The organism is Variovorax sp. Soil_C_17 (assembly GCF_057657265.1).
Genome location: NZ_JBDGIT010000004.1, coordinates 108,208 through 219,749, shown reverse-complemented (window position 1 = coordinate 219,749; position 111,542 = coordinate 108,208). Strand labels below are relative to the sequence as shown.

General features: G+C 67.3%; 106 protein-coding genes and 3 pseudogenes (2 of these 109 only partly in view). 69 read left to right on the top strand and 40 right to left on the bottom strand.

The window, feature by feature from the left end:
* The 3 genes in view from AC3A6Y_RS21100 to AC3A6Y_RS21090 are tightly spaced (at most 16 nt apart) and all read left to right on the top strand, a layout consistent with a single transcriptional unit that may run on beyond the window.
* On the top strand, positions 1 to 457 hold the 3' portion of the coding sequence (locus tag AC3A6Y_RS21100; RefSeq protein ID WP_487870179.1) for an SDR family NAD(P)-dependent oxidoreductase. The gene continues 308 nt to the left of window position 1, outside the view; 457 of the gene's 765 nt are visible here — the last part of the coding sequence; the start codon falls outside the window, past its left edge; it ends in the stop codon at positions 455 to 457.
* A gap of 16 nt (positions 458 to 473) precedes the next feature.
* Positions 474 to 1,715 (top strand): cytochrome P450, encoded by a 1,242-nt coding sequence (locus AC3A6Y_RS21095; protein ID WP_487870178.1) that lies wholly within the window; start codon positions 474 to 476, stop codon positions 1,713 to 1,715.
* Positions 1,712 to 2,497, top strand: coding sequence for an SDR family NAD(P)-dependent oxidoreductase (locus tag AC3A6Y_RS21090; protein WP_487870177.1), 786 nt, complete (start codon positions 1,712 to 1,714; stop codon positions 2,495 to 2,497). Before AC3A6Y_RS21095 ends, AC3A6Y_RS21090 begins: the two co-directional genes overlap by 4 nt.
* Before the next feature lie 12 nt (positions 2,498 to 2,509).
* On the opposite strand, the gene AC3A6Y_RS21085 is transcribed toward AC3A6Y_RS21090, so the two are convergent.
* From AC3A6Y_RS21085 to AC3A6Y_RS21075, 3 genes are all read right to left on the bottom strand, one after another.
* Positions 2,510 to 3,634, bottom strand: coding sequence for an ABC transporter substrate-binding protein (locus AC3A6Y_RS21085; RefSeq protein WP_487870176.1), 1,125 nt, complete (start codon positions 3,632 to 3,634; stop codon positions 2,510 to 2,512).
* Positions 3,635 to 3,711: 77 nt separating this feature from the next.
* Positions 3,712 to 4,932: a cytochrome P450 gene (locus AC3A6Y_RS21080; RefSeq protein ID WP_487870175.1), complete on the bottom strand. Its 1,221-nt coding sequence runs from the start codon at positions 4,930 to 4,932 to the stop codon at positions 3,712 to 3,714.
* A gap of 4 nt (positions 4,933 to 4,936) precedes the next feature.
* Complete coding sequence (locus AC3A6Y_RS21075) at positions 4,937 to 5,392, bottom strand: nuclear transport factor 2 family protein (protein WP_487870174.1); 456 nt, start codon at positions 5,390 to 5,392, stop codon at positions 4,937 to 4,939.
* Positions 5,393 to 5,581: 189 nt separating this feature from the next.
* Here AC3A6Y_RS21075 and AC3A6Y_RS21070 point away from each other — a divergent pair, with 189 nt between their 5' ends.
* The 4 genes from AC3A6Y_RS21070 to AC3A6Y_RS21055 are packed head-to-tail and all read left to right on the top strand — an operon-like array spanning position 5,582 to position 8,884.
* Positions 5,582 to 6,469, top strand: a complete 888-nt coding sequence (locus AC3A6Y_RS21070; protein WP_487870173.1) for a branched-chain amino acid ABC transporter permease — start codon at positions 5,582 to 5,584, stop codon at positions 6,467 to 6,469.
* Entirely contained in the window at positions 6,469 to 7,410 is a 942-nt protein-coding gene (locus tag AC3A6Y_RS21065) for a branched-chain amino acid ABC transporter permease (protein WP_487870172.1), read from the top strand. Before AC3A6Y_RS21070 ends, AC3A6Y_RS21065 begins: the two co-directional genes overlap by 1 nt.
* On the top strand, positions 7,407 to 8,165 hold the full coding sequence (locus tag AC3A6Y_RS21060; protein ID WP_487870171.1) for an ABC transporter ATP-binding protein: 759 nt from the start codon (positions 7,407 to 7,409) through the stop codon (positions 8,163 to 8,165). Before AC3A6Y_RS21065 ends, AC3A6Y_RS21060 begins: the two co-directional genes overlap by 4 nt.
* Positions 8,162 to 8,884, top strand: a complete 723-nt coding sequence (locus AC3A6Y_RS21055; RefSeq protein WP_487870507.1) for an ABC transporter ATP-binding protein — start codon at positions 8,162 to 8,164, stop codon at positions 8,882 to 8,884. The genes AC3A6Y_RS21060 and AC3A6Y_RS21055 overlap by 4 nt, the downstream gene beginning before the upstream one ends.
* 165 nt (positions 8,885 to 9,049) lie before the next feature.
* Here the strand turns inward: AC3A6Y_RS21055 and AC3A6Y_RS21050 are convergent, their stop codons facing one another.
* From AC3A6Y_RS21050 to AC3A6Y_RS21020, 7 genes are all read right to left on the bottom strand, one after another.
* Positions 9,050 to 10,024: a Bug family tripartite tricarboxylate transporter substrate binding protein gene (locus AC3A6Y_RS21050; RefSeq protein WP_487870170.1), complete on the bottom strand. Its 975-nt coding sequence runs from the start codon at positions 10,022 to 10,024 to the stop codon at positions 9,050 to 9,052.
* Between the two features lie 51 nt (positions 10,025 to 10,075).
* Positions 10,076 to 11,851, bottom strand: a complete 1,776-nt coding sequence (locus tag AC3A6Y_RS21045; protein ID WP_487870169.1) for an FAD-dependent monooxygenase — start codon at positions 11,849 to 11,851, stop codon at positions 10,076 to 10,078.
* Positions 11,824 to 12,429, bottom strand: a complete 606-nt coding sequence (locus tag AC3A6Y_RS21040; protein WP_487870168.1) for a hemerythrin domain-containing protein — start codon at positions 12,427 to 12,429, stop codon at positions 11,824 to 11,826. Before AC3A6Y_RS21040 ends, AC3A6Y_RS21045 begins: the two co-directional genes overlap by 28 nt.
* Positions 12,430 to 12,510: 81 nt before the next feature.
* A complete protein-coding gene (locus tag AC3A6Y_RS21035; protein ID WP_487870167.1) occupies positions 12,511 to 13,359 on the bottom strand; it encodes a response regulator transcription factor in 849 nt (282 codons plus the stop codon).
* A gap of 134 nt (positions 13,360 to 13,493) precedes the next feature.
* Positions 13,494 to 14,339 carry an IclR family transcriptional regulator gene (locus tag AC3A6Y_RS21030; RefSeq protein WP_487870166.1) on the bottom strand — a complete coding sequence of 282 codons (846 nt, stop codon included), beginning with the start codon at positions 14,337 to 14,339 and terminating at the stop codon, positions 13,494 to 13,496.
* Between the two features lie 38 nt (positions 14,340 to 14,377).
* Positions 14,378 to 14,983 (bottom strand): NAD(P)H:quinone oxidoreductase, encoded by a 606-nt coding sequence (gene wrbA / locus AC3A6Y_RS21025; protein WP_487870165.1) that lies wholly within the window; start codon positions 14,981 to 14,983, stop codon positions 14,378 to 14,380.
* A gap of 14 nt (positions 14,984 to 14,997) precedes the next feature.
* Positions 14,998 to 15,948: a quinone oxidoreductase family protein gene (locus tag AC3A6Y_RS21020; RefSeq protein WP_487870164.1), complete on the bottom strand. Its 951-nt coding sequence runs from the start codon at positions 15,946 to 15,948 to the stop codon at positions 14,998 to 15,000.
* A gap of 86 nt (positions 15,949 to 16,034) precedes the next feature.
* On the opposite strand from AC3A6Y_RS21020, the gene AC3A6Y_RS21015 reads away from it, so the two are divergent.
* Positions 16,035 to 16,739, top strand: coding sequence for an NIPSNAP family protein (locus AC3A6Y_RS21015; RefSeq protein WP_487870163.1), 705 nt, complete (start codon positions 16,035 to 16,037; stop codon positions 16,737 to 16,739).
* Between the two features lie 9 nt (positions 16,740 to 16,748).
* Here AC3A6Y_RS21015 and AC3A6Y_RS21010 read toward each other — a convergent pair whose 3' ends face one another.
* Genes AC3A6Y_RS21010 through AC3A6Y_RS21000 form a run of 3 tightly spaced genes read right to left on the bottom strand, consistent with a single transcriptional unit; the run spans position 16,749 to position 19,079 of the window.
* Positions 16,749 to 17,936 (bottom strand): MFS transporter, encoded by a 1,188-nt coding sequence (locus AC3A6Y_RS21010; RefSeq protein WP_487870162.1) that lies wholly within the window; start codon positions 17,934 to 17,936, stop codon positions 16,749 to 16,751.
* On the bottom strand, positions 17,933 to 18,751 hold the full coding sequence (locus AC3A6Y_RS21005) for an SDR family NAD(P)-dependent oxidoreductase (RefSeq protein ID WP_487870161.1): 819 nt from the start codon (positions 18,749 to 18,751) through the stop codon (positions 17,933 to 17,935). Before AC3A6Y_RS21005 ends, AC3A6Y_RS21010 begins: the two co-directional genes overlap by 4 nt.
* A 4-nt stretch (positions 18,752 to 18,755) precedes the next feature.
* Positions 18,756 to 19,079, bottom strand: a complete 324-nt coding sequence (locus AC3A6Y_RS21000) for a 2Fe-2S iron-sulfur cluster-binding protein (protein ID WP_487870160.1) — start codon at positions 19,077 to 19,079, stop codon at positions 18,756 to 18,758.
* A gap of 144 nt (positions 19,080 to 19,223) precedes the next feature.
* Between AC3A6Y_RS21000 and AC3A6Y_RS20995 the strand changes: the two genes are divergently transcribed.
* The 4 genes from AC3A6Y_RS20995 to AC3A6Y_RS20980 are packed head-to-tail and all read left to right on the top strand — an operon-like array spanning position 19,224 to position 24,415.
* A complete protein-coding gene (locus AC3A6Y_RS20995) occupies positions 19,224 to 20,402 on the top strand; it encodes an alpha/beta fold hydrolase (RefSeq protein WP_487870159.1) in 1,179 nt (392 codons plus the stop codon).
* Between the two features lie 4 nt (positions 20,403 to 20,406).
* Complete coding sequence (locus AC3A6Y_RS20990; protein ID WP_487870158.1) at positions 20,407 to 21,633, top strand: MFS transporter; 1,227 nt, start codon at positions 20,407 to 20,409, stop codon at positions 21,631 to 21,633.
* Positions 21,634 to 21,665: 32 nt separating this feature from the next.
* Positions 21,666 to 22,832 (top strand): acetyl-CoA acetyltransferase, encoded by a 1,167-nt coding sequence (locus tag AC3A6Y_RS20985; RefSeq protein ID WP_487870157.1) that lies wholly within the window; start codon positions 21,666 to 21,668, stop codon positions 22,830 to 22,832.
* Positions 22,832 to 24,415, top strand: a complete 1,584-nt coding sequence (locus tag AC3A6Y_RS20980) for an acyl-CoA synthetase (protein ID WP_487870156.1) — start codon at positions 22,832 to 22,834, stop codon at positions 24,413 to 24,415. Before AC3A6Y_RS20985 ends, AC3A6Y_RS20980 begins: the two co-directional genes overlap by 1 nt.
* Positions 24,416 to 24,514: 99 nt before the next feature.
* Here AC3A6Y_RS20980 and AC3A6Y_RS20975 read toward each other — a convergent pair whose 3' ends face one another.
* Positions 24,515 to 25,723, bottom strand: a complete 1,209-nt coding sequence (locus tag AC3A6Y_RS20975) for an NAD(P)/FAD-dependent oxidoreductase (RefSeq protein WP_487870155.1) — start codon at positions 25,721 to 25,723, stop codon at positions 24,515 to 24,517.
* A gap of 609 nt (positions 25,724 to 26,332) precedes the next feature.
* Here AC3A6Y_RS20975 and AC3A6Y_RS20970 point away from each other — a divergent pair.
* Positions 26,333 to 29,578, top strand: coding sequence for an autotransporter outer membrane beta-barrel domain-containing protein (locus AC3A6Y_RS20970; protein ID WP_487870154.1), 3,246 nt, complete (start codon positions 26,333 to 26,335; stop codon positions 29,576 to 29,578).
* A 108-nt stretch (positions 29,579 to 29,686) separates the two neighbouring features.
* On the opposite strand, the gene AC3A6Y_RS20965 is transcribed toward AC3A6Y_RS20970, so the two are convergent.
* Genes AC3A6Y_RS20965 through AC3A6Y_RS20950 form a run of 4 tightly spaced genes read right to left on the bottom strand, consistent with a single transcriptional unit; the run spans position 29,687 to position 32,967 of the window.
* The gene (locus tag AC3A6Y_RS20965; RefSeq protein WP_487870153.1) at positions 29,687 to 30,988 is read right to left on the bottom strand and encodes a TRAP transporter large permease; all 1,302 of its coding nucleotides are present in this window, start codon (positions 30,986 to 30,988) and stop codon (positions 29,687 to 29,689) included.
* Positions 30,985 to 31,494 carry a TRAP transporter small permease gene (locus AC3A6Y_RS20960; RefSeq protein WP_487870152.1) on the bottom strand — a complete coding sequence of 170 codons (510 nt, stop codon included), beginning with the start codon at positions 31,492 to 31,494 and terminating at the stop codon, positions 30,985 to 30,987. The genes AC3A6Y_RS20965 and AC3A6Y_RS20960 overlap by 4 nt, the downstream gene beginning before the upstream one ends.
* A 10-nt stretch (positions 31,495 to 31,504) precedes the next feature.
* Positions 31,505 to 32,488, bottom strand: coding sequence for a TRAP transporter substrate-binding protein DctP (gene dctP, locus AC3A6Y_RS20955; protein WP_487870151.1), 984 nt, complete (start codon positions 32,486 to 32,488; stop codon positions 31,505 to 31,507).
* Between the two features lie 29 nt (positions 32,489 to 32,517).
* On the bottom strand, positions 32,518 to 32,967 hold the full coding sequence (locus AC3A6Y_RS20950; RefSeq protein WP_487870150.1) for a type II 3-dehydroquinate dehydratase: 450 nt from the start codon (positions 32,965 to 32,967) through the stop codon (positions 32,518 to 32,520).
* A 65-nt stretch (positions 32,968 to 33,032) separates the two neighbouring features.
* On the opposite strand from AC3A6Y_RS20950, the gene AC3A6Y_RS20945 reads away from it, so the two are divergent.
* On the top strand, positions 33,033 to 33,827 hold the full coding sequence (locus AC3A6Y_RS20945) for an IclR family transcriptional regulator (RefSeq protein ID WP_487870149.1): 795 nt from the start codon (positions 33,033 to 33,035) through the stop codon (positions 33,825 to 33,827).
* 165 nt (positions 33,828 to 33,992) lie between these two features.
* Here AC3A6Y_RS20945 and AC3A6Y_RS20940 read toward each other — a convergent pair whose 3' ends face one another.
* A complete protein-coding gene (locus tag AC3A6Y_RS20940) occupies positions 33,993 to 34,814 on the bottom strand; it encodes an IclR family transcriptional regulator (RefSeq protein ID WP_487870148.1) in 822 nt (273 codons plus the stop codon).
* A 136-nt stretch (positions 34,815 to 34,950) separates the two neighbouring features.
* Between AC3A6Y_RS20940 and AC3A6Y_RS20935 the strand changes: the two genes are divergently transcribed.
* The 16 genes from AC3A6Y_RS20935 to AC3A6Y_RS20860 all read left to right on the top strand — a co-directional run bounded on the left by AC3A6Y_RS20935 (position 34,951) and on the right by AC3A6Y_RS20860 (position 51,284).
* A complete protein-coding gene (locus AC3A6Y_RS20935) occupies positions 34,951 to 36,708 on the top strand; it encodes an FAD-dependent oxidoreductase (RefSeq protein ID WP_487870147.1) in 1,758 nt (585 codons plus the stop codon).
* 29 nt (positions 36,709 to 36,737) lie between these two features.
* Positions 36,738 to 37,514 carry an SDR family NAD(P)-dependent oxidoreductase gene (locus tag AC3A6Y_RS20930; protein WP_487870146.1) on the top strand — a complete coding sequence of 259 codons (777 nt, stop codon included), beginning with the start codon at positions 36,738 to 36,740 and terminating at the stop codon, positions 37,512 to 37,514.
* A 75-nt stretch (positions 37,515 to 37,589) separates the two neighbouring features.
* Positions 37,590 to 38,786 carry an ABC transporter substrate-binding protein gene (locus AC3A6Y_RS20925; RefSeq protein ID WP_487870145.1) on the top strand — a complete coding sequence of 399 codons (1,197 nt, stop codon included), beginning with the start codon at positions 37,590 to 37,592 and terminating at the stop codon, positions 38,784 to 38,786.
* Between the two features lie 58 nt (positions 38,787 to 38,844).
* Complete coding sequence (locus tag AC3A6Y_RS20920; RefSeq protein ID WP_487870144.1) at positions 38,845 to 39,768, top strand: branched-chain amino acid ABC transporter permease; 924 nt, start codon at positions 38,845 to 38,847, stop codon at positions 39,766 to 39,768.
* Entirely contained in the window at positions 39,765 to 41,561 is a 1,797-nt protein-coding gene (locus tag AC3A6Y_RS20915) for a branched-chain amino acid ABC transporter ATP-binding protein/permease (protein ID WP_487870143.1), read from the top strand. The genes AC3A6Y_RS20920 and AC3A6Y_RS20915 overlap by 4 nt, the downstream gene beginning before the upstream one ends.
* On the top strand, positions 41,555 to 42,265 hold the full coding sequence (locus tag AC3A6Y_RS20910) for an ABC transporter ATP-binding protein (protein WP_487870142.1): 711 nt from the start codon (positions 41,555 to 41,557) through the stop codon (positions 42,263 to 42,265). Before AC3A6Y_RS20915 ends, AC3A6Y_RS20910 begins: the two co-directional genes overlap by 7 nt.
* 32 nt (positions 42,266 to 42,297) lie before the next feature.
* The gene (locus AC3A6Y_RS20905; protein ID WP_487870141.1) at positions 42,298 to 43,257 is read left to right on the top strand and encodes an MBL fold metallo-hydrolase; all 960 of its coding nucleotides are present in this window, start codon (positions 42,298 to 42,300) and stop codon (positions 43,255 to 43,257) included.
* Positions 43,258 to 43,428: 171 nt separating this feature from the next.
* Positions 43,429 to 43,974 (top strand): VOC family protein, encoded by a 546-nt coding sequence (locus tag AC3A6Y_RS20900; RefSeq protein ID WP_487870140.1) that lies wholly within the window; start codon positions 43,429 to 43,431, stop codon positions 43,972 to 43,974.
* A gap of 27 nt (positions 43,975 to 44,001) precedes the next feature.
* Positions 44,002 to 45,273 carry a fumarylacetoacetase gene (fahA, locus tag AC3A6Y_RS20895; protein WP_487870139.1) on the top strand — a complete coding sequence of 424 codons (1,272 nt, stop codon included), beginning with the start codon at positions 44,002 to 44,004 and terminating at the stop codon, positions 45,271 to 45,273.
* Positions 45,270 to 45,929, top strand: a complete 660-nt coding sequence (locus tag AC3A6Y_RS20890; RefSeq protein WP_487870138.1) for a CoA transferase subunit A — start codon at positions 45,270 to 45,272, stop codon at positions 45,927 to 45,929. The genes fahA and AC3A6Y_RS20890 overlap by 4 nt, the downstream gene beginning before the upstream one ends.
* Positions 45,926 to 46,570, top strand: coding sequence for a 3-oxoacid CoA-transferase subunit B (locus tag AC3A6Y_RS20885; RefSeq protein WP_487870137.1), 645 nt, complete (start codon positions 45,926 to 45,928; stop codon positions 46,568 to 46,570). Before AC3A6Y_RS20890 ends, AC3A6Y_RS20885 begins: the two co-directional genes overlap by 4 nt.
* Before the next feature lie 40 nt (positions 46,571 to 46,610).
* Entirely contained in the window at positions 46,611 to 47,783 is a 1,173-nt protein-coding gene (locus tag AC3A6Y_RS20880; RefSeq protein ID WP_487870136.1) for an MFS transporter, read from the top strand.
* Positions 47,780 to 48,721 carry a DMT family transporter gene (locus AC3A6Y_RS20875; RefSeq protein WP_487870135.1) on the top strand — a complete coding sequence of 314 codons (942 nt, stop codon included), beginning with the start codon at positions 47,780 to 47,782 and terminating at the stop codon, positions 48,719 to 48,721. The genes AC3A6Y_RS20880 and AC3A6Y_RS20875 overlap by 4 nt, the downstream gene beginning before the upstream one ends.
* Positions 48,722 to 48,737: 16 nt before the next feature.
* Positions 48,738 to 49,913, top strand: coding sequence for an NADH:flavin oxidoreductase/NADH oxidase (locus tag AC3A6Y_RS20870; protein WP_487870134.1), 1,176 nt, complete (start codon positions 48,738 to 48,740; stop codon positions 49,911 to 49,913).
* Positions 49,914 to 49,932: 19 nt separating this feature from the next.
* On the top strand, positions 49,933 to 50,628 hold the full coding sequence (locus AC3A6Y_RS20865; RefSeq protein ID WP_487870133.1) for an EthD domain-containing protein: 696 nt from the start codon (positions 49,933 to 49,935) through the stop codon (positions 50,626 to 50,628).
* A 14-nt stretch (positions 50,629 to 50,642) separates the two neighbouring features.
* On the top strand, positions 50,643 to 51,284 hold the full coding sequence (locus AC3A6Y_RS20860; protein ID WP_487870132.1) for an EthD domain-containing protein: 642 nt from the start codon (positions 50,643 to 50,645) through the stop codon (positions 51,282 to 51,284).
* 110 nt (positions 51,285 to 51,394) lie between these two features.
* On the opposite strand, the gene AC3A6Y_RS20855 is transcribed toward AC3A6Y_RS20860, so the two are convergent.
* From AC3A6Y_RS20855 to AC3A6Y_RS20810, 10 genes are all read right to left on the bottom strand, one after another.
* Positions 51,395 to 52,771 (bottom strand): FAD-binding oxidoreductase, encoded by a 1,377-nt coding sequence (locus AC3A6Y_RS20855; protein WP_487870131.1) that lies wholly within the window; start codon positions 52,769 to 52,771, stop codon positions 51,395 to 51,397.
* A gap of 90 nt (positions 52,772 to 52,861) precedes the next feature.
* Positions 52,862 to 53,758 carry an ABC transporter permease gene (locus tag AC3A6Y_RS20850; RefSeq protein ID WP_487870130.1) on the bottom strand — a complete coding sequence of 299 codons (897 nt, stop codon included), beginning with the start codon at positions 53,756 to 53,758 and terminating at the stop codon, positions 52,862 to 52,864.
* Positions 53,755 to 54,591 (bottom strand): ABC transporter ATP-binding protein, encoded by an 837-nt coding sequence (locus AC3A6Y_RS20845; protein ID WP_487870129.1) that lies wholly within the window; start codon positions 54,589 to 54,591, stop codon positions 53,755 to 53,757. The genes AC3A6Y_RS20850 and AC3A6Y_RS20845 overlap by 4 nt, the downstream gene beginning before the upstream one ends.
* A gap of 2 nt (positions 54,592 to 54,593) precedes the next feature.
* Positions 54,594 to 55,586 (bottom strand): ABC transporter substrate-binding protein, encoded by a 993-nt coding sequence (locus AC3A6Y_RS20840; RefSeq protein WP_487870128.1) that lies wholly within the window; start codon positions 55,584 to 55,586, stop codon positions 54,594 to 54,596.
* 61 nt (positions 55,587 to 55,647) lie between these two features.
* The gene (locus AC3A6Y_RS20835; RefSeq protein ID WP_487870127.1) at positions 55,648 to 56,511 is read right to left on the bottom strand and encodes a creatininase family protein; all 864 of its coding nucleotides are present in this window, start codon (positions 56,509 to 56,511) and stop codon (positions 55,648 to 55,650) included.
* A 69-nt stretch (positions 56,512 to 56,580) separates the two neighbouring features.
* Positions 56,581 to 57,051: a RidA family protein gene (locus AC3A6Y_RS20830; RefSeq protein ID WP_487870126.1), complete on the bottom strand. Its 471-nt coding sequence runs from the start codon at positions 57,049 to 57,051 to the stop codon at positions 56,581 to 56,583.
* Positions 57,048 to 58,382: an amidohydrolase family protein gene (locus AC3A6Y_RS20825; protein ID WP_487870125.1), complete on the bottom strand. Its 1,335-nt coding sequence runs from the start codon at positions 58,380 to 58,382 to the stop codon at positions 57,048 to 57,050. Before AC3A6Y_RS20825 ends, AC3A6Y_RS20830 begins: the two co-directional genes overlap by 4 nt.
* A 9-nt stretch (positions 58,383 to 58,391) precedes the next feature.
* Positions 58,392 to 58,514, bottom strand: a complete 123-nt coding sequence (locus AC3A6Y_RS20820; protein WP_487870124.1) for a hypothetical protein — start codon at positions 58,512 to 58,514, stop codon at positions 58,392 to 58,394.
* Between the two features lie 269 nt (positions 58,515 to 58,783).
* Positions 58,784 to 59,452, bottom strand: coding sequence for a TetR family transcriptional regulator C-terminal domain-containing protein (locus tag AC3A6Y_RS20815; RefSeq protein WP_487870123.1), 669 nt, complete (start codon positions 59,450 to 59,452; stop codon positions 58,784 to 58,786).
* A gap of 62 nt (positions 59,453 to 59,514) precedes the next feature.
* Complete coding sequence (locus AC3A6Y_RS20810; RefSeq protein WP_487870122.1) at positions 59,515 to 60,042, bottom strand: nucleoside deaminase; 528 nt, start codon at positions 60,040 to 60,042, stop codon at positions 59,515 to 59,517.
* A gap of 256 nt (positions 60,043 to 60,298) precedes the next feature.
* On the opposite strand from AC3A6Y_RS20810, the gene AC3A6Y_RS20805 reads away from it, so the two are divergent.
* A complete protein-coding gene (locus tag AC3A6Y_RS20805; RefSeq protein ID WP_487870121.1) occupies positions 60,299 to 61,291 on the top strand; it encodes an isopenicillin N synthase family dioxygenase in 993 nt (330 codons plus the stop codon).
* 167 nt (positions 61,292 to 61,458) lie between these two features.
* Here AC3A6Y_RS20805 and AC3A6Y_RS20800 read toward each other — a convergent pair whose 3' ends face one another.
* Entirely contained in the window at positions 61,459 to 62,193 is a 735-nt protein-coding gene (locus AC3A6Y_RS20800; protein WP_487870506.1) for a helix-turn-helix domain-containing protein, read from the bottom strand.
* A gap of 377 nt (positions 62,194 to 62,570) precedes the next feature.
* Between AC3A6Y_RS20800 and AC3A6Y_RS20795 the strand changes: the two genes are divergently transcribed.
* Positions 62,571 to 64,304, top strand: coding sequence for a tannase/feruloyl esterase family alpha/beta hydrolase (locus AC3A6Y_RS20795; RefSeq protein WP_487870120.1), 1,734 nt, complete (start codon positions 62,571 to 62,573; stop codon positions 64,302 to 64,304).
* Positions 64,305 to 64,401: 97 nt separating this feature from the next.
* Positions 64,402 to 64,710 (top strand): annotated as a pseudogene (locus AC3A6Y_RS20790) (ABC transporter substrate-binding protein); the annotation flags it as partial.
* A 490-nt stretch (positions 64,711 to 65,200) separates the two neighbouring features.
* On the opposite strand, the gene AC3A6Y_RS20785 reads toward AC3A6Y_RS20790, so the two are convergent.
* On the bottom strand, positions 65,201 to 65,512 hold the full coding sequence (locus AC3A6Y_RS20785) for a type II toxin-antitoxin system RelE/ParE family toxin (RefSeq protein ID WP_487870119.1): 312 nt from the start codon (positions 65,510 to 65,512) through the stop codon (positions 65,201 to 65,203).
* Positions 65,509 to 65,808: a YlcI/YnfO family protein gene (locus tag AC3A6Y_RS20780; protein ID WP_487870118.1), complete on the bottom strand. Its 300-nt coding sequence runs from the start codon at positions 65,806 to 65,808 to the stop codon at positions 65,509 to 65,511. Before AC3A6Y_RS20780 ends, AC3A6Y_RS20785 begins: the two co-directional genes overlap by 4 nt.
* Positions 65,809 to 65,971: 163 nt before the next feature.
* Here AC3A6Y_RS20780 and AC3A6Y_RS20775 point away from each other — a divergent pair, with 163 nt between their 5' ends.
* A complete protein-coding gene (locus AC3A6Y_RS20775) occupies positions 65,972 to 66,106 on the top strand; it encodes a hypothetical protein (RefSeq protein WP_487870117.1) in 135 nt (44 codons plus the stop codon).
* A gap of 67 nt (positions 66,107 to 66,173) precedes the next feature.
* On the opposite strand, the gene AC3A6Y_RS20770 is transcribed toward AC3A6Y_RS20775, so the two are convergent.
* The gene (locus AC3A6Y_RS20770; protein WP_487870116.1) at positions 66,174 to 67,907 is read right to left on the bottom strand and encodes a tannase/feruloyl esterase family alpha/beta hydrolase; all 1,734 of its coding nucleotides are present in this window, start codon (positions 67,905 to 67,907) and stop codon (positions 66,174 to 66,176) included.
* A 169-nt stretch (positions 67,908 to 68,076) separates the two neighbouring features.
* Between AC3A6Y_RS20770 and AC3A6Y_RS20765 the strand changes: the two genes are divergently transcribed.
* Both AC3A6Y_RS20765 and AC3A6Y_RS20760 read left to right on the top strand, forming a co-directional pair.
* Entirely contained in the window at positions 68,077 to 68,568 is a 492-nt protein-coding gene (locus AC3A6Y_RS20765) for a MarR family winged helix-turn-helix transcriptional regulator (RefSeq protein WP_487870115.1), read from the top strand.
* Between the two features lie 113 nt (positions 68,569 to 68,681).
* Positions 68,682 to 68,993, top strand: a complete 312-nt coding sequence (locus AC3A6Y_RS20760; protein ID WP_487870114.1) for a HigA family addiction module antitoxin — start codon at positions 68,682 to 68,684, stop codon at positions 68,991 to 68,993.
* 142 nt (positions 68,994 to 69,135) lie between these two features.
* Here the strand turns inward: AC3A6Y_RS20760 and AC3A6Y_RS20755 are convergent.
* Positions 69,136 to 69,786 (bottom strand): annotated as a pseudogene (locus tag AC3A6Y_RS20755) (site-specific integrase); the annotation flags it as partial.
* An 868-nt stretch (positions 69,787 to 70,654) separates the two neighbouring features.
* Between AC3A6Y_RS20755 and AC3A6Y_RS20750 the strand changes: the two are divergent.
* A complete protein-coding gene (locus AC3A6Y_RS20750) occupies positions 70,655 to 72,253 on the top strand; it encodes a phospholipase D family protein (RefSeq protein WP_487870113.1) in 1,599 nt (532 codons plus the stop codon).
* 62 nt (positions 72,254 to 72,315) lie between these two features.
* Here AC3A6Y_RS20750 and AC3A6Y_RS20745 read toward each other — a convergent pair.
* Positions 72,316 to 72,678: pseudogene (locus AC3A6Y_RS20745) on the bottom strand (tyrosine-type recombinase/integrase); the annotation flags it as partial.
* 92 nt (positions 72,679 to 72,770) lie between these two features.
* Positions 72,771 to 74,078, bottom strand: coding sequence for a serine hydrolase domain-containing protein (locus AC3A6Y_RS20740; protein WP_487870112.1), 1,308 nt, complete (start codon positions 74,076 to 74,078; stop codon positions 72,771 to 72,773).
* Here AC3A6Y_RS20740 and AC3A6Y_RS20735 point away from each other — a divergent pair.
* The 32 genes from AC3A6Y_RS20735 to AC3A6Y_RS20580 all read left to right on the top strand — a co-directional run bounded on the left by AC3A6Y_RS20735 (position 74,070) and on the right by AC3A6Y_RS20580 (position 108,918).
* Positions 74,070 to 74,792, top strand: a complete 723-nt coding sequence (locus AC3A6Y_RS20735; RefSeq protein WP_487870111.1) for an SDR family oxidoreductase — start codon at positions 74,070 to 74,072, stop codon at positions 74,790 to 74,792. The two genes, AC3A6Y_RS20740 and AC3A6Y_RS20735, sit on opposite strands and share 9 nt — an antisense overlap.
* Positions 74,789 to 75,601, top strand: coding sequence for an SDR family NAD(P)-dependent oxidoreductase (locus AC3A6Y_RS20730; RefSeq protein WP_487870110.1), 813 nt, complete (start codon positions 74,789 to 74,791; stop codon positions 75,599 to 75,601). The genes AC3A6Y_RS20735 and AC3A6Y_RS20730 overlap by 4 nt, the downstream gene beginning before the upstream one ends.
* Positions 75,602 to 75,609: 8 nt before the next feature.
* On the top strand, positions 75,610 to 76,422 hold the full coding sequence (locus AC3A6Y_RS20725; protein ID WP_487870109.1) for an SDR family NAD(P)-dependent oxidoreductase: 813 nt from the start codon (positions 75,610 to 75,612) through the stop codon (positions 76,420 to 76,422).
* Positions 76,419 to 77,042 carry a nuclear transport factor 2 family protein gene (locus tag AC3A6Y_RS20720; protein ID WP_487870108.1) on the top strand — a complete coding sequence of 208 codons (624 nt, stop codon included), beginning with the start codon at positions 76,419 to 76,421 and terminating at the stop codon, positions 77,040 to 77,042. Before AC3A6Y_RS20725 ends, AC3A6Y_RS20720 begins: the two co-directional genes overlap by 4 nt.
* Before the next feature lie 25 nt (positions 77,043 to 77,067).
* The gene (locus AC3A6Y_RS20715) at positions 77,068 to 78,270 is read left to right on the top strand and encodes an acetyl-CoA C-acetyltransferase (RefSeq protein WP_487870107.1); all 1,203 of its coding nucleotides are present in this window, start codon (positions 77,068 to 77,070) and stop codon (positions 78,268 to 78,270) included.
* A 167-nt stretch (positions 78,271 to 78,437) separates the two neighbouring features.
* Complete coding sequence (locus AC3A6Y_RS20710; RefSeq protein ID WP_487870106.1) at positions 78,438 to 79,781, top strand: aromatic ring-hydroxylating oxygenase subunit alpha; 1,344 nt, start codon at positions 78,438 to 78,440, stop codon at positions 79,779 to 79,781.
* Between the two features lie 5 nt (positions 79,782 to 79,786).
* Positions 79,787 to 81,502, top strand: coding sequence for an FAD-binding protein (locus AC3A6Y_RS20705; protein WP_487870105.1), 1,716 nt, complete (start codon positions 79,787 to 79,789; stop codon positions 81,500 to 81,502).
* Positions 81,503 to 81,521: 19 nt separating this feature from the next.
* The gene (locus tag AC3A6Y_RS20700; RefSeq protein ID WP_487870104.1) at positions 81,522 to 82,505 is read left to right on the top strand and encodes a thiamine pyrophosphate-dependent dehydrogenase E1 component subunit alpha; all 984 of its coding nucleotides are present in this window, start codon (positions 81,522 to 81,524) and stop codon (positions 82,503 to 82,505) included.
* The gene (locus AC3A6Y_RS20695; RefSeq protein ID WP_487870103.1) at positions 82,502 to 83,512 is read left to right on the top strand and encodes an alpha-ketoacid dehydrogenase subunit beta; all 1,011 of its coding nucleotides are present in this window, start codon (positions 82,502 to 82,504) and stop codon (positions 83,510 to 83,512) included. The genes AC3A6Y_RS20700 and AC3A6Y_RS20695 overlap by 4 nt, the downstream gene beginning before the upstream one ends.
* 30 nt (positions 83,513 to 83,542) lie before the next feature.
* Complete coding sequence (locus AC3A6Y_RS20690; RefSeq protein ID WP_106556881.1) at positions 83,543 to 83,773, top strand: biotin/lipoyl-containing protein; 231 nt, start codon at positions 83,543 to 83,545, stop codon at positions 83,771 to 83,773.
* On the top strand, positions 83,770 to 84,498 hold the full coding sequence (locus tag AC3A6Y_RS20685) for a 2-oxo acid dehydrogenase subunit E2 (RefSeq protein ID WP_487870102.1): 729 nt from the start codon (positions 83,770 to 83,772) through the stop codon (positions 84,496 to 84,498). Before AC3A6Y_RS20690 ends, AC3A6Y_RS20685 begins: the two co-directional genes overlap by 4 nt.
* A gap of 303 nt (positions 84,499 to 84,801) precedes the next feature.
* Positions 84,802 to 85,047 carry a hypothetical protein gene (locus tag AC3A6Y_RS20680; RefSeq protein WP_487870101.1) on the top strand — a complete coding sequence of 82 codons (246 nt, stop codon included), beginning with the start codon at positions 84,802 to 84,804 and terminating at the stop codon, positions 85,045 to 85,047.
* 398 nt (positions 85,048 to 85,445) lie between these two features.
* On the top strand, positions 85,446 to 85,640 hold the full coding sequence (locus tag AC3A6Y_RS20675; RefSeq protein WP_487870100.1) for a hypothetical protein: 195 nt from the start codon (positions 85,446 to 85,448) through the stop codon (positions 85,638 to 85,640).
* A 16-nt stretch (positions 85,641 to 85,656) separates the two neighbouring features.
* Positions 85,657 to 86,895 carry a CaiB/BaiF CoA transferase family protein gene (locus AC3A6Y_RS20670; RefSeq protein WP_487870099.1) on the top strand — a complete coding sequence of 413 codons (1,239 nt, stop codon included), beginning with the start codon at positions 85,657 to 85,659 and terminating at the stop codon, positions 86,893 to 86,895.
* The gene (locus AC3A6Y_RS20665) at positions 86,892 to 88,154 is read left to right on the top strand and encodes an NAD(P)/FAD-dependent oxidoreductase (protein WP_487870098.1); all 1,263 of its coding nucleotides are present in this window, start codon (positions 86,892 to 86,894) and stop codon (positions 88,152 to 88,154) included. Before AC3A6Y_RS20670 ends, AC3A6Y_RS20665 begins: the two co-directional genes overlap by 4 nt.
* A gap of 14 nt (positions 88,155 to 88,168) precedes the next feature.
* Positions 88,169 to 88,489: a 2Fe-2S iron-sulfur cluster-binding protein gene (locus AC3A6Y_RS20660; RefSeq protein ID WP_487870097.1), complete on the top strand. Its 321-nt coding sequence runs from the start codon at positions 88,169 to 88,171 to the stop codon at positions 88,487 to 88,489.
* Between the two features lie 62 nt (positions 88,490 to 88,551).
* The gene (locus tag AC3A6Y_RS20655) at positions 88,552 to 89,772 is read left to right on the top strand and encodes an amidohydrolase family protein (protein WP_487870096.1); all 1,221 of its coding nucleotides are present in this window, start codon (positions 88,552 to 88,554) and stop codon (positions 89,770 to 89,772) included.
* Positions 89,769 to 90,746: an NAD(P)H-dependent flavin oxidoreductase gene (locus tag AC3A6Y_RS20650; RefSeq protein WP_487870095.1), complete on the top strand. Its 978-nt coding sequence runs from the start codon at positions 89,769 to 89,771 to the stop codon at positions 90,744 to 90,746. Before AC3A6Y_RS20655 ends, AC3A6Y_RS20650 begins: the two co-directional genes overlap by 4 nt.
* A gap of 9 nt (positions 90,747 to 90,755) precedes the next feature.
* Positions 90,756 to 91,928, top strand: a complete 1,173-nt coding sequence (locus AC3A6Y_RS20645) for an NADH:flavin oxidoreductase (protein ID WP_487870094.1) — start codon at positions 90,756 to 90,758, stop codon at positions 91,926 to 91,928.
* Complete coding sequence (locus tag AC3A6Y_RS20640; protein WP_487870093.1) at positions 91,928 to 92,758, top strand: enoyl-CoA hydratase-related protein; 831 nt, start codon at positions 91,928 to 91,930, stop codon at positions 92,756 to 92,758. Before AC3A6Y_RS20645 ends, AC3A6Y_RS20640 begins: the two co-directional genes overlap by 1 nt.
* A 21-nt stretch (positions 92,759 to 92,779) precedes the next feature.
* On the top strand, positions 92,780 to 93,574 hold the full coding sequence (locus AC3A6Y_RS20635; protein ID WP_487870092.1) for an enoyl-CoA hydratase/isomerase family protein: 795 nt from the start codon (positions 92,780 to 92,782) through the stop codon (positions 93,572 to 93,574).
* 29 nt (positions 93,575 to 93,603) lie between these two features.
* Positions 93,604 to 94,422: an enoyl-CoA hydratase/isomerase family protein gene (locus tag AC3A6Y_RS20630; RefSeq protein WP_487870091.1), complete on the top strand. Its 819-nt coding sequence runs from the start codon at positions 93,604 to 93,606 to the stop codon at positions 94,420 to 94,422.
* A 216-nt stretch (positions 94,423 to 94,638) separates the two neighbouring features.
* Positions 94,639 to 95,478 carry an oxidoreductase gene (locus tag AC3A6Y_RS20625; protein ID WP_487870090.1) on the top strand — a complete coding sequence of 280 codons (840 nt, stop codon included), beginning with the start codon at positions 94,639 to 94,641 and terminating at the stop codon, positions 95,476 to 95,478.
* A gap of 10 nt (positions 95,479 to 95,488) precedes the next feature.
* Positions 95,489 to 96,844, top strand: a complete 1,356-nt coding sequence (locus AC3A6Y_RS20620) for a hypothetical protein (RefSeq protein ID WP_487870089.1) — start codon at positions 95,489 to 95,491, stop codon at positions 96,842 to 96,844.
* Positions 96,841 to 98,229, top strand: a complete 1,389-nt coding sequence (locus AC3A6Y_RS20615; protein WP_487870088.1) for an acyl-CoA reductase — start codon at positions 96,841 to 96,843, stop codon at positions 98,227 to 98,229. The genes AC3A6Y_RS20620 and AC3A6Y_RS20615 overlap by 4 nt, the downstream gene beginning before the upstream one ends.
* 60 nt (positions 98,230 to 98,289) lie before the next feature.
* Complete coding sequence (locus AC3A6Y_RS20610) at positions 98,290 to 99,030, top strand: MarR family transcriptional regulator (protein WP_487870087.1); 741 nt, start codon at positions 98,290 to 98,292, stop codon at positions 99,028 to 99,030.
* 81 nt (positions 99,031 to 99,111) lie between these two features.
* Positions 99,112 to 100,584: an MFS transporter gene (locus AC3A6Y_RS20605; protein WP_487870086.1), complete on the top strand. Its 1,473-nt coding sequence runs from the start codon at positions 99,112 to 99,114 to the stop codon at positions 100,582 to 100,584.
* Between the two features lie 138 nt (positions 100,585 to 100,722).
* On the top strand, positions 100,723 to 102,429 hold the full coding sequence (locus tag AC3A6Y_RS20600; protein WP_487870085.1) for a DUF1302 domain-containing protein: 1,707 nt from the start codon (positions 100,723 to 100,725) through the stop codon (positions 102,427 to 102,429).
* A gap of 22 nt (positions 102,430 to 102,451) precedes the next feature.
* The gene (locus AC3A6Y_RS20595) at positions 102,452 to 103,813 is read left to right on the top strand and encodes a DUF1329 domain-containing protein (RefSeq protein WP_487870084.1); all 1,362 of its coding nucleotides are present in this window, start codon (positions 102,452 to 102,454) and stop codon (positions 103,811 to 103,813) included.
* A 63-nt stretch (positions 103,814 to 103,876) separates the two neighbouring features.
* Positions 103,877 to 104,959, top strand: a complete 1,083-nt coding sequence (locus AC3A6Y_RS20590) for a YCF48-related protein (protein ID WP_487870083.1) — start codon at positions 103,877 to 103,879, stop codon at positions 104,957 to 104,959.
* Between the two features lie 7 nt (positions 104,960 to 104,966).
* Positions 104,967 to 107,405 carry an efflux RND transporter permease subunit gene (locus AC3A6Y_RS20585; protein WP_487870082.1) on the top strand — a complete coding sequence of 813 codons (2,439 nt, stop codon included), beginning with the start codon at positions 104,967 to 104,969 and terminating at the stop codon, positions 107,403 to 107,405.
* Positions 107,406 to 107,466: 61 nt separating this feature from the next.
* Complete coding sequence (locus AC3A6Y_RS20580) at positions 107,467 to 108,918, top strand: MFS transporter (RefSeq protein WP_487870081.1); 1,452 nt, start codon at positions 107,467 to 107,469, stop codon at positions 108,916 to 108,918.
* An 89-nt stretch (positions 108,919 to 109,007) separates the two neighbouring features.
* Here AC3A6Y_RS20580 and AC3A6Y_RS20575 read toward each other — a convergent pair whose 3' ends face one another.
* The 4 genes from AC3A6Y_RS20575 to AC3A6Y_RS20560 form a co-directional block, all read right to left on the bottom strand.
* Positions 109,008 to 109,802 (bottom strand): SDR family NAD(P)-dependent oxidoreductase, encoded by a 795-nt coding sequence (locus AC3A6Y_RS20575; protein WP_487870080.1) that lies wholly within the window; start codon positions 109,800 to 109,802, stop codon positions 109,008 to 109,010.
* Between the two features lie 65 nt (positions 109,803 to 109,867).
* Entirely contained in the window at positions 109,868 to 110,710 is an 843-nt protein-coding gene (locus tag AC3A6Y_RS20570) for an SDR family oxidoreductase (protein WP_487870079.1), read from the bottom strand.
* A gap of 5 nt (positions 110,711 to 110,715) precedes the next feature.
* Positions 110,716 to 111,522, bottom strand: coding sequence for a crotonase/enoyl-CoA hydratase family protein (locus AC3A6Y_RS20565; RefSeq protein WP_487870078.1), 807 nt, complete (start codon positions 111,520 to 111,522; stop codon positions 110,716 to 110,718).
* Positions 111,519 to 111,542, bottom strand: the 3' portion of a protein-coding gene (locus AC3A6Y_RS20560; RefSeq protein WP_487870077.1) for an acyl-CoA dehydrogenase family protein. Its footprint extends 1,086 nt past the window's final position; the window shows 24 of its 1,110 coding nt (coding positions 1,087-1,110); its start codon lies off the right edge, out of view — the gene reads right to left on this strand; its stop codon occupies positions 111,519 to 111,521. The genes AC3A6Y_RS20565 and AC3A6Y_RS20560 overlap by 4 nt, the downstream gene beginning before the upstream one ends.

The window sequence follows — 111,542 nt, the reverse complement described above, 5'->3', positions numbered from 1 at the left end:
TGAGGAGTGGGAACGGGTGATGCGCATCAACGCCGGCGGCACCTTTCTGTGCGTGCGGGAGATGCTGCGGCGCTGTGCCGGGCGCACCATCGAGCATGGCCGCATCGTCACCGTCGCCTCGCTCGCCGGACAGATGGGCGGCATGCAGAGCGGCTCGGCCTACAGCGCATCCAAGGGCGCGGTACTCGCCTTGTCGAAGGTCGCGGCGCGCGAGGCGGCTCCGATGGGCATCACCGTCAACACGGTCGCGCCCGGCCCGATCGACACGCCGATGCTGCACCAGACGGTGCCCGCCGGCAGCGGCGACCGGAAGTACCTGGGCACGGCGGCCGTACCGCTCGGGCGCATCGGGCTGCCGGAGGAGATCGCTGCTGCCGTGTCTTACCTGGTGTCGCCCGGCGCCGGCTTCGTGACCGGCGCCACCCTCGACGTCAACGGCGGCATGCTGATGCGCTGAACCGGAGAACCGACAAATGAACACGACCGCAGTCTGCCCCTTCCAGTCCGCTGCCAAGGATTTCAGGCCGTACTACAGCCCGGAGCTGCACGCGGCCTTCGAAGTGCAGCGGCGCACGGAGCCGGTGTTCTGGTGCGAGGAGATCGGCTACTGGGTGCTGACCAAGCACAGCGACGTCTACGCGGTGCTGCACGACGGCGTGCGCTTCTCGTCGGAGAACACCACGCGGCCGGTCACGCCCATGTGCCCCGAGGCGATGGCGATCCTCAAGGAAGAGGGCTATGCCTCGACCGCCAGCCACTCGACCCTGTACGGCGAGGTCCACAAGCGCACCCGCGCCGTCACCAGCCAGAAGCTCAACCTGCGCGAATTCGTCAAGCTGGAGTCGCACATTCGCCGCCTGGTGGCCGAAGCAATCGAGCGCATCGAAGGCAAGGACGAGGTCGACCTCCTGGCCGAGGTCAACTACGAGCTGCCGGCCCATGTGGTGTTCAAGCTGATGGGCATTCCCGATGCCGACGTCCCGAGCGTCAAGAAATGGGCGGCCGCGCGCAGCGTGATCGACTTCAGCCCGGCGACTCACGAGCAGCAGTTGGAGGGCGCGCGCAACATGGCGGCGTTCTGGCAGTACTGCGCGGCGCTGGTGGCGGACCGGCAGAAGAACCCGGGTGACGACTTCACCAGCCAGATGCTGGCCATCCGCAACGGCGACGACAGCGTCATCAGCATCCCCGAGATCATCACCCACACCTTTGGCGTTGCCTTCGCGGGACACGAGACCACGACCAACCAGCTGACCAACACCTTCCGCTCGCTGCTGGAGAGCCGCAGCCAGTGGGAGGCGCTGTGCGCCGACCCGACACTGGCCGCCAATACGGTGGAGGAGGGTATGCGCTATGCCGGGGCGGTCATCGGCTGGCGTCGCATTGCGCTGGAAGACGTGGAGTTCCGCGGCGTCAAGATTCCGAAGGGCGCGCCGATCATGCTGTCCTTCGCTTCGGCCAATCGCGACGAGGAAGTGTTCCCGGAACCGCACAGGTTCGACATCCGGCGTGCCAATGCCCGCAAGCAGCTGACCTTCGGCAACGGCGTGCACTTCTGCCTGGGCGCACCGCTGGCTCGGCTGGAGATGAAGATCGTGTTCGAGGCGTTCGCCAGGCGCTTCCCGAAGATGCGGCTGGTGCAGCCCGACACCGCGCAGCACCTGCACACCTTCGTGTTCCGTGCCCCGGATGCGCTGCGGGTGACGCTGCAATGAGCGCGGGCGCGTTCGACAACCAGGTGGCCGTGGTGACCGGAGGCGCCAGCGGCGTCGGCCTGGCCTTGGCGCGACAGCTGCTGGATGCGGGTGCCAAGGTGGCGGTCGTGGACCGCGATGCCTTGTCGCTGGACCGGGCGCTGCAGGGGCTGGACAGCAGCCGCGTACTGGCCCTGCAGGCCGACGTGGCGGTGGAAGCCGACGTGCAGCGCTATGCCGATGCCACGGCAGCGCAATGGGGCCGCATCGACCTGTTCCACAACAACGCCGCCATCGTCGGTCCGCAGGCCTCGCTGCTGGACTTCCGCATGGCCGACTTCGACCGGATCTTCGCGGTCAACGTGCGCGGTGTGTTGCTGGGGATGCAAGCGGTCGGCAAGGTGATGCGGGCGCAAGGCGGCGGCACGATCGTCAACACCGCGTCGGTGTCGGGCCAGCGCAGCAGCCGGGCCGAAGCCGGGCTGGGCGTCTACGGCGCGTCGAAGGCGGCAGTGATTCGCATGACGCAGCAGGCTGCACTTGAATTCGCGCCGCACGGCATCCGCATCAACGCGATCTGCCCGGGGCCGATCGACACGCCTCTGCTGCGCAGCACCTTCCAGGTGGATGGACGAACCGAAGAGCAGGCGGAAGCGGCGCTGAAACAGCACTTCCTGAACCAGCCCCTGCGGCGGGCCGCAACCGCGCAGGAGGTCGCGAACCTCGTGTTCTGGCTGCTGGGGCCGCAGGCGAGTTTCATCACGGGCGGGGTCTACAACGTCGATGGCGGCATGACCGCCTGACGCCCGAGAACCTCATTGGACGGCGATGAAATTGCCGTCCTTCACCTGCAGCAGGACACCGCCGTAGCTCGGGTTGCGCCCGGCATCCACGCTCCACATGCCATTGCCCAGCACCATCGGCACCTTGTTCAGCTTTGCCAGCTCGTCACGGATCTTCGTCCTGTCCGGCTCGGGGCCGGCGTTCTTCACCGCCTGCACCGCCACCTGGCCGAGTGCGTACCCCATGCCTGCCCAGTTGTCGGGCACGGCCTTGTACTTGGCCTGGTAAGCCTTGACGAAAGCCTGGTTCATCGGCGCCGGATTGTTGGGCGAGTAGTCGGAGACGACGTAGGTTCCTTCCACTGCCTTGCCGCCGGCCTTGATGAAGCCGAGGGAGCCCAGCGTGGAGGGGCCGATGAACTTGACCTTGCCGTCCAGACCGGCCTGGCGGATCTGCAGGATCAGGTTGGCCGTCACTTCGGCCGGTGCGGCGATGAAGATGGCATCGGTCGGCGTGGCGGCGATCTTGGTGGCCAGTGCCAGGAAGTTGGATTCGGAGGAAACGAACTTCTCGTCGGCAACGATCTTCGCACCCGCCTTGGTCAGGTAGTCGGCCAGGGCGGTCTTCTGACCGACGTAGCCATCGTTGCTCTGATCGTGCAGCAGGATGATGCGACTGACACCCAGCTTCTCCACCGCCAGCTTGCCCAGGAAACCCATGATGTCCACCGGCGTGGCCTGGATCTTGAAGGCCCACGGCCCGGTGGCGAGGATTCCGGGCGAACTGCCGATGGCCAGGATCGGAACCTTCAGGTCGTTGGCGACGGGCGCGCCGGCCAGCGCTTCGCCGCTGATGGTGGGGCCCAGGATCAACATCACGTTGTCGCGCTTGACGAACTGGTTGACCAGGTTGATGGTCTGGCCCTTGTCGCCGGCCGTATCGCCTTCGAATATCTTGAACTTGTTGCCGCCGGGCAAGCCTTGCGCATTGGCTTCCTCCAGCGCCTGCTTCATTCCGTTCTGGATCGGCACGCCGCCGAAGGCGTAGGTGCCGGTCTGGGCGTTGAACACGCCGACGGGGATGTCCTTGCCCTGTCCGAAGGCCAGGCCGCCGGTGGCGAGAAGAAGCGCGCCGGCCACGGCGGCTCTGCGTTGCATGTGCATGGTTGTCTCCATTTGTGCTCGGGAAGTCTTCGGCAGTGTGGATGCGGGCGTCGCGCGCGTCTGTCCCCGTGTCAGGGGACGGATCGACCCTGCGCACCGACCAGCATCAGGGGAAGCACGTCCAGCGTGCGCAGCGTATTCACAGGCCGCCATTGCGCCGGGCCTGCGGGCTCGATGCGCTGGATGCGACGCAGCACCGCGCCGAGGATGCATTCGGCCTCGAGCCGGGCGATCATCTGCCCGATGCAGACGTGCGCGCCCACGCCGAAGGCGCGGTGCACGCCGGTGGTCTGGCGCGTCACGTCGAAGCGGTCTGGGTCTTTCCATTGGCGCGGATCCCGATTGGCGGCACCCATGTGGTAGCCGACCTTGGTATCGGCGCGCAGCCGTACCCCGCCCAGCTCCACCTCGCCGGTGGTGGTGCGGAACATCACCTGCGCCGGCGATTCCATCCGCAGCGCCTCTTCGAACGCGCCTTTGATCAGCGCCGGGTTCGCCTGCACCTTGGCCAGCTGGTCCGGGTGCTCCGACAGCAGCTTCAGCGTCGAGCCGATGCCGGCAATGGTCGTGTCCACGCCGGCACGGAAGAAGGTGCGGACATGGAAGGGCGCGGTGCCCTTGTCGAAGTCGCCGGCGTCTTCGGCCAGGTAGATCTTCTCGCCGAAGCCACCCGGCAGCATGTGCTCGCGCTGCAGCACCTGCTGGTACCAGTCCATGATCGGACCGGCGCGTTCCAGCGTGCGGGCCACGCGCTCGTTGTTCGGCCCGATCTGGTTGAAGTTGAGCTCTCCCGTCAGCTTGATGCGTTCGGGCGGCACGTTCACGCCCAGCACCGAGGGGAAGACGTCGAGCACGAAGGCTTCGGCGATGTCGGCCACCCCGTCGATGTGGCCCTTGGCCAGCACTTGGTCGGCCACTTCCTCGGCACGATGGGCGAACTTCTCCTTCCAGGTCTTGATGACCAGCGGAGACAGGATCTTCTGCAGCGCGGCTCGCACCCGCGTGTGCTCCGGGGGATCGAGCTCGGCGATCGGGCTGCGCGTGCGCCAGGCGCCCGGCTTGCGGATGTCGCTCATGCCCACGCCCCCCTCGGTGGTGAAGCGGGCATAGTCGCTGGCGACGATCCCGGCCTCCTGGTGCCGGCCCACGGCGTAGTAGCCATGCGGCGCGATGAAGACCGCGGGCGCGAGCTCGCGCATGCGCTCGAAGAAGGGGTAGGGGTTCGCGATGTTTTCATCGGAGAACGGATCCTCGTCGAGGACCGGCGCGTCGGGTGCAAGGATGGCGCTCATGGCTTCAATCCCCGCTCGGCAGCACGCGAACCGTCATGTCGCTGATGCGCCAGCCCACATCGGTGCGGCGGAAGCGCACGTCGTACTTGCCGAACATGGCGATCTTGCCGGGGCCCTCGCGCCAGTCGGTGATCAGCGCGCGGGCATGGCCCATGGCGTCGTCGGCGTTGGCGCCCGGCACCACGTAGAAGTCGGTCATCTGGTGGTGCATGCGCTGCTTGAACTTCTTCTTCATCACTTCTTCCATCAGCGCCAGCAGCTTGCCGCGGCCACGGATGGTTTCAGGCGGCAGTCCGCTGCCGCCCTGTGCGGCCGGCGGCGAATTGGCGCGCGTCCAGCTCGCGTCCTCGGTGAACAGCTGGACGAAGTTGGGGTCGCCGGCGTCGGCCAGGTGACCGTAGCGGGCGAAGACCGAACGGATCTCGAGCTCGTCTTCGACGGGCAGGTGGGGGAAGCGCATCTTGGGTTCTCCAGGGAGTGGCGGGTTGGCACTCCCGCCATGCCCGCCAGTGTCACGACGGGCCGTGGGGTCGTCTGTCCCCGTGGCAGGGGACCGCGCATCTCGGCGCGCGCAGCACCTCATGCAAGTCCGTACCACCGCAAGGGGACATACATCCAGCACCTGCATTCCTATTCTTCCGGCATGCTGATGCAACAACTTCTCAACGGCGTGGTCGTCGGCAGTGTCTACGCCCTGTTCGCCCTCGGGTTCACGCTGCTCTTCGGGGTGAACCACATCATGAACATGGCCCATGGCTCGGTGTTCATGTGGGGCGCCTTCGCAGGGTTGTACGCCGTCACGATGCTGGACGCGCCGATCTACGTGGCACTGCTGATTGCCATGCTGGCGGGCGGGCTGGTGTCGGTGGCACTGGACGTGTTCGCCTTCCGGCCACTGCGCCGCCGCAACGCGCCGGAGTTCTCCGCCATCGTCGCCTCGATAGGGGCCGACCTGGTGCTGCTGGCCATCGCGCAGAAGGTGTCCAACACCGCGGTCATGCGCTTCCCCTTCGATGCCTTCCCGGTGGTGGTCTACACCGTGTTCGGGTTGCGCATTCAGCTGCTGCAGCTGGTGATCATCGGCCTGGTGGTGGCCATGGTGTTCGGCCTGGTCTGGTACCTGTACCGCACCACCTTCGGCCAGCGCATCCGATCTGTCGCGTACTCGGAGCAGACCTCGCGCCTGCTGGGCATCAATCCGGGGCCGGTCAACATGCAGGTGTTCCTGATCTCGGGCGCGCTGGCGGGAATGGCGGGCGTGCTGATCGGCCTGGTCTTCAACTCGGTGCACTTCGCGATGGGCGAGCCGCTGCTGCTGCGCGCCTTCGTGATCATCATCCTGGGCGGACTCGGCAGCATCCCGGGCGCGCTGATCGCGGGCCTCGCCATCGGCATCGTGCAGACGCTCGCGGTGGCCTACGTCTCCTCCGGCGTCGCCGAGGCCGTCGTCTTCGTCGCCCTGTTCATTGTCATCCTGGTCAAGCCCACCGGCCTGTTCGGACAGTCGACCGCCGCGATGCGGATCCAACGCGCATGATGAATTTCTTCTACACCTACCAGTCACTGTTCGACCACATCCTGGTCTACGCCCTGTTGGCGCTGAGCCAGTATGTGGTGCTGCGTGCCGGCGTGTTCTCGCTGGGCACCGCGGGCTTCGCCGCGCTCGGTGCCTACGGCTGCGCGCTGCTGATCACCAAGGCCGGCTGGCCGCCCTTCGCGGCCATCGTTGCCGGCACCATGCTGGGAACCCTGGCCAGCGCCTTGCTGGCGTTCCCGCTGTCGCGGCTTCGCGGCGTGTTCCAGGCAGTCGCTACGTTGGCGCTGGTGCAGATCGTGCTATCGGCCACGCAGAACTGGGTCAGCGTCACCAATGGTGCATTGGGCGTCAACGGCATCCCCAAGGTGGCAGGCACCGGCGTGTTGCTGTCGGTGGTCGTGGTCGTGGTGCTGCTGCTGGTCGCCATGGGCCGCTACAGCGTGGGACGTGCCATGGACGTGATCCGCGAGGACGAGACCGTGGCGGTCTCGCTGGGCATCTCGGTGCCTTATTACCACCGCATCGCGTTCATCTTGTCGGGGCTGCTGGCGGGCCTGGGCGGCGCGCTGCAGGCCACCAGCAGCTACGCCATCACGCCCGGCGAGTTCGGCTTCGGCATGCTCGTGGCGACGCTGGCGATGGTCGTGCTCGGTGGCCGCACCTCGGTGTGGGGCGCGCTGGTCGGCGCTGCCATCCTGACCACGCTGCCCGAACTGTTCCGCGTGTTCGCCGACTATCGCAACGTGGTGCAGGGCATCCTGCTGCTGCTGGTCATCGTGTACCTGCCGCGCGGCGTGGCCGACACCGTGATCGCGATGCTGCGCGACCGCCGGCTGCGACGCAGGGCCACTCCCTTGCCGGCCGATCCCGCGGTCGGCGGCCCCGCCGGCACGGGCGCGCCGCCCGTCAACCCGTCGATCGACACAGGAGTGCACGCATGACCGCTACGCTGGTCCTCCAGGATGTGGCCCGTCATTTCGGCGGCGTGCCGGCCGTCGACAAGGTGAGCCTGCAGGTGCCCGCCGGACAGATCACCGGCCTGATCGGCCCCAATGGCGCCGGCAAGACCACGGTGGTCAACCTCATCACCGGCCTGCTGCACCTCAGCTCGGGCAAGGTGCTGCTGGACGGCAGGGACGTCTCGCGCGAAGAAGCACCCGACCTGGCGCGCGCCGGCGTGGCCCGCACCTTCCAGAACATCCGCCTGGTGCCCGACGCCAGCGTGCTCGAGAACGTGGTGGCCGGCTTCCACCGGCACGAGAAGGCCGGACTCTGGGCCAACCTGCTGGGCCTGCCTTCCGCACGCGCCGAGGCGAAGCGGATGAACGAACGGGCGATGGCGCTGCTGGAGCGCTTCGGCATGACGGCGCTGGCCGAGCACCGCGCTGGCGGCCTGTCCTACGGCCATCAGCGCCGCATCGAAATGATGCGGGCGCTGGCGACCGAACCGAGATTGCTGCTGCTCGACGAGCCGGTGGCCGGCATGAACGACGCCGAGGCCGAAAGCCTGGCCGGCATCTTCCGCAGCGTGGCCGCGAGCGGCGTCGCCGTGCTGCTGATCGAGCACAACATGCGCTTCGTCATGTCCTTGTGCTCGCACCTCTACGTGCTGGCCTCGGGCCGGCTCATCGCCGAGGGCCAGCCGGACGCGGTAGGGCGTGACCCGATGGTCGTCGAAGCCTACCTGGGAGCCTGATCGTGCTGGACATCCGCAATCTCGACGTGCACTACCGTGGTATCCAGGCCCTGCGCGGCGTGGACCTGACGGTGAAGAAGGGCGAGATCTTCGCCCTCATCGGTCCCAATGGCGCCGGCAAGTCGAGCCTGGTCAACGCGCTGTCGGGCATCGTGCCCTCCAGCGGCGAGATCCTGTTCGAGGGCGAGCCGCTTGGGCGCCGCGCTGCCCATCTGCGCTCACGCGCCGGGATCATCCAGGTACCCGAGGGCCGGCGCGTGATTGCGCCGCTTTCGGTGGCCGAGAACCTCGAGCTGGGCCGCCAGGCGGCAGGCGTGCGCGGCAGTGACGCGGGCGACCTCGATCGCGTGCACGCGCTGTTCCCGGTGCTGAAGGACCGGCGCGAACAGTTGTCGGGGTCGCTGTCCGGTGGCCAGCAGCAGATGCTGGCGATCGGCCGCGCGCTGATGGGTCGTCCCAAGGTGCTGATGCTGGACGAGCCCAGCCTCGGTCTCGCGCCCGTGATCATCAAGGACGTGTTCCGCGCACTGGTGCAACTCAATCGCGAGGGCATGACCATCCTGCTGGTGGAGCAGAACGCTCGCCTCGCGCTGCAGACGGCCCATCGCGCCGCGGTGCTGGAGCAGGGCCGCATCGTGCACCAGGGGTTGGCCTCGGACCTGGCGAACGACCCGGTGATCGCCGATCACTATTTCGGCCGTGCGGGCATGGTTGCGTGAAAGGCCTGCCCGGCGGCGCCAGGATCGAGATCGTCGAGGGTCGACACCGCCGGCGGCAAGGCGCAAACGATCAACCTGATCAACCAGTTCGCGCGCCGTGACAGCGCGATCCTGCTGCTAGGGCCGACCACGAGCGTCGAGGCCGGCGTCCAGACCCGACGGCGCTTATTCGGGCTTGATGTTTCGCTCTCGCACCACGCTGCGCCACTTCACCGTCTCGGCCTGGATGTATCCGGTGAACTGCTCGGGTGTTCCGCCGACCGGATCGATTCCGGCTTCGTTGAGCTTGCGCTTCACGTCGGCCGGTGCGATCGCCTTCAGGTAGGCCGCGTTCAGCGCGCGGATCGCCGCCTCGGGGGTGCCTGCGCGCACGCTGAAGCCCTGCCAGCCTTCCACCTCGAAACCCTTGACGCCCTGCTCGGCCAGCGTCGGCACGTCGGGGTAGGCCGCAATGCGCTTCGAACCTGCGGCGGCGATCGGGCGCAGCTTGCCGGACTCGATGTGCGGCCGCGCCGAGGCGCGGTCCAGGAACATCATGCCCACCTGGCCGCCCAGCAGGTCCTGCACGGCCGGTCCGCCGCCCTTGTACGTGATGGCCACCAGCTTCATGCCGGTCTCGCGGGCGAGCAACTCGGTCGCGAGGTGATGGGTGGTGCCCACGCTGGGCGAGGCATAGCTCAGCCCCGCCGGCGTGCGCGCCGCCAGCGCTATCAGCTCCTGCACGTTGCCGACCGGCAGCACGGTGGGGTTGACCACCAGCACGAAGTCGAACTTGGCGGTCATGGTCACCGGCACCAGGTCCTTCAGCGGGTCGTAGGAGAGCTTCTCGAACATGCTGGGGTTGACGGCGTAGGTCGTCATGTCGCCCAGCAGGAAGGTGTGGCCGTCGGCCGGCAGCTGCTTGGCCACCGCGGTGGCGCCGATGATGCCGGAGGCGCCGGGACGGTTCTCGACGATGACCGGCTGTCCCAGCGCCTCACCCATGCCGGGCGCGACCAGGCGCGCGAAGAAGTCGGTGCCGCCGCCGGCCGGGTAGGGCACGATCAGCCGGATCGGCTGGCTGGGCCAGGTCGACTGGGCGAAGGCCGCGGGCGCCAGGGCGCCAGCGGCGACCAGGGAGAGGAGGGTGCGTCGATGCATGGTGAATGTCTCCTTGTTTTCTGCCGGCCCGCTTCGCCGCGGGCGTGCAGGTCAGGCCTTGATGTCGCGTTGAAGAATTCGCGCCAGCGCTGCCGCCAGCGTCGCCTGCGCCTCCTTGCTGCGCCCGATCGAGCGCCAGCCCACGTGCTGGTCGGGCCGCACCAGGACCGCGCCATCGGCGGATACGCCGCGCAGGTGGCGCCAGCGGCGGTCTGCATCGCGCACCGCGGACACGTCCGAGATCTCGACCACCTCGATCGGGACGCCGCTGATGCGCGCCACGGCCGCCGCGGCCTCGGCCCAGCCTGAATCCTCGCGTCCGGTGAGCAGCACGAAGCGGCCCGGCTGGACCAGGTCGAGCGTGGAAAGCTTCTGGCCATCGCGCTCGAGCCATGCATGCGGCAGGCGATGCCCCGGCCGCGTGGTCGGCACATAGACTTGTCCCAGCGGGTCGCGCTCCGGAGTCGGCGTGCCATCCGGCATCACCGCGCCGATGTCGTAGTGGTAGCCGAGCTCGATGTCGTGCGCCTGCCATTCCATGCGTTGCACATCCATGATTTGCGCCAGACGCGCGCGCCGCGTCCGTCCTTCCTGGTCGTCGGCGAAGTAGCGGCGGAAATTGGCCTGGCTCAACTCGGCGTTTCCGCGCACCAGCCCGATGCCGGCATCGGTCAGCTGGTGGTTCTGGAACGTCATCAGCGCCCACTGGATGTTGGCCGCCGCCACCGGTCGGCGTTCGGCCTCGTAGCTGTCGAGCAGGCTGTCATGTGCCTGGCCCTTCAGTACCGCGGCGATCTTCCACGCCAGGTTGTGCGCGTCCTGGATCGCGGAGTTCAGGCCCAGGCCGGTGGTGGGCGGATGGCGGTGTGCGGCATCACCGGCGAGCAGCACGCGGCCCCAGCGGTAACGATCGATCAGCACGCCTTCGACCGTCCAGTGGCCGATCCCGATGATGTCCGGGTTCAGGTCCGGGATCTTCAGCAGCTCGCGCATCCGCGGCAGGAGCGACGCCTCTTCGAAGCGTGATGGATCGTCGGGGCGGAAGCTGAAATGGAACATCCACTCCTCGGAGTGCCGGCCGAACCTGGTCGGGCCCAATTGCCCCAGCACGCCGCTGGCCCACGACCCGCCCTCGGGGTTCACGAACCAGGTCGTCATCGAGTAGTCGTCGTCCCAGTACTGCGACAGGTCGGCGCGGAAGTACACCGTGACCATGTGCGCCAGGTCGGTGGCGCCGGTCATGACGGCACCCACCGCCGGCCCGACCGTCTTGCCGCCGTCGGCGCCGACCAGGTACTTGGCGCGCACGCGGATGTCCTTCCCGCCGGCGCGATCACGCACGATCGCGGTCACGCCGCCTTCATCCTGCTCGAAGGACTGCAGCTGGTGGTTGTAGAACACCTGCGCCTTGTCTTCCGCCGAGGCGATCTCGCGCAGCAGCGGCTCCATGCGCACCTGCGGGAACAACGTCGACTCGCAGGGGCTGTCCTTGGCGTAGTGCTGCGCCAGCGAACCACCGCCGAAGGATTCGATGCGGTAGAAGGTGCGCCGGTCGAGCTCGCCGTCGCCCGCGAGCGTGGTGCACCAGCGGATGTGCGAGATGTGCTTGAGCGGCATCGAGCGCTCGTAGACGCGATCGGCCACGTCGAACTGGCGCAGCAGCTCCATCGTGCGCTGGCTGACGTAGCGCGCCTTGGGCAAGCGCCCGGGTGCGGGATGGCGCTCGATCAGCAGGCTGCGGACGCCCTGGCGCGACAGGAACAGCGAGGAGGCGAGGCCGCAGCCGCCGCCGCCGACGATCAGGACGGGAACTTCGATGTCTTGCATGGGCATTTCTGAATGGAATGGGTGAGCGTGATGCGCGCGAACAGTGCGCGGTGGCTTTGCGCCATCGATGCGCCGAGCTCGCTGCGCTGACGGGTGAGTGCCTCGGCGAGTTCGCGCCAGTCGGCCGGCGACAGGAAGTCCAACGCCACCGGCAGCACGTAGCTCTCTTCCACCTCCATGTGGCCGAGGTAGCCGTTGACGTGCGTTCGCACCAGCAGCTCGAACGACTCCTGGTGGACCTCGCCCATCACCTGCCAGGCGGTCAGGGCATGCTCCAGCTCGCGCACGGCGGATTCACCGCGCTCGTGTTCGGCCTCCAGCCGGTCCAGCACCGGACGCAGCGCCGGGCAGCGCTCGCGGATGCGCGGGAACAGCAGTTCGCTCTCGCTGGCGTGGTGCACGCGCGCGGGCATCTCGTCCAGGTAGAACAGCATGGCGCGGATCGCGTCGAAGTCCGGCGCGCTGCCGGGCTGCCTGCCGGCGCGCTCGACCGCGTCGCGCAGCGCCCGCAGCACCGCTGCGAGGGCCTGGTGGTCCTCGACGATCAACTGGATGGCAGGCGGCTGCATGAGGGTCATCTGCGGTGCGTTGGCATGCTCGCATTGACGCACGGCCGCGCGTCGGGGTCAGTCCCCGCGACGGGGGACGCCGAGACGCGCTCAGTGCAGCGCGGTGGCGGCCGCGGCCTCGAAGCGCTCGGCGCTCCAGCTGCTCCAACGGGCCAGGTACCACGTCAACAGCTCGCGCTCGCTGCCGATGGCCAGGCGCTGGTAGGCACGCTTGCGGTAGGTCTTGACGGTTTCCTCGCTCACGGTCAGGTCGAGCGCGATGCCGACCGAGGACAGGCCGTAAAGGATACGGGCGCACACCTCGGCCTCGCGCCGCGGCAGGGCGCTGGTCGCGACGATGCAGTTCTCGATCTCGGGCAGCGAGGTCAGGGCCTGTGCGACGTTCGGACGGCTCCGGCAGACGTCGGCGTGCTTGGCCAGCATGGCCACCAGCAACTCGGCCGCCTGGCCCAGCTTTTCGATGGCCTCGTGTGCAAAGGGCGCATGCGAATCGGCGCGCAGCACGCTCAGGCCGAAGGCGCCGTTGGCGGTGCGGCCGCACAGCAGGATGCGGTCGCGCACGTGCGGGTACACGCGTGGGCGCAGGTCGTCGTAGCCGTGATCGCTGAAGTCGACGTGAATGACCGTGGCCGCGGCGCCCTCGACGCAGCGCTGTGCCTCGGTCATTGCCGGGTCGTGCTTCCACAGTCCCTGCTTGACGTAGCTCTCGACGCGGTCGCGGGCGGTGCGCTCCGGTTGCACGCAGCAGGCGGCCACTTCGCGCAGCTCGTCCCGCCCGAGGCGGAAGGCCGCGAAATGGTCGGCGCCGCACAGCGAATGCAGGTAGCTCGCCAGCGCCGGGCCGAAGCGTTCGTTGCCCATGCCCTCGACCAGGTGGGCGAGGGAAGTTTCCGGACTGCGGCCGCCCTCGGGTCGGTCCTGAACCATCAACGTCATCATGGGGTGTCTCCTGGCGGCTGCGCTGCTGCGCTGGGTGCCCGGACTTCTGCGTTCCATGGCAATTTCAAAATACGTAATCAGATTACGCCCATCGAAATTTTATGGTTTTAGTGGAAACCCTCGGCCGACGCCCTTCAGGCCCAGCCCATTCGGCGTGAAACCTCCTCGGCGCGGGCGGTCAGGGTCGTCGCCACGCGACCGTCCAGACGGGTGTCGATGAGCCCCGCCGAGCCCATCACGGTGATGACGCCGGCGATCGCGCCCGCGTGGTCGAAGATGGGTGCCGAGACGCCGTGCAGGCCGGGATTGAGGTCGCCCTCGACGCGCGCGAGCCTGTGGCTGCGCACGCCTTCGAACAGCGCCTCCACGTCCGCCTTGGTCATCTTGCGGGCGGTCTGGCTGGGGGTGGCGCCGGGGTGTTGGGAACCGGCCATTTCGCGCTGGATGAGGGGGGCGGTCAGCGACGCGGGCAGATAGGCGCCGAACACCCGTCCGGTGGATGAGGTGAGGACCGGCATGACCGAGCCGGGCCGGCCGCTGATGATCAGCGCGTCGTTCGTTTCCTCGAAGCGCACGAAGGTCGGGCCGGCTGCGCCCCAGACCGCCAGGCCGACGGTGAAGCCGAGTTCGTCACGCAGTTCGCCCAGCGTGGGCGATGCCACCTGCACGACATTCAGCCGCCGCAGTGCCGCAAGCCCGATGCGCACAGCCAGCGGACCCAGCCGGTAGCCGCCGCTCGCGGCGTCGCGCTCGGCCAGGCCGCTGCGGCAGAAGCTCACGAGGTAGCGGTGGGCCTTCGGCGGCTGCATCTCGGCGCGCTCCGCCACGGTCTTCAGCATCAGAGGCGCCCCGGTGTCGATCAGCGCCGACAGCACGCGCACCGCGGTGTCGACGGCCTGCACGCCGCCGGCATCCTCGTCGCTCCCGGCGCCGCCGTTGCCGGGCAGGTCTTCTTCGGTCGTGGGCGTGGACGGGTTCATCCGCATCAGCCTAGCATGGGCCTCCATGCGGCCACGACTCAGCTGCGGGCCGCGGCCAGGAGGGAGGCAAAACGTGAAACGCGCTGGCCTTGGAACCGCGCGGCAGCCAACTTCTCCTCCGGCAACCCCTTGCCGCGGCCGTCGGTGAAGCTCACGCCGTAGGGGTTGCCGCCCGCCGCGTACAGCAGCTTGTCGGTGTAGCCCACCGGCACGATGATCGAACCCCAGTGGTAGAAGACGTTGTGCAAGGCCAGCAGCGTGGCCTCCTGGCCCCCATGCACGTTGCCGGCGCCTGTGAAGGCGGCGGCGGCCTTGTCCTGCAACTTGCCCTGCGCCCACAGCGGCCCCAGCGTGTCGATGAACTGCTTCAGCTGCGCCGTCGGCAGGCCGAAGCGCGTGGGCGTTCCGAAGACGAAGCCGTCGGCCCACTCCAGATCGTCCAACGTCGCTTCAGGCACATCGCGCGTGGCCTCCAAATGTTCCTTCCAGGCCGGCTTGGCGGCGATGGCCTCGACGCCGGCCAGCTCGCGCACCTTGCGCAGGCGCGTCTCGGCACCCGCGGCGCGCGCCCCTTGCTCGACGGCGCGGGCGATCTGCCAGGTATGGCCGGTGCTGCTGTAGTAGACGATGGTGACATTGGCCATGGCTTCTTCTTTGTCTAGACGGAGAGAACGATTTTTCCGAAGTGCCGGTTGGCGCTCATGCGTTCCAAAGCGGCGCCGGCCTCGGCCAACGGGAAGCGGCTGTCGATCGGCAGCGCGAGCCGGCGTTCGCCAATGGCGCTGCCGAGGTCGGCCAGCATCTTTGCGTTGAGCGCGCGAACCTCCTCGATCGAGCGTGTGCGAAAGGTGACGCCGATGTAGCTGATGCGGCGCAGTGCATGGAGTTGGAAGTCGAACTCGCCGCCGGCGCCGCCGAGGCGCCCGAGGTTGACGATGCGCCCGCCGATCGCGGCCGTCTGCATGGTCTGCGCGAACTGCTTGCCGGTGACCTGGTCGACGACGACTTCCACGCCCTTGCCACCGGTGGCCTCCAGGACGCGCTGGTGCCAGTCGGGCTGGCCGGGGTCGAGCACCAGGTCGGCGCCGAACTCGGCCAGCCGGGCGCGGCGCGCAGCGTTGGTGGAGGTGCCGATCACCTTGCCGGCGCCCAACAGCCGTGCGATCTGCAGCCCCATCAGGCCGACGCCGGAGGCGGCGCCGTGAATCACGACGTCCTGGCCGCGTTTCAGTTCCCCGTGGGTGACGATGGCATCGTGCATGGCCTGCAACGCCAGAATGAGGATGCTGGCTTCCTCGTAAGGCAGGGTGCTGTCCGGGATCCTGCAGGCGCGGCCGCCGTCGGTGACCGCGTATTCGGCGTAGGCGCCGGCGCCGGTGCACATCACGCGATCGCCCGGCTTCCAGTCGCCGGACTGCGGGCCCGCCTCCACCACCTCGCCCGCCCACTCCATGCCGATCACCTTGCCGTCCCTGGCTGCGAGTCCGGCGAGGTCGGCGCGGTTCAGGCTGGCCGCTTTGACGCGCACGAGGATTTCGTTGGGCTGGGGCTGCGGTACCGGCACGTCGGCCAGCCGCGCGCCTTGCACCGTGGAGACAATGGCTTTCATCCAGCCAGCATAGGCAGCGCCCGCGGTGCGGTCTGCCCCCCTTGGACGGGACAGACAGCGCTCGCCGCGCAGCTAAGCTGAACTTCATGATCTACGAGCTGCGCCTCTATTCCGTCGCCCCGGGCCGCATGGCGGACGTGCACACCCGCTTCAACGAGCACTTCCCGGCGCTGTTTGCCAGGCATGGCGTCGATTGCGTCGCGCGCTGGAATGCGGTGGCCGGCCCGGACGCGCCGCGCTTCGTGTACCTGATGGCGTACCGCGACTATGCGCACCGGGAGGCGGTGTGGGCCAGCTTCTACGCGGACGCCGAGTGGTGGCGCATCCGCGCCGAGACCAATGCCGGGCACGAGATGGTGGAGCGGCACGACCTGTTCTTCATGAAGCCCAACGTGGCGTGGAGCATCGAAGACGATCGGGCGACGGCGGTGGGCGGCCTGCACGAGCTGGTGCAGCAGCAGATCGCGCCCGGGCAGAACGCCAATGCCAACGTGTTCCTGCAGCAAATGTGGCTGCCGCTGGTGCGCGAGGCGGGCGCTCGCGTGCTGGCCGTGTGGGACATGGCCTCCGGCGCCGGCATGCAGAAGATCGTGCTGCTGTATGCCTGGCCGGATGCTGCGACGTGGCACGCGGGGCGCCAGACGCTGGACCGCAACGAGACGCTGCGCGCGGCCTTCGCCGAGCAGCGCAAGAAGCACGGAATGACGTTGTTCCAGCGCGCCGAAGTGAACCTGCTCGACCCGGCGCCGGGCATGACGATCCGCGCCGGGCTGGGGCGCAGATCTGCATGACCCTCGAGGTCACGCTGGAGGCGTGGCTGCCGCATGCAGCCGTTCCCGCAGACTGAGCGCGAACACCGCGCCCAGCATGGCCAGCGCGAGCGCGCAGGCCGTGAACACGGGGCGCGTGCCGACGCGGTCCACCACCGCCGAGGCCGCGGCCACGCCGGCAGCGATGCCGAGGAACATGGTGGAGGCGAACAGGCTGACGGCGGTGCCGCGCAGCGCGGGCACCATCTGGGTGGCATGTGTTTGCAGCGTGCCGTGCAGCATGTAGAAGCCGACGCCGGCCAGGAGGCAGGCCGGCAGCGACAGCGCCCAGTGATGGCCGACGGCCAGTGCAAGCCAGCCGATGCCCAGCGCGAGCCCACCGACGAGCACCATGCCGCTTTCGCCCAACACCGCCAGCAGTCGCCGGGCCGTGAAGGCGTAGAAGAAGCCGCCCACGCCGTACAGCGCCACCACGGCCGCCGCCGCCGACAGGCCGAGCCCGAACTCGCGCACCAGGAAGGCCGGCAGGAACGCCAGGCCACCGAAAGCGAAGGCGCCTTCGACCATCACGATCAGCAACATCCAGCGCGCCCACGGGACCGAAAGCACGTTGCGGATGTCGCACAGGTGGCCGTTGGGGGAGGGCGGTCGCACGGGTTCCGCACGGACGTCGCGATTCAAGCGGATCGCCAGCCCGCCTGCGCAGAGCACCACGGCCAGCACCGCGAACACTGCGCGCCAGCCCAGCCATTCGGTGAGCACGCCCGACACCCACTGGCCGGCGATCATCCCGCCCAGTGACAGCATGAGGAAGCGTGCAAGCACCGGCTGCCGGTCGGCATACGGCACGGTGTCGCCGACCCAGGCCAGGACCAGCGCGATGATGCCGGCGGCGGTGGCGCCGGCAAGGAAGCGCGCCACCACCAGCATTTCCAGGCTCATCGCAAACAGAGCCAGCACGTTGCCCACCACGCAGCCCAACGCGGCGCAGCCGATCACGCGCCGCTTGCCGTAGCGGTCGCCGAGCGGGCCGAACAGCAGTTGCAGCAGGCCGTAGGCCACCGCATAGACCGACACGGTCAGCGCGGCGCGGCCGGTGGTGACGCCGAAGGCCTGCGCCAGTGCGGGCAACATCGGATCGCAGACGCGCATCATCGCGCTGCTGCAGAAGTGCACCGTGGCGAGCGCAGCCAGGCCGCTTCGCCGCAGGCCGGTCATGCCTTTCCCGCGTCCTGCTTCTCGAAGCCGGGGCGCGGAATCAGCGACAGCCAGGTGCTGCTGAGGCCGCCATCGACCAGCACGTCCTGGCCGTTCACATAGCCGGACCGCGGGCTCGCGAGGAAGGCCACCACTTCGGCGATGTCCTTCGGGCCGCTGATGCGACCCGCCGGCACGATGGACTCGCGCTTCTTCAGCACGGATGGGTCCTGGTAGATGCCTTCGGTCAGCGGCGTGCGCACCATCGCCGGGCTCACCACGTTGCTGCGGATCCGGTGTTCGCCCAGTTCCACGGCCAGCAGCTGCGACAGCATCCTCACGCCCGCCTTGCTGATGCTGTAAGGGCCGCTGTACGGCTGCGGCACGCGGCCCGAGATCGAGGCGACATGGACCATGCTGCCGCCGCCCGCGGCGATCATCTGGCGGCCGAAGGCCTGCGCGCAGAGCAGGAAGCCGTTGAGGTTGACGGCCATCAGCCGGTTCCAGCGCTCCAGCTCGATGTCCATCAGCGCCGCCGCGTAAATAGTGGCGGCGTTGTTCACCAGCACGTCGCAGCGGCCCAGCTCGCGTTCCACGGTCGCGGCGGCGCGTTCCACGTCGGCCTTGTCGGTGATGTCGCAGGCGACCGCGATGGCGCGGGCTCCCGTGCTGGCGATGTCAGCCGCGGCCTTCGCCGCGCCTGGTTCGTCGCGATCCAGCAGAGCCACCCTGGCGCCGACCTGCGCGAGTTCACGCGCGATCCCGATGCCGATGCCACCGGCCGCGCCCGTGACGACGCAAACCTTGCCTTCGAGCTGAAGCCAGGATTCAGCCATGCCGTCAGACCTGCGGATTGGCGATGCGCACCACGATGCCTTCGGTGGCGGCGCTCATGACGATCTGGCACGCCAGGCGGCTGTTGGCCTGGCGAGCTGCGGCGGTGTAGTCCAGCATCTGGTCCTCGCCGGGCGCCATGGAGGACAGGTGATCGGCATAGCCGTCCTCGACGAACACGTGACAGGTGGCGCAGCTGAGCGCGCCGCCGCAGTCTCCGATGATTTCGTCGATGCCGCGGTCGCAAGCAGCGCGCATGAGGTTGGTGCCGATGGCGACGTCGACGTCGCGGCGTGCGCCGTCGGCGCAGATGAAGGTGGCCTTGGTCATGGCGCCACTGTCGGCCGCCTGGGCCTGGATGTCAGTCCCCTCGGAGGGGACGGTCGCGCACGGTGGGCTCGGTCCTCCCGATCCCGCAGGCTGTACCGCCGCCGGGGGACTGTGGTGGCGGCGACGCCCACCTACAGTCGTGCCATGACCCAAGCCCTCGCCGTCCTGACCGAATGGGTGCACCTCCAGTACGAGGAGCGCGCCGCCTTTACCGAAACCTACGGCTTCGCCGGCAATCAGGGCGCGGTGAACCTCGAAGGCATCCGATTCCGGCCCGCCGACAAGGCGTCGGACACGCTGATGGTCTTCATGCACCCGGCCTCCACCCTGCAGCTGTTGCCGGTCCCGCGCGCGATGGCCGAGACCGGCGCGCACGTGCTCTGCGCGGGCAGCCGCTACCAGCGCAACGACACCGCACTGATCATGGAGAAGGTGTTTCTCGACCTGGGCGCGTACATCCGCCACGCCAAGGAGGTCTGGGGCTACAAGCAGGTGGTGCTGGTCGGCTGGTCCGGCGGCGGCGCACTGGCGGTGAGCTACCAGGCCGAGGCCGAGAACCCCAGCATCACGCACACGCCGGCCGGCGACCCGGTGAACGTCAAGGGCGCAGGGCTGATTCCGGCCGATGCCGTGGTTTACCAGGCGGCGCACCTTTCGCGTGCCCACTTGCTGGCCGAAGCCATCGACCCGTCGGTGAAGGACGAACTGGACCCGGATGAACGCGAGGTCGAACTCGACATCTACGATCCGCGCAACCCCAACCAGCCGCCGTACTCGCCCGAGTACATCCAGCGCTACCGCGCCGCTCAGCTGGCCCGCATGCGGCGCATCACGGAATGGGTGAAGCAGACGCTGAGCGAGCTGAAGAGGCGCGACACCGGCGAGATGGAACGCCCCTTCATCGTTCACCGCACACTGGCCGATCCGCGCTTCCTGGATCCGACGCTGGACCCGAACGACCGCAAGCCGCGCTGGTGCTACATGGGCAACCCGGAGGCGGTGAACACCGGCCCGGTGGGGCTGGCCCGCTTCACCACGCTGCGCTCCTGGCTGTCGCAGTGGTCGCTGGACGACTCCTGCGGCAACGGCCTGGAGGGCGCCAAGCGGATCAAGGCCCCGCTGCTGGTGATCGAGAACAGCGCAGACGACGCTGCGCCGCAGACGCACCCCAAGATGCTGTACGAGGCGGCCGCGTCGCCCGACAAGACTTTCCGCATCATCAAGGGCGCCACCCACTACTACGCGGGCCAGCCCGAACTGCTGAAGGAAGCCACGGCGCTGATCCGCGGCTGGCTGCAGCAGCGCGGCCTGCTGGAGTCCTGACCCCTTGAATGCCAAGGCGGCCATGGGGCCGGCGCTGGTCGTCCTCGTCGTGACCCTGGCCACGGGGGTGCAGCCGCTCGGCACCGATCTCTACCTCGCGGCGTTGCCCGCGATCCGAAACGAGTACGCCGCGCCGGTGGGCGTGGTGCAGCTGACGCTGGCCGTGCTGGTGTTCAGCTTCGGTCTCAGCCAGCTGGTGTGGGGGCCCGCCGCGGACCGCTTCGGCCGCAGGCCGGTGCTGGCGGCCGGCTTCCTGCTGTACGCCGCCGGCGCGGGCCTGGGCGCCCTCGCGCCGAGCATCGAGGTGCTCATCGCCGCCCGCGCCATGCAGGGCCTGGGCATCGCCGCAACCATGGTCTGCGGCCGCGCCATGGTGCGCGACCTGTTCGAGCAGCAGCACGGCACCCATGTCATGGCCGTCGCGATGTCCGCGCTGGCCTGCATGACCATGCTGATCCCGGTGACGGGTGCGCTGCTGACGCAGGCGCTGGGTTGGCGCTCCACGTTGTGGTCCATGGCCTTGTGCGGATTGGCCGGCGTCGCGCTGGTGCTGCTGCGGGTGCCGGAGACGGCGCGTGCGCTCAATCCTGGCGCCTTGCAGTTGGGGCCGCTGTTCGCCGGCTATGCACGCATCGCCCGCAACCCGGCCTTCCGGTCCTGGACCCTCCTCAACTCGTGCGGTTTCGCGGCCAACTTCGGCTTCTTCTCCAGTTCCGCCTACCTCTTCATCGAGACCTTCGGCGTGTCGCGCGTGGCCTTCGGGCTGGTGATAGGCGGGGCGTCCGTCACTTACCTGATGGGCACCTTCCTTTGCCGGCGCTGGATCGCGGCGCATGGCATCGTGGTCTCCGTGCGCCGCGCCGGCTTCTTGTCGCTGGCCGCCGCCGTCCTCCTGATCGCGCCGCAGCTCGCGAATGCGCACACACCCGTCACGCTGGCCGCCGGCTTGTGGCTGATGCTGCTCGCCTACGGCATCCATCAACCCTGCGGCCATGTCGGCATGGCCACCCCCTTCCCGTTGCAAGCCGGCGCGGCCTCGGCGCTTGGCGGCTTCATCTTCGCCGCCGCCGCCTTTCTGTGCGGCACCTGGATGGGGGTGATGTACCGCAGCGGCAGTGCTGCCGTGCTGTCGCTCACCACCGGCGTGCTGGTCGCATCCACCGGCCTGATCGCCCTGACGCTGGTGCAGCGCCATGGCCGCCCCGAGATCGCTCGACCCGTCTCACCCTGAATCGTTCCAACCTTCATCCCACGAGGACCATCATGACCCACGCATACATCGCCGGCTGGGGCCACACGCCTTTCGGCAAGCTGGACAACGTCGAACTGGAGCAACTCATCCGCGACGCCGTGCAACCGGCATTGGACGGTGCAGGCCTTGCGCCCGAGGACATCGACGGCATCTTCGTCGGCCACTTCAACGCCGGATTCGTCGGCCAGGACTTCACCGCCTCGCTGCCGGCGGTGGCGATGCCCGAGTTCCGCCACACGCCGGCGGTGCGCACCGAGAACGCCTGCGCCACCGGCTCGGCGGCGATCTGGGCCGCGCTGGATGCGATGGCGGCCGGGCGCATGAAGCGCACGCTGGTGATCGGCATGGAGCGCATGAACGGCTTGCGCACGCCGGAGGTAGCGGCCACGCTGATCAAGTGCTCCTACGTCAAGGAAGAAGGCAGCGACCCGGCCGGCTTCGCCGGCATCTTCGGCGGCATCGCGACGAGGTATTTCGAGCGCTTCGGCGACCAGTCCGATGCGCTTGCGGCGATCGCGGCCAAGAACCACGCCAATGGCATGCACAACCCCTACGCGCACATGCGGCGTGACTTCGGCTTCGACTTCTGCCGTACGCCGTCGGACAAGAACCCCTTTGTTTCAGGGCCGCTCAAGCGCTCCGACTGTTCGCTGGTGTCCGACGGCGCCGCCGCGCTGGTGCTGTCGACCGAGCCGCTGGCCGGTGCGAAGGTGTCGCCGGTGCGCTGGCGCTCCCGCACGCACGTCAACGACTTCCTGCCGATGTCCCGCCGAGATCCGACGCAGTTCCTGGGTGCGGCGATGGCCTGGCAGAAGGGGTTGGAGGCGGCCGGAGCGAAGCTGGGCGACCTGTCGTTCGTCGAGACCCACGACTGTTTCACCATCGCCGAGCTGCTGGAGTACGAAGCCATGGGACTGGCGCCGCACGGACAGGGCGCGCGCGTGATCCTCGACGGGGTCACCCGCAAGGACGGCAAGTTGCCCGTCAATCCGTCCGGCGGATTGAAGTCCAAGGGGCATCCCATCGGCGCCACCGGCGTGTCGCAGCACGTGATGGCGGCGATGCAGCTGTCGGGGACGGCCGGCGGCATGCAGGTGGGCGACGCCCGCGTCGGCGCCGTGTTCAACATGGGCGGCTCCGCGGTCGCCAGCTACCTGAGCATCCTGGAGAGCGCGTGATGAACGCAGCGCAGGTGATGAATCTCGGGCGGCTGCTGACGCACACGGCACGCCTCTTTCCGGACCGGCCGGCGCTGATCCAGGACGGCGGTCGGACCTGGACCTGGCACGAGATGGAACGGCGCGTCGCGGCGATGACCGCGGCGCTGCGCAAGCTGGGCCTGCGCAAGGGCGAGCGCATCCTCGTGCAGTCGCGCAACAACGTGCAGATGTTCGAAAGCTGCTGGATCGCGTTTCGACTGGGCTGCGTCTGGGTGCCGACCAACTTCCGGTTGACGCCATCGGAGGTGGCGTACCTGGGCGCCTCCAGCGGCGCCAGCACCATGATCGTGGAGGACGTCTTCGCGGGCCACGCCGACGCGGTTCGCGAAGCTTCGGCGGCATTGACGCACGTGATCGCCATTGGCACGCCACGCGCCGGCGAGCATTCCTATGAAGACCTGGTGCGTGATCACCTCGACCTGCCCGGGGAGCACGAGACGGTGGGGTGCGACGACCCGCTCTGGTTCTTCTACACCTCCGGCACCACGGGGCGCCCGAAGGCCGGCGTGCTGACGCACGGGCAGATGTCCTTTGTGGTCACCAACCACCTGGCCGACCTGATCCCCGGCACGACCGAGCGCGACTGCTCGATCGCGGTCGCGCCGCTGTCGCATGGCGCCGGCATCCATGCGCTGCTGAACGTCGCGCGCGGAGCGCCCACGGTGTTGCTGGCCGGCGAGAAGCTGGAGGGCGAAGCTTTCTGGCGTGCGGTGGAAAAGCACCGCGTCACCAATCTTTTTACCGTGCCGACCATCGTCAAGATCCTGGTGGAGCACCCGGCGGTCGACCGCTACGACCACAGCTCGCTGCGCTACGTGATCTACGCCGGCGCGCCCATGTACCGCGCTGACCAGAAGCTGGCGCTGCAGAAGCTGGGCAAGGTGCTGGTGCAGTACTTCGGCCTGGGCGAGGTGACCGGCAACATCACCGTGCTGCCGCCGGATATGCACTCGGCCGACGATGCGGACCCGAACGCCCATATCGGCTGCTGCGGCCGCCCGCGCACCGGCATGGAGGTGGCAATCCTCGACGCCCAACTGAGGCCGCTGCCCGCGGGCGAGGTCGGTGAGATCTGCTGCCGCGGCCCGGCGGTCTTCGCCGGGTATCACGGCGATCCGGAAGCGACCGAGAAGGCGTTGCGCGGCGGCTGGTTCCACACGGGCGACCTCGGCAGGATGGACGAGCGCGGCCTGCTCTTCATCACGGGCCGCGAATCGGACATGTACATCTCGGGCGGCTCCAACGTCTACCCGCGCGAAGTGGAGGAGGTGCTGCTGACGCATCCCGCTGTCGCCGAGGTGGCGGTGCTGGGAGTGCCGGACCGCAAGTGGGGCGAGGTCGGCGTGGCCGTGGTGGTCAAGCGCGAAGGTGCGCAGGTGGATCGCGACGCGTTGATGGCGCACCTGGAGGGCCGCTGCGCGCGCTACCGCTGGCCGCATCACTTGTTCTTCTGGGACATGCTGCCGAAGTCCGGCTACGGGAAGATCGCGAAGAAGGACATCCGGCAGCAGCTGTTCGAGCGCGGCGAGATAGAGGCGTGACGCAAGCGCGCCGCATCGGGCTGATCGGCCCGGGTGCCATGGGCCAGGGGGGTGGCGCACCCTGGGGCTGGTGCTCGAGGCAGCGAGTCTTTCCGGGGATCAATTGAGATCCTTGAGTTGGAAACCGGGCGTTCGCGCCTGCGCGCCGGTCACGTGCACCCCCTTGGCCAGAAGCCGCCGCGCCAGCATGTGGTCGCCGGCGCGGTTGATGGTCTCTACCGCGGCCAGTCGCCCGTTGCGGATGCAGAGCACCGTGCATGCGCGGGATTGCGGCTCCGCCAAGACCACATGTTCATCGTCCGCGGCGCGCAGTCCCGCGATCTGCAGTTTCAGGTCGCCCTGGTCGCTCCAGAACCAGGGGACCGGGTTGTGCGACACCGCCTTGCCCGTCAGCCGCGTGGCCACGCTGCGCGCCTGGTCGGACGCGTTCTGCACCGACTCGAGTCGGATCCGCCGGCCCGACACCTGATCGGGGAAGCCGGCCACGTCGCCAATGGCTGAGATCGCCGGATCGGAGGTGACCAACTGCTCGTCAACGCTGATGCCGTTCTCGACGGCCAGCCCGGCTCGCACCGCGAGCTGCGTCCGCGGCTCCGCGCCGATGCCGACCACCACGATGTCGGCACGCAGTTCCTGGCCGTCCACGGTGCGCACAGCGGCGATCTTCCCGTTCCCTTCGAGCGCCGAGATGCCACATCGAAACAGCAGGCGGGTTCCGCTCTGCACATGCGATTCAACAACGATCCGGGCGGACTCGGCTGACGCTGCGCGAGCCAGTGCCCGGTTGGCGACATCAACCACCGTGACGTCCAGTCCGAGCGTGCGTGCCACGGCAGCGAACTCGAGCCCGATGAAGCCCGCACCCACCACCACCGCACGACGGCTGGCCAGCAGGCGATCCCGCAGTCCGTTCGCATCGCTCAAGGTCTGCAGGCTCAGCACTCCGTCCAGGGCCGCGCCTTCGAGCGCGATCTTGCGCGGGCTGGAGCCGGTGGCGATCACCAGGTGGTCGTAGGAGATGCTCTCGCCGGATTGCAGCGCGACGCGCTGCGCCTGGCGGTCGATGTACTCCGCCCGCCCCTGCACCAGCTGAACCCGATGCTCGTCGAAGAAGCGCTCAGGACGAAAAAGCAAGTCCGAGGCCTTCGCCTTCGCAAGCAGGTAGGCCTTGGAGAGCGGAGGGCGCTGGTAGGGCAAGCAATCCTCGTCGCCGAGCAGCACGATGTTGCCGCCAAAGCCTTCCTGCCGCAGGGACGCGGCGCATTGGAAGCCAGCGTGACCGGCGCCGATGATCACGACCTGCTGCATTGCGAGCTCCTCCAGAAGGGGACCATTGCCGCGTCAACGCGCGCCCATGGGCCGGCGCCTTGTTCTGTCGAATGCGGCACATGTCTTTCGGGGTCAGACTCACCGGTCTGGGGACACGCCTTCCGATGTCCACCGAACCGGGCTTCGTCGGTTTCCAGCTTGTACGGGAGCAGCCATTCCATCAACGTACCTCCTAGCCAGGAATGGTCACTTCAAAGACGCAGGCTGTCTGTCCCTGCAAAGGGGACATCCGCACTGGCGGAAACGCAACTGCCTCTTTGCGTGGCAGTCAATGTGAGGTTCATTTCCGAAGCGACGATGCGTCGATCCTGTTGCCGCCTGGTGCGTCGGCAGTGGCGGGCATGCGGCGAGTTCGTCCTCTCACGAAACGATTGCATCGAGAAATGAGCGGCTGCATTCCCTCTGCACTCCAGCAAAACTCAACAATTGTCAAAGATCCCGCCTTCATCGGAGAAAGGCGAAATCTGCCTGGATATCTGCATTAGAGTCCGCGCCTTGCCAGGGAGGAACAGAGCACCGGCCACACGAGTGCCGCGCACGCACTTCCTTTCGAGTGCACTTCAATTCGCAGTAAACAGGACTCAGGTCATGAACAGGATTTTCCGTGTCGTCTGGAATGACGCGCTCGCCCTTTGGGCCGTTGCATCCGAACTCGGACGCGGCCACGCGAGATCAACCGCCACCACGCAGGGCGTGGCCCTGCTTGCCGCCACGTTGCTGGTGGCGGGCGCTTCCTTGCCGGCTTCGGCCGCATGCACGACCGACACGAACACCCATGCGATCACCTGCACGGGAGAGGACCAGTCCACCACCGTGGGCACCGGACCGACGACCCCGGCAGGCACTGCGGTCGTGGTCACTTCGGGCTCGATCGTCAGCACAGGCAACAGCTCCGGTATGAGCGTCAACGACGCAGCCAGTGTCGTCGTCCAAAGCGGGGCCACAGTGCAGAACCACTCCATCGGCGCCCAGTCGCCCTTCGGGGCCATCGGCGCGAACACGATCGAGGTCAACAACAACAGCACGATCACCGTCGAGGCGGGCGCGACCGTCGCCGCCACCGGCACGGCGACCAATTCCGAAGCCATGAATCCCATGGGCACGGGCAACACCATCATCAACAACGGAACCGTCCGGTCCGCACACGCGTCAATCTGGTTCCAGGCCAACAGCGGCGCCAACACCGTCGTGAACAACGGCACGATCATCGCGGGCGACGGTACCAACTCGACCGTCGAGACCGTCATCGGCGCCAGCGGAACGATGGCCATCGACTTCACCAACCGCGGCAGTCTCACCGGCTCGCTCGCCTTTGCGGCGGGCAGCGATGCGTTGCGCTGGTACACGGGCGCCTCGATCACCGGCAACGTCAACGGCGGTGCGAGCACCGACCTGCTCACGCTCAACAGCGACAGCAACGCGGCCGGTACCTTCGCGCCGCTGTCGCTCACCGGTTTCGAAACGCTGGTCAACAACAGCGGCACCTGGACCTTCAATCCGGCGCTGGCGCCAGCGGGCATCACCAGCGCGACGGTTCTTGGCGGAACGCTGATCCTGGGGGCCGACAACAGCGCCTACACGGGCAGCATGAGCGTAGGTTCGAACGGCGTGTTGCAGAGCAGCGCGCAGTTTGCGCCGGCGGCGATCACCAACGACGGTCTCGTGCGCTTCGCCCAGCCCGACGACGCAAGCTACGCCGGCCTGGTGAGCGGCGCGGGCGGCCTCGAAAAGACCGGCGCCGGCGTGCTCACGCTGACCAGCGACCAGGCATTCACCGGCCTCACCACCATTACCGCGGGAACGCTGCAGCTTGGCAACGGCGGCACCACCGGTTCGGTGCAAGGCGACATCGTCGACAACGCGACGCTGGTCGTCAACCGTTCGGATGCGCTGACGCTGTCGGGCACCATCAGCGGTACCGGCTCGCTCGTGAAGGAAGGCGCCGGCACCACGACGCTGACGGCGGCCAACAGCTACAGCGGCGGCACCGCGCTCAAGCAGGGCCGATTGAACGTCGGCAACAGCCTGGCGCTGGGCACCGGCGCGCTGGCGATGGACGACGGCACCACGCTCGGCTTCGTTGCCGACGGCCTGAACCTCGCCAACGCCGTCGTGCTGACCGGCAACAACGACCCGGTGATCGACTCCGGGAGCTTCAGCGCGACGCTCAGCGGCAACATCAGCGGCGGCGGCTTCCTCACCAAGCTGGGCAGCGGCACCCTCACGCTCTCGGGCAGCAACAGCTACACCGGCGCGACGGATGTGGCCGAAGGCACCCTCAGGGCCGGCGCCATCGGCACCTTCAGCGCAGCTTCGGCGCACACCGTGCAAAGCGGCGCCATGCTCGATCTTGCAGGCTTCAGCCAGACGGTCGCTTCGCTCGCCAACAGCGGCACCGTTTCGCTCGTGGGCACCGTTCCGGGAACCACCCTCACCGTCAACGGAGCCTATGTCGGCAACAACGGCGTGCTGCGGCTCGGCACCTTCCTGGGCGACAGCACCAGCGTCAGCGATCGGCTGGTGCTCGATGGCGCCAGCGCCTCGGCCAGCGGCAGGACCAGCGTGCAGATCGCCCAGCTTGGCGGCCTCGGCGCACTGACGACGGGCAACGGCATCGAAGTGATCTCGGCACTCAATGGCGCCACCACCACCGCGCAGACCACCAGGGATGCGTTCACGCTGGCGGGCGGACATGTCGACGCGGGCGCCTACGAGTACCGCCTGCATGCCGCCGACGCGAACGGGGCCGGCGAGAACTGGTACCTGCGCTCGACCACCAACGCGCCGGAGACGCCGGTGGCAGGCACGGGCGGATCGACGGGCACGAGCGGATCGACAGGCAGCCCGACCCCCGTGCAGGTGCCCGCCTACCGCGTTGAAGTCCCGTTGCTCTCCGCGCTGCCCAGCCAGGTACGCCAGATGGACCTCGCCATGATCGGCAACCTGCACCAGCGCGTGGGCGATGACGACGTCAAGGCCGGCGGCGCCGCATCGACCGGCGTCGGGCGCCGTGCCTGGGGCCGCGTGATCTCCACCGACATCGACATCCGCCAGCAAGGCACCGTCAGCCCTTACAGCGAGGGCAGCGTCAAGGGCTTCCAGGCGGGCACCGATCTGCTCGCCGCCTCGAACTGGCGTGCCGGCGTGTACGCCGGCCAGCTCGACGCCGACGTCAAGGTCAATGGTTTCGCGAGCGGCATCGCCAACCTGGCCGTCGGCGCCAACGACCTGCGCAGCCAGTACCTGGGCGCGTACGGCACCTGGACCGCCGATTCGGGCTTCTATGCCGATGCCGTGCTGCAGGCCGGGCGGCACCGCTACACCGTCGAGCCGATGTCGGCCGCGCGCAGCGTGGGCAAGGGCGACAGCCTGATGGCATCCATCGAAGTGGGCCAGGCCTTCGCGCTCGGCGCGAGCGGCTGGAAGATCGAGCCGCAGTTGCAGCTGATTCACCAGCACATTGGCTTGAACGATCTCGTGATCTCCGGCGCGCGCGTGCGGCAGGACAGCGACGACGGCTGGATCGCGCGCGCCGGCGTGCGCCTGAAGGGCGAGTTCGCCACGGGCCTCGGCACGCTGCAACCTTATGGCCGCTTCAACCTCTACAAAGCGAGCGCCGGTGCCGACGTGGCCCGCTTCATCGGACCCGCCGCCGCGACCGACATCACAAGCCGCACCGGTTCCACCGTCAGCGAACTCGCCGGCGGGCTTACCCTGGCGCTGAATCCGACGACCAGCATCTACGGCGAGATCGGCAAGCTGTGGGCTTCGGGCGGCGCGACGGATGTGAAGACTTCCGTGCAGGGCTCGCTTGGGTTGCGCATGAAGTGGTGATGCGGACAGGTATGGTGCAAGCAGTGCAGCGATGCGCGCTTTTGACAACGATCGCCACCCGCACAACCCGCGCGAAGTTCACGCTGTCCTGGAGGATCGCTTCCGGCTTCAGCCTGTGTAGCCTGCCAGTCGCGGCAGCATCAGTACGAAGCCCGGCCATACCGTCACCAGCATCAGCGCGCCGATCATCACCAGAAGAAATGGCCAGGTTTCGCGCAGCAGCGCGCCGAAAGGAACGTCGGCAATCCTGACCATCATGAAGAGCAGCAGCCCATAGGGCGGCGTCACCAGCCCGATCATGATGTTCAGCACCGCCATCACGCCGAAGTGGACAGGATCGATTCCGAGCGCAACGGCGGTGGGCAGCAGCACCGGCAGCATGACCAGAATGATGGTGGAGCCTTCCAGGAAGGCGCCGAGCAGCAGCAGGGTTGCGTTCACCAGCAGCAGAAAGCCCAGCGGAGACAGGTCAAGACCTTTCATCGCAGCGCTCATGGCCGCGGGGATGTTCTCCGACGTGATGACGAAGTTGAACACCATGGCGCCGGCGATCAGCATGCCGATGGAAATACTCATCCGGGCGCTGGAGAGCAGTGAATCGTAGATGTCTCCCCAGCGCACGCTGCGGTAGAGCCCCGCGGCGATCAGCAGGGCGTAGGCTGCCGCCACGCCTGCTGCCTCGGTCGGCGTGGTCACGCCGCTGTAGAGGCAACCCAGCAGGATCACCGGCAGCATGAGCGCAGGAAAAGCCTGCGCGGTGATGCGCGGCATCTCCCGCAGGGGCACCGCCGCCTCGAGCGGGAAGCCGCGGCGCTTCGCCAGGACGTAGATCAGCACCATCTGGACCGCACCGAGCAGCAGCCCCGGCAGGATGCCGGCGATGAACAGGTAGCCGATGGAGGTGCCCGAAACCAGTGCGTAGAGAACCAGCGGGATGGACGGTGGAAGGATGGGCCCGATCACCGACGAGACGGCACTGAGCGCCGCCGCGAAGGCCGGCGTGTAGCGGCCGTCACGCGTCATCATGCTCTGCATCAGCTTTCCCGAGCCGGCGGCGTCCGCCAGCGCGCTGCCGCTCATGCTGGCGAACACAACGCTCTGCAGCACGTTCACCTGGGCGAGTCCGCCGGGGAATCGCCCGACGATCGCATTGCAGAAGCGCAGGAGCCGATCCAGGATGCTGCCAGAACTCATGATGGTCGCGGCCAGGATGAACAGCGGAATGGCCAGCAGCAGGAAGCTGGAATAGGTGCCGTTGAGGAGCTGCTCGGCCACCGCCCCCATGTCCATGCCCTTGAGGTAAAGGTAGAGGACCGATCCGCCGATCATGGCGTGGCCGATAGGCACGCCGAGCAGGCTGAGGCCGACGATGGCGACGAGCGCGAGCGAGAAAGGACTGGTGAGGTTCACAGGGCGGAGCGAGTGGCGGCCGGATCGTCAGGGGCGGGGGCGTGGCCGCGGATTGCGCGTGCCAGCAGGCGCAGGCTGCGGGCGATGACGGCCACCGCGAAGATCAGGTAGACGGAATAGGTGAAGTCCATCCGGATGCCGAGGTAGGAGCTCTTCTCCACCTTCATGAAGCTCACGTAGTCGTAGGCCGCCGGCAGCGACATCCCGAACAGCACGACGACGCTCACGGCCGCCAGGCCGGCGATCACGCGGCGCCCGCGCGGACCGGCGCGCTGGGTGAGGAGGTCCAGGCGGATCTCTTCCTCGTCCTTCAGCACGAAGGCGGCGCCCCACAGCACCAGCCAGAGCCAGGCGGCCAGAGACAGCTCAGTGGTCCAGCCCACCGGCCAGTTGAAGAGGTAGCGCAGCAGGATCTGCAGGATGAAGGCGATGAAGATCATCGCCAGCAGCAAGGCCGCGACCGCTTCGGCGAAGCGGTGCAATCCCGTGAGCACGCGGCCCGTCATGCGCGGACCCTCATGTCATCGCGTTGATCTTGGCCAGCATGCCCTGAGGCCAGTGCCTGGCTTCCTCCGAGGCGAGGTACACCTTCTGCGCATGCTCGCGGAATGCGTTGATGTTCGGCACGTACACCTCCAGTCCTTGCTTGCGGAATGCCTCTGCGAGTTCCGCCTCGCGCTTCTGGTGCTCGGCGGTGCTCCATGCGATCGCCTTGTCGGCGGCGGCCTGGAACGCACGCTGCTGGGCTGGTGTCATGGCCATCCAGGTCTTCATGTTGAGCGTCAGGAGGTCGAAGCCCACGAGGTGCGAAGTGAGCACGATCTGGCCGAGGACCTCGTGGAACTTCATGTTCTGCACGTTGGGAAGCGGATTGTCCTGTCCGTCGATGGCGCCGGTCTGCAAGCCGGTGTAGGTCTCCGCATAGGCCATGGGCGTCGGGTTGGCCCCGAGCGAGCGGCCCAGGAGCTGCCAGGCATCGCCGGGGGGCATCCTCAGCTTCACGCCGGCCAGGTCGGCGGGCACGTTGATCTTCTTCTTGCCCTTGAGCCCGAGGTGGCGCGTGCCGAAGAAGGTCGGACCCAGGATTTTCACCTTCACCTGGTCTTCCACCATCTTCTTCATCTGCGCGCCGAGGTCGCTGGCGAAGAAGGCGTTGAGATGGTTGGCGTCGCGAAACAGGTACGCCGCCGTCAGCAGCGACCACGCGGGGACCTGCTTGGCGATGTCTTGCGGCGCGATGTTGCCCATCTCGAGGTTGTCGCGCTGCAGGGCGACCAGCTCCGTTCCCTGGCGAAAGAGCGTGGAGTTCAGGTGCGATTCCACCTTGAAATCCGGCTCCACGTCCTTGGCGAACATGCGGATCATGTCGGCACGGATGTCCTTGTCCGAGAAGACCGCGGCAAAGCGCAGCGTCCGCGGCGCCTGCGCCCAGGCGGACGAAGCGGCGCCCAGCATGGCCGAGGCGGCGAGCAGTGTGCGACGAGTGATGGAATGGCTCATGAGGGTCTCCTTTGTAGTCTGCATGATGCTCAGCCCGGCGCGGCCGCCAGGCGCTGCGCCACGGCGCGTATCGCCATTTCGTAGCCGAAGGCCCCGAAGCCGCAGATGACCCCGGTGGCAGCGAGCGACACCAGGGATGTTCGATAGAGCTCGTCACGCCGGTGGATGTTGGTCACGTGGACCTCCGCGATGGGCTGATCCAGCGTCTTCAGCGCATCCAACAGCGGGATGGAGCGGAACGAGAGGCCGGCCGGGTTGATGACCACGGCAGCGGCGCTCTCGCGGGCCTCCTGGACCCAATCGACCAGCACACCTTCGTGATTGGTCTGACGGAATTCGCAAGACAGTCTCAGCTCATCCGTGACCCGCCGGCACAGCTGCTCCACCTGTTGGAGCGTGGTACTGCCGTACAGGTGAGGTTCACGCACGCCCAGCAGGTTGAGATTGGGTCCGTTGAGGATGTGGATGGTGCGGCTCATGGGTGGATTTTTCGAGGGAGCCGGCAAGCTCTTTCCAATTTGGAAAGTTGTTTCACAATACAGGAATGAGCATCGCTCTCGACCGTGGCCTGTCCGTCCTCGAACACCTCGCCCGGCATCCTCAGGGGTTGCCGCTGTCGATGATCGCTTCCGAACTGGACATCCCCCTTGGCGCCTGCCATCGGCTGTTGAGCGAGTTGCACCGCCGCGACTACGTGCGCCAGGCGCGCAAGCAGGGCGATTACATGCTCACGACCAAGGTCGTGTCGCTTGGCCTCGGCTTCCTGAGCAGCGGGGGCATCGTCGAAGTCGCCGCCCCCCTGCTGGAACGCCTTGCTCAGGTCTCGGGCGAGCTCGTGCGCCTTTCCGTCGTCGACGACGACCGCCTCACGTGGGTCGCCCGAGCGCAAGGTGCTCGCCAAGCCGGCCTGCGCTACGACCCGGACATGGGCATGGATGCGCGCCTTTCGTGTACTGCCTCGGGCCATGCGTGGCTCATGACGCTGAGCGACGAGCGTGCGCTGGAGCTCGTCTCGCGCCAGGGCTTCGGTCAGCCGAGCGACTACGGACCGAAGGCACCGACGACAGTGAAGGCGCTGCTCGGCGTCCTCCATGCCGCACGGGTCAGGGGATACGCGATGATCGATGAAGTCTTTGCGCCGGGCATGTCGGCAATGGCAGCGCCGGTGCTGTCCCGCCACAGGGCCGTCGGCGTGATCAGCATTGCCGGTCCGCGTACCCGTCTGACGGCGCAACGCATACACCAGCTCGCGTCCGCACTGCTGGCGGCTGCGGCGGAACTCGGCCCGATCAGCAATGCGTCCGCTTTGTTCGGCCGACCTCCGCTCGGCAAAGGCTGATGGCCGTCTCCGGACTGGATGGCCATGGCCCATCGCTCAAACTCACCGTACTCGATGTCGGGCGGTTCCAACGTCTACCGGCGCGAAGTGGAGGAGGTGCTGTTGACGCATCCCAGCGTCGCCGGGGTGGCGGTGCTTTCCGGGAGTTTGGGTGTAGCTCGGGATTCAGCCGACGCGCAGTGTTAGCTGACCAAGGCGCCTGGATACCTCGACGCCGCATGCTTTCACGGCCTTCGCCTGCGTCCCATTCCAGTCCGTATCGAACGAACGTGAGCGGCCCATGAGCGTGATTCCAAGCACGATGTTTCCTGAATAGTCAAAGACGGGTGCTGCAAACGAGCAGACGCCGGGTGTGGGGTTGTTCACCGAGCGAGACACCCCGTGTTTGCGGACCTCGGTCAACATGCCTTGCAGCTCTCCCGCATCGATGGGCGCGGCGATATCCGGTCCCAGCCGCCGCTCATCCTCGAGCAGCGATTCCTCGATCAGCTTGGCAGGCAGGTAGGCAGCGAACAGACGGCCCGTCGCAGTGCCCGCCAGCGACATCACAGTCCCCGTTCGGATGTTGGTGTGAAGCGGATAGATCGCATCGAAGAGGAAAACGATCGTCGGCCCTTGATTGCCCCAAACCGACAGCGCGACGCTGTGCCCGGTCTCCCTTGCCAGGTCCTCCGCAAAGGGTGTGGCCTCGCGAACCGGATTGAGCATCCTGAGAGTCACCAGGCCCAGTTGCATGGCCGTCGGACCGAGCCAGTAGAAGCCCGTCGAAGCCTCCTGGGTCACCAACCCGAGCTTGGCGAAGCTCACCAAGTACGGGTGGGCCTTTCCAGGCGCCATATCAGCGGCCTTGGCGAGCTCCCTCAAGGGCATGGGGCGCCCTTGAGCGCCCAGCGCGAGCAGCAACTGGCCGCCCGCTTCGATGGACTGAATGCCCCTGCGTTCCTTTTCGGAGCTCGATTCGCTGCTGTCGCTTTCCAGTGCGCCCATGGTTGCCTCCTAACCGTTTGATTCTAACAGTTTCGTTAGCCTAGGGTAAACCATTAACTATACTCAGATGCGTTAGCACGATACTAACGCCATCGGGTCGACGTTGCGCGGCCCTTACCTCAAGGAGTGATGGTCAATGGGTACGCAGGAAACGGAGTACGACGTTCTGGTGGTGGGTACGGGCGCGTCAGGCATGTCGACAGCAGTCACCGCCGCCTATCAGGGTCTCAAGGTGCTGGTCGTCGACAAGGCGCCGGTCTACGGCGGCACCACCGCGCGCTCGGGCGGGTGGCTTTGGATTCCAGGCACCAAGCTCGCAAGAGAGCAGGGCATCGACGAGCCGCCAGGCGCCGCACGCGCGTATCTCCAGCACGAGGCCACCACCCATTTCGACGCCGCGCGTGTCGAGGCCTTCATCGAGAACGGGCCGAAGGCCATCGACTTCTTTACGGAGAAGACCTGCGTGCAGTTCGACATGCCGCCGGTGTTTCCCGACTACCACGCCGAAGCGCCTGGCGGCCAACCCGGCGGCCGGTCCATGGTGACCCGTCCGTTCGACGGACGAGAACTGGGCAGCCGCATCGACAAGCTGGCGCCGCCCGTGCCCGAGCTGACCGTGTTCGGCATGATGCTCGGATCCGGCAAGGAGCTGTGGCACTTCCTGCGTGCCTTCAAGTCGCTCGAGTCCTTCTGGTATGTCGCCAAGCGCTTCGGCGGACATCTGCTGGATGTCGTGCGGTACGGCCGCGGGATGACGCTGACCAACGGCAATGCCTTGGCTGGCCGACTAGCCAAGGCGGCAATGGACCTCAACGTCCCCGTGTGGCTGAACTCACCGGTGAAGAAGCTGGTTGTCGAGGGCGATGCCGTCGTCGGAGCCACGGTCGTGCGCGACGGAAAGTCAGTCGAGATTCGCGCGCGCCGTGGCGTGGTCCTGGCCTGCGGCGGCTTCCCTTACGACGTGGAGCGTCGTAAGGCCTTGTTCCCTCACGCACCGACCGGCCGCGAGCACTTCACGCCTTCGCCGGCGCTGAACACCGGAGATGGTCTGCGTCTCGGTGAATCGGTCGGTGGTTGGGTCGATCCCACGATTCCGAACGCCGCCGCCTGGTGTCCGACCTCCGTGACGAAGCGCAAGGATGGCTCCGAAGGCGTCATGCCGCACTTCATCGACCGGGCGAAGCCGGGCGTGATCGCCGTCACCCAGCGCGGTCGACGCTTCACCAACGAAGCTCTTTCTTATCACGACTTCATTCAGGACCTGGTGAAGGCATGCAAGGGCACTCCCGAAGTGACGTGCTGGCTGATCTGCGACCACAAGCACCTTCGTGAATACGGCCTGGGATGTGTCGCACCTTTCCCGCTGCCCATCGGCAGGCATCTGCGGACCGGCTATCTCAAGCGCGGCAACAGCCTGCAAGAGCTGGCCAAAGCGATCGGCGTGCCCCATCCTGCGCTGCAGGAAGAGGTGGAATCCTTCAATCGCGACGCTGCCAAGGGCACGGACACCAGGTTCGGCAAAGGCAGCACCGCTTACAACCGCTTCCAGGGCGACTCGATGGTGACGCCGAATCCGTGCATGGCCCCCATCCGCCAGGGTCCGTACTACGCCATCAAGATCGTCGTCGGTGAGATCGGCACATTTGCCGGCCTGCTGACGAACGAATCCTGCCAGGTGCTCACGAAGGACCGGGAGCCGGTCAAGGGTCTGTACGCCGTCGGCAACGACGCGGCCAGCATCATGGGTGGCAACTACCCCGGAGCGGGCATCACGCTCGGCCCGGCGCTGACCTTTGGCTACGTCGTGGGTCAAGCACTCGCGAAGCAGACGGATCGACCCGCGGCTGATGTTGTCCAGCTGGCCACTCCGCGCCCGCGTGCACATGCGGCCTGATCTCCAGGCAAACAAGGCAGGACAGACCAATGGAAATCTCTGAACTGATGGCGCCTCGCGTCCTCGGCGGGCGCATCGCGCTGGTGACCGGAGCGGGGCAGGGCAATGGCAAAGCCATCGCCAAGGGCCTTGCGAAAGCGGGCGCCCAGGTCGTCGTGACTGACCTGAACCATGAAAACGCCAAGGCAGTTGCTGCCGAAATCAATGCTGCGGGTGGGAAGGCAGTTGCATACGAGCTGGACGTGACTTCGCAAGATGCTTGCGAGGCACTGGCGCTCACGGTGGCAAGCGAAGTCGGAAACATCGATATCCTGGTGAACAACGCCGGCATCATCATTCGCGAGGGTTTGGACAGCCCCAAGGTCGCTTCGAACCTCGAGCGCACGTTGACCGTGAACGTGATGGGTACCTTCCTTCCAACGCATGCGTGGTTGGATGCGCTGAAGGAAACCAAGGGCGTGATCATCAACGTTGGGTCCATCGCCTCGAGCACCGGAATTCCCAATGTGGTGGGCTACTCCCCATCCAAGGGCGCGGTCAAGCTCATGACGCAAGCGCTTGCCGTCGAGTTGGCGAAGGACGGCGTCCGTGTCAACGCGATCGCGCCGGGCGTCATCGAGACGCCGATGACCTCGTACACGCGGGAAGCGCCGGAGCGCCTCGACAAGTTCATGTTGCGCACGCCGATGGCGCGCGTCGGGCAGCCCGAGGAACTGGTCGGCCCCGTCGTATTCCTCGCATCCAGCATGGCCACCTATGTCACGGGCGTCACCCTTCCCGTGGACGGCGGCTTCCTCGCTTCCTGATCCTCGGGATCATCTTCTTTCCAAGTTCGCAAACCCTGGGCTCGAAGAGCTCAAAATTCCTCACCGGAGACAGCTATGAGCATTCCTAAGTTCTTGAAGCGAGCAGTCCTTGCCGCCAGTCTTGTTGCCGCAACTGCAGCAAGTGCGCAAGACATCAAGTTGGGCTACAACGGCGATCTGTCTGCCTCTCCCTCTGCACAAAGCGGCCAGGCGGCGGTGCTCGGCATGGAGGCCGCGATCGCCGACATCAATGCGGCAGGTGGCGTCCTCGGCAAGAAGCTGGCGCTCGTCACACGCGATGACACCTCGGCGCCTCCCAAGTCGATCCAGAACATGAGCGAGCTGATCGACAACGAGAAGGTCTCCGCCGTGTTCGGTCCGACCAATTCCGGCAATGCGATGGCCTGGAAGCACATTGCCAACCAGAAGAAGATTCCGGTGATCGGCAACGTGGGTTCAGGCACGGACATCACCAAGCCCATGAGCCCGGGTGCTGACAACTACATGTTCCGCGTCTCGATGGTCGACCGCGAGCAGGTGGCGGCCCTGATGGCGTACGTCAAGAAGAACGGTGACAAGTCGAAGGTCGTCGGCCTGATGGCCGAGACCACGGGCTATGGCCAGGGCGGGTTGAAGGACATGGAGGAGATCGCCAAGCTCCAGAACATCAAGATCGCTGCGACCGAGCGATTCGGTGTCGGCGATACGGACATGACCTCGCAACTGAGCAAGATGAAGTCTGCCGGCGTCGACACCGTGGTGGTGTGGGCACAGGGGACCCCCATCGCCCAGCTGGTTCGCAGCATGGAGAAGATCAACTACTTCCCATTGGTACTGAGCTCGTGGGCGGCGGACAACATAACGTTCTACGATGCAGCAGGCAAGACCCTGGCGGAAAAGCCGATCTTCATGCGCACGGTCAGCGAGACGCGCACGCCTGCACAGCAGAAACTGTTCGACCGCATCGGCGCGAAACTGAAGGCGCCGGGATCCTTCTCCTTCGCACTGCACGGCTATGACTCGGTGCTGCTCTACGCCGCCGCAGCCAAACAGGCCAACAGCTTCGATGGAGCGGCGGTTCGTCTCGCGCTGGAAGACTTGAAGACCCCTGTGCGGGGCGTTCTGAAGATCTACGACAAGCCCTTCAGCAAGACCAATCACGAAGCCCTGACGGCGAAGGACCTGGTGTGGATCCGCTGGAAGGACGGCAAGCTGCTGCCCTACTCGGACCCGATCGTCGCCTCGCTGGCAGGCGCCGACTTCAAGCAGTAAAGCTCTGCACCTATCGGGGCTGCATCCCGCGGCCCTGGCAATCATCTCGGAGGCAACTATGGCAGAGGCGCTCTTACAGGCGATTCTCAGTGGCTTGGCCGTGGGCGGCGCCTACGCGCTGGTCGCGCTGGGTTTCAGCATCACGTTCACGACGACCAAAACGCTGAACTTTTCGCACGGGGAATTCGTGTCGGCGGGCGCATTCATCGGCATGAGCGCGCTCTTCCTGGTCCTGGGCCTGCCAGTGACCTCGACCACTTTCGGCCAGGCACTGCCCGGCGCCGGCGCTCAACTGCTGGCCCTCGCAGCGGCGCTCGGTGTCATGGGGCTTCTCGGATGGCTCCTCTACGTGATCGGTGTCCGACCCTTTGCCGGACGACCCGGCATGGCCTGGGTCATGAGCACCCTGGGCTTCGGCGTCATCCTGCAGAGCATCGGCCTGGCCATCTGGGGACCCAAGCCCGTGGTGGTGCCGGGACCGGTGGGCGATACGGTGATCCGAGTGCTCGGTGTCGGTGTTCGCCCTCAAGAGCTTCTGACGCTGGGCGTCGCCGTGGTCATCATGATCGGCTTCGATATCGTCATGAACCGAACCATGGTGGGCAAGGCCATGCGCGCCGTGGCCGCGAATGGCAACGTTGCCAGCCTGATGGGCATCAACACCAATGCCGTGATGATCGGCGCCTTCGTGATCAGTTCAGCGCTCGCGGGCCTGTCGGGCTTCCTGCTCGCACCGATCGCCCAAGCGTCGCTCTTCATGGGCCTGACGGTGGGGCTGAAGGGTTTCTCCGGCGCCATGATCGGGGGCCTGAGCAATCCGCGCGGCTGCGTGATCGGCGGTTTCGTGCTGGGCGTTCTCGAGTCGCTGGTCAACCTGTGGCAGGCGCAGTGGCGGGAAGTTGCCGTCTTCGCTCTGGTGATTCTGGTCCTCGCGTTTCGTCCGACCGGTCTGTTCGGCAAGAAGCTGGTGGAGAAGGTATGAAGCGCAGCCACCATCTCATGGGCGTGGTGCTCGTCGCCGCGGCGCTCGTCGCCATCACGTCCCTCTTCGGGAACGACTACTACCTGCGCATCGTCTTCATGATGTGCGTCTACTACCTCTGCGCTGCCGGCATGAACGTGCTGGTGGGCTACGCGGGGCAGAAGTCGCTCGGCCAGGCCGGTCTCTTCGCTGCAGGGGCCTATGCGGTTGCGCTGCTGACGACGCGTACCGAGATGAACCCATGGCTCGCGCTCGTGATTGCCGCGGGAATCTCCGCGGCCTGCGGCGTGCTGATCGCCTTGCCGTCACTGCGTGTCAAAGGACCCTACCTTGCCATGGTGACGCTGGCCTTCGGCATCGTCGTGGAAAAGCTCGTCGGCGAGTGGACCGACGTTTTTGGCGGCGCGCAAGGCATCTATGGCATCAAGGCCTTGACCTGGAATGGGCAGCCCCTGACGTCCCAGCAATGGGTCTGGCTGGGGATAGGCCTGTGCGCCTTGACGCATCTCCTGCTGCGAAATCTGATTCGAGGTCGCTTCGGTCGGGCGCTGCTCTCGCTGCAAGCCGACGAGATCGCCTCCTCGTCGGTAGGTGTTCGCGTCTACCGTGCCAAGGTCATCGCTTTCGTCGTGGCGGCTGTCACCTGCGGCATCGCCGGGGCCTTGGTCGCTCAGCAGAACCAGTACATCAACTCCGACTTCATCACCTTCCACCTGTCGATCTTCATCCTGTTACTGGTACTGTTCGGCGGAGCCGGATCCCAATACGGGCCGCTGGTCGGGACGGTGATCCTCACGGCGGTCGACGCAGCCTTGGCGCGCTGGCCTTCGGCGCAGCATTTCCTGTACGGCTTCCTCCTGTTGTTTGCCCTCTATGTCATGCCAGGCGGCGTAACCGGGCTGTTCTCGAAGTGGTTTCGGCGCTCGACCGATACGCCCGAAGCATCGAACGCCGCCGCCGCACCCACGCGCATCGGACCGGAGGGCAAGGGCGAGCTGCTGGTGGTTCAGGGAGTCACCAAGAACTTCGGCGGCGTGAAGCCAGCCCAGAACGTCTCGTTCCGTTTGCAGCGCGGACACATCCACGCCCTGATCGGGCCGAACGGCGCCGGCAAGAGCACGATGATCAACATGCTGACCGGCCTCATCGACCCGACCGAGGGCTCGATCAAGTTTCTGGGTCAGGAAGTCTCCGGCCAACCCGTGCACTCGATCTGCTGCATGGGCATGGGTCGCACCTTCCAGAACCTGCGACTGTTTGCCGATCTCTCGGTGCTGGACAACGTCATGCTGGGCCGTCACAGCCGCATGACGAACGGCTTCTTCGCGTCGCTGTTCGCTTTGCCCGGCGCGAAGAAGCAGGAGGCCGCAACGCGCGAGCGCGCCCTGCAGCTGCTGGATCTGGTGGGCCTGCTGCACCTGGCACACCACCCGGCAGGCAGCCTGCCCTACGGCCTGCAGCGGCGCGTCGAACTCGCACGGGCCCTGGCGACCGAGCCGCAACTGCTTTTGCTCGACGAACCTGCAGCCGGTCTCAATCCGCAGGAAACGGCCGAGCTGGGTCAGCTGTTGCTCCGGATCGGCAAATACGGTGTGACCATCCTGATGGTGGAACACCACATGGATCTGGTGATGTCGATCTCGGACCACGTCATCGTCCTGGACTACGGCATCAAGATCGCCGAAGGCAAGCCCGCCGAGGTGCAGGCCAACCCCCGTGTCGTCGAGGCGTACCTCGGTGTCGACGAGGAGGAAGCGCATGTCAAGCCTGAACTGGAAAGCCAACCATGCTGAAACTCGAATCAGTCAAAGTCGCCTACGGAGCGATCCAGGCGGTCAAGGGAGTGAGCCTCGAAGTCAGGCAGGGCGAAGTGGTCACGATCATCGGCGCCAACGGGGCGGGCAAGAGCACCCTGCTCAAGAGCATTTGCGGCCTGGAGCCGGTTGCCGAAGGCAGCATCCAACTCGACGGCAAGGATGTCACGAAGGTCAAGGCCCATGAGCGCGTCGGGCTCGGCGTCGCCATGTCGCCCGAAGGGCGGGGCGTCTTCGCCGACCAGACCGTCCGGGAAAACCTGATGCTGGGCGCGTATTCGCGCAAGAAGGATGCCGCCGCAACGGAGGCGGCCATCGAACGTGAGTTCAAGCGGTTCCCGAGGCTGCGCGAGCGCCAGGACCAGCTGTCCGGCACCTTGTCCGGTGGCGAGCAACAGATGCTGGCGATCGCTCGCGCACTGATGAGCGAGCCGCGCTTGCTGCTGCTGGACGAGCCTTCGCTCGGCCTGGCGCCGTTGATCATCAAAGACATCTTCAACGCCATTCGCCAGCTGCGCGAATCAGGACTGACCATCCTGCTCGTGGAGCAAATGGCCAAGCAGGCGCTGGGCGTGGCCGACCGGGCGTATGTGCTCGAGACAGGACACATCACCTTGGAGGGCACGGGTCGTGCGCTCCTCAACGATCCCAAGGTCAAGGCGGCCTATCTCGGCACCCATTGACCATCTCAACCGTCCAAGAAAAGGAGTACCCCATGACCCAAACCAAGAAGTTCGCGAGCCAGGCCGACCTGGAAAAAAAGAAAGTCACCTTCGGCCAGATCTCCGAGCACGCCTGGGCGTACACCGCCGAGGGCGACCCGAACACCGGCATCATCATCGGCGACGACGCCGTGCTGGTGGCCGACACCCAGGCCACGCCGGCCATGGCTGCCGATGTGATCCGGCGCATTCGCGAAGTGACCGACAAGCCGATCAAGTACGTGGTGCTGACGCACTACCACGCAGTGCGCGTCCTCGGGGCCAGCGCCTACGAGCCCCAGCAGATCATTGCGAGCCAGGAGACGTACGACCTCATCGTCGAGCGCGGCGAGCAGGACAAGGCGAGCGAGATCGGACGCTTTCCGCGTCTCTTCAGCAACGTCGAGACCCTGCCGCCCGGCATGACGTGGCCGACCATGACCTTTACCGGAAAGATGACCCTCTGGCTGGGCAAGGTGGAGGTGCAGCTGCTGCAGCTCGGCCGCGGTCATACGAAGGGCGACACGGTGGTCTGGCTGCCGGGTGAAGGTGCGTTGCTGTCGGGTGACCTGGTCGAGTTCGGCGCCACGCCGTATGCAGGAGATGCCTACTTCAAGGACTGGCCGCAAACGCTGAACAACGTGGCGGCACTCAAGCCAAAGGTGCTGGTGCCGGGTCGTGGCGCGGCGCTGACCACGCCCGACGAAGTGGCCAAGGGCCTGAGCGAGACGCGCGACTTCATCGCGGACGTCTACGCCAACGTGCAGCGGGGCGTCGCCGCCGGCAAGGACCTGAATGCAGTCTACAAGGACACCTTCGCCGCACTCAAGCCCAAGTATGGCCACTGGGTCATCTTCGACCACTGCATGCCCTTCGACGTCACGCGCTGCTACGACGAAGCGACACAGTACGCCGATCCGCGCATCTGGACCGCGGAGCGCGACGTCGAGATGTGGAAGACACTCGAAGGCTGATTGGAGCTCACGGTACGAGTGACAGTCTGCCTGCGCGGCGACGACTCCAAGGTTGGCCCGGTCCATGTCGCGCCGCTCAACGCTCCAGGCGCCGGCCAATGCCGAGCGCTCTCGAAAGCACCTGCAAAGCCTTGCAGGACTGCCGACCCCTCTGACGCCCAAGGAAACCCCATGCTCATCAAGAAGGTTCATCACGTCGCCTACCGCTGCATCGACGCCGAGCAGACGGTCGAGTGGTATCAGAAGCACCTCGACATGAAGTTCGTGCTGGCCATCGCCGAGGACGAAGTGCCTTCGACCAAGGCGCCCGACCCCTACATGCACATCTTCCTCGACGCCGGCCAGGGCAACGTGCTGGCTTTCTTCGAGCTGCCCAGTCAGCCGCCCATGGACCGCGACCGCAACACCCCGGCCTGGGTGCAGCACTTGGCGCTGGAGTGCGACTCGGTGGTGACTTTGCTGGCTACCAAGCAACGCTTGGAGGCCGCCGGCATCGAAGTGCTTGGCCCGACGGACCACACCATCTTCAAATCGATCTACTTCTTCGACCCGAATGGTCACCGCCTCGAACTGGCCGCCAACACCGGCACGCCGGAGATGATGCGCAAGCTCGACGAGGTGAAATGGGAGATGCTCGAAGAGTGGTCCAGGACGAAGCGTGCGCCGAAGCACGCGGCCTGGATGCACGACGGCAGTTTGGCCACGCCGATCCGGTGATGCCTGCACGGAACGCGCGAGGCTCTCATGAGCGCATTGAACGAAACCCACGACCCCGCCCTTCAGAGCTGGGTTCCGTCAGCTCGCAACGCCAGGGCTGACTTCCCGATCCAGAACCTGCCCTTCGGCCGCTTCCGGCCGGCGGGCAGCGCCGAGGTCTTCCGCATCGGCGTCGCGATCGGCGACCAGGTGCTGGACCTGAAGGCCACGGGCCTCATCCACACGGACGACATGAACGTCTTGATGGCCAAGGCACCGGCGGAGCGCCAGGCCTTGCGTGCCGCCATTTCTGCCGGCCTCGCCGAAGGCAGTGCAGAGGCGGGCGAGTGGGCGAAACTGCTGCTGGCCCAGTCGGCCGTCGAGATGACGGTGCCCTGCCGCATCGGCGACTACACCGATTTCTACACGAGCGTCCATCACGCCACCACGATCGGCAAGCAGTTCCGCCCCGACAACCCGCTGCTGCCCAACTACAAATGGGTGCCGATCGGCTATCACGGCCGCTCCTCCTCGATCGGCGTCAGCGGCAGCAGCTTCAAGCGGCCGCTCGGCCAGACCAAGGCGCCCGACGCCGAGGTCCCGAGCCTCGGGCCGTCCAGGCGGCTCGACTACGAACTGGAACTCGGATGGTTCATCGGCCAGGGCAACGCGCAAGGCGAACCGATCGACATGGACCGGGCCGAGTCGCACCTGTTCGGGGTGGCGCTCTTCAACGACTGGTCCGCACGCGACATCCAGGGCTGGGAATACCAGCCGCTCGGCCCGTTCCTGTCGAAGAATTTCGCCAGCACCCTGTCGCCGTGGATGGTGACGATGGAGGCGCTGGCGCCCTTTCGTGCCCCCTTCGAGCGGGCGGCCGGCGACCCGCAGCCGCTGCCCTACCTCGACTCGTCCGCCAACCGCGCCCAGGGCGCCGTGTCGATCACGCTCGAAGTGCTGTTGCAGACCGCGAAGATGCGAGAGGCCGGCGAGGCGCCTGTGCGCCTGTCGCGCACCAACACCACGCGCGCGGCCTATTGGACGCCCGCGCAGCTGGTGGCGCACCACACCGTCAATGGCTGCAACCTGCAGCCCGGCGACCTGCTGGGGTCGGGCACGCTGTCCGGTCCCGACGCTGACGAGGCGGGCTCGCTGATGGAGCTGACGGGCAGCGGCAAGCAGCCGGTCGCGCTGCCCAACGGCGAGCGCCGCAGTTTCCTGGAGGACGGCGACACGCTGATCCTGCGCGGCTGGTGCGAGCGCGAAGGCGCGGTGCGCATCGGATTGGGCGAGTGTTCCGGGACCGTGGTGGCATCATGAAAAAGCCCGTCCCACTCGATCAGGCCGTTGCCATGATTCCGCAGGGAGCCGTGGTGATGATCGGTGGGTTCATGGGAGTCGGCAGCCCGCTGCGCCTCATCGACGAGTTGGTGCGCCAGCGCCGAGGCGAGCTGACGCTGATCAGCAATGATTCGGCCAGGCCCGGCGTGGGCGTCGGGCGCCTCATCGATGCGGGGCTCGTGAAAAGGCTCATCGCGAGTCACATCGGGACCAATGCGACGACACAGCAGCTCATGCTGGAAGGCCGCCTTGAGGTGGAGCTGGTGCCTCAAGGCACGCTGGCGGAGCGCATACGCGCCGGTGGCTTCGGGCTCGGCGGCATCCTGACGCCTACGGGTGTCGGCACCCTTGTTGCACAAGGCAAGCGCGTCCTGGAAGTCGACGGCTCCAAGTACCTCTTGGAAACTGCATTGAAGGCGGACTTTTCCTGCATCAATGCAAGGAAGGCCGACTACTACGGCAATCTGGCGTACTCGCTCACCGCCAGGAACTTCAACCCGCTGATGGCGATGGCGGCCACGACGACCATTGCTGAAGCGGAAAGCATCGTGCCGGTCGGAATGATCAGTCCCGACTCTGTGATCACGCCGGGCGTCCTGGTTCATGTGCTCGTGGGAAAGGAGCGTGTCGCATGAACGAAAAGGAAGTCATCGCCCGCCGCGTGGCCAAGGAGCTCAAGGACGGCGACCGTGTGAACCTCGGCATCGGCCTGCCCACGTTGGTCGCGCAGTACCTTCCGTCCACGCTTCACGTCTACTTCCATTCCGAGAACGGCATCATCGGCATGAGCCCGCTGCCGGGCGAGGGCTTTGAAGACGTCAACCTGACCGATGCTGGCGGACGGCCGGTCGGGGCTCTACCTGGCGCCTGTGCGTTCGATTCTGCGTTCTCGTTCGGATTGATCCGTGGGGGCCATCTGGACGTGACGGTGCTCGGCGGCCTCGAGGTCGACCAAGAGGGAAGGCTGGCGAACTGGATGGTTCCCGGAGAGAAGGTGCCCGGCATGGGAGGGGCGATGGACCTGGTAACGGGCGCCCGTCGGGTCATCGTCGCCATGGCACACCGGTCGCGCTCTGGCTCAAAGATCGTGCCTCGCTGCAGCTTGCCCGTGACCTCCATTCGGCGGGTCGACTTGATCGTCACTGAACTGGCCGTGATCCGGCCCATCGAGCAAGGCCTGTTGCTTGAGGAAACCGCACCGGGTGTGACGATCCAGCAGGTTCTGGACGCCACGGATGCGACTCTGATCATTGGGCCGAGGGTGACCTCATGGTGATGCCGAGATCCATGAAGGGTATGCGGTGCTGAGGTCCGTATTGACGGCTCCCCGTAAATGGTCGGACAAACTCTGGCTGGTGGGCTGCTGTGCCTTCACCAGCATGGCTTCGATGCGCATCTGCGATGCGATGCTGCCTGCCCTGGCAACGCACTTCGGAACCACGCCGGGTCAGTCGGCGCAAGCCATTTCCGCGTTCGCACTCGCATACGGCATCCTTCAGCTGTTCTACGGCCCATTGGGTGACCGGTACGGCAAGGTCAAGGTGATCGGATGCGCCACCTTGGCCTGCACTGTCGGCAGTGGCCTCGCCGCCGCATCACCCAGCCTCGACTGGCTGGTTGCGAGCCGCCTGCTGTCCGGAGCCGCGGCGGCAGGAATCATTCCGCTGACGATGGCATGGATCGGAGACAGCGTCTCCTACGAAGACCGGCAGGCGGTGCTCGCTCAGCTCCTGGGCGTGACGGTCTTCGGAATGATCAGTGGGCAATGGTTCGGTGGATTGCTTGCCGAAACCTTGGGATGGCGATCGGCATTCGTCGGGTTGGCTTCGATCTTCGCTGTGAGCGGTGGGCTGTTGCTGAGCCGCCGTGGCAATGAAGGCGGCCAGGATCGGCAAATCGTCCCAGGACTCGTAAGCGGCCTTCGCTGCGTTGCGAGCTCGGGATGGGCAAGGACCGTGCTGATCGTCACCGCGGTCGAAGGGGCGCTCGCATTCAGCGCACTGGCGTTCATCCCTGGCGATCTGAATTTGCGGTTCGGTCTGTCGATGCCGATGGCCGGTGCATTGGTTGCCCTCTACGGCGTGGGCGGCCTGATGTACAGCCGCAGCGCGCGGCAGATGTTGCGCCGCTGGGGGGAGCCAGGTCTTGCGAGGCTCGGGGGTCTTGGCACGGCACTGGCATTCTTCGCCATGGCGTACGCCCCATCGTGGCACTGGGTGCCGCTGGCCTGTCTGCTGGCGGGCTTCGGGTTCTACTGCCTCCACAACACGCTGCAGACCCACGCCACACAGATGGCGCCGGGCGCCCGCGGGACGGCGGTGTCCTTGTTCGCTTGTTGTCTCTTTCTGGGTCAATCGATCGGTGTATCGGTCGCCGCATGGCTGGTCGACCGCTTCTCCGCGCCGGTCTTGTTCGCTGTGTCGGGCCTTGGCCTCCTGGTGCTGGGCTTCGCTTTTTCCGCCCTGATACAGAAACGAGGACATCCATGAGCGCGGTCAAGGCCACAGACAGCGCAGGGCGGCAGACGCTCGCCGTGCAGGCCACGCTCATTGCCGCCATGGCGATATGGGGCCTGAATGTGGCGGTCGTCAAGCAGCTGACCGAAAGCTTCGATTCAGCCCTGCTCGCGGCCCTTCGGATGGTGGTTGCGCTCGCCGCATTGACAGGGATCTTGCTATGGAAGCGGTGCGCCTTGACGCTCGTGACCAAGGCGCAATTTTGCTACTTGCTCCTGTGCGGCGTCCTGATGGTCTACCTGAACCAGCTCCTGTTCGCCGAGGGCCTGCAGAGATCGACAGCGACCAACGGCGCCCTGATCATGGCCTTGAGCCCCCTGGTTTCCGCGTTGCTCGCGGCATGTCTGTTCCGGGAACGACTGTCGTTGGCCCGCGTGTTCGGTGTGGTGCTCGGGTTCGGTGGTGTTGCAGCTGTCGTGCTGAGTCACCCTGGCGCTGGACTTTCTCGTGCGGGGACCGGGGACCTGATGCTGATCGCCGGCGTTATCAGCTTCGCGTCCGGTGGCGCGCTTGTCCAGCGGCTCGCAAGATGCCTTCACCCACTGGTGATCAGCTGGATCATCTACCTGATCGGCACGTCGCTGTTGTTGGCGCAGGCGGCTTTCGGGGCCGGCGCCGCCGTGGGCCTTGCGGCGCTGTTCCCCGGCTGGTGGGAATGGACGTTGATCCTGTTCTCTGGCGTGATGGCCACCGCGCTGAGCAATCTGCTTTGGAACCGGGCCATCGCGACCATCGGGGTGGCGCGGACCGCGGTCTTCCTCTACTGGGTGCCCGTCTTCGGCGTCCTGTTTGCCGCACTGTTGCTCGACGAGCGACTGACCGGGTGGCATCTCGTTGGATTCATCGCGGTGATGGCAGGCACCTATATGGGCACACGCCGACAACCGCCTCCGTCCACATCCATCCCTTGACCCATTCCGACTCACCATGAAAACGACCGCGCCACTGCTATTCCAACCCCTCAAACTGCGAGAGTTGCAGCTGAGCAACCGCATCGTCATCTCTCCGATGTGTCAGCACGCCGCGGACGCAGGGCATGCGACACCTTGGCATATGGTGCATCTCGGAAAGTTCGCACTCGGCGGCGCCGGCCTGATCCTCACCGAGAGCACCGCGGTCGATCCGCGCGGTCGTATCGGCACGGCCGACCTGGGACTGTGGAAGGACAGCCAGATCGAGCCTCTCAAGGCGGTCGTCGACTTCGTTCATTCGAACAAGGGTGCCATCGGCGTGCAATTGGCTCACGCGGGACGCAAGGCAGGCAGTGAGCCATTGTGGGAAGGTGGCGCTGCGCTAAGCCCGAAGCGATTGCAAAGTGATGCGGAGCCTTGGGAAAGGCTCGGCCCCAGCCCGCAGGCTGCCGGTCCAGGCTGGTCGCCGCCGCGGGCCTTGGATCGCCAAGGCATCCAGGACGTGGTCCAGAGCTTTGTGGATGCCACGGTCCGGGCCGATCGGGCCGGCTTCGACGTGGTCGAACTTCATTTTGGGCACGGCTACCTCGTTGCGAGTTTCTTGTCGCCGAACTCGAATCACCGCGAAGACGAGTGGGGAGGAAGCCTGGAAGGTCGCATGAATCTGGCGCTCGACATCGCTCAGCGCGTGCGAGCCGTCTGGCCGGACAACAAGCCACTCTTCTGCCGCCTCTCGGCAGTCGACGGCAGCGTCGACGGCTGGAGCCTGGACGACTCTGTGATCCTCGCGCGCGAACTGGCGCAAAGGGGTGTGGATGTCATCGATTGCTCCTCCGGCGGGTTGACCGAAGAGACCCGGGCACTTCCTGTCCCAAGGGGCCTCGGCTTCCAGGTGCCGTTCTCCGAGAGGATCCGACACGACGCCAATGTGAGGACCCAGGCAGTCGGAATGATCGTTGACGCGGGCCAGGCCGAGGATGTGCTCGTGGCCGGGCAAGCGGATCTGATCGCGCTCGGCCGCGAAGCCCTGTTCGACCCCTATTGGGCTCACCACGCTGCCGCGGCGCTCGGTGCTGATCCAGCCTATCAGCGCTGGCCTGAAAGGCACGGCGTTTGGCTCGCCAAGCGCGCGCCCGGCTTGGCGCGTGCGCGGGCCCAGGCGGCTGCAGACCTCATTTCCCAGCAAACCTGATCTACCAAGGAGTCATATCGTGAACATCCGCATGGGATTGATCCGCAAAAAGCCGGATTGGACGTTCGACACATTCAATGCCTACTGGCGAGATCATCATGGACCGCTCGCAGCACGCGCGCCGGGGTTGCGTGAGTACTGGCAGAACCCGGTCACAGACCGCCTCCAGCGCGGTATTGAATTTGCCCGGGGGCCCTGGGACTTCGATGGCTTTTCGCAACTCACCTTCGACGACGTGCAGAAGGCGGACCGCGCCTTTGGCGATGGCTCGCTGGCCGCCGAGTTGAGCGCCGACGAGCAGCATTTTCTCGGCGGCCTGCACATCGTCACAGCAGAGCCTTCGGTGGTCATTCCTCTCCCAGCGCCCCAGGAGCGTGCCCGGCTGCTCAAGCGCATGTCCATCATCACGCGGCTGCCAAGCCTGAGTGAAGAGGACTTCAGGCGGGAGTGGAAGGTTCATGGCGAACTGGTGCGCAAGATGCCCCGCGTCAGTGCATACAGGCAGAACGTCGCGGTCGCCCGGGAGCGCGACAAGGGTCGGCCTTGCGACTACGACACGTTGCCCATCGATGGAATCGTGGAGCTCTGGTTTGAGGATGCCGAGACGCTGCAGGACGCATTCGCCTCGCCGACCGGCCGAAACACGATGGCTCACGCCAAAACCTTCCTCGGGGAGATCACGGCATTCCTGGTCAACGAGCGCCGGGTGGCGTGAGCAGAGAGGCCGCCATGATCAAACGCATGACGCTGCTCGCGAAAAGGGAGGGGATGTCCACCACGGACTTCCGCAGCTATTGGGCAGGACCGCATGCCAAGCTCGCGCTCGGGATGACGGGTATTAGCCGATACGTGCACAACCGTGTCGACAAGGTCCTGTGGACCAGTGGCGGCGAGCCTGCCTTCGATGTGGACGGCATCGTGGAACTGTTCTTCGTGGACGATGACGCGATGCGCATCGCCCAGGCCTCGGCCGTCGGCCAGAAGCACATCCCTGCAGACGAGCCGAATTTCCTGAAAGGCTGGACCTTGTGCGTGGTCGAGACCCAGGGCGACGAGCCAAGCGATCGAAAAACCAAGGTGCTCATTCCTTTTCACGCCGGCTCAGAGGCCAGGGGAAGGCTGCAGTCCGCACTTTCGCGCGCCGCAGTCGACGCGGCGCATTGCTTCGCGCTCGATTGGACGGTCTCGACGGCCCGGCGGGAGCGACTGTGGGCGGAGCCGAGACCGCCAGACGGCTTCATCGCAGTGTGGTTTGACAGCGTTGCAGCGGCGCACGACGCCTTCGATCCGGCTTCCGGATTGCGACGCCTCATCGAGGCGCAGGTAAGCGCAGCCACCGCCTATCTCATCGACGAACTGCTCGCGCGCTGATCCTCGAACGCCCGCATTCGCGGGACTTTCCGCCGCGCAGCGCCTGATGATGGTGAGGGCCTTGCACCGGAGGCCATGGTCGCGTCGCGCCCCGACCCAGGGGAGTCGTTCTACGCAGTCTGGGGTACCGCTTCTGCTGTCGTGGCAGGGGGCACCCAGCTGCGCAGCTTTCCGGGATTGAGCAGGCCCAGAGGATCGAAGCGGCGCTTGACGCGCACCACGGCCGGATCCAGGTTGTTCTGCTTGCCGTCTTCCACGATGTACACGTGGGGGTTGTTGATCTGCACGCCGTGGTCGCGGTAGACCTGCATGATCTGGTTCAGGCGTTCTTCCGTGGTGTAGCGGATGATCTGCAAGCCGCTGCAGTTGAACGCGCCTTCCTTGGTGCGCAGGAACTCCAGGTGCATCATCACCTCCCCCTTCAGCGCGGCTTCCAGGGCCTTGACCTGCTCGAGCTTGCGCATGGGGTCGAACCCGCTCTGGATATAGGTGAGCCCCTTGTCCACCTTCAGCGCATGGAGCGTGGTGTGGTTCCAGGTGTATTCGATGAGCGTCTTGCGGCTTTTCTCCACCTGGTCCGCGGTCTTGCAGTAGGTGACCTGGCCACCGTGCCGGGCGACCATGTCGCGCATGCCCGCCTCGGAGTGCGGTGCCACCAGCACCATCACGGCATGGCAGCCGGGGGGCAGGTGCTCGGCCAGGCTGGTGAAGTAGTCCGGAATGGGAGCGGCGAGAAAGCAGACCTCCTTTTTCTCGAGGCCCGGCGCACTGCCGAAACGGTCGGCGAACTCCAGCGCCGCATCGAACTGCGCGAACGTGGCAATGCATTCGGTCCATGCCACCGCCGGCGTGAGTGCCACCTCCAGTTCCAGCACGATGCCGTTGGTGCCGTAGGTATGGTGCAGCAGCATGGCTTCGGGGCCGCGCAGCTCCACGACCTGGGGCTCGGCCTCCACGGTCATGGCGCGCACGGCCAGCACGTTGCCGGGGGCGGCCAGCGGTCCGTGGTTGATGGAGCCCGCGCCGCCGAAGCCGCCACCGAACAGCCCGCCCAGCGTGGCGCTGCGGTAGGTGGAAGGCAGCCAGCGCAACTCCTGTCCCTGCGGCTTGGCCTGTGCGTCCAAGTCTGCAAGCCGGATGCCGGCCTGCGCACGGCCCACGCCGCCGCGCACCCAGCCGAAGCCGTTGTAGCCGCTCAGGTCCAGGATGACGCCGCCGTGCAGTGGTGTGCTTTGCCCATAGTTGCCTGTGCCGCTGCCGCGCACCGTGATGGGAATACCGGCACGGGCGCAGGCAGCCACCACGCTGCGGATCTCGTCTTCGGTGCGCGGGCGCACGGCGATGTCACCGCGCTTGCCCGCCAGGTCGCGCTTGAGCACGGGGCTGAACCAGGCGAAGTCCTGCGAAAGCCGGCCTACGCGCAGCGGGTCGGCAATCCAGTCGAGGTCACGCAGCAGGTCGGGCAATTGGTGGGCGGTAGGGGTCATGGGAGCTGTGTCCTGTGGGAGGGCGGTGAAGGCGAAGGAATCCCCTCATCGCCCGCGGGCGAGGTCCGGGAATGGGGGAGGGGCAGGGGTCTAGTCTTGCGAGTTCTCGCTGGCATGCCAGCCGCCCAGCGCCAGCCGCGTGAGCCAGGCCATCAGCACGAACAGCGCGACGCCGGTGAGCGAGATCAGCAACAGGGCGGCAAACATGCGCGGGATGTTGAGCTGAAAGCCGGCCTGCAGGATCTGGTAGGCCAGGCCCGCGCCGGTTCCACCCGTGCCTGCGACGAACTCGGCCACGACGGCGCCGATCAATGCCAGGCCGCTGGAGATGCGCAGCCCGCCGAAGAAGCAGGGCAGCGCGCTCGGGATGCGCAGGCGCAGCAGCGTCTGCAGCCGTGTGGCGCGGTTGAGCTTGAAGTAGCTTTGCAGGTCTGGCTCCACGCTGCGCAGGCCCAGCGTGGTGTTGCTGATGATGGGGAACAGGGCCACCAGCGCGGCGCAGATCACCATGGAGGCGGTCGGGTCCTTCACCCAGATGATGATGAGCGGCGCCACCGCCACGATGGGCGTGACCTGCAGCAGCACGGCATAGGGGAACAGGGCGGTCTCGATGCGCTTGCTCTGCACGAACAGGAACGAGATCAACACCCCTGCCACCGTGGCCACGCCGAAGGCCAGCACCGTGATCTTGACGGTGACCCAGAGCGAGGCGCCCAGGGCGGCCCAGTTGGTGAGCAGGGTCTTCATCATCAGCAGCGGCGATGGCACCAGGTAGGGCGGCAGCTCCAGGCCGGTGACCAGCCCCTGCCACAGTGCGATCAGCACCAGGCCGACCAGCAGCGGGTAGACCACGCGTTGCACGCGGGGCTGCGCCATGAGCGGTGTGCGCCGTGCTGCGGCCCTGGGCGGGGCCGCTGCACGGGACAGCGGTGCGCTGCGCGCAGCGCTGGGTGCGGCCGCGGGAGCGGTTGGAAATGCCGTGCTCATGCGAGGGCCTCCTCGGGATCGGCGCTGGCGCGCAGCAGGCTGTCTTGCAGCCGCTTGGCGTAGCGGCTGAACTCGGGCGAGACCAAGAAGTCCGCCGTGCGGGGGTAGGGGGCGTCGATGCGGAACTCTTCGACCACACGGCCCGGGCGTGCAGCCATCATGACCACGCGGCTGGAGAGGAACACGGCCTCGTGGATCGAGTGCGTCACGAAGATCACGGTGAGCTTTTTCTTGCGCCACAAGTCGAGCAGGTCGGCATCGAGCTTGTGGCGCGTGATCTCGTCGAGCGCGCCGAAGGGCTCGTCCATGAGCAGCAGGTCGGGCTGGGTGACCAGGCCGCGCGCAATCGATACGCGCATCTGCATGCCGCCCGACAGGGCGCGCGGCAGGGCCGCCGCAAATGTCGACAGCCCCACCAGCGCCAGCGCCTCTGCCACCTGCGCATCGGCCTCCTGGCGCGGTACGCCGGCCAGGTCCAGCGGGAGGCGCACATTGGTCTGCACGCTGGCCCACGGCATGAGCGTGGGCGACTGGAAGACGAAGGCCATCTTCTTGCCGCTCTCGCCCAGCCGTGCCACCGGCTTGCGCCACAGGTGCAGCTGGCCGTCGGTCGGCTCCAGCAGGCCCGCCACCATCTTGAGCAGTGTGCTCTTGCCGCAGCCGGAGGGGCCCAGCAGGGTGACGAACTCTCCTTCCTCGATGGTCAGGTCCACGGGCAGCAGGGCCTGGATCCCATTGGGGTAGGTCTTCTCGGCAGACAGCACCTCCACGGCCGGCGGGGGTGGTGCCGCGTGAGGGCTCTGTGCCTTCGGCGGGGTGTCAGCGGGGCTCATGGTCAGGGCAGAACCTTGAGGTCCTTGACGAAGCTGGTGGTGTAGGTGTCGGCCAGCTTGACCTTGGCGGGATCGATCAGCTTGGCGTCCACCAGGAAGTCGTAGCTCGCCTTGGCGCGGGCGTCGGTCATGATGCCGATGCCCATCGTCGCGGCGTCGCCTCCGGTGGCCATGCCCATTTCCTTGAGCTTGGCCACGCTGTAGGCCAGCTGCTCGTCGGTCATGTTGGGGTTGTCCTTCTTGATGAGCGAATTGGCGGGAGCCGGGTCGGCCAGGTAGCTCTTCCAGCCCTCCATCGAGGCTTTCACGAACGAGGCCACGGCGGCATTGCGCTCCTTGACGGTCTTTTCCATGCACGAGATCGTGGTGGCGTAGGCGGGGTAGCCCTGGTCGCTGAACATCAGCGTGTTGGCCTTCACGCCCGCCTTGGCAATGGCAAAGGGCTCGGACGTCAGGTAGCCCTGCTGGGCCGTGTTCTTGTCGGCCACGAAGGGCTGGATGTTGAAGGTGTAGGGGCGGGTCTGCGCATCGGTGAAGCCGTACTTGGCCTTCAGCCAGGGCCAGTAGCCGCGCTGGGCCGACGAGGCGATCAGGATGGTCTTGCCCTTGAGGTCCTCGAACTTCTTCACGTCGTCGTGGGCGATGAGTACCTGGGGGTCCTTCTGGAACACGGCCGCGACGTTCACCACGGGCACGCCGCCTTCACGCATCTGAATCATCTGCAGGTCGCTGGAGCCCATCACGCACTCGGCCTGGCCGGCCGCCATCATCTGGACGATGTTGACCTGCGGGCCGCCCATCTTGATGGTCACGTCCAGGCCGTACTTCTTGTACAGGCCCGTGGCCACAGCCTGGTAGAAGCCGCCATGCTCGGCCTGTGCGTACCAGTTGGTCATGTAGGTGAACTTCTCCTGTGCGTGGGCCGCGCCCATGGCACCAAGACCGAGCAGCACGGCTGCACCGAGTGTGGAAAGGCGGGAGGCAGTCTTCATCATGGCAAGGCTCCGGTGGGGTGGTTGGAGAGAAATGAACGTGGCTTGCAGCGGTGGGCAGCTTTCAGGCCAGTGCGGACGAGCGCTCGACGTGGCCCGTGTGGTTGGCACGGCCCCAGGTGGGCTCGGGGCGTGCGGCCCACTGCAGGTGGTGCAGCTCGGTGATGGCGGCGGCCCAACTCACGGCCAGCGAATCGAGGATGGCGTGGCCCTGCTCGGCCGTGGCGGGCAGCGGATCGCCGATGATTCCGCTGGGGCCGAAGTCGCGCGCGCTCCAGGCGCAGGCGGGCCGTCCGTCGGGCGAGAGCAGGGGCGATCCGAAGACGGGCGGGTAGTTGGCCACCGCGCGCTCCATGTGCACGGTGTCGGGCGCCAGGGCCAGCATCAGCGCCGTCTCGGCATGGCCCGCGTGCATGGCCAGCTTCTTTTCCTTGTCCGACAGGTATCGGCCCGCGACGTGCGGCACGCGCCAGGTGAAGCTGGGCACCACGATGAAGTCGCCATGGCGCAGGCGCAGTTCGCGCGCGCACATCTCCATCACCTGCGGCTGGCCGCCATGGCCGTTGACGAACAGCAGCTTGCGAAACCCTGCGCGGTACACGGACTCGCCCACCTCGTTCATGGTGGCCAGCAGGGTCTCGCCGCTCAGGGTGACGGTGCCCGGAAAGTGCAGGTGCTCCTCCGACTTGCCGTAGGTGATGGGGGCCATGGCAAAGGCCGGCACCTCCGCCGGCAAGCGGGCCAGCGCGTGGCCCACCACGCCCGCGCTGATCACCGTGTCCACCGCGCAGGGCAGGTGGGGGCCGTGCTGCTCGGTGGCGCCGGTCGGCAACACGATGACGGTGTTCTCCTTGTCCGGCAGCTCGACGATCTCGGTCCAGCTGAGGTAGGGCAGGTAGCGGTGGGGCGGGTTGTAGCCATGCAGCATGGGGCGGGTCTTTCGTGAAGTCGATGCGATGCGAGAGATGCGGTGCGGTGCGGGAGGAAGTCGGCGCGGTCAGCGCTGCGGCAGCCAGGCCGTGGCTTCCACCTCGATGAGGATGTCGGGCGTGGGCAGCATGCCGCTCACCTCCACCACGGTGGAGGCCGGTGCTTCGCCCGGAAAGAACAGCTTGCGCACCCGGCTGTACTGGGGAAAGTGGTCCAGGTTCTTGAAGTACTGCACCAGCTTGATCACGTCCGACATCTGACCGCCGGCCGCCTCGATGGTCTGGCGGATGCGGTCCAGCACATACCAGCTCTGGGCGAGGATGGGTCCCTCCTTGATGTCGCTGCTGAACTCGCCCGTGCGGCCGATCAGCGTGGCGGCCGCGTCGGGAATGTCGGCATAGCCGCGCACGACGAGGCTGGCCGCCGGGTCGACCGCAATGATCCCTGACAGGAACACCATGTCCCCCGCGCGTCGCCACGGGGCGTAGCGGGCCAGGGGCTGGGCAATGCCCGGGGTCGTGGGTGCGAGGGAGCTCATGCGATGCTTCTTGAAGGGGTGTCGATCGGGGTGGTGCGGTGGGTGTCGGCCACGTGCCATGCAGCGCTGGCATGGCCACTGGCCACCCGGCCCTGGCGCAGCACCACGCGGGGCTGCGTGCGCGAAGGAAAGCCCCAGCCGTCCGCCTGGTGGAACACGATCAGGTCGCACGCACTGCCGGGCTGCAGCGGCAGCGCGTCCGGGCCGCGGCGCAGCCAGTCGGTGCGGCACAGCGATTCGGACCAGCGGTCGAAGGGCGCTTCGAGCTGCGCGGCGAGCACGCCGCAAGCCAGGGCTTCGAGCGGATCGAAGCTGCCCACTGGGCAAAAAGGGTCCTGCACGTTGTCGCTGGCCACCAGGACCGGGATGCCGCGTGCATGCGCTTCCTTGACCAGGGTGAGACCGCGCCGGCGCGGCGTTCGGCCGGTGGTGGCGTCCTGCAGCAGCAGGTTGGTGATGGGCAGGGTGACCAGGGTGATTGGGCTGCGCGCCACCGCGTCGAGGGTGGCCATCGCCGCGGCCTCGTCCTGCGCGGCCAGCGCACAGGCGTGGCCGCAGACCACGTGGCCTTCGAAGCGCAGCTTCTGCAGCAACGCGGCCGTGGTGGCCAGGCCCAGCGCGCCGGGGTGCAGTTCCTCGTCCACGTGCAGGTCCACGTTCAGGTCGTGGTGCTGCGCGGCCTCGAACAGGTGGCGCAGGGCCTGCGGGTTCCAGTTCGTCGAATGCACGAAGCCGCCCAGCAGGGCGCCGGGCCCGCTCTTTGCCACGGAGCGTGCCAAGTGCATCGCGCTGCTCCGCTCGGTGTACAGATGCAGCGGGATCAGGCCCACGCGCTCGAGCGTGATGCGGCCGGACCATTCCTGCGCGAGCTCGCGCAATACGTTCCACGCCAGCGGCTGGGCCTCCGGCTCCCACCAGTCGCAATGCGTGCGCAGGTGCACCACGCCGGCGTCATGGGCCCATTGCAGGGCGCGGCTGGCGCGGGCGCGGATGTCGGCTTCCGTCCAGGCCTGGCGGTCCACCATCATGGCTTCGATGGCGCCCAGCAGGCCGGGCTTCACCGCGCTCATGCGCGGCAGGGTGAAGGCCTTGTCGAGGTGCGTGTGGGCGTCCACCAGGCCCGGCAGGACCAGGGCGCCACCCACGTCCCAGGTGGTGCCCGCAGGCAGGGGGCGCACCGGCTCGTGCGGGACCATGCCCTGCATGCGGCCCTGCGCGCTGTGGAGATCGGCCAGCGCCGGCTGGCCGCCGCTGGTGGGCCATCCCCGGGGCAGCAGCCAGCGGGGCAGGCGGGCGCGGACGATATGGTCGGGAGCGTCGGATGCGTGCATGCCGGTCCCTCAGGCAATGCGCGCGATGGCCTGGCCGACGCGGGCTGCGCGCAGGTTGCGCACCACCTCGGCATGCAGGGCCGCGTTGTAGCTGGTCTCCACCGGGTGGCAATCGATCACGAGGATGCGCATGCGGACGCCTGCCAAACGGACTCAGAGGTCGAGTGTGAGAGTCGGGCCATGGCTGCGCGCGCAGCACACGGCCACAGGGGTCAGGCGCTCGTCGACGCATTCAAAGGCCTGGTTGGTGGCAGGCCGTGGGGTTGTCGTGGGGGAAGTTTGCATCTTTGACCATTCGATTTGATCGATCGGTCAAACTACGCAAGGCGTGTGCCAGGGGTGCCTGGCGACGGTTTGGGTCTACTGAGGCACTCCAGGCGATCTGGAAACCGCGGGGTGGCTCAATCTGGTGCGAGGCCGCAGCCCAGCAGCACGAAAGTGGTGAGTTCACGCACGATGTGCTCACGGTCGATGGGTTCATCGGGCGCCAGCCCCAGCATGATGTGCACTTGCACGCCGTAGTCGGCGTAGTGCTGCGTCATGCCCCAGATCTGCATGAGCAGGACCTTGGCATCCACGGCGCGCATGCGGCCTTCGGCGACCCAGCGGTCGATCAGCTCTACCTTCTGCTGGGTGGACTTCACGGCCACCGGCCAGTACTTGCCCAGGTTGCGGCCGCCGCCCAGCACCTCGGTGGTGAAGATGCGCGAGAGGCCCGGGTTGTCCAGCGCATAGTCCAGCTTCTTGCGCACGTAGTTGCTCAGCACCTTCTTGGGGTCGTCGCTGTTGCTGTCGAAGATGAAGGCCCCCGACCAGCCGTTGAGCACGGAGTACAGCAGTTCTTCATAGAGTTCTTCCTTGCTGCTGATGTAGTAGTGCAGCTGGGGTTTGGTCAGGCCCGCGCGTTCGGCAATGGCTTTGGTCGACGCGCCCTTGAATCCATGGCGGCTGAACTCGGCAATGGCCGCTTCCCGGATCGCGCCCAGGATGCGCTCGCGCCCCTGCTTGGCGCGACTCAGTGCGCCGGACGGGGCATCGGCTTCAGGTTCGGGTATGGGCTGGACGGGCACGGTGGTCGAAAGAAGACGGAGGGGCGGTGCCGATTCTGCCGCCGGCGGCCTGGATGGACGCCTCACTCTTTCCAAAAGCCGACATGAGGCGCACTCGCCTCCTCGATCATCGCAGGTCCGATGCACTCGATGGGATGGGGGGAAGCCGCGAACACATCGCGGCAGGAGAGCTCTGCATCGCGCTGCTCGGCCCGCTCACCGCGGAACACGCGCAGGCGCGCGGCATCGATACCGAACACCACACGCCCGATGCCTGACCAGAAAATGGCGCCCGCGCACATCACGCACGGCTCGGCCGACGAGTACAGCGTGGCCTGGGCCAGTGCTTCGCGGCCGACGACCGGGCTGAGCTGGCGTACGGCATTGGTTTCGGCATGGCCTGTGCAGTCACCCGTTTCGGTGGTGTTGCAGTAGGCCTCGGCGAGCAATTCGCCGTCGGCGCCAATCACCACGGCGCCAAAGGGACGGTTGCCGCGCGCGCGTGCCGTGCGCGACCAGGCGATGGCCTGGCGCAGGTAGATGCCATCGGTGTCATCGACGAGCGTCGCTTCTTCGAGCGGTGCGGGGGATGCAGTCAGGAGGGCGTGCATGGGGGTGGCTTCGTCGTTCGTGTGATGGGCAGGTGTTCAACGGCAGGATGTCTGCATGCCCGCCGCTGTCGATGCCTGCGTCATGCATGTGGCATGCCAATACAGGCACTCTTCTTGCAAGAACTGTGGCAAGAGTAGAAGCGTTCACTGCGCAGCCGTCATGTCCTTGTGGATGGTGGCGGGGCCAGCCGGAAATTGCTCTTGAAGCCCGCACCACGCGGTGTGCCAGCGCGCACCGTGACTTCAGGAGAACCGCATGACCACTGCCACCCACGACATGACCGAGCTGCAGAGAGAAACGCGCATGGGCGCGATCGGCTCGGAAACCAGCAACCGTGAAATTCGCCGCATCGACCTCTCGGACTTTGCGCGGCGCAAGACCGGCATCGCCAACCAACTTTGGGATGCGGCCGTCGATGTGGGCTTCTTCCAGATCGTGAACCACGGCATCGCGCTGGCCGATGTGCGCAACGCCTTCGCCATGACCGAGCGCTTCTTTGCGCTGCCCGATGCAGTCAAGGCCCGGTACCCGTTGAAGAAGGCCCTGAATGTCGGATGGGAGAGCCGTGCCCAGGTGCGTCCGTCCACGGGCACACCCGACCAGAAGGAGTCCTACCAGATCACCCGCCCGCACATGGAAGGCTTGTGGCCCGCCGATGAAGAACTGGCGGGGTTCGAGGCGGCCATGCTGGCTTTCGAAGGACAGTGCTGGCAGGTGGCGATGCAGGTGCTGTCGTGTTTTGCATGGAAACTGGGTTTCGACGACCTCTTCTTCCAGCGTGCGCACGATCCGGTGCAAGCCAGCTACCAGAGCACCTTGCGCCTGCTGCGCTACTTTGCGACGCCGCCCGGGCAGCAGGCCGGCCTGGACCTGTGGCGCGCCGGCGCGCACACCGATTTCGACTGCCTCACCCTGCTGTTCCAGCGGCAGGGGCAGGGAGGCCTGCAGGTGTGCCCGGGCAAGGAGATGGAGAGCCAGGCCTGGACGTCGGTGGAGCCCGACGAGCAGGCGATCACCTGCAATATCGGCGACATGCTGATGCGCTGGAGTGATGACCGGTTGCCTTCCAACTTCCACCGCGTGAAGAAGCCGCTGCCCGGTGAATACATGGGGCCGCGCTACAGCATGGCGTTCTTTGCGCAGGCCAACCGGGACGCCATCATCGAAGGTCCGGACCGGAAGTACCCGGCAATCGCCGCCGGGGACTATCTGAACCAGCGCGTGGCAGCCAATTTCAAGGCCTATTGAACAGGGGCAGGTGCCGCGGTATCACTGCCTTGGCGCGGTGCCTTGCGCATGGGAAAGCCTGGCATTCCAAATGCCTGTGACCGCAGGCCCGGCATCGGCATATCCGTTTCACAACCAGCTGCGGGGCCTCGAGGCCACGAAGCGCTGGAAGGGGACGCGACAAAAGGTCACTTGGGCCTCGAGCGTCGCCAATGTCCAGGTGACAGGCCCGTGTGGCGCTTCATCACCGTGGACATGTGGCTTTGACTGGAAAAACCGGTGGCAGCGGCAACATCGACCAGTGGCCGACTTGTCTTTTCAAGCAGTTGCCGGGCCGCGGCAATCCGCTGATCCATCACGAACTGGTAAGGCGTCATGCCGAGGCTGTTTTTGAACAGTCGAAGAAAGTGGAATCGGCTGGCACCGGCCGCTGCCGCGAGTTCGTCGAGGCTCAAGTTTTCGTGGAGTCGCCGCTGCACCAACTCGAGCACGTGCTGCTTTTGTATCGCTGTAAGCACGCCACGCTCACGTGTCGGTGTACGTCCTCCCGAAGCATATTGGGCACATAAGTACGCGGCCAAGCTGATGCTGAGCGACGTCGCATAGAGAGCGCCGTGGGGGCTACCCCCGCGGACCTCGTTGGCGATCAGCCGCATCAGCGATGCGAGTTGAGGGTCGCTCAGCGTCAGGTTCTGTCGCAGCGTGCGACGGGATGTCAGCATCTGCTCCAGATCGCCCGCTTGATGGAGATCTGCAAAGTCGAGTTCAACGACGAAGCGTTCGGCCCCGGGCTCGCACTGCCAGCGCTTCCAGCTGATATCAAACTTTGGGGCAAACAATCCAACGGAGTTCGGCCCTGGACTGAAGTCGCACTCTTCGCCGCGACTCCTGATTCGGCCGCGCGTGCGCCCCTTCAGGATCATGGCCAAGGCCGCATGTTCTCCGTGGTGCCTCCCCATCTCTATGGAAATCGCTTGGGACATGCCAACCCGGAATCCAGCCCAGGCTGCCAACTGCGGCTCGCGCAACAAGGATGGCTCTTGAGGCACCGCCGGATCTGTGGTCAATGACATCACCCTCGAGGAGGTGGGCAAGATTGGCTGCGATAGATCCTGGCCGCTCATCTTCTCGTCCTGGTGGCTGCGACAGTGCTGGAATGGTCCGAAGTCTAAGGGGATTCCCTGCGCAAGAATATGAAATCCCAGCAAGGGTTTGAAATACGAACCGCCATCCTTTGGGTACCGTCCCATCCGTTGCCTTCAGCGGCAATCCAATGACAGGTATACACCGGAGGAGACTGATGAGACGGATTTCCCTTAAGGGTCGACGCACGGCAGGATGGCTCGCGCTTCTTCTTGCCATGCAAGGATTGGCCTCTTGCGGCGGCGGCGGAGGCGGCGGTGCGGGCTTCATCGGCCCGGTAACGACGCCGCCGACTGCCGGCACGACGCCACCAGCACCCACTGCCCAGGAGTCTTGTGCTGGCATCCGCGGCATGACCATCCCGGCTTCGATGATCGGTAAGCCGACCTCCGGCGCTATCGTTCAGTCCGCCACTTTCGTCGCCGCGGATGCGAAAGACAATACCAATGGCGAGTACTGCGCGGTAACCGGCATCATCGTGCCTGTCGCGGCAGGCGCACCCACCATGGAGTTCCAGGTCAACTTGCCGACCCAATGGAATGAGCGTGCGCTGCATATGGGAGGTGGGGGCTACGACGGGACGCTCGTCACCGGCCTCGGCCCCTACGTTTCCCAGCCGAAGGGCACTCCCAACGCGCTGAAGCAAGGCTACGTGACCCTCGGCGGCGATGGCGGACACAAGGGCGCCGTATTCGATGGAACGTTCGCGCTCAATGACGAAGCGCTCCTCAACTACGGGCAACTGTCCGTCAAGAAGGTGCACGACGTCGCCATGGCGATCATCCAGAAGCGCTATGGTGCCAAGCCTCGCCGCTTCTATTTCATCGGCGGGTCGCAAGGTGGTCATGAAGGGCTGGATGCGGCTGCACGTTACGCAGCCGACTACGACGGCGTCATTGCGAACTATCCCGCCTACAACCTTTCTTTGCTTCAGCAGGCATCGCTCTACGTTGGCAGGGCGCTGTACGACAACGGTGGGGCAGGCTGGATCAACGACAACAAGCGCAAGCTGCTGGTGAACGCCGTGTATGCCGCCTGCGATTCGCTGGACGGCCTTGGCGATGGAATCATTGGCAACATTCAGGCCTGCAACGCAGCCTTCAATATCAACACCGTCAAAGCGACCCTGCGGTGCCCCGGCGGGGCAGACGCCGGTGACAGCTGTCTCTCCGACGCGCAGATCAACGCCGTCGACAAGATCAGCTCGCCGTATGACCTAGGCTTCCCCATTGCGGGCCAGCAGGTGTTTGCGCGCTGGCCGCTGCTCGAGGGCGGAGACTTCTCGTTCTTCGGCGCAGGCAGCGCACTGGGATTCGCACCAGTACCAACCAGCGCCGCGACCCCACCGGCGGACGCGCTGCTCTATACGATCGGCGCTGCGCACGCGAGGTATTTTGTGGCGAAGGACCCCTTGCTGAACCCGCTGACCTACGATCCGGCGAACTTCAAGGCGCGGCTGCAGGAACTGGGTGGCATCACGGAAGTGACGCAGCAGAGCCTCGAAGCGTTTCGCGCCAGGGGCGGCAAGCTGATCCTCACGCACGGCACGACCGATGGCCTGATCAGCCCGCACAACACGGAGGACTACTACAACCTGCAGGTCGCGCAGTTCGGTCAGCCTGCGGTCGACAGTTTCATCCGTTTCTTCACGATTCCTGGATTCGATCATGGCTCGGGCCGCTACAACCTCGGCTATGACGGGCTCGCCGTTCTGAGCAATTGGGTCGAGAAAGGGCAAGCGCCCGACACGATTGCCTCGGTCGACAACAACGCGGCAGATCCTGCTGCCGCGCGCTCGCGTCCCATGTGCCGCTGGCCCCTGTGGCCCCGCTTCACGGGTGCGGCGGGGACGGAGAGCAACGCCTCGAGCTATACATGCACGGCGTCCTGAGAGGCTGGTGAATCTGCCTGTCCGTCGGTTTGCTCGAATGGCAGATGGTTGCCTTGGGCAACCGTCTGCTTTCATCCTTTCCCGCTTAGAACTGTAGATGATCAATCGTGGAGCTCAGTTGTCGTGGCTGCTGGCAGCGACGCTTGTCGCCTTTGGCAAGGTTGCACTTGCTTCGGACAACTTCAAGATCGGCCTGGTGCTGCCGATGGCCGGCCAATAGGCCACCACCGGCCGCCAGATCGAGGCCGCGGCGCGGCTCTACATGGCGCAGAACGGCGACACCGTGGCGGGCAAGAAGATCGAGCTCATCGTCAAGGACGACACCAGCCTGCCCGACGTTACCAAGCGCCTGGCGCAGGAGCTGGTGGTCAACGACAAGGTCAACGTGCTCGCCGGCTTCGGCATCAAGCTGATCGCCACCGGCGACGGATGGGCGGAGCTACAGGCCTCCATGGCGATCAGAGGCGGCGCCAAGGCCTTGACCGTTTCGATCACAGCGCCCCGAGACAACTCGGATCGATGCAACGCCCGCCCGTGGCGGTCGGTCGGCGCGAAAGCGTTCACAGAGTGCTGCAGTCCGTCTTGGTGAGCGTGAAATACTGCTGGACGTCGAATTCGGACAACTTGGCAGGGAGACTGTCGGCGCCGACATAGCGATGTGCGAAGGTCATGGCGCAGTCCTAGCCTTTCCAAGGAGAGCGCCAATCTACGCCAACCAAAGGGCGGTCGGACGAACCGCTTGTCAGCTGGCCTGAGCCAGGCGCCGAACGGGAGCCCGGGACGCAGGTGTATCAATTTGACTGCCCTGAGCACCGCGAGCCATTTGGACATGGGCCGCTGCGGCTCTGCCGACCAGCGGCTTCACGTCACCAGGCCCAGGAACCTAGACACCCTCTTCAGTGATAGTCGTCTTCTCGTTGATGACGGATCGCGGAAACCACGACCTCCCGATCACTGATGATGTGAAACAGTGCGACATATCCCGCTGCACCGAATGGAGTCACAAGTTCGCGCTCCAGCCGGTCATCAAAGGCAATTCGGCAGGTGAACGGGTTTCGCTCAAGGATGCGGAACTCGCTTCGGATGGCGGCCAGCGCTCGCTCCGGCAGGGCCAAGTCCCCGTGCTCAAGCGCTGTGTCTATCAGGAAGCTTTCGAGGCGCTGTAGATCCTCGAGTGCCTCGCGCGTCAGGCTGACCGCGTAGCTCACGACCTTCGCTTGGAAGCGAGGTCGGCTTGTCGATGCGCCGCAAGCCGGGCATCGAGCCGCCCGCTCATCGCCTCAAGTGCATCCTTCGCGGAATAGTATTCCCCAGTCTCGCGCGCGCGGGCCAATGACGCCCGGCCCCGCGCGACGAACTCCTGTTGTACCTTACGGCGTTGCGCTGCTTGGACGGCGGCCTGCTCGACAAACTGTGACAGCGTCTCGCCCTCGCGCAGCACGCTCTCGATCTGGTGCCGTACGGACGGCGTAACGCGCACCGGAGGCAGTTGAGCGCTTTTCATGTGCGGATTGTAGTGCAATTGCTATGCGGGTGCGAAAGTTGAAGGACTCTCATCGCCGTTAGGCTTTTATCCAGGCTCGTCGAGCATCCGGCTGACCTTGCTTCCAAGCGCACTCTCTGTCCGGAAATACCCCACCACCGTCGCCACGCTCTGATGCCCTGTCATGGCCATCGTCTCCGGCAGCGGCATGTTCTGCTTGCCCAGCCTCGGCGACGAAGCCGGCGCGCAGCCAGTGCGCGCTGAAACGGCCATCGATGCCCGCCAGCGCACATCGATGGTGAATCGACGCGGAAGGTAGGCTTGCAAATCTTAGGTGTGGCACGTGTTCGGCATCCCGAACTTGCGCGCCCGGACTACAGTACCAGCTACAGGCAGATGAAGCTCTCGGCTTGTTCGACGCTTCCGGCGCCCTTGTAGTAGGCCACCTTCGGGTAGGCACACAGCGGGCGCGTCCGATTCGGCGCCCAGCCCGCGGGCAGATCGGCATTGATGCCGCCTGCATTGGCCGTGCCGCGCGCCGATGCCGTCACCGTGTCGGGTGCCACGCCTTTCTCGACCCAGTTCACCAGCGGGGTGAGCATGTCGAACTGGTCGGTGGCCGGGCCGCCGCTGCAGTGGTTCATGCCGGGCACCTGGTAGTAGCGCGCGAAGTTGCTGGCATCGCCGCCGTTGGCCTTCGCGAGCTCGTCGTACCAGCGCTTGGTGTCGTCGCTGGAGAAGATGGGATCGCTGGTGCCGTGATAGGCCATGACCTTGGCGCCCCGCCTCTTCAAGCGGCTGAGCTCGCTGGGATTGGGCGGCGTCATGAATGACAGCGATGACTCCGCGTATATCGTGTTGGTGGCCGTGATCTTTGCCAGGATCGAATCGATGCTGGCCGTCAGCGTGAAGTTGGGGCCATTGAAGCCGGCTTGTGCTTCGGGCGGCACCTGCCAGACGAATGCGACCGCGCCGGAGTCCAGATTCAGTGAGTTATTGAACTTCCACGTCGCCCAGCCATTGGTGCCCAGGCCGGCGTCGTAGGGAAAGCTGCTGTAGAACCTGTTGCCGGCTCCGTTGAGCGCGCCGGCGAACAGCTGGGAAATGCGCTGCTTCTGATCGGGGCTCAGGCAAGTGCCGTCGCGCCCGCCAGCGCAGGTCGGCACGTCGCGCGACAGGTTGAAGGCTATCTGGCAGGCGCCGATGTTCTGAACCAGGCCATCCGCAGCGCCATCGAGCGAATCGCATTTCGCGAGGACCGCCTGGGAGACCAGCGTGCGCTCGGCTTGCGTGAAACCCGTGCTCAGGTTCCCCGGCGTCGTGGCCAGCGCGTTGTAGTTCTGCGCCCCGACGATGTTGGCCGCCGCTGCAAGGGGCAGGCGATAACCTGGGTTGCCCACGAGGAAGCCATCGTAATCGTCGGGATAGCGCGACATCGCCACCATGGTGTGCCGCCCGCCATTGGAGCAACCACCGAAGTACGAACGGTCCGGCCGCTTGCCATACGCCCAGGCGATCAGTGCCTTGGCCATGGGCGTGAGCTTGGCCACGGCTTGGTAGCCATAGTCCAGCCGCGCCTGCGGATCGAGACCGAAGAATGGCGTGGGGGCTTGGTGTCCGGCATCCGAGCTGATCACCGCGAAGCCCATGTTCAACGCGTTATCCAGCGGGCCACCACCGCCCACCGGGCCAGTGGCGGTGACCACGTTGCCGTCGAGGCCGCCATTGGCCTGGTAGTAGAAGCGTCCGTTCCAGCTCAGCGGCAGCCGCATCTCGAAGCCGATCGCATAGCTTTGGCCATCGACCGCGCTGGTGCGCTGGTACATCGAGCCTCGCACCTGGCAGTGGGCCGGGATGGTTTTGCCGGCCACGGTCAGCGTTCCTGCGGCAATGGAGTTGGCCGCGGTCACGATGGTGTTGGCGAAATTGAAGCCGGCGAGCGACGCGCAGTCGCTCAACGGCCCGCCGCTGGCGGGGCCGAGGATCGGGAGCGCCTCTGCCGAGGACGGCGTTGTGCCGGAGCCCGTGGGCGCGGGCAGGAAGTAGGCACTGCCCCCATCGCCGCCTCCGCCACAGGCAGTCAGCAGTGCAGCGAGCGCCAGAGATACAGAGTTCTTCAAGCGTGTCTCCTTCCGGTGCCAACTGAGGGGGCACCATGTCGTTAATCTAGTTAACTATATAAAGTAATCATATATGGTTTTCCACTACACAGAGGCAAATGAAAACTTGGTAAGTGATCATCGTTAATTAAGTAGATGAAATACTGGGCGTGACGCGACAATGCCCGCCATGTCCAAGAGCCGCAGCAGTACGCCCCCTGACGACGACAAGACGCCCGCGGGGCGGCTGAGCGAGGCATCGCTGCATCTGGTGCTGGGTTACCAGCTGGCGCAGGCGAGCATCGTCACCGACGCGATTTTTGCGGAGCGAGTCAATCGACCCTTCGAGCTGCGGCCGGTGGAGTACACCGTGCTCGCGCTGATCCACGAGAACCCCGACGTCTCGGCGACGCGCCTGGCTCGCGCACTGGCGGTCACCCCGCCGAACATCGCCGCTTGGATCGATCGACTGGAAAAGCGCGGCCTCGTTCAGCGCATACCGCACGCCACCGACAGGCGTGCGCAGTATCTGCGCACCACGGCCCAGGGTGCGGCGCTGGCAAGCAAGGCCACCGAGTCGGTGCTGGCCGGGGAGAGGAGTGCGTTGGCCGGCCTCAGCAAGGGCGAACGCATGATCCTTGTGGAACTGCTGCACAAGCTGGCGGGACGCCGCGGGGGGTGACGGCAGTGTCGGGATCTGGATGTCGATGTCGACCTCACGGGTACCCAACTGTGGGAGAGAAGTTCATTCCGACGCGAGCACGCTCAGTGAATTTGGGCAGAAAGGCAAGAGCCATGTTGAAGAACGGAATGCGCCCGGTTCACCCCGGCGAGACGCTCCGGGAGGAGCGTCTGGAGCCTCTCAAGATGAGCGCCAGCGCGCTCGCAAGGGAACTGCACGTCGCCGCGCCGACCGTGAACGACATCGTGCGCGAAAAGCGCGGCGTTTCCCCTCTGATGGTCTTGCAGCTGTATCGCTACTTCGGCGGCTCGGCGCAATGGTGGCTCAACATGCAGAGCGTCTACGACCTCAAAATGGCCGAGAAGGCGGCTGCGAAGCAGATCGAGAAAGAGGTGCGTCCGCTCGAGCATGCAATCTCCGCCTGAGCTCTCCGTCCACGGAGCGCTTTTCTCCCTTGGCGTCGACAAAGTCGACCAATCCGCTTCCGCGGTGCCCTCGATTCGCGTCAGGTCGCAAGGGCAAATGCGGCATTGCTAGGGCGACATTCGCGTGTTGGGGCTCACGGGACTCGTCAAGCATCCTGCTGACTTTGCTGCTCAACGCACTCTCCGCTCGGAAACACCCCACGACCGTCGCAACGCTCTGATGCCCTGTCATGGCCATCGTCTCCGGCAGCGGCATGTTCTGTTTGCCCGCCTCGGTGACGAAGCCGGCGCGCAGCGAGTGCGCGCTGAAGCGGCCTTCGATGCCCGCCAGCGCACAGCGCTCCTTGACGATGTCGCGCACGGCCGCGGGGGCGAGGGGCTCGCCCAGATGGCCGCCCTTGCGGATGCGCCGGAAGATCGGTCCCTCCTGGACACCGTGCGCCTGGAGCACCGCGAGCCATTCGGTCATGGCCGCTGCGGCGCTGCCTACCAACGGCTTCACATCCTCGGGCCGCAGCTCCCCACGCTGGTTGGTCTTGGAGTGCGCGAGGGTGTAGACGAAGGCTTCGGCATTCACTCGCTGCAGGTTTTCCAGGGTGGCGGCGGCCCCCTCGGAGCGGCGGCGCCCGCCGGTGGCCCAGGCAAAGAGGAGCAGGGCGCGGTCGCGCTTTCCGCGCAGGGACTCGTCACAGGTGGCCAACAAGAGCTGCAACGGATCCTTGGTGAGCGCGCGCTGGCGCTTGGGCGCGCTTTGCTTTCGATAAGGCGAGGAACGTGCTCTTTCATCAACTTCGAGCGATATGAGATCAGGAAGCAATCGAAAGTGTTTTGCGCAAGGTAGACGAGATCTGCGAACCCTGGGTCATCGCGTGAACGCGGTTGTGAACTAGGAAGGCTTCACGCTTGACCGTGATTTGGAAGATGCGTGGGCGTGCACTATCGGCGAAATTTTCGATCGCTGGTATCTGGGCGTCACTTGATACATGACCCGTGCGTTCCTGCGCGCGAAGTTGGGGGATGCACTGTCGCGAAGCTCGCGCCCCACATTTTCGAGACGCAGGAGGAGGCGATGGCGGCGCTGCTCAATAGTCACGCTTGGGAACGATTCGGGGCACGAGGTAGGTCGAGCCGAGGGTAGGGGACTGCGACGATGATCGGCTTGAGGCACGTCAAGACCAGCGCCTCCCGCCCGATGCATGTATTGCTGAGCGCCCCGATCTCCTCGAAGTCGCACCGATGACATCGCGTGCGGATTTCGGCCTGTTATCCAGTGGGCCGCCGTGACCGCTAAGCTGGCAAAGGCGACCACGAATACTCCCGCGTCCGCGTGAGCTGGAATTCGCCCGTCAACCAAGTGTTCATGAAAGACACGATCGCAAAGAAGAACAGAATGCGGGCACCGGCCCGGGAAAATTCTGCCCATGTATGAGGTCTATCGCTGCGGGTGATCGTTTGGTTTCGCAGGAGAATCGCGCATGAACGACGTCGCGCCAATTACATCGCCGTGTTGCAAGCGCCGCCGATGCGATACGGCGATACAAATCTCCCGGCGCATGCCGAGCGCTGGTGCACGCTCGTTGTGATGGAGCTGCGGTCATAGTGCTGTCGATGGCTCGGGGGACGGAGGGTGCAGCGCGTGCGTCGGTAAGGGAGCTTTGGGAATGAACAGTCTCGTCAACTTATGCGGACCGCGCCGGGCGTTGGGCGCACTGCTCGCTGGCGCAGCCATCCTCCTCATCGTGGGCTGTGTCTCTGTCCGACATGACGTCCCGCGACCGCCTTCGTACGCCATCGACAATCCGCAAGAGACGATGCTGTGGCGCAGCTTCGCACCCCAGCTGACGGCACATCCTGGGATGTCCGGACTTCGCTTGCTCCCGCTGGGGCAGGAGGCGTTCCTCGTGCGGGCCGCTCTGGCAGAGGCGGCGCAGCGCACCTTGGACCTGCAGTACTACAGCATGGCACCCGACACGACAGGGACTCTGTTGATCTACCGGGCCTTGCGCGCAGCGCAGCGCGGCGTGCGCGTGCGCCTGCTGATCGACGACCTGGATGCCGGCGACCGAGATGCCCACCTCGCCTTGCTGGCAGCACATCCCAACGTGCAGGTTCGGGTCTTCAATCCCTTCACGCTGCGTGGCTCGGTCGGCCTGTCCAGAGTGCTCGACTTCCTCAGCGATGGGGCGCGCTTGAACAGGCGCATGCACAACAAGCTCTGGATTGCCGACAACGTTGCGGCGCTGATCGGTGGGCGCAATCTGGGCGATGCCTACTTCAGCGCTGACGGGCGAGGCAACTTCGCCGACCTTGATGTGCTCGCTGCAGGGCCGGTGGTAGCCGAGGCCTCGCGCAGCTTCGACGCGTACTGGAACAGCGAATGGGCGGTGCCGATTCAGGCATTCGTCATTCACGCGTCCGGCCCGCAGGAGCTCGAGCAGTTCGTGTCGCAGCTGGCTGCGCGGGCGGCTGCGTTTCGCGACAGCGAGTACGCCCGCGCACTGCGAGCGACGGACCTCGGTCTACTGGTGCGAAGCGGCCGGCTCAGGCTCACCGTAGCGCACGCCGCCGTGCTCTACGACCCGCCCGCCAAGCTTCAGGCGCAAACCTCGGAGCAGGAGGGGCATGTGGTTTCGAGCCTACGCCAAACCATCTTGGCAACGCGAAACGAACTGGTGCTCGTTTCGCCCTATTTCGTGCCGAACGAGCGCGGCGTCGGAATGCTGTGCGAGCTCGTCCGACGTGGCGTGCGGGTGCGCGTCCTGACGAATTCTCTGGCATCCACCGACGTCCCAGCCGTGTATGCAGCCTACGCGCGCTACCGGCCCCGATTGCTGGCCTGTGGGGTGGCGTTAAGCGAACTGCGGTCGAGCGTCCCCGAATCAGAATCGGGCAAGGTGCGCAGGATCTTGTCCTCCGGCGTCAGCCTGCACGCGAAAGCCATCATGGTGGACGGCAAGTTGGTGCTCATCGGGTCTATGAACCTCGATCCGCGGTCGCGGCTGTCGAATACCGAGATCGCAGTGCTGATCGACAGCAAGGAGCTCGGCCTGGAGCTCGGCGCCTGGCTCGACGAGGCCACATCGCTCGACAGGTCATTCAGGCCCGAGTTGACGACGCCCGGTGACCCACGCACGCCGGTGTTTTGGATCGGCCGCGACGACGATCAGCTGGAGCGTTACAGCAGTGAACCGCTTGCGAGTTGGTGGCAGCGGATCGTCTCGGGCCTGCTCGGAGTGTTGGTGCCCGAAGGCCTGCTCTGATGCCCTATGGACACAAGGGAAGGATCTCTCATCGCCGACGCTTTCACCCCTTGGGCTCGCGCTCATGTCTCATCCAGCATCCGGCTGACCTTGCTCTCGAGCGCGCTCTCCGCCCGGAAATACCCCACCACCGTCGCAACGCTCTGGTGCCCCGTCATGGCCATGGTCTCCGGCAGCGGCATGTTCTGCTTGCCCGCCTCGGTGACGAAGCCGGCGCGCAGCGAGTGCGCGCTGAAGCGGCCTTCGATGCCCGCCAGCGCACAGCGCTCTTTGACGATGTCGCGCACGGCCGCGGCAGCGAGGGGCTCGCCCAGATGCCCGCCTTTGCGGATGCGCCGGAAGATCTTTCCCTCCTGGACGCCGTGCGCCTGGAGCACCGCGAGCCATTCGGTCATGGCCGCTGCGGCGCTGCCCACCAGCGGCTTCACAACCTGAGCGAAGCCTGGTCAGGTGCTCATTGGACGGTTGAGCGTACGCGTGGCGGTCGGCGCGGGCCGCAAGGCGCCAGCCTTCCCCTTCAGAGTTTCAATGCAGCGCGAACGGCCTCGGCGATCGTCAGGATCGCGTCTTCCTCGCGGGTGGCCGGGTTGAACAGGCGGTTATGGCAGATCGCCACGGCGAGCTGCGCATCGGGATCGGCCCAGCCGATGGAGCCGCCCTGGCCGGGATGGCAGAGCGCGCGCGGGTTCTTCGCCGAACACACCGGTGGATGTTCGCCGCCGAACCAGTAGCCCCCGATCGTGATCGGGAGGGGGAAGCCGAACATCACCGGATCGGGCTCGTCGCTGTGCGCGCGCGGCGTGTTCAGCGTGGCCACAAGATCTTGCGAGAGCAGGCGCAAGCCATCGAGCTCGCCGCCGCCGGCCAGCATGGCCCAGAAACGCGCCTCGCTGCGTGCGGTGAAGATGCCGCCGACGCCAGCGATTTCGGCGCGGCGCACCTCAGGCCGCTCGAACACCGCCGGTCCCAGCGCGACCTCGGACGGCATGGAGGCGAGATGGAGCGGCGGCAGGTGCTCGGCCGGCAGCGGGCGCATGGCGTCGATCTGTCGCGCGATCCGCGGCTCGGCCTCATCTGGGATGCCGATCCAGAGGTCCGGCGCGCAGAGCGGCTCGGCGATCTCCTCGCGCACGAAGCGGCGCAGCGAGCGATGGTCCGGGTCGGCACGGCGCACCAACTCGCCGAGGATCCATCCGAAGGTCATCGACAGGTACAGCGTCTTCGTGCCGGGCTCCGCCAGCGGCTCGAGATCCGCGATCGCGCGGGTCATCCAGGCCCAGTCGCACAGGCGCTCCGGCGTCATGCCCTGTGGCATCTGCGGGATGCCGGCGCGATGCGTGAGCACGTCGCGCAGCGTGGTCCGGCCTTTCCCGTGCGCGGCGTACTCGGGCCACCAGTTCGCGACGGGCGCGTTGTAGTCGAGGTACCCGCGATCGACCAGCATGTGCACCGCCGTCGCCGCGACTGCCTTGGTCACCGAGTAGACGTTGAAGAGCGTCTCGCCGTCGACCGGGCGCCCGCTGGCGGGATCGGCCATGCCGCCCCATGCATCGACTACCAGGCGGCCGCGGTGGTAGGCGGCCACCTGCACGCCGATTTCGCGGCCATCGGCAATCGCGTCATCGATGGCGCGCTGCACCGGAGGGTTGACGTCGAGCACGGTTGGGGTCACGCGGGTCTCCTGCCAAACAAAAACAAGCGGTTCGACTCTTGTCGAGGCGTCGTCGGGTGGTTTATATTGTAGAACAGTGTTCATATAAATGACATTGCTTTCTACAAGACAGGCGCGCCCGCCCGGGCCGCAAAGGAGCAAGGCATGGTCCAAGGAATAGCGCAACACGCCGATGCGGCGCTGCTGGCAGGCCGCTGCGCGATCGTCGCCATGCCGGGTCTGCCGCTGGGACGTGCGCTGGCACGCGGGCTGCGGCGGCATGGGGCGCGCGTGGTCGAGGTCAACGTGGCACCAAGCTCGTGTGCCGATGCCGAGAAAGCCATGGGCCATGCCGCGCGCGAGGCGGGCGGCGCCGACCTCGTCGTGCATGCGGCGGCCACGCCCGCGGCCTTGGCCGTGCGTCCGCTCGAGGCCCTGTCGGGCGAGCAATGGCACGCCGCCGTGCATCGCAGCATGCTTGCGAGCCTGTACTTCTTGCAGGGGGTCTATCGCGAGCAGCACGAGACGGGCGGGGCCACCGTCCTCGTGGGCCCGTCAGTGGCGCTGGTCGGTGTGGCCGGGCTGGTGCCGCTGATCACGCTGGCCGAAGCGCAGCGCACGCTCGTCAAGTCGGCGGCTCGGCAATGGGGCCGGCACGGCATGCGGCTCAACTGGGTCGGTGTCGGGGCGCAGCGCTACGCGGCCTCGCTGGCAGGGGCCGCGTTGCCGCCTACGCCGGAGCTCGGTCCTCCACCTCCGGCACTCGGCCGCGTGCCCGACGCGGAAGTCGAAGTGGCCGACGTGATCGCCTGGCTCGGCAGCGATGGTGCGCGCGGTGTGACCGGCGCGAGCTTCAACCTCGACGGCGGCGACTGGATGGTGCCATGAGCCGCACCAGCCAAACGACCACAACCACAACAACGACGGGCGCGGGCCTGCTGGACGGCCGCGTCGCCTTCGTGACCGGCGCCGGTGCCGGCATCGGCCGCGGCATCGCGCTGGCGCTCGCCGCCGCAGGCGCTCGCGTGGCGGTGACCGGGCGCCGCGCCTCGACCTGCGACGACACCGTCGCGCAGATTGCCGCCGAGGGCGGCACGGCCTTCGCGCTGGAGGCCGACGTCGGCGATCGCGCGGCCGTGCACCGCGCCGTCGAAGCAGCCGTGGACCGTTGGGGGCGGCTCGACATCGTGGTGCAGAACGCGAATGCCGGCGACTCGGCGCACCCGATCGCGCTCGAGGACGTCAGCGAAGAGGACTGGCTGCGCCAGGCCCGCGTCGCCTGGGACGGCAACCTGCATTGCGCGCAGGCCGCCCTGCCGCACCTGCGGGCCGGCGGCTGCGGCCGCTTCATCGTCCTCGGCTCGGCCTTCGGTCTGCATGGCGCGGCGATGAATCCGGTGTACTCGGCCCTGAAGGGCGGCGACCGCGGCTTCGTCAAGTCGCTGGCGCGCGAGTGGGGGCCTCACGGCATCAGCGTGAATGCGATCGAGCCTGCCGCGGCCACCGAGCCGACCCAGGTGTTCTTCGCCCAGAACCCCGCAGTGCGCGACGCCTATCTCCGCCTGTTTCCGCTCGGCCGCATGGGCGCGCCGCGCGAGGACATCGGCCGCGCCGTCGTGGCGCTGTGCAGCGACCTGATGGGCTATGTCAGCGGGCAGAACCTGCCCGTGGACGGCGGCCTGTACACCGCATTGTGAGGACAACCATGACGGGACGCGTTCAAGGAAAGGTGGCGCTGGTGACCGGCGCGGGCGGCGGCATCGGCGCGGCCTGCGCGCTGGCGCTGGCGCGCGAGGGTGCCGCGGTCGCGGTCGCCGACATCGACCTCGGCACCGCCGAGCGCCAGGTCGCGGCGATCGAGGCGCAGGGCGGCAGGGCGATCGCGCTGCGGGTCGATCTGGGCGACGAGGCCTCGGTGCTCGCGATGGTGGAAGCCACGGCCTCGCGGCTCGGCGGCCTCGACATCCTGCACAACAATGCGGCCGATACGCGCCTGTCGTCGACCTGCGACCGGCCGGTTGCCACCGTCCACACCGAGGTCTGGGACGCGATCCTGCGCACCAACCTGCGCGGCACGATGATCGCTTGCCGTGCGGCGATCCCGCATCTGCGCCAGCGCGGCGGCGGCGCGATCGTCAACACCAGCTCGAATGCGGCGCTCGCCGGCGCGCTCTCGCACAGCGCCTACAGCGCGTCGAAGGCCGCGATCAACTCGCTGACGCAGAGCGTCGCGACGCAGCACGGCAAGGAAGGCATCCGCTGCAACGCGATCTCGCCGGGACTGATCGTCACGCCGTCGACGAAGGACAGCTATGCCGCCTCGGGCGTCGGCGAGATCATGCTGCGGCACCACCTCACGCCGCGGCTCGGGCGGCCCGAGGACATCGCGGCCGCCGTGGTCTTCCTCGCCTCCGACGAGGCCGCATTCATCACCGGCCAGGTGATCTGCGTGGACGGCGGCTCGCTGGCGCACCAGCCCTACGTGGCGGACTTCGTCGACCGAGAGGCGGCCTCGTGAGTGGCAGCGCCGATAGCGTCCGTATCGCAAATCGCGCCGACGCGCCCGATCTGGCGCAGCGGCTGGCCCGCGTCGAGGCCGAACTGGCGATCGGGCAACTGCCCGCGCGCTACGCCGTCGCGGTCGACTCGCGCAATGTCGATGCCCTGGCCGCGCTCTTCGCCGCCGATGTCGACTGCGGCCGCTGGGGCAGCGGACGCGAGGCCTTGAAGCGCTACTACGCGAGCCGGCATGTCCTCACGGGCTTCTACCGCTCGGTCCACCTGGTGTGCGGGCAGACGATCGACCTGGTCGACGCCGATCATGCGACGGGCACGGTCTATTGCCGCGCCGGCCACGAAGACAAGGACCACTGGATCGAGATGTCGATCTGCTACTTCGACCGTTATGTCCGCAGCGAAGGCCTCTGGTGCTTCGAGCGCCGCGACGAGAAGCACTGGTACTCGACCGACTGGCAGCAGCGCCCCAACCGCGGCGAGGGCGCGGGCTTGCAGAACTGGCCCGGCAAGTACGAGGCCCCGAAGTTCGCGCCGCAACTGCCGCATGCCTGGCCCAGCTGGGCGGCCTACTGGGAGGCGCAGGGCGACGAAGCCCGCCGCGCCGTGACGCATGCGCCCTGATCCCGCATCCACGAGGCACTGACCCATGCGCAGAGCCGCCATCGTCTGCCCCTTGCGCACCGCCGTCGGCGCCTTCGGCGGCAGCCTGAAGCCCATTGCCGCCGACCAGCTCGCCGGCACCATCCTGAAGGCGTTGATCGCCCGCAGCGGTATCGACCCCGAACGCATCGACGACGTGGTGATGGCCCAGTCCTACGCCAACAGCGAGGCGCCGTGCCTCGGCCGCTACGCCGCGCTCGATGCCGGCTTGCCGGTCGCGGTGCCGGGCATGACGCTGGACCGGCGCTGCGGCTCCGGGCTGCAGGCCGTGATCGATGCGGCGATGCAGGTGCAGACCGGCGCGGCCGACGTCGTCATGGCGGCCGGCGTCGAGAGCATGAGCAACATCGAGTACTACACGACGGACCTGCGCTGGGGCTCGCGTGCCGGCTCGGTCACGATGCACGACCGCCTGCAGCGCGGGCGCGAGCGCTCGCAACCCGAGCACCGCTTCGGCGCCATCTCCGGCATGCCCGAGACCGCCGAGAACCTGGCGAAGGACTACGGCATCTCGCGCGAGGCCGCCGATGCCTTCGCGATGCGCAGCCATCAGCGCGCCGCCGCAGCCTGGCATGAAGGCCGTTTCGCGGACGAAGTGGTGAGCGTCACCGTCCCAACGAAGAAGGGCGAGCCCCTTCACTTCGCACGCGACGAAGGCATCCGTGCCGAGACCACGATGGAGGCGCTGGCGAGATTGAGGCCGGTGCTGAAGAACGGCACCGTGACCGCCGGGAACGCGAGCCAGCAGAACGATGCGGCCGCGGCCTGCCTGGTCGTCGCCGAGGACAAGCTCGCCGAACTGAGGCTCGAGCCGATGGCCTGGGTGCGAGGGTGGGCCGCCGCCGGCTGCGAGCCCTCGCGCATGGGCATCGGCCCGGTGCCTGCGGTGAAGAAGCTGCTGGCGCGCACGGGCCTGTCTTTCGACCAGCTCGACCTCGTCGAGCTCAACGAGGCGTTCGCGGCGCAGGTGCTCGCAGTGCTGCAGGGTTGGGAGTGGAACGATCCCGATCGGCTCAACGTCAACGGCGGCGGCATCTCGCTGGGGCACCCCATCGGCGCAACCGGCGTGCGCATTCTCGCGACCATGCTGCACGAGTTGCAGCGCCGCCGCGGCCGCTATGCGCTGGAGACGATGTGCATCGGCGGCGGGCAGGGACTGGCCGCGCTCTTCGAGCGGGTGGGGTCATGAAAGCGCCTCGCGGCGCGTGACGCCGGGTCGGACCGCATTGACACTCCGAAGTCTGTGCGTTTATATTTCAGAACACCATTCATTTTATTGATACCCACGACAGGCCGGCCAGGCGACGCGTCGCAGGCACCTGGCGAGACCAGGAGAGAGACACTGTGGATACCGCCGTGAAGCCCAAAGTGCGCGTGGACTACGTCCCGGCCGAGCACTACATCTCCCGCGAGATCGTGCAGCTCGAGAAGCGCCTGCTGTGGCCCAAGGTGTGGCAGCTCGCCTGTCGCCTCGAGGAGATCCCTTTTCCAGGCGACTACGTCACCTACGACATCAACGACGAGTCGATCATCGTCGTGCGCCAGACGCCTCAAACCATTCGCGCCTTCCACAACGTCTGCCAGCACCGTGGGCGGCGCCTCACCGAAGGCTGCGGCTCGGCCGCCAGGCTGCAATGCCGCTTCCACGGCTGGCAATGGGACCTCGACGGCAAGGTCATCCGCATCGTCGACCGCGAGGATTGGCAGGGCTGTCCCGACATGAGCGACGAGGACTTCTCGCTGCCCGAGATCAAGCTCGACACCTGGGCCGGCTTCGTCTTCGTCAACTTCGATCCGGCCTGCGAGCCGCTTGCCCGCCACCTGGCGCCGGTGCCGGAATACACCGACTGCTACGAGTTCGAGAAGATGCGCTACCGCTGGTACAAGTCGGTGCGCCTGCCCTGCAACTGGAAGGTCGCGCTGGAAGCCTTCAGCGAGGGCTATCATGTCTTCGGCACGCACCCGCAGCTGCTCGATTCGCAGGGCGACGACGTGACGCGCAGCTTCACCTTCGGCCGGCATGGCATGTTCGGCTATCCGGCGCCGGCGCGGCTGCCGGGCGCACCCTCACCGCGCACCGGGCGGCCGGTGCCGGACGACGTGCGGCCCGGCATCGTCAAATTCTTTGCCGACCTGGAGGACCAGCTCAAGGCGATCACCACCCAGCGCGATCTGGAGGCGGCCAAGCGCATCCTCACTGAGTGCCCGGCCGACACGCCGCACCTGGAGCTGTTGATGAAGGTGGGCCAGTTCCAGGCCGAGGCCGCAATCGCCGAAGGGGCCGGCTGGCCAAACCTCACGGGCGAGCAGATCTACAAGGCCGGCACCGATTGGCACGTGTTCCCCAACATGATCTTTCTCATGTCGCCCGACGGCATGCTCTTCTACCGTGCCCGGCCCGATGGCGACAACCCCGACTCCTGCTTCTACGACATCTGCTCGATCGCCCGCTACGCACCGGGCGCCGAGCCCAAGCTGCAGCGGGAGTTCTACTGGGGTGCCGAAGACTGGAAGACAGACACCGTCGAGCGCTTCGGCCTGATCCTGTCGCAGGACTTCGCCAACATGACCGAGGTGCAGAAGGGCATGAAGTCCCAGGCCTTCCGGGGCGCGCGCACCAACCCGCTGCAAGAGTCCGCGATCTCGAACTTCCACCGCGCGCTGCGCGAGATCCTGTTCGACGAGCCGAGCGGCACCTGAGCAAGATGACGACCAACGGAACCTGGGACGAGGCCTTCGACTTCGTCATCGTCGGCAGCGGCGGCGGCTCGATGTGCGCGGCGCTCGCGGCCAAGCAACTCGGCAAGCGTGCGCTGATCGTCGAGAAGCAGTCCCTCATTGGTGGCTCGACCGGCTTTTCCGGCGGCGTCTGGTGGGTGCCGAACAACCCGGTGATGAAGCGCGCCGGCGTGGCCGACAGTGCCGAGCGCGCGCGCCAGTACCTCGACGCGGCCGTCACCTACCATGGCCCGGGCACCAGCCCCGCGCGGCGCGACGCCTTCCTGCGCAACGGCCCGAAGATGGTCGAGTTCCTCGAAGGCCAGGGCATGAAATTCGTCTATGCCGACGGCTGGTCCGACTACTACGACGAGCTGCCCGGCGGCGAAGCGCGCGGCCGCTCGTTGCTGGCAGAGCTCTTCGACACGCGCGAACTGGGCGAGTGGGAGTCGAAGCTGTCGCGCTACAAGGGCTTCAGCCTGCCGCTGCCGACCGACCAGTTCCCGTCGCTGATGCTGGCCAAGCGCACCTGGCGGGGCAAGAAGACCGCACTGTCGCTGGTCGGGCGCATGCTGAAGGGCAAGCTGACCGGGCGGCGGCTGGCCGGCGCCGGAGCGGCGATCCAGGGCCGCATGCTGCAGATCGCGCTGCGCGAGCAGCTGCCGATCTGGACCGGATCGGCCCTCGCGCAATTCATCGTCGAGGGCGATCGCGTCGTCGGCATCGCAGTGCAGCGCGGCGGCCGGCTGGTACGCGTGCAGGCGCGCCAGGGCGTGCTGATGAACGTCGGCGGCTTCTCGCGCAGCGCGTCGATGCGCCAGCGCTTCCAGCCCCGACCGAACTCGGCCAGCTGGACCAACGCCAACCCGGGCGACACCGGCGAGGCGATCGAGCTGGCCATGGCGCTCGGTGCCGCGGTGGACTGCATGGACGAGGCCTGGTGGGTCGTGACCTCGCTCGCGCCGGATGGCCAGCCGCCCAAGCCCGGCGGCTATGCGGCCGACGGCACGCCGCTGCCCTTCATGCACCACCTCGACCTTTCGCTGCCCTACTCGATGATGGTCGACCAGCTCGGCGAGCGCTTCTGCGACGAGGCCGGTGCCTACATGGAGATCGGCCAGCGCATGTACCAGCGCGAGCGCGAGACCGGCAAGGCCGTGCCGAGTTGGGTCGTCATGGACAGCCGCCAGCGCGCCTACTACCCCTGGGGCACCGCGCAACCCGGCCAGGTGCCTGATGAATGGCTCAAGAGCGGCTACATGATCAAGGCAGCTTCGATCGGCGAACTGGTGGAGAAGACCGGCATCGACGGCCCAGGGCTCGCGCGCACCCTCGAGCGCTTCAACGGCTTTTGCCGCAGCGGCATCGACAGCGATTTCGGCCGCGGCTCGCGCGCCTTCGACCGTTGCCACGGCGACCCGACCGTGACGCCGAATCCCAATCTCGGCGCCATCGAAAAGCCGCCGTTCTACGCGGTGCGCATGTACCCGGGCGACGTCGGCACAGCCGGCGGCATGGTCACCGACGAGCATGCCCGTGTGCTGCGCGAGGACGGCTCGGCCATCCCGGGCCTCTATGCCACCGGCAACTGCACCGCCTCCGTGGTCGGGCGCTCCTATCCCGGCGCGGGTGCAAGCATCGGCGCTTCCTTCACCTTCGGCTACATCGCCGCGCACCACGCACTGGGTGCCGCCGCGCCATGACATCGACCAGGAGCCATCCATGACACCAGACACACGCGTCGACCAGGCCATCCTGGTCGACATCTACCGCCGCATGGCCCTGATCCAGCGCAGCGACGATCGCTTCCGCGCCGTCATCAAGGCTGGCAAGATCGTCGCGCCGTACTACTCGCCGCGCGGGCAGGAGGCGATCCCCGCCGCGGTGTCGGTGAACCTCACGAACGAGGACACCATCTGCACCATCTACCGCGGCATCCACGACATGCTCGCCAAGGGCGTGCCGTCGAAGCTGCTGTGGGCAGAGATCGCCGGCAAGGCGACCGGCACCTGCAAGGGCAAGGGCGGCCCCATGCACATCACGCATCCGGAGTCCGGCGTGATGGTGACCACGGGCATCGTCGGCAGCAGCATGCCGATCGCCAACGGGTTGGCACTGGCCGCTCAGATCCGCGGGCAGAAGCATGTGTCCGTCGCCTATTTCGGCGACGGCGCCTCGAACATCGGCGCCTTCCACGAGGCGCTGAACATGGCGGCGGTGTGGAAGCTGCCGGTGATCTTCGTCTGCCAGAACAACGGCTATGGCGAGCACACGCGCTACGAGCTGGCCACTTCCGCCAAGCAAATCTCCGACCGCGCCGCCGGCTACCAGATGCCCGGCGTCACGATCGATGGCAACGACCCGCTGGCGGTGTATGCGGCGGCGCGCGAGGCCGTCAGCCGGGCGCGCGCGGGCGAAGGTCCGACGCTGATCGAAGCCAAGACTTTCCGCTTCCATGGCCACGTCTTCGGCGACGCCGACGCGTACATGGTGCCCGGCGAGAAGGAGGCGGCGATGGCGAGGGACCCGGTGCCGCGCTTTCGCAGCTGGCTGATCGAAGGGGGCGTCGCTGAATCGCAGCTCGCGGCGCTCGAATCGGCGATCGATCGCGAGATCGACGAGGCCGTGGCCTTCGCGCTGGAAAGCCCGCTGCCGGATCTCTCCGAACTTCAGCGCGACGTGCTGGCCGAGGAGGTCGTGCAATGAATGCAGTCACCGCCGTGCGCAACAAGATCAAGCCGATGAACACCATCCTGGCCGTCAACCTGGCGCTGGACGAGGCGATGGGCCTGGACCCGAACGTCATCCTGCTCGGCGAGGACATCGCCGACGGCCAGGAAGGCGGCATCGTCGGGGTGACCAAGGGCCTGTCGAGCAAGTACGGCAACTCGCGCGTGCGCTCCACGCCGATCTCCGAGCAGGCGATCATCGGCGCAGCGATCGGTGCCTCGATCGTCGGCATGCGGCCGGTGGCGGAGATCATGCTGATGAACTTCACCACGGTGGCGATGGACATGATCGTCAACCATGCGGCCAAGCTGCGCTACATGTCCGGCGGGCAGACGCACGTGCCGATCACGATCCGCACCATGACCGGCGCCGGCTTCGGCACCGGCGGCCAGCATGCCGACTACCTCGAGGCCTGGTTCGCGCACACCGCCGGCATGAAGGTGGTGGCGCCGTCCTCGCCGGCCGACGCCTACGGACTGATGCTGTCGTGCATCTTCGACGAGGACCCCTGCCTCTTCATCGAGAACATGCCAAGCTACTGGACGCCGGGCGCGCCGCCGCAGGTCGGCCAGCGCATACCGCTCGGCCAGGCGAAGGTGCTGCGCGAAGGCAGCGACGTGACGCTCATCAGCTACAGCCGCATGGTGCAGGACTGCGCCACGGTGGCCGAGAAACTCGCGAAGGAAGGCATCCAGGTCGAGCTGATCGACCTGCGCACCATCTCGCCGCTGGACGAGGCGAGCCTGCTGCGCTCGGTCGCGAAGACCCGGCGCGCGGTGGTCGTCCATGAGGCGGTGCGCCGCTTCGGCGTCGGTGCCGAGATCGCCGCGCTGCTGCATGAGCATCTGTTCGGCGATCTGAAGGCGCCGATCCAGCGCGTCGGCGCGAACCACTCGCCGGTGCCGTTCTCGAAGACGCTGGAGGCGGCCCATGTGCCGCAGCCCGAGACCATCGAGGCCGCGATCCGCAAGACGCTGGACTGAAGAAACTCCCCAACGACCAAGGACATCCCCGTGGCCACCCAGGTTCTGCTCCCCAAGATCGGCTTTTCCATGAACGAGGCGACGCTCGCCGAATGGATGGCCGAAGACGGCACCGCCGTCACCGAAGGCCAGCCGCTGTATGCGCTGGAAAGCGACAAGTCCGTGCAGGAGGTCGAGTCGCCCGCGACCGGCACGCTGAAGATCGTGGCGCGCGTCGGCGAGGTTTACGAGGTCGGCGCGCTGCTGGCCGAGATCGCATGATCGGTGCGGGCCTTCCGGCCTGGCCGGCGGTCGACTTCGCCGCCTTCGGCGAGGTCGAGCTCAAGCCGCTGTCGCGCATCCAGGGGCTGACCGCGGGGTTCCTGGCGCGCAACTGGCTGAGCATTCCGCACGTCACGCACCAGGACGACGCGGACATCACCGCCGCCGAGGCGCTGCGCGCGACGCTGGCGCCCCGGCCCAGCGCACTGGCCTTTTTCGCGAAGTCGCTGGTGTCGGGGCTGAAGGCCTTCCCGCCGTTCAACGCCTCGCTGGACGCGAGCGGCCGGAATCTCGTGCTCAAGAAGTATTTCCACATCGGCGTTGCGATCGACACGCCGCGCGGGCTCGTGGTCGGCGTGGTGCGCGACTGCGACCGCAAGCCGCTGGCGGAGATCGCGGCCGACATCTCGGCCCTGTCCGCCAAGGCGCGTGGCCGCGGACTGCCGATGAGCGACATGGAGGGTGGCTGCATCTCGATCAGCTCGCTCGGCGGCATCGGCGGCACCGGCTTCACGCCGATCGTCAACGCGCCCGAGGTCGCGATCCTCGGCATTGCCAAGGCGCAATGGAAGCCTCGCCGAGGTTCGGACGATGCGATCGAATGGCGACTGAAAGCGCCGTTGTCGCTGAGCTACGACCACCGCGTGATCAACGGGGCCGACGCGGCGCGCTTCCTGCGGCACCTTGACGAGGTGCTCGCCGAGCCGAAGCAGCTGCTCGCCTGAGTCAGCCCCGCGAGCGGCGCGTCAAGTCCGGACCCTCGAAGCGCGCGGGATCGCGGTTCGCCGAGCCCGATGCGACCGACAGGCGGGCGCCTGCTGGCAGCTTCGCCGGGCCTGAATGCAGGGGGGTGCCCATCGTGATCCTGCTCTCGGGTTATCCCGAATCAAGAAGACTTTATTTCAGAATAGCATTCAGTAAACAGAACGCCTAGTCTGCGCATAGTCGCACGGTGTTGGTCTGGTTGCCGGCCTTGGCCACGGTGCGCGCCATGTCGCGCAAGGGCGGGGTCCCCTGAGGAGACGGAAATGCTCGTTGGTCTGAAAGTGTTGGCAATCGGCGCGGCAGTGGGCGTGTTCGGGTCGCTCGGCTATCTGAAGTCCGACGCGTCCGATGGGGCGCGCGCCGCAGCCCCCTCCAAGGTCGAAGTGTGCCGGGCAGGCGGCATCAACCTGCCGGCTTCGACGGCCCAGGATTGCTATAGGGAAATGGTCCAGGCCTATGGCCATCTGGGAGGCTCCATCGGGCAGGTGTTCGCGGCATCGCGCCGCTGAGCAAGGTGCTCTTTGCTCCTTCCCCCTGTGGGGCTGAGAGCCGCGGCTCCAGTCCCGCCTCGCGGACCGGACGATTTGAAGGGTTGCAGCCTCTGGCTGCGACACGTGAGGGGGGATGGGGGCAGCGGCTCGTCCATGGGTGACGCAGCGTGCCCCCCCAACCCTCCCCCGAAGGCGACGGAGTCAGTTCCAGGGCGCGCTCCTGCCCTTGCAGTTGAACGCGCCGAATCCTCCCCCGTGAAATGCCTCTGTGGCAGCGCTCGGCGTCGGCTTGCACCGACCCGGGCGAAAGCCCGCCGCAAAGCATTTGCAATGTTCTAAAATCAGACTATCATTCGACTATGCGAACCTCGATGGTGAGTCCGATGAACAGCTTGCAAATCGATTCGACTGGCCCTTTGACCGAACTCGTCGCGTTCAAGTGGCTGATGGCGGAGCGCGGATGGTGGGTGGATGTGCCGCGCTTCCGCCGCGACATGGTGTACGCCCAGGAGTGTGCGCAGAGGGCCGCCGAGAGCGGCCTGGAACTGCTCGCGCGCACCAGCGCCGCCTTGCTGGCGCAGATGGCGCGACCAACACTGCAGGGAACCTGACCCTCACCGCCCTGCCATGTCCAGAAAGCCCTTCTCGCACATTCGCGTTCTCGATCTGTCTCGCGTCATCGCCGGTCCGCTGGCTGCGCAGATGCTCGGCGACCTCGGCGCCGAGGTGATCAAGGTCGAGCGCCCCGGCACGGGCGATGACGCGCGCAGGATGGGCCCGCCTTTCCTGAAGGATCGCGAGGGACGCGATACCCACGAGACGCCGATCATCCTCGGTAGCAACCGCAACAAGAAGTCGATCACGCTCGACCTCGCCCGGCCCGAGGGCCGGGCGCTGGCGCGCCGTCTCGCCGCGATGTCGGACGTGCTGGTCGAGAACTTCAAGGTCGGCGACCTGAAGCGCCACGGCCTGGACGCCGCGAGCCTGCGCGAGCTCAATCCGCGCCTGGTCTATTGCTCGGTGACGGGCTTCGGCCAGACCGGCCCCTATGCGCCACGTCCGGGCTACGACTCGATCTTCCAGGCCATGGGCGGCCTCATGAGCGTGACCGGCTATCCGGACGAGGAGGGCGGCGCGCCGGTCAAGACCGGTCCGTCGATCGCCGACTTCGTGGCTGGGCAGTTCGCTGCGATCGGCGTGATCACGGCGCTGTACGACCGCGACGCCAACCGAGAGGCCAGCAGCGGCCGCGGCCAGCACATCGATGTCGCGCTGTTCGACTCGGTGGTCGCTTCCTTGTCGCACTATGCGGCGCAGTACCTCGCAACCGGCGAGGTGCCGACGCGGCGCGGCACGCAGGGCAACGGCGGCCTGCCTTCGCAGATGTTCCCGTGCGTCGACGGGGGCGTGATGGTGGTGTGCGGCAACGACGAGCAGTACCGCCGCTTCTGCATGGCGCTCGAGCACGCCGAGCTCGCCGGCGATCCGCGCTTCGCGACCAACCCGCTGCGCGTGGGCAACCGCCGGTTGCTGGCGGACACCTTCGATGCGATCACGCGCCGCTGGCGCCAGGCCGACCTGCTCGCCGCGATGGAAGCGGCCGGCGTGCCGGCCGGGCCGATCTACGATTTGAAGCAGGTGTTCGACGATCCGCAGGCGCAGCACCGCGGCCTGGCCACCGAAGTGCCACATCCGCTGGCCGGCAGCGTCAGGCTCCACACCAACCCGATCAAGTTCTCGGACACACCCATCACCGACTATGTCGCACCGCCGACGCTGGGCCAGCACAACGACGAGATCTACCGCGGCCTGCTCGGGCTCGACGCCGACGAGCTCGAGCGCTTGAAGTCGAAAGGCATCGTGTGAGCGGCGAGGGCGGCGCGCTGGTGGTCGTCGGTGCCGGGCACGCAGGCACCGAGCTCGCCGTGCAGGCGCGCGAGGCCGGATGGCCGGGCCCGATCCGGCTGGTCGGCGACGAGACCGCGCTGCCCTACCACCGGCCACCGTTGTCGAAGGCCTACCTCGCCGGCACCGCGACGCTCGACTCGCTGCACCTGAAGGCGCGCGCCACGCTCGAGAAAGCCGGCGTCGAGCTGCTGCAGGGCCGGCGCGTGCAAGCCCTCGACCGCGCCGCTCGGCGCGTCGCGTTCGAGGACGGCTCCTCGATCGGCTATGCACGGGTCGCGCTCGCCACCGGCGGGCGGCCGCGCCCCTTGCCGGCCGCCATCGCGGGCGCGGCCGAAGGCGCCGACAACTTCCACTACCTGCGCACGCTCGCCGATGTCGATCGCATCCGTCGGCACTTCGAGCCTGGTGCGCGCGTCGCGATCGTCGGCGGTGGCTACATCGGCCTCGAGGTCGCTGCGGTGGCGGTCAAGGGCGGGTTGAAAGTCACGGTGCTGGAGGCCGCGGAGCGCGTGCTCGCGCGTGTCACGGCGCCGCGCGTGTCCTCCTTCTACGAGCGGGTGCACCGCGAGGCCGGCGTCGACCTGCGCATCGGCGTGCAGGTCGACGGCTTCGCGCTCGACGCCGCGCAGCGCAGGGTCACCGGCGTGCATTGCGCCGACGGCGAGCGCCTGGCCTGCGACCTGGTGATCGTCGGCATCGGCATCGTGCCCAACATCGAGCTCGCCGCCGCCGCCGGCCTGGCCGTCGACGATGGCATCCGCATCGACGCCTGCGCACGGACCAGCGACCCGCACATCGTTGCGGCCGGCGACTGCACGCGCTTCGACAGCGCGCTGTACGCCCGCTCCGTGCGGCTCGAGTCCGTGCCCAACGCGCTCGAACAGGCGCGCTCCGCGGCGGCCGCGCTGCTCGGGCATGAGCGGCCCTTTGAGAGCGCGCCGTGGTTCTGGTCCGACCAATACGACCTGAAGCTCAAGATGGTCGGGCTGTCGCAGGGCCACGACCAGTTCCTGTTGCGCGGCTCGGTCGAGCAGCGCTCGTTCTCGGCCTTCTACCTGAAGGGCGAGCGCGTGATCGCGGTCGACACCGTGAACCGCCCGGCCGAGTTCATGCTGGCCAAGCGCATCGTCGGCGAGCGCATGGTCATTCCACCCGACCGGCTGGTCGACGACGGCACGCCGCTGAAGAGCCTGCTTCAGGAAGCCTTGCCACTTTGAGGAGACTACCCACCGTGCCCCGTTTCACGATCATCGAGCACACCGGTGCCGAGCACCAGGTCGAGGCCGAAGTCGGCCAGTCGGTCATGCAGGGCGCCATCGATGCCCTGGTGCCCGGCATCCTCGCCGACTGCGGCGGCTCGTGCAGCTGCGCCACCTGCCACTGCTATGTCGACGAAAGCTGGGCGTCCAGGCTGCCGCCGCCGGAATCCACCGAGCGCGAGATGCTCGAATGCGTGGTCGAGCCGCGCGAGACCAGCCGCCTGTCGTGCCAGTTGCGCGTGACGCCGGCGATCGACGGCCTCGTGATCCGGCTGCCGGCATCGCAGGTCTGAAGCCCTTCATTCGACGCTGCGCCGCGATCCCGCGGCACGGCATTCCATCCCCGGAGAACCCGATGACGACCAACACCACCGCTGCGCCGCTGTTCCAGGGCGCGATTTTCGATGGCGACACCCATCTCTACGAGACCCCTGACGCCTTCAGCCGCTACTTGCCCGAGAAGTTCAGGAAGGACTGGAGCTACGAGTGGAAGGTCGGCGCCGACGGCGAATTCGCGCTCTACGTGGGCCAGCGCAAGATCGAGGTCAGCGCCGGCTACTACGCCGAGGACGGCCGTGTCCCGCCGCCGGGCAAGCTGCACGAATGGCTGCGCGCGCAGAAGGAAGGCAAGGAGAACGTCGACATGCGGGTGCCGATGACCGAGGACATGTACGCCCGCGACGCCCGCCTCGCGAAGATGGACGAGTTCGGCGTCGAGGGCTGCTTCCTCTACTGCGGCAACATGGTCGCGACGATCAGCTACCTCGACGAGCCGAAGGCCGCGGCCGCGGTGATGCATGCCTACAACCGCTGGATGCTCGACGACTGGGGCTTCAACCACCAAGACCGCATCTATTCCGCGCCCCTGGTTTCGCTCGACGACCTGGACGCTGCCTGCGCCGAGGCCGAATGGGCGATCAAGCATGGCACGCGGCTGTTCCTGATGCCGATGGGCCCCTTCGGCGGCAAGCCGCCGGCGCATCCGGACTTCGACCGCTTCTGGTCCATCCTCAACGAGGCGCATTGCCGCGTGGTCTATCACGTGTCCGAGGCGATCTACATGAAGGACCACATGGCGGTGTGGGGCGAGCCGGTGCAGCAGTCGCGCCAGCGCCAGACTGCCTTCGTGTGGATGCACGGCTACAGCGAGCGGCCGGTGGTGGAGACGATCTCGTCGCTGATCTTCTGGAACTTCTTCGCGCGCTTCCCCAACCTGCGCGTGCTGTCGGCCGAGAACGGCGCCGAGTGGGTGCCCAACATGCTGATCAAGATGGACAAGTGCCGCGGCATGGCAAAGAACGGCTTCTGGCCGGGCGGGCAGCTGAAGGAGCGGCCGAGCAAGATCTTCCAGCGCCACGTCAGCGTGGTCGCCTATCCCGAGGACGACCTCAAGACGATCGTCGACCAGGTGGGCTCGCACGAGTGGATGATCATGGGCTCGGACTATCCGCATGCCGAAGGCGTGCCGGCGCCGCGCGACTTCGCCGAGGAGGCCTGCAAGCACCTGGTCGCCGAACAGACGCAGGGGGTGATGCACGACAACGGCCGGCGCTTCCTGGCGCCCGTCCAATCATGAAGACGAGGGCGAGTGCGCTGCTCGGCAGCCGGCTGCCGATCGTGCAGAGCGGCATGCGCTGGGCCTCGCGCGCGCAGCTGGTGTCGGCGGTCTCGAATGCGGGGGCCTTCGGCATCCTGTCCGCTCACACCCAACCGGATGCGGAAGCGCTGCGCCGCGAGATCGTGCGCACCCGTTCGATGACCAAGCAGCCCTTCGGCGTCAACCTGACGCTGTTGCCGGGTGCGAGCGGCATCGACGTGGAGGGCTACGTGCGGGTAGTCTGCGAGGAGCGCATTCCCGTCGTCGAGACCGCCGGCGGCAGCCCGGCCCGCTATCTCGATGCGCTGAAGGGCGCAGGCGTCAAGGTGATGCACAAGGCCACCAGCGTGCGGCATGCGCTGAAGGCAGAGTCGCTGGGTGTCGATGCGGTGATCATCGACGGCTTCGAATGCGCCGGGCATCCGGGCGCCGATGATGTGCCGGGCCTGGTCTTGATCCCGGCCGCCGCACGGGCGCTGAAGATCCCGGTGCTGGCGGCCGGCGGCATTGCCGACGGGTACGGCCTGGTCGCAGCCCTGGCGCTGGGTGCCGAGGGCGCCTGCATGGGCACGCGCTTCCTGTTGACGCGCGAGTCGCCGCTGCATGCGCAGATCAAGGCGCGCATGCTGGCCGCCGGCGCGACCGACACCACGCTGGTCGGCCGCCGCTTCGGCGACAGCATCCGCGTGCTGAAGAACCGCACCGCCGCCGAAGCGCTCGCCCTCGAGGCGAAGCCGGCGACGACGCACGGGGACCTGCTGCCGCTGATCGGCGCGCCGCGCTGGATGCAGGCGATGGAAAGCGGCGCCGCGGACGATGCGGCGCTGCCGGTCGGCCAGTGCGTGGGCCTGATCGACGACCTGCCGAGCTGCGCCGAACTGGTCGAGCGCATGCTGGCGCAGGCGCGGGACGCGATTGAGCAGCGCCTGTCGCCGCTGTTGCTCGCTGCATAGGCCGGGACCATGAGCGAACCCTCCGGGCCCGTCGACGTCGCGCCCTTGTTCGAACCGATCGCCATCCGCGGCCTGGCGCTCGCGAACCGCATCGTGATGGCGCCGATGACACGCAACTTCTCGCCGTCAGGCGTGCCGGGCGAGGACGTCGCCGCCTACTACCGCCGCCGCGCCGAAGGCGGCACCGGCCTGCTGATCACCGAAGGCGTGGGCATCGACCACCCCGCGGCGCTCGGCGATGCGGGCCTCGGCGAAAGCAACCTGCCGCACCTTCACGGCGAGGCCGCACTGGCCGGCTGGCGCCGTGTCGTCGATGCGGTGCATGCTGCCGGCGGGCGGATCGTGCCGCAGCTCTGGCACCAGGGCGTGATGCGCGAGCCCGGGACCGGTCCGCAGCCGCAGGCTGCGTCGCTGCGTCCCTCGGGCCTGTGGGGACCGGCGGGCCGCATGACCTCCATCGACCCGGCCTATGCGCAGCGCGTGCAAGCGCCGACGCGGCCGATGAGCGAGCGCGAGATCCAGGACGTGATCGATGCCTACGGGCGCAGCGCCCGCCACGCGCGCGAAGTCGGTTTCGACGGCATCGCCATCCACGGCGCGCACGGCTACCTGATCGACACCTTCCTGTGGGACGAGACGAACCGCCGCGCCGACGCCTGGGGCGGCGACCGGCGCGCCCGCGCGCGCTTCGCCGCCGAGGTGGTGCGTGCGATCCGGCGCGAGGCAGGCGAGTCGCTGCCGATTTTCTTTCGCTTTTCGCAGTGGAAGCAGCAGGACTTCAAGGCCCGCCTGGCGGCGACGCCGCAGGAGCTCGAGGAGGTGCTCGGCCCGATCGCAGACGCCGGCGTCGACGTGTTCGACGGCAGCGCGCGCTATTTCGACCGCGCGGAGTTCGAGGGCTCGCCGCTCAACCTCTCGGGCTGGGCCCGCAAGCTCACCGGCAAGCTGGCGATGGCGATCGGCGGCATCGGGCTGGACCGCGGCTTCTACGATTCGAAGCGCGACGGCCGCGCCGGCGGCTCCGACAACGTCGCCTTGCTGATGAGGCGCTTCGAGCGCGGCGAGTTCGACCTGGTCGCGGTCGGCCGTGCGCTCTTGAACGAACCGCGATGGACCGAGAAGCTGCGCCACGGGCACGCATTGCCGGCCTTCGACGAGCGGCGGATGAAGGAGCTGTACTGATGAGCGATGCCATCACCTGGGCACTTGCCGATTCCGGCGTGCTGACCCTGACGATCGACCGGCCGGAGGTGAAGAACGCGATCGACACCGCCGGGCAGGGCCTGCTGGTGCGGCTGCTCGTCGATGCCGCGCGCCATCCGCGCGTGAAGGTCGTCGTGCTGACCGGCGCCGGTGCGGCCTTCTGCACCGGTGCCGACGTGCGCTCGATGGGGGCGCCGGACCCCCATGATGCGATCGCGCAGGAATTCGGCCAGACCGAGCTCTGGCAGGCCCACGAGGCGCGCATCGACCGGCTGCGGCGCCTCGCCGAAGCCTCGTTCCTGCTGCACGACATGGGCAAGCCGACCCTCGCGAAGCTGCGCGGGCCGGCAGCCGGGCTCGGCTTCTCGCTCGCCCTGGCCTGCGACTTCCGGCTGGCCGCGGACACCGCCTTCTTCGTCTCGAGCTTCGCGAAGATCGGCACGCCGGGGGACTACGGCGGCAGCTATTTCCTGGCGCAACTCGTGGGCCCTTCGAAGGCGAAGGAGATCTACATGCTTTCCGACCGCGTCGGCGCCTCCGAGGCGCTGGCGCTGGGGATGGTCAACCGCGTCGTGGTCGACGCCGAGCTCGATGCCATGGCCGATGCCTTCGCGCTGCGGCTGTCGAACGGGCCGGCGCTCGCGCACCGAGCGATCAAGGAGAACGTCCACGCCGCCGCGCACCAGACGCTGCAGCAGGTGCTGGACCTCGAGGCGCGCAACATGATCCGCTGCCGCTTGAGCGAGGACTGCAAGGAGGCGCTTGCGGCCTTTCAGCAGAAGCGCGAGCCGCGCTTCGAAGGGCGGTGAGCGGTGAGCGCCGCCCGGCCCATGAACAGTCTCGTCGACCGCCCCGCCGACATGGTGCCGATGACGCGCGATGGTGCGGTCGCGGTGCTGACGCTGAGTTTCCCGGCGCGCCGCAACGCCTATTGCCTGCAGATGCGCACGCAGCTTCGCGAGCGGCTCGAAGCGGCGATGGCCGATGCCGAGGTGCGCGCGGTCGTTCTCACCGGCGCCGGCGAGCATTTTTGCGCCGGCGGCGACATCAGCGAAATGGAAGCGCGCACGCTGCTGGAGAATCGCGAGCGCTGGAACCTGGTGTCCGCGCTGATCCGGCTCATCGCCCTCGGGCCGAAGCCGGTGGTGGCGGCGGTCGAGGGTTCTGCCATGGGTGCGGGCCTGTCGATCGCGTCGCTGGCCGACCATGTGGTCGCGGCGCGCAACGCGAAGTTCGGCGCCGCCTTCGTCAAGGTGGGCCTGATGCCCGACATGGGCGCGCTGTGGAGCCTGCAGCACCGGGTCGGCCGCGCGAAGGCGCGCGAGATCCTGGGCCTCGCGCGGGTGTTCGACGGCGTCGAGGCGCACCGGATCGGCCTGGCCAACGAGCTCGCCGAGTTGGGTGGCGCGCTGCCTCGAGCGCTTGCGGTGGCGCACGACTATGCGGCGCTGCCGCCGCTGGCCAGTGCGCTGTTGAAGAGCGCGCTGGCGCAAGGGGCGGACAGTCTCGACGCCGCGATCCGCAGCGAGGTGGAGATGCAGGCCGTGGCAATGGGCAGCGCCGACCATGCGGAGGCGGTGCGTGCGTTCCTGGAAAAGCGCGCGCCTCGCTTCGAAGGCCGTTAGATGGCTCCGACGCCCTGAAGATCGCGACCATGGCCCGCGTGCGCTCCGAGCTCTGGCGTGACGGCGTGCTGCAGCTCGTGCTCGAGCATGCCCCGGTAAACAGCCTCTCGCATCCGATGCGGCTCGCGCTGTGGGAGGCGCTGGAGGCGGCGGATGCCGACCCTGCCGTGCGCACGATCGTGATCGGCGGCGCGGGGCGCGGCTTCTGCGCCGGCGGCGACTATGCCGAGCTGCGCTCGCCGTTGCAGCAGCAGTGGCCGGCGCTGTCGAGCCACCTGTTCCCGCGCATCGAGGCGTGCACGAAGCTGGTGATCGCGGCCCTCCACGGCTTCGCGATCGGCGGCGGCTTCGAGCTTGCGCTGGCCTGCCACCACCGCGTCGCGCAACGCGATGCGCGAATCGGTCTGCCCGAGTTGAAGCACGGCGTCGTGCCGCCGAGCGGATCGCAGCGCCTGCCGCGCGCCGTCGGGGTGGGGCGCGCGTTGGCGCTGATCCTGGCGGCCGAGCCGGTGCGTGCGGACCACTACGCCGACACGCCCCTGTTCGATCGCTTGTGCGACGGCGACCCGCTGGCTGCCGCGCGTGCCTTCGCCGCTGAGTTGGATGGGGACCGGCCGCCTGCGTCGGTGCTGTTGCGGCATCGGCCGCTGGAGCGTTGCGGGGCGGTGGAGGCGATTGCTGCGTTTCGGGCGAGGCTGGGCAATGCGGGCGAGCCGAGTCAGGCTGCGGTGGCGTGCATCGACGCGGTGGAGTGCGCTGTGGAGGCGGCGGACTTCGATGGCGGGCTCGCGGGTGCCAAGCGGATTCACGACGAGCTGTCGGTGCTTGCGAGGGCGGGAGCTGGCTAGGCTCGCGCTGATACAGATAAACATATCAGCCCCGAGACGCCGCAGCCGCCCCGACGTCACTCCATGCCTGTGAAGATTGCAATCGATCGAATCAGCACCGGGTAAACCCGATTGCACCCCCGCGGTACGCCATCGAAGATTCGCCAAGATAATCAAAACCAGAACAGCGTAAACATATCTGAACGCGTCACCAGCAACATCGAAGGAACTCCCCAGATGACAAATTGGCTCATCACCGGCGTCTCGAGCGGCTTCGGCCTCGAGCTCGCCCGGGCCGCGCTCGCCCGCGGCGATACCGTCGTCGGCACCGTGCGCCAGGCCGCGCAGGCCGATCGCTTCGAGCAGCTCGCCCCCGGCCGCGCCCATGCGCTGCTGCTCGACGTGACGCGCATCGACCAGGTCGAGCCGGCCGTGCAGAAGGCCCTGAAGCTCGCCGGCACGATCGATGTGCTCGTCAACAACGCCGGCTATGGCCTCTTCGGCGCTATCGAGGAAGTGTCCGACGCCGAAGGGCGCCAGGTGATGGACACCAACCTCTTCGGCCCGCTCGCAGTGGTGCGAGCGCTGCTGCCGCACCTGCGCGAGCGGCGCGCCGGCCACATCTTCAACGTCGCCTCGGTGGCCGGGGTGATCGGCTTTCCCGCATGCGGCCTGTATGCCGCCTCGAAGTTCGCACTGGAAGGCGCGACCGAGGCGCTGGCGATCGAGCTGGCGCCCTTCGACATCCGCGTGACGATCGTCGAGCCGGGCGGCTTTCGCACGCAGTTCGCCGGCGGCTCGCAGCGCCAGGCGGCCCTGCGCATCGAAGCCTACGACGGCACGCCCGCGCACAAGGCGCGCGACCACATCGCGCACTACCACGGCCACGAGCCCGGCGACCCGGCCAAGGCGGCGGCCGCGATCATCCGGGTGCTGGCGGCGCCGCAGCCGCCGCTGCGCCTGGTGCTCGGCGCCGATGCGGTGGGCATGCTGCGCGGGGCCTACGAGTCGCGGGTGAAGCAGCTCGCCGAATGGGAAAGCGTGTCGGTGGCCACGGCCATCGACGCCGCCGAATGAGGAGGGCGGCATGACACCGATCCGAAAGCAACTGGTCGACATGATCCTCGACCCCGACCTCGCCTACGACCTGCCGGCCGCCGACGTCGAAGCGCTGCAGCTGCGCGCGGCGCAGGAACTGTTCGACGAGCGCCGGGCGCAGATCCCGCTGCTCGCGCGGCGCGCAGAAGACGGCGGCGTCGAGCGCATCGACCGGCTGGAGGACCTGGTTCCCCTGCTGTTCGCGCACACGGTCTACAAGTCCTACCCGCCGTCCTTCGTCGAGAAGGGGCAGTGGGGCCGCATGTTGCAGTGGCTGAACACGCTGTCGGTGGCCGACACCACCGGCGTGAACGTCGAAGGCGTGAAGGACGTCGACGACTGGCTCGCGCGGCTGTGGAAGGCCGGCCACCGGGTGCTCGCGACCAGCGGGTCCTCGGGCAAGTGCTCGTTCCTGAACCACACGGTGGGCGATCACGACCTCAAGAAGCGCCACTTCAAGTACTCCGTCGGCTGGCCCTACGTGCGCTCGAATGCCGACCGCACGGTGTTCTGGCTTGGGCCGTCCCGAGGGACGAGCAGCGCGACCGAGGCGGCCCAGTTCAACTTCGAGAATTTCGGCAAGCCGGGGCAGACCTTCGCGCTGACCGACCAGCCGCTGAAGATCGCCGACGTCAGCCGGATGGCGGCGATGCGCAAGAAAATGGCCGATGGCAGCGCGACGCCCGACGAGATCGCTGCCTTCGAGCAGGAGGCCGCGCGCAAGGGCGCCGAAGGGCGCGAGGGCTTGCTGAAGCTGCTCGACACGATCCTGGACCGCCGCGCGGAGCCGATGCTGATCTCGGGCATGTGGGCGCAGTACATGGCGCTCCTCGCCCGGGCGCGCGAGCGCGGCATCGGCGACGGCGCCTTTCATCCCGACACCGTCGTCAACGCCGGCGGCGGCATCAAGGGCGTGGCTCTGCCGCCGGACTACAAGGAGCAGGTCGACCGCTTCTTCGGCCCGGTCGTGCGTCCGGGCAACTACGGGATGACGGAGCTTGCGCAGGTGATGCCGCGCTGCGAGGCTGGGCGTTACCACCGCGCGCCCGCCCTGATCTGGCTGATCGTCGATCGCGATGGCGAGCGGCTGTTGACCGCCAACGACGGCGAGGACGGCGTGGTCGAGGGCCGCTTCGCCTTTCTCGACCTGCTCTACGAAGGGCGCTGGGGCGGTCTCATCACCGGCGACAAGGTGCGCGCCGACCTGAAGCCGCGCTGCCCCTGCGGCCGTCGCGGGCCGACGCTGTTCGACACCATCACGCGCTTCGCGCAGCCGGGCGAGGACGATCACATCGGCTGTGCCGGCACGGTCGATGCCTATGTCCGTGGAGCGATCGCAGCATGAAGGCAACAACCTCCGCGGTTCCCGTCTGCCATGTCGTCAAGGGCCAGGTCGTCACCGGCACAGCCCACGAGTTCGGCAGCCCGCAGGCGCGCTTCGCGACCCCGGCGCTGGACCTCAACGATCTGGTGTGGACGCGGCGCGAGCCCGGCCCCGCCTTCGACACGCCGCTGGCCGAGATCATCGACGTGCTGGTGGCCGCCGGCGAGCGGCTCAAGCGCGACCCGGACGGGCTGCTCGCCGAGGCGCTCGAGTTCAGCGTGCGCACCAGCCCGCTGCCGCGCGACGTGCTGGAGCGCTCCTACGCGGCCCTGGGCCGCGCCTTCGACCGCCGCGGCTTGCTGTTCCAGGTCGAGCAGGAGCTCGGCGGCGCCGACGTGCTGGACGGCTGGCGGGTCATCGACAACGCGCCCAGCGGCCGCACGCACCGGATGCGCGCCTTCCCGCCGCGGCTGATCCACGTGATCGCCGGCAACGCGCCGGGCGTGGCCGCGATGTCGGTGGTGCGGGGCGCGCTGACCAAGGGCGTGCACCTGATCAAGCTGCCTTCCAACGATCTCTTCACGGCCACGGCGATCCTGCGCACCATGGCGGCGGTTGCGCCCGGCCACCCACTGGTGCGCTCGTTCTCCGCGGCCTATTGGCTCGGCGGAGATGCCCAGGTCGAGAGCCTGCTGTTCCGGCCGCAGTTCTTCGACAAGGTGGTGGCCTGGGGCGGCGAGAGCACGATCCGAAGTGCCAAGCAGTACATCGGCCCGGGCTTCGAGCTGGTGGCCTTCGATCCGAAGACCTCGATCTCGATGATCGGCCGCGAGGCCTTCGCCTCCGACGCCGCGCTGGCCGAGGTGGCAGAGCGCGCCGCGACCGACGCGACGATCATGAACCAGCAGGCCTGCGCGTCGAGCCGGGTGCAGTTCGTCGAGGGCTCGCTCGAGCAGGTCGACCGCTATTGCGCGCTGCTGCAGGCGCGGCTGGGCGTGCAGCGCGACACCTGCTCGGCGCTCGGCAGCCCGCTCCCGGCCGAGCTGCGCGACGAGATCGACGGCCTGCGCGGCATGGAGCCGCACTACCGCGTGTGGGGCAGCTACGAGGGCAAAGGGCTGGTCATCCGCTCGGAGGAGCAGGTCGACTTTCATCCCGACGGCCGCGTGGTCAACGTCGTGCCGGTGCCGAGCCTGGCCTCGGCGGTGGGCTGCGCCAACGTCGCGACGCAGACGGTCGGTGTCTACCCGCCGCAGCGCAAGGGGGAGCTGCGCGACGCGCTCGCCGCGGCGGGCGTGCAGCGCATTGTCGAGCTGGGCAAGGCGGTGGCCTTCGAGGCGGGTATCTCGCACGACGGCTTCCTGCCGCTGAGCCGTTTCGTGCGCTGGGTCAACGACGAAGGTTGATCGACTTGCGCGGGGCCGCCGCTGATACTCGTGAAAGATATGGCAACGCAGGCGCCCCCGATGACCGAACCAAGCACATGGAGCAAATCCTCATGGGCCGAGTTGCTGAAGGAGAAGCGCGCCGCGGCGGGATGGTCGCAGCGCGAGCTGGCCCTGCGCGCCGGCGTGCACCAGCCGCAGATCGTGCGCGCGGAACGCGGCGAGGACCTGCAGCTGTCGGTGCTCGCGCGCATCGCCGCGCCGCTGGGCCTGGCGCCTGCGCTGGCCCCCGTGGCCCCGGCGGCCGGGGACGACGATGTCGTGCCGCCCAACCTGGAGAGCTGGCGACGCGCCTGGCCGGAGGTCGACCCGCAGGTGTTCGCCGTGCTGGCGCGCCTGTCGCGCCTTGGAGAGCACGTCGAACGCGGCATCGCATCGCTGGCCGCCGCGCAGGGGCTGAACGCCGGCGAGGTGATGGTGCTGGGCGCGCTGCGGCGCATGGGGCCGCCCTTCGAGAGCACGCCCACCGGGCTGAAGGAGCGGCTGTGGATTTCGCTGCCAGGTCTGAAGAAGCGGCTCGACCGGCTGGTCGCGCGCGGGTTGGTGGAGCGGATCGACAACCCGCTGGACCGGCGCGGGCAGATGGTGCGCATGACCGCGCTCGGTGACCAGGCGCTGGACCGGCTGATCGCCCACCCGGCGCCGGTCTTCAAGGCCGTGCGGGCGCTGCCCGACGACGAGCGCCGCAGGTTGTCGAACAGCCTGAGGCGGCTGCTGCAGCAGTTGGAGGGCCCGGTCGAAGGTCCCTTCGACGGGCTCTAGACCTTCCGATCCAGCCCCTCGCGCGACGGATCGCAAGCTCAGGTGACAAGGGTCCCGTTGACGGGACACGAGGAGACGTTCGTGAAACTCGATTCCCCCAAGCCGGCCGAGAACCGCCGCTGGCTTGTGATCCTCGCCGTGCTGGTGTTCGCCGAGGTGAACAGCTCCTTCGAGGCCGGCATGATGTACGGCGCCTTGGCCACGCTGATGCGCGAGTTCGGCGATCCGGTCGGCGTCGGCTGGCTGATCACCGCCTTCCTGCTCGTCGGCGCGGTGTCGGCGGGCCTGAGCTCGCGCCTGGGCGATCTGTACGGCCGGCGCAGGCTGCTGATCGTGACGCTGGCGTTCGCGATGGCCGGCTCGCTGATCGGCGCCTTCGCCACCAGCCTGCCGTGGCTGATCGCCGGGCGCGCGGTGCAGGGCATGTCGGCGGCACTGCTGCCGCTCACCATCGGGCTGGTCCGCGAGCATTTGCCGAAAGCGCGCGTGCCGGTGGGCATCGGCTGGGTCGCCGCCATGGCGAGCTTCACGGCCGGCGCGGGCATCCTGCTCGGGGGCTGGCTCGTCGACCATGCGGGCTGGCGCTGGATCTTCTGGTTCTCGGTCGGCCAGACAGCGCTGTCGATCGTCGCAGTGGCGGCACTGCTGCCGCCCTCGGTGCGGCAGGCCGCGGTGGGGCGTCTGGACGTGCTCGGAGGCGTGCTCTTCGCACCCGGCGTCGCGCTGCTGCTGTGGGCCGTCACGCGCATGAAGGGGAGCGGTCCGGCCGACCCGGTCACGCTCGGGCTGATCGTGACGGGCCTGCTGGCCATCGCGGCCTGGGTGCGTCAGGAATGGCGCCACCCGCAGCCGATGATCGACGTGCGCCGCTTCGCCGACCGCCAGGTCGGGCTGGCGATGGGGCTGATGGCGCTGTTCGGCCTCGGCACGGCGCAGCTGATGCTCGTGATCCTGCTGCTCGCACAGCAGCCGGGATGGACCGGCATCGGCCTCGGCCTCACGGCCACCCTGGCCGCATCGATCAAGCTGCCTGCCAGCCTCGCGGGCCTGTTCGGGGCGCCGTGGAGCGGGCATGTTGCGGCGCGGCATGGCGCGCGGCGCGCGGCGCTGGTCGGCAGCGTCGTGATCTGCGCCGGCTGGGTCGGCGTGCTGCTGCACCACGACGCCGTGTGGCTGCTGGTCGCCGAAGCCTTCCTGATCACGCTCGGCGGCTCGATCCTCTATGCGGCGATCCCGAACCTGATCGTCGAGGTCGCGCCCGCGGATCGCACGAGCGAGATCAACGGCATGTCGCACGTCGTGCGCACCGTGGGTACCGCGATCGGCACGCAACTCGCGACCCTGCTGCTGGCCAGTTCGACGGTGAGCGACGCCGCCCAGGGCGGCGGCACGCACCCGAGCCCGGCCGCCTACGCGCTCACCTTCGCTTTCGTCATCGCCTGTGCCGGCGCCGGCACGCTGCTCGCCATGGCCTTGCCGCGCCGCGACCCCGTGAGGGCGCCGTGGCCGGAGCCGCAGGTCGCCGGCCGATCCGAGTCCTCGGGTAATTACTGATAGCCCTTGGTTGACGTTCTAGGGTCGCTGTGCAACCATATGAACACTGTTCGATTATTGGCATGACGCGCCACCCCACCCCAGAAGGCGTCGTGCCAAGCCCGGCCGGATTCCCATTCCTACAAAACTGGAGACTCGATGAGCAATGAACGAGGGACTCGCCGCCGCGCTCTGCGCAGCCAACACGCCTTGAAGGCGGCCTGCATCGGTGCGGCGGTGGCCATGGCCGCGCCCGCGGCGGCCTTCAAGATCGACACCGGCTCGCCCGACCTGGAGGTCACGCTCGACACCACGGTGCGCTACAACGCCGCGGTGCGTACCGGCGAGCGTGACTTGCGCCTGGTCAACTCGCCGGCGGTGGACGAGGGCAATTGGCTGTTCGGCAAGAACGACACGGCGCTGTCGCGCTTCGACATCTACTCCGAACTGGACCTGAGCTACAAGAGGAACATGGGCTTGCGCCTGAGCGCGACGGGCTGGTACGACAATAACTTCCCCGACAGGAGCCGCAGCGACCCGCGCTTCGCGACCGTTCCGAACTACGCGCGCAACGAGTTCACCGGCTACATCGACCGCTACTACAAGGGCCCTTCCGCCGAGTTCATGGACGCTTTCGCATGGACCAACCTCGACTTCGGCGGCACCTCGCTGAACCTGAAGGCGGGCCGCTTTGCCTGGCTGCCGGGCGAATTCCTGTTCGGCAACGGCGGCAGCGTGTCCTACTCGATGGCGCCCAACGATGGCCGCAAGTCGGACCTGAGCCCGGGCGCCTCGGCCAAGGAAACCGCGCTGCCGATCGGCCAGGTCGGCGCCATCTGGCAACTGAACAACGCCTTCTCGCTGATGGGCCAGTACACGGGCGAGTTCCGCTCATCGCGCATCTCCGAGGGCGGCACCTTCTGGCAGGTGAACGACACCGCGCTCGAAGGACCGCAATTCATTTCCAATCCGGCCGTGCCGCGTGCCCCTTCCTTCAAGGGCGACAAGGGCGACATCGCGCTGGGCCTGAAGTGGTCGCCGGAAAAGCTCGAGGGCGACGCCTTCGGCCTGTGGCTGCGCCGCTTCGACGACAAGAATCCCAGCTGGCTGAGCCAGATCGGGGTCAACGCCAACGGCTCGCGCATCGGCCGCGCGGTCCATGCGAAGGACATCGAGCTCATCGGCCTGACCTACAACACCTTGCTCGCCGGCTGGGGCACCGGCATCGAGCTGAACTACCGCCGCAAGATGCCGCTGAACGTGCGCAGCGGCTTCGCCTTCGGGACCTTCCCCGGCCTGGTCAGGGACCCCGGCATGGAAGGCCCGCGCGGCAACACCGTGCACTTCCTGATGAGCGCCGTTTCGACGATCAACAAGAACGCGCTCTTCGACTCGGGCTCGATCGCGCTGCAGTTCGACGCCATGCACCTGGACAAGATCACCAGCGGCGCCAGCCTCTACAACGGCCGGGGCGGCAACCCCGCCTGCACCGACAACCTGGTGCTGCGCGGCTGCTCGACGCGCAACGCTGCCAGCATCGCCCTGTCGTTCACGCCGACGTGGCAGCAGGTCTTCCCGAGCGTCGACATCTCGGCGCCGCTGTTCGTGACTTACGGCCTCACGGGCAATGCCGCCGCCGTCAACGCCGGCGTCACGCCCAAGGGCTCGTGGCTGGTGCGCCCGGGCATACGCGTCGAGTACCTGGCGGGCAAGTACAAGCACCAGTTCGACCTCAGCTACACCGCGCGCGGCGGCAAGACCGGCAACATCGCCACTGGCCCGGGCGCAGCGCCGTTCTTCGCCTCCGGCCTGGCGAACTTCCGCGATCGCAACTACCTGAGCTTCACCTACCAGACTGCGTTCTGAGCAGCACTTCGAAGGAATCGAGATGAACATTCGACGCATCGCCACCGCCGCGCTGTGCCTCGGCATCGGCGCGGGTTTCGTGCCCTCAGTCCACGCCGACGACGGCGAACGCCTGCCCTGGGGCGCCTTGAAGGCGGGCAGCAAGGACGGCAGCATCCCAGCCTGGGACGGCGGCCTTCCGGCCAACACCAGCCCGCCCGGCTTCAAGAAGGACTCCGGCTTCTGGGCCGACCCCTACGCCGCCGACAAGCCGCTCTACACCGTGACCGCGGCCAACATGGCGCAGTACGCCGACAAGCTCTCCGAGGCGACGAAGGAGCTGCTGAAGCGCTACCCCACCTTCCGCATCGACGTCTACCCGACACGCAGGCCGGCAAACTACTCGGCCTGGTTCGTCGAGAACACCCGCAAGAACGCTGCCGGCCGCTGCAAGGCGATCGAGGACGGCGAAGCGGTGACCGGCTGCTTCGGCGGCACGCCCTTCGCGGTCCCCAAGACCGGCCAGGAGGCGATGTGGAACATGATGCTGACGAACAAGGGTGCGTCGTCGTGGACCTACGGCCAGGCCTGGTACGTGGACGGCGGTGGCAACAAGGTCATGACGGGTGAGGTGAACAACCGCAACCAGAACGACTACTTCAACCAGAAGCTCACTTCCGAGGAGTTCTACGCCAAGGGTGGCCAGTACTTCATGAACAACAACATCTACACCGCGCCGGCGCGCATCACGGGCGAGGGCAACCTGCAGCGCAAGTTCATCAACCCCGTGCAGCAGCCCGACAAGACCTGGGCTTACACGCCGGGCCAGCGCCGCGTGCGGCTGTCGCCGGACGCGAGCTACGACTTTCCGGTCGCGACGGCCGCCGGCGCGATGCTGTACGACGAGATCTACGCCTTCTCGGGCCGGCTCGATCGCTTCGACTGGAAGCTCGTCGGCACCAAGGAGCTGCTGATCCCCTACAACAACTACAAGTACCTGGCCGGCAAGCCAGACGACATCCTGATGAAGGGCCACCCGAACCCGGACGCGATGCGCTGGGAACTGCACCGCGTGACCGTGGTCGACGCCACGCTCAAGCCCGGTGCCCGCCACGTGGCCGCCAAGCGCCGCTTCTACATGGACGAGGACATTCCCAACGCGGTGGTGATCGACGCCTGGGACGCCACCGGCAAGCTCTCGCGCGGCATCCTGAACCCGACGGTCTGGGGCTACGACAAGCAGGCGGTGGTGCAGGGCGGCACCTTCTACTTCGACTTCGGCACCGGGGCCTGGTACAACTCCTCGATCCTCGGCGGTTACAAGGGCCTGTTCATGGACATCGACACGGTCGATGCCGACGCCTTCTACAGCCCCGAAGGCCTGGCACGCCGGACCCAGCGCTGAGAGGTCCGAGTGCATGCGAGCGTGGCCCAGGGTGCATCGTTCTCCGCTCGCGCCATGCGGCACGTGAGCGCCCTCGCGACGATCGCGGCCTGCCTGTGTGCGTCGGTCGTGGCCGGCGCGGCGGGCCCGTCCGCAGCCGCCTTCACCGATCCGCTCGATGCACCGGCGCGCATGACGCCGCGCGCGCTGCGAGCACCGGTCTTTGCGCTGGCGGTGGTCGATGCCGAGCATGTCGTCGCCGTCGGCCCGCGCGGCCACATCCTGCGTTCCGCGGACCGCGGCAAGACCTGGGAGCAGCGTCCCGCGCCGGTCAGCACCGACCTGCTCGCCGTGCAGTTCCCGTCCCCCACGCAGGGCTGGGCAGTGGGCCACGATGGCGTGGTGCTGCACAGCACCGACGGCGGGCTGAGCTGGCGCCGCGTGCTCGACGGGCGCAGCCTCGGGACGATGATGGTGTCGTACTACGACAAGAAGGGCGCTGCCGCCGATCCGGCGCTCGCACGGGCGCGCGACGACGCCAAGCGCATGGCCGAGGACGGCCCCACCCGGCCCTTTTTGGCCGTGCACTTTCGCGATGAGCGCGAAGGCTGGGTGGTCGGCCAGTTCAACCTGATCCTCCACACGGCCGACGGCGGCGCGACGTGGGAGCCGTGGCTCGACCGCACCGAGAACCCCGACGGCTATTCGCTGCATGCCATCCGCCAGGCCGGCGACCAGGTGGTGATCGTCGGCGAGCTCGGCCTGGTCATGCGCCTGGACGCCGCAGCCGGGCGCTTCGTGCGCATCCAGACGCCGTATCCCGGCACCTGGTTCGGCATGGCGGCCTCGAAGGACGCGATCGTCGCCCTCGGCCTGCGCGGCACGGCCTGGCGCTCGACCGACGCAGGCGCGAACTGGAAGCCGATGGCGACCGGCACGCACGCGGCCATCAACGGCGGCGTGCTCCTGCCCGGTGGGCGATTGGTGCTGGCGACGCAGGCGGGCGAGCTGCTGGCCGGCACGGCGCTGGGCGACAACTTCGTGCCGATGGCGCCGATGCCCGCGTTGGGCGCGGCATTCGACGTGGTCTCGATGGAAGCCGACTGGCTGCTCGTCGCCGGCCCTTCCGGCGTACAGCGGCTGGCGATGGCGCCGGCTGCGAGGTAACACAACGATGAACATCGGCAGCGACCAGAACTTCGAGGTGATCCCGGACCCCGCCCGCTTCGACCCGCGCTCCGGCAATGCGATCGAACGGCTCATCTTCAACCACCGCCGGGTGATCCTCGTCGCCTTCGCGCTGGTGTCGATCTTCCTCGGCTGGCATTCGATGCAGCTGAAGATCAACGCCAACTTCGAGCGCATGATCCCGCGCTCGCACCCGTACATCCAGAACTACCTCGACAACAAGACGGAGCTGCGCGGCCTGGGCAACCAGCTCCGGGTGGTGGTCGAGAACACGCAGGGCGACATCTACGATGCCGAGTACCTGAAGTTCCTCGCCTCGGTCAACGATGCGCTCTACATCATGCCGGGGGTCGACCGGCCGTGGCTCAAGTCCCTATGGACGCCGGTGCTGCGATGGGGCGAGGTGACCGAGGAGGGCATGCGCGGCGGCCCGGTGATGCCCGAGCGCTTCGACGGTTCGCCGGCCAAGCTCGAGCAGCTCAAGGCCAACATCGCGCGCTCCGGTGCCGCCGGCCGCATCATCAGCGACGACCGGCGCTCCTCGATGATCGTGGTGCCGCTGCTCGACCGCTATGCCGACAGCGGCGAGCCGATCGACTACCTGAAGCTTTCGCGCGCCCTCGAGGAACAGGTGCGCGCCAAGAGCACGGGCCAATTCCGCGTCTACATCGTCGGGTTCGGCAAGCTCGTCGGCGACCTGATCGAAGGCTTGACGACGGTGATCTCGTACTTCGCGATCTCGGTCGCGATCGCGGCGCTGTTCGTGTTCGCCTATACCCGTTGCCTGCGCAGCACCGTCGTGCTGGTGGTCACCGCGGTGCTCGGCGTGATGTGGCTGATGGGACTGCTGCAGATTCTCGGCTACGAGCTCGATCCCTATTCGATCCTGGTGCCCTTCCTGCTGTTCGCGATCGGCCTGTCGCATGGCGCGCAGAAGATGAACGGCATCATGCAGGACGTCGGCCGCGGCACGCACAAGTACATCGCCGCGCGCTACACCTTCCGGCGGCTGTTCCTGGCCGGCCTGACGGCGCTCCTGACCAACGTGGTCGGCTTCATGGTGCTGATCATCATCGACATCCCCGTGATCCGCGACCTGGCGGTGATGACCAGCATCGGCGTCACCGGGCTGATCTTCACGAAGCTGGTGCTCATCCCGGTGCTGCTGTCGTACACCGGCGTCAGCCCGAAGGCCGCACAGCGCTCCCTGAATGCCGACGCGGACGAGCAGGCCGGGCGCTCCGCGATGGGCCGCGTGTGGGGCGCACTGGAGCGGCTGACCGAGCGGCGCTGGGCCCTGGTCGCCATCGCGGCGGCGGTGTTGCTCGGCGCCGGCGCTTTGAGCCTTCGCACGGGCTTGAAGATCGGCGACCTCGACGAAGGCGCGCCGGAGCTGCGCCGCGACTCGCGCTACAACCTCGACAACGCCTACATCGCGCGCCACTACGGCCTGTCGAGCGACCAGTTCGCCGTCATCGTGAAAACGCCCAAGAGCGCCTGCGATCGCTACGAGGGCCTCGTCGAGGCCGACCGCCTGGGCTGGGAGCTCGAGCATGTGCAGGGCGTGAAGGCCGTGACATCCTTCGCCGAGCAAACCAAGCGCGGGGTCGCCGCCTCGAGCGAGGGCTACTTCAAGTGGAACACGCTGGCGCGCGACCCACGCATCCTCGGCCCTGCGGCCAACCGCGTGATCCAGGACAACCCGGACGCAATGAATCCGAACTGCTCGCTGTTCGCGGTCACGGCCTACCTGAGCGACCACCGCGCCGACACGCTCGATCGCGTGCTGAAGTCCGTGGAGGGCTTCGCGGCCACGCACAGCCGGCCCGGGGTCGAGTTCCTGCCCGCGGCCGGTCCGGCCGGCATCGAGGCGGTGACCAACATCGTCGTGCGCAAGTCCTTCTACATCATGCACGTGGTGCTCTACATCGCGGTGACGCTGCTGTGCTTCATTACCTTCCGCTCCTGGCGCGCGGTGGTGGTGGCGCTGGTGCCGCTGTTGATCACGTCGATCCTCTGCGAGGCGATCATGGTCGTGATGGGCATCGGCGTGAAGGTCGCGACCTTGCCCGTCATCGCGCTCGGCGTGGGGGTCGGCGTCGACTATGCGCTCTACCTGCTCTCGGTGCAGCTCGCCGTACAGCGCCGCGGCGGCAGCCTGCGCGATGCGTACAAGCACTCGCTCGAATTCACCGGCAAGGTCGTCGCGCTGATCGGCGTGACGATGGCGGCCGGCGTCGTGACCTGGGCCTGGTCGCCCATCAAGTTCCAGGCCGACATGGGCATCCTGCTGACCTTCATGTTCCTGTGGAACATGATCGGCGCGCTGGTGCTGATCCCGGCGCTGTCGCACTTCCTGCTGCGCGATGTGAAGCAGCGCGGCTTGAGCGCCGCGCCGGCGACGGCCGCGGCGCAGGCGGCGTGAGCCTCGGCGCGGGCGCTCCGATGAGGGCTGCGGCCGCCGTGCGACGCACGAAGGCTTTTCAATGAATCGCGCCGCGCCCTTGCCTGGCCGCGGCGCAGGCCGTGGCGGTTCGATCGTCGTCGCGCTGGTGTTCGCGGAGATCATCAGCTCCTTCGAGGTCAGCATGATCTACGCGGCCTTGCCGACTCTGATGCGCGACTTCGGCGATCCGGCCGGGGCGGGCTGGCTCATCACCGCCTACCTGCTGGTCGGCTCGGTCTCGGCGGGCTTGTCGTCGCGCCTGGGCGACCTGTTCGGGCGCAAGCGCCTGGTGCTCGCGGTGCTGGCCTGCTCGGCGATTGGGTCGCTGATCAGCGCCCTGTCGAGCGGACTGCCGGGGCTGGTCTGCGGGCGTGCCTTGCAGGGCATGTCGGCCGCCTTGCTGCCGCTGGCCATCGGCATCGTGCGCGAGCGCTTGCGGGCCGAGCGGGTCCCGGTGGCCATCGGCTGGCTCAGCGCCATGGCCACGTTCAGCGCCGGCGCCGGTCTGCTGCTCGGCGGGCTGTTGGTCGACCATGCCGGCTGGCGCACCATGTTCTGGTTCGGCGCTGTGCACGGCATCCTCGCGATGGCGCTGGTCGCGCGCTGGGTGCCGGCATCTGCTGCCGCCGCTGGCGCCGTGCGGGTCGATTGGCTCGGCGGCATGCTCTATGCGCCGGCGGTGGCCGCGCTGCTGTGGGCCGTGTCGCGGCTGAAGGCGCATGGGCTGGGCGACGTCGCGACGCTCGCGGCGTTGGCCGGCGGCGTGCTGTTGCTGGCCGTGTGGTGGCGCCACGAGTGGCGGCACGCGCAGCCGATGATCGATGTGCGCCGCATCGCCACGCGCAAGGTCGGGCTGCCGATCGGCCTGATGTTTCTCTTCGGCCTCGGCACCTCGCAGACCATGCTGGTGCTGATGGCGCTCGCGCAGCAGCCGTCGTGGACCGGCATCGGCCTGGGCCTGAGCGCCACGATGGCCGGGCTGCTGAAGCTGCCGTCGAACTTCATGGGCTTGTTCGGTGCGCCCTGGGGCGGCCATATCGCTGCGCGGCACGGCGCCCGCAGCGCGGCACGGCTCGCCACCCTCATGATCGTCGCCGGCTGGATCGGCCTTACCGCGCTGCAGTCGAGCGCCTGGATGCTGGTGGGGTGGGTGATGCTGGCCTCGCTGGGCGGGGCGATGCTGATGTCGGCGGTGCCGAACCTGCTGGTGGAGGTGGTGCCGGTCGAGCGCACCAGCGAGTTCGTCGGCCTGGCGCAGGTGGTGCGCACGCTCGGCACCGCGATCGGCACGCAGGCGGCCAGCGTGCTGCTGGCGCTGGCGGTGGTGCGCAGCGGGGAGCAGCCGCAGGCGGTCTATCCGAGTGCCGATGCCTATCTGTGGACGATGGCTGCCATCACGGGTGTGTGCGTGCTGTGCGGGCTGGTCGCGTGGGTGCTGCCGCGGCGGCCGGTGCGGTCAGTGGATGCGCAGGGGCAGGCTTTGATGGCGTAGGGAGGCGCAGTCGGGAGAGGGCAGGGGCGAGGGCACGGGGCCTTCGAACTGGACGCGACGCTCGCACCGGCGGCATCCCGGCCGACTTCCTAACTCACCTGAAAGCCCCCGTCCACCGCCAGCAGCTGCCCCGTGATCAGCCGCGAAGCAGGGCTCGCGAAGAACAGCGCCGCCATCGCGATGTCTTCCGGATCGCCCATCTTGCCGAGCGGGATGCGCCCGGGCCCCAGGATCGGCCCCTTCATATCGACGCCGTCGGTGCTGGCAGCCTTGGCCCCGGGCGTCAGCGTGCCCCCGGGCAGCACGGCATTCACGCGGATGCCGTCGCCGGCGAACTCGAGCGCGGTGGTCTTGGTCAGGCTGTTCACGCCGGCCTTCGACGCGTTGTAGGTGGCGTTGTGATAGACCACCGCCTGCATCGAGGACACCGACGAGATGTTGACGATCGCGCCGCCGTTCCCCTGCGCCTGCATGCGCCGGATCGCCTCGCGCAGGCACAGGAAGGTGCCGCGCAGGTTCACCGCGTGCAGCTTGTCCCAGAACGCGGCGTCGACCTCGAGGAACGGCTTCTTCGGAAAGATCCCCGCGTTGTTGACCAGCACGTCGAGGCTGCCGAACTCCGCGATCGCACGGTCGAGCATGGCCGCGACCTGCGTGTCCTGCGACACGTCTGCCGTTGCCGCGATGGCCTGGCCGCCGGCCGAGCGGATGCCCGCCGCGGTGGTTTCCGCGCCGTCGGCGTGGATGTCGGCAGCGACGACCTTGGCGCCGGCACGAGCGAACAGCTCGGCGATCGCCTGGCCGATGCCGCTGCCTGCACCGGTGACGACGGCAGTCTTACCGGCCAGGCTCAGTGGGCCGGCGGCGAGGGTGGAGTCAGACATGTCGATTTCCTTTCTGAGATTCGCCGGCACGCCCCCGGGATGGAGGCGCCATGCCGCGGTCCTAGTCATTTCTTGCGCATGGCGTCCCATTGCGCGTCGTCCCAGTCCTGCATCGCGCGGAAGGTCGGGCCGCCGGCGCCCTGCATCCAGCGCCCGCCGTCCATCACGATCAGGTCGCCTGTCATGTAGCCCGAGCCATCGGCCGCGAGGTAGGCATACAGGTCGCACAGCTCGCGGTGCTCGCCCAGGCGCCGCAGCGGCACGCCGCGCTCCTGCGCCTCGACCTGGCTGCCCGGCGGAAAGAGCTGCTCCCAGGCGCCCGGCGTCGGGAACAGCCCCGGCGCCACGCAGTTCAGGCGGATGCCCTTGGGCCCCCACTCGACCGCGAGGCTGCGCGTCATCGCGAGCACGCCGGCCTTGGCCGCCGCCGACGGTGCGGTGAAGGCCTGGCCGGTGATCACCGGCGCCGACACGGTGCTGATCACGTTGCCCGGCCGGCCGGCCTCGATCCACCGCCTGCCGGCTGCGATCGCGCAGTAGAAGCTGCCGTGCAGCACGATGTTCAACACGGCGTCGACGGCGCGCGCCGAGAGCTTGTCGGTGCGGGCGATGAAGTTGGCCGCCGCGTTGTTGACCAGCACGTCGAGCGGCCCGGCCTGCCAGAGCCGCTCCATCATGGCCTCGACCTGCTCGGCGTCCCGCACGTCGCAGGTGAGCGTGTCCACGCGGGCGCCGGGCAGCTCGGCGCGAAATTCGTCGGCGGTGGCATCGAGCACCGCAAGCCGCCGGCCGCAGATCACCAGGTGCGCACCGAGTTCGAGATAGCGCCGCCCGATGCTCTTGCCGAGCCCGGTGCCGCCGCCGGTGACGAGGATCTTCTTGCCCGCGAGCAGGTCTTGGCGAAACATGGCGTTCACCTGCCGACGAACTTCGCCGTGCGCTTCTCGGCGAAGGACTTGCGACCCTCGGCCGCATCCTCGGTGCCGTACAGGAAGGTGTTCTTCGCGGTGGCATGCGTCGCCGCGTGCATCCAGCCCTGCCCGAGCGCCAGGCGCGCGTTCTCGATCGTGCCCTGCACCGCCAGCGGCGCCTGCTCGGCCACGCGCTGCGCGTAGGCCAGGGCGCGCTCGAACTGCTCGCCGGCCGGCACGACCTCCTGCACCAGGCCGAGCCGCAGCGCCTCGGCGCTGTCGAACTCGTCGCCGGTCAGAAGCCACTTCATCGCGTTGCCCCAGCCGGCGCGTTCGATGAAGCGGAAGGAGCCGCCGTAGCCGGGCATGATCCCGCGCTTCACCTCGAGCTGCGAGAAGCGGCAGTTGTCCGCCGCGAACACCACGTCGGCGGCGAGCATCAGCTCGATCGCGATGGTGTAGCAGATGCCTTGCATCGCGGCGACCACCGGCTTCGTGCGGTAGGGCTCGCGCAGCTGGCCCGGGTCGACCAGGTTCAGCGGCACGTAGGGCGAGCCGGCCTTGCGGTATTCGGCCATCAGCGGCAGGTCGACGCCGCCGCTGAAATGATCGCCCTTGGCATACAGCAGGCCGACGAACAGCTCCGGCGCGTTCTCCAGCAGGGTGAAGGCTTCGCCGAGCTCGCGGAACATGCGCGGCGTGAAGCCGTTGCGCTTCTCGACGCGGTCCACGCCCATCAGCAGGATCGGCCCGCGCCGCTCGACGACGATCCGGCCCTCGGGGTGGCGTTCAATGGTGGCTTCGTTCACAGCAGTTCTCCATAGCGTTC

Excerpts from the sequence above, each read along its gene's own strand:
- AC3A6Y_RS20595 (WP_487870084.1), top strand. The coding sequence starts at position 102,452 with ATGAACATTCGACGCATCGCCACCGCCGCGCTGTGCCTCGGCATCGGC.
- AC3A6Y_RS20795 (WP_487870120.1), top strand. The coding sequence starts at position 62,571 with ATGAGACGGATTTCCCTTAAGGGTCGACGCACGGCAGGATGGCTCGCG.
- AC3A6Y_RS20630 (WP_487870091.1), top strand. The coding sequence starts at position 93,604 with ATGGCCCGCGTGCGCTCCGAGCTCTGGCGTGACGGCGTGCTGCAGCTC.
- AC3A6Y_RS21085 (WP_487870176.1), bottom strand. The coding sequence starts at position 3,634 with ATGCAACGCAGAGCCGCCGTGGCCGGCGCGCTTCTTCTCGCCACCGGC.
- AC3A6Y_RS20825 (WP_487870125.1), bottom strand. The coding sequence starts at position 58,382 with ATGCACGCATCCGACGCTCCCGACCATATCGTCCGCGCCCGCCTGCCC.
- AC3A6Y_RS20870 (WP_487870134.1), top strand. The coding sequence starts at position 48,738 with ATGAAAACGACCGCGCCACTGCTATTCCAACCCCTCAAACTGCGAGAG.
- AC3A6Y_RS20705 (WP_487870105.1), top strand. The coding sequence starts at position 79,787 with ATGACGACCAACGGAACCTGGGACGAGGCCTTCGACTTCGTCATCGTC.
- AC3A6Y_RS20645 (WP_487870094.1), top strand. The coding sequence starts at position 90,756 with ATGAGCGAACCCTCCGGGCCCGTCGACGTCGCGCCCTTGTTCGAACCG.
- AC3A6Y_RS20960 (WP_487870152.1), bottom strand. The coding sequence starts at position 31,494 with ATGACGGGCCGCGTGCTCACGGGATTGCACCGCTTCGCCGAAGCGGTC.
- AC3A6Y_RS20850 (WP_487870130.1), bottom strand. The coding sequence starts at position 53,758 with ATGAGCACGGCATTTCCAACCGCTCCCGCGGCCGCACCCAGCGCTGCG.
- AC3A6Y_RS20715 (WP_487870107.1), top strand. The coding sequence starts at position 77,068 with ATGCGCAGAGCCGCCATCGTCTGCCCCTTGCGCACCGCCGTCGGCGCC.
- AC3A6Y_RS20830 (WP_487870126.1), bottom strand. The coding sequence starts at position 57,051 with ATGAGCTCCCTCGCACCCACGACCCCGGGCATTGCCCAGCCCCTGGCC.
- AC3A6Y_RS20810 (WP_487870122.1), bottom strand. The coding sequence starts at position 60,042 with ATGCACGCCCTCCTGACTGCATCCCCCGCACCGCTCGAAGAAGCGACG.
- AC3A6Y_RS21050 (WP_487870170.1), bottom strand. The coding sequence starts at position 10,024 with ATGCATCGACGCACCCTCCTCTCCCTGGTCGCCGCTGGCGCCCTGGCG.
- AC3A6Y_RS20805 (WP_487870121.1), top strand. The coding sequence starts at position 60,299 with ATGACCACTGCCACCCACGACATGACCGAGCTGCAGAGAGAAACGCGC.
- AC3A6Y_RS20585 (WP_487870082.1), top strand. The coding sequence starts at position 104,967 with ATGAACATCGGCAGCGACCAGAACTTCGAGGTGATCCCGGACCCCGCC.
- AC3A6Y_RS21020 (WP_487870164.1), bottom strand. The coding sequence starts at position 15,948 with ATGAAAGCCATTGTCTCCACGGTGCAAGGCGCGCGGCTGGCCGACGTG.
- AC3A6Y_RS20855 (WP_487870131.1), bottom strand. The coding sequence starts at position 52,771 with ATGACCCCTACCGCCCACCAATTGCCCGACCTGCTGCGTGACCTCGAC.
- AC3A6Y_RS21010 (WP_487870162.1), bottom strand. The coding sequence starts at position 17,936 with ATGACCGGCCTGCGGCGAAGCGGCCTGGCTGCGCTCGCCACGGTGCAC.
- AC3A6Y_RS20670 (WP_487870099.1), top strand. The coding sequence starts at position 85,657 with ATGTCCAGAAAGCCCTTCTCGCACATTCGCGTTCTCGATCTGTCTCGC.
- AC3A6Y_RS21045 (WP_487870169.1), bottom strand. The coding sequence starts at position 11,851 with ATGCAAGACATCGAAGTTCCCGTCCTGATCGTCGGCGGCGGCGGCTGC.
- AC3A6Y_RS20910 (WP_487870142.1), top strand. The coding sequence starts at position 41,555 with ATGCTGAAACTCGAATCAGTCAAAGTCGCCTACGGAGCGATCCAGGCG.
- AC3A6Y_RS20860 (WP_487870132.1), top strand. The coding sequence starts at position 50,643 with ATGATCAAACGCATGACGCTGCTCGCGAAAAGGGAGGGGATGTCCACC.
- AC3A6Y_RS20625 (WP_487870090.1), top strand. The coding sequence starts at position 94,639 with ATGACAAATTGGCTCATCACCGGCGTCTCGAGCGGCTTCGGCCTCGAG.
- AC3A6Y_RS20750 (WP_487870113.1), top strand. The coding sequence starts at position 70,655 with ATGAACAGTCTCGTCAACTTATGCGGACCGCGCCGGGCGTTGGGCGCA.
- AC3A6Y_RS20695 (WP_487870103.1), top strand. The coding sequence starts at position 82,502 with ATGAATGCAGTCACCGCCGTGCGCAACAAGATCAAGCCGATGAACACC.
- AC3A6Y_RS20580 (WP_487870081.1), top strand. The coding sequence starts at position 107,467 with ATGAATCGCGCCGCGCCCTTGCCTGGCCGCGGCGCAGGCCGTGGCGGT.
- AC3A6Y_RS20600 (WP_487870085.1), top strand. The coding sequence starts at position 100,723 with ATGAGCAATGAACGAGGGACTCGCCGCCGCGCTCTGCGCAGCCAACAC.
- AC3A6Y_RS20945 (WP_487870149.1), top strand. The coding sequence starts at position 33,033 with ATGAGCATCGCTCTCGACCGTGGCCTGTCCGTCCTCGAACACCTCGCC.
- AC3A6Y_RS20905 (WP_487870141.1), top strand. The coding sequence starts at position 42,298 with ATGACCCAAACCAAGAAGTTCGCGAGCCAGGCCGACCTGGAAAAAAAG.
- AC3A6Y_RS20995 (WP_487870159.1), top strand. The coding sequence starts at position 19,224 with ATGACCCAAGCCCTCGCCGTCCTGACCGAATGGGTGCACCTCCAGTAC.
- AC3A6Y_RS21075 (WP_487870174.1), bottom strand. The coding sequence starts at position 5,392 with ATGCGCTTCCCCCACCTGCCCGTCGAAGACGAGCTCGAGATCCGTTCG.
- AC3A6Y_RS20970 (WP_487870154.1), top strand. The coding sequence starts at position 26,333 with ATGAACAGGATTTTCCGTGTCGTCTGGAATGACGCGCTCGCCCTTTGG.
- AC3A6Y_RS20780 (WP_487870118.1), bottom strand. The coding sequence starts at position 65,808 with ATGAAAAGCGCTCAACTGCCTCCGGTGCGCGTTACGCCGTCCGTACGG.
- AC3A6Y_RS20615 (WP_487870088.1), top strand. The coding sequence starts at position 96,841 with ATGAAGGCAACAACCTCCGCGGTTCCCGTCTGCCATGTCGTCAAGGGC.
- AC3A6Y_RS20890 (WP_487870138.1), top strand. The coding sequence starts at position 45,270 with ATGAAAAAGCCCGTCCCACTCGATCAGGCCGTTGCCATGATTCCGCAG.
- AC3A6Y_RS20975 (WP_487870155.1), bottom strand. The coding sequence starts at position 25,723 with ATGCAGCAGGTCGTGATCATCGGCGCCGGTCACGCTGGCTTCCAATGC.
- AC3A6Y_RS21080 (WP_487870175.1), bottom strand. The coding sequence starts at position 4,932 with ATGAGCGCCATCCTTGCACCCGACGCGCCGGTCCTCGACGAGGATCCG.
- AC3A6Y_RS20840 (WP_487870128.1), bottom strand. The coding sequence starts at position 55,586 with ATGATGAAGACTGCCTCCCGCCTTTCCACACTCGGTGCAGCCGTGCTG.
- AC3A6Y_RS21065 (WP_487870172.1), top strand. The coding sequence starts at position 6,469 with ATGAATTTCTTCTACACCTACCAGTCACTGTTCGACCACATCCTGGTC.
- AC3A6Y_RS20655 (WP_487870096.1), top strand. The coding sequence starts at position 88,552 with ATGACGACCAACACCACCGCTGCGCCGCTGTTCCAGGGCGCGATTTTC.
- AC3A6Y_RS21090 (WP_487870177.1), top strand. The coding sequence starts at position 1,712 with ATGAGCGCGGGCGCGTTCGACAACCAGGTGGCCGTGGTGACCGGAGGC.
- AC3A6Y_RS21040 (WP_487870168.1), bottom strand. The coding sequence starts at position 12,429 with ATGACCCTCATGCAGCCGCCTGCCATCCAGTTGATCGTCGAGGACCAC.
- AC3A6Y_RS20570 (WP_487870079.1), bottom strand. The coding sequence starts at position 110,710 with ATGTTTCGCCAAGACCTGCTCGCGGGCAAGAAGATCCTCGTCACCGGC.
- AC3A6Y_RS20950 (WP_487870150.1), bottom strand. The coding sequence starts at position 32,967 with ATGAGCCGCACCATCCACATCCTCAACGGACCCAATCTCAACCTGCTG.
- AC3A6Y_RS20980 (WP_487870156.1), top strand. The coding sequence starts at position 22,832 with ATGAACGCAGCGCAGGTGATGAATCTCGGGCGGCTGCTGACGCACACG.
- AC3A6Y_RS20835 (WP_487870127.1), bottom strand. The coding sequence starts at position 56,511 with ATGCTGCATGGCTACAACCCGCCCCACCGCTACCTGCCCTACCTCAGC.
- AC3A6Y_RS21060 (WP_487870171.1), top strand. The coding sequence starts at position 7,407 with ATGACCGCTACGCTGGTCCTCCAGGATGTGGCCCGTCATTTCGGCGGC.
- dctP (WP_487870151.1), bottom strand. The coding sequence starts at position 32,488 with ATGAGCCATTCCATCACTCGTCGCACACTGCTCGCCGCCTCGGCCATG.
- AC3A6Y_RS20920 (WP_487870144.1), top strand. The coding sequence starts at position 38,845 with ATGGCAGAGGCGCTCTTACAGGCGATTCTCAGTGGCTTGGCCGTGGGC.
- AC3A6Y_RS21000 (WP_487870160.1), bottom strand. The coding sequence starts at position 19,079 with ATGACCAAGGCCACCTTCATCTGCGCCGACGGCGCACGCCGCGACGTC.
- AC3A6Y_RS20930 (WP_487870146.1), top strand. The coding sequence starts at position 36,738 with ATGGAAATCTCTGAACTGATGGCGCCTCGCGTCCTCGGCGGGCGCATC.
- AC3A6Y_RS20610 (WP_487870087.1), top strand. The coding sequence starts at position 98,290 with ATGACCGAACCAAGCACATGGAGCAAATCCTCATGGGCCGAGTTGCTG.
- AC3A6Y_RS20925 (WP_487870145.1), top strand. The coding sequence starts at position 37,590 with ATGAGCATTCCTAAGTTCTTGAAGCGAGCAGTCCTTGCCGCCAGTCTT.
- AC3A6Y_RS21070 (WP_487870173.1), top strand. The coding sequence starts at position 5,582 with ATGCAACAACTTCTCAACGGCGTGGTCGTCGGCAGTGTCTACGCCCTG.
- AC3A6Y_RS20650 (WP_487870095.1), top strand. The coding sequence starts at position 89,769 with ATGAAGACGAGGGCGAGTGCGCTGCTCGGCAGCCGGCTGCCGATCGTG.
- AC3A6Y_RS20760 (WP_487870114.1), top strand. The coding sequence starts at position 68,682 with ATGTTGAAGAACGGAATGCGCCCGGTTCACCCCGGCGAGACGCTCCGG.
- AC3A6Y_RS20575 (WP_487870080.1), bottom strand. The coding sequence starts at position 109,802 with ATGTCTGACTCCACCCTCGCCGCCGGCCCACTGAGCCTGGCCGGTAAG.
- AC3A6Y_RS20985 (WP_487870157.1), top strand. The coding sequence starts at position 21,666 with ATGACCCACGCATACATCGCCGGCTGGGGCCACACGCCTTTCGGCAAG.
- AC3A6Y_RS21030 (WP_487870166.1), bottom strand. The coding sequence starts at position 14,339 with ATGAACCCGTCCACGCCCACGACCGAAGAAGACCTGCCCGGCAACGGC.
- AC3A6Y_RS21095 (WP_487870178.1), top strand. The coding sequence starts at position 474 with ATGAACACGACCGCAGTCTGCCCCTTCCAGTCCGCTGCCAAGGATTTC.
- AC3A6Y_RS20775 (WP_487870117.1), top strand. The coding sequence starts at position 65,972 with ATGGCCATCGTCTCCGGCAGCGGCATGTTCTGCTTGCCCAGCCTCGGC.
- AC3A6Y_RS20620 (WP_487870089.1), top strand. The coding sequence starts at position 95,489 with ATGACACCGATCCGAAAGCAACTGGTCGACATGATCCTCGACCCCGAC.
- wrbA (WP_487870165.1), bottom strand. The coding sequence starts at position 14,983 with ATGGCCAATGTCACCATCGTCTACTACAGCAGCACCGGCCATACCTGG.
- AC3A6Y_RS20735 (WP_487870111.1), top strand. The coding sequence starts at position 74,070 with ATGGTCCAAGGAATAGCGCAACACGCCGATGCGGCGCTGCTGGCAGGC.
- AC3A6Y_RS20635 (WP_487870092.1), top strand. The coding sequence starts at position 92,780 with ATGAACAGTCTCGTCGACCGCCCCGCCGACATGGTGCCGATGACGCGC.
- AC3A6Y_RS20700 (WP_487870104.1), top strand. The coding sequence starts at position 81,522 with ATGACACCAGACACACGCGTCGACCAGGCCATCCTGGTCGACATCTAC.
- AC3A6Y_RS20900 (WP_487870140.1), top strand. The coding sequence starts at position 43,429 with ATGCTCATCAAGAAGGTTCATCACGTCGCCTACCGCTGCATCGACGCC.
- AC3A6Y_RS20765 (WP_487870115.1), top strand. The coding sequence starts at position 68,077 with ATGTCCAAGAGCCGCAGCAGTACGCCCCCTGACGACGACAAGACGCCC.
- AC3A6Y_RS20875 (WP_487870135.1), top strand. The coding sequence starts at position 47,780 with ATGAGCGCGGTCAAGGCCACAGACAGCGCAGGGCGGCAGACGCTCGCC.
- AC3A6Y_RS20885 (WP_487870137.1), top strand. The coding sequence starts at position 45,926 with ATGAACGAAAAGGAAGTCATCGCCCGCCGCGTGGCCAAGGAGCTCAAG.
- AC3A6Y_RS21015 (WP_487870163.1), top strand. The coding sequence starts at position 16,035 with ATGATCTACGAGCTGCGCCTCTATTCCGTCGCCCCGGGCCGCATGGCG.
- fahA (WP_487870139.1), top strand. The coding sequence starts at position 44,002 with ATGAGCGCATTGAACGAAACCCACGACCCCGCCCTTCAGAGCTGGGTT.
- AC3A6Y_RS20915 (WP_487870143.1), top strand. The coding sequence starts at position 39,765 with ATGAAGCGCAGCCACCATCTCATGGGCGTGGTGCTCGTCGCCGCGGCG.
- AC3A6Y_RS20725 (WP_487870109.1), top strand. The coding sequence starts at position 75,610 with ATGACGGGACGCGTTCAAGGAAAGGTGGCGCTGGTGACCGGCGCGGGC.
- AC3A6Y_RS20935 (WP_487870147.1), top strand. The coding sequence starts at position 34,951 with ATGGGTACGCAGGAAACGGAGTACGACGTTCTGGTGGTGGGTACGGGC.
- AC3A6Y_RS20940 (WP_487870148.1), bottom strand. The coding sequence starts at position 34,814 with ATGGGCGCACTGGAAAGCGACAGCAGCGAATCGAGCTCCGAAAAGGAA.
- AC3A6Y_RS20685 (WP_487870102.1), top strand. The coding sequence starts at position 83,770 with ATGATCGGTGCGGGCCTTCCGGCCTGGCCGGCGGTCGACTTCGCCGCC.
- AC3A6Y_RS21035 (WP_487870167.1), bottom strand. The coding sequence starts at position 13,359 with ATGATGACGTTGATGGTTCAGGACCGACCCGAGGGCGGCCGCAGTCCG.
- AC3A6Y_RS20680 (WP_487870101.1), top strand. The coding sequence starts at position 84,802 with ATGCTCGTTGGTCTGAAAGTGTTGGCAATCGGCGCGGCAGTGGGCGTG.
- AC3A6Y_RS20845 (WP_487870129.1), bottom strand. The coding sequence starts at position 54,591 with ATGAGCCCCGCTGACACCCCGCCGAAGGCACAGAGCCCTCACGCGGCA.
- AC3A6Y_RS20800 (WP_487870506.1), bottom strand. The coding sequence starts at position 62,193 with ATGATCCTGAAGGGGCGCACGCGCGGCCGAATCAGGAGTCGCGGCGAA.
- AC3A6Y_RS20820 (WP_487870124.1), bottom strand. The coding sequence starts at position 58,514 with ATGCGCATCCTCGTGATCGATTGCCACCCGGTGGAGACCAGCTACAAC.
- AC3A6Y_RS20730 (WP_487870110.1), top strand. The coding sequence starts at position 74,789 with ATGAGCCGCACCAGCCAAACGACCACAACCACAACAACGACGGGCGCG.
- AC3A6Y_RS21005 (WP_487870161.1), bottom strand. The coding sequence starts at position 18,751 with ATGGCTGAATCCTGGCTTCAGCTCGAAGGCAAGGTTTGCGTCGTCACG.
- AC3A6Y_RS20640 (WP_487870093.1), top strand. The coding sequence starts at position 91,928 with ATGAGCGATGCCATCACCTGGGCACTTGCCGATTCCGGCGTGCTGACC.